This is a genomic window from Syntrophus buswellii (assembly GCF_046097065.1).
In the GTDB taxonomy this organism is placed as follows: domain Bacteria; phylum Desulfobacterota; class Syntrophia; order Syntrophales; family Syntrophaceae; genus Syntrophus; species Syntrophus buswellii.
Genome location: NZ_CP175563.1, coordinates 1 through 115,343, shown reverse-complemented (window position 1 = coordinate 115,343; position 115,343 = coordinate 1). Strand labels below are relative to the sequence as shown.

97 protein-coding genes, 3 tRNA genes, 1 other RNA gene, 3 pseudogenes and 2 riboswitches (1 of these 106 running past the window's edge) are annotated in these 115,343 nt (G+C 56.2%); of the genes and pseudogenes, 48 read left to right on the top strand and 56 right to left on the bottom strand.

What is annotated here, in order from left to right:
- A protein-coding gene (locus ACJ77P_RS00520; protein ID WP_408998702.1) for a DUF2924 domain-containing protein crosses the window boundary here: on the bottom strand, positions 1-488 show its 5' portion. It extends 49 nt beyond the left edge of the window; the window shows 488 of its 537 coding nt (coding positions 1-488); the start codon lies at positions 486-488; the stop codon falls past the left edge of the window.
- Positions 489-554: 66 nt separating this feature from the next.
- Positions 555-776 carry a hypothetical protein gene (locus tag ACJ77P_RS00515; RefSeq protein WP_408998701.1) on the bottom strand — a complete coding sequence of 74 codons (222 nt, stop codon included), beginning with the start codon at positions 774-776 and terminating at the stop codon, positions 555-557.
- 40 nt (positions 777-816) lie between these two features.
- Here ACJ77P_RS00515 and ACJ77P_RS00510 point away from each other — a divergent pair, with 40 nt between their 5' ends.
- Complete coding sequence (locus tag ACJ77P_RS00510; protein ID WP_408998700.1) at positions 817-1,143, top strand: hypothetical protein; 327 nt, start codon at positions 817-819, stop codon at positions 1,141-1,143.
- 142 nt (positions 1,144-1,285) lie between these two features.
- On the opposite strand, the gene ACJ77P_RS00505 is transcribed toward ACJ77P_RS00510, so the two are convergent.
- From ACJ77P_RS00505 to tadA, 17 genes are all read right to left on the bottom strand, one after another.
- Positions 1,286-1,361 (bottom strand) — tRNA-Asn (locus ACJ77P_RS00505).
- Between the two features lie 157 nt (positions 1,362-1,518).
- Complete coding sequence (locus tag ACJ77P_RS00500; RefSeq protein WP_367361423.1) at positions 1,519-2,238, bottom strand: 2Fe-2S iron-sulfur cluster-binding protein; 720 nt, start codon at positions 2,236-2,238, stop codon at positions 1,519-1,521.
- A gap of 11 nt (positions 2,239-2,249) precedes the next feature.
- The gene (locus ACJ77P_RS00495; protein ID WP_367361444.1) at positions 2,250-4,100 is read right to left on the bottom strand and encodes an NADH-ubiquinone oxidoreductase-F iron-sulfur binding region domain-containing protein; all 1,851 of its coding nucleotides are present in this window, start codon (positions 4,098-4,100) and stop codon (positions 2,250-2,252) included.
- 59 nt (positions 4,101-4,159) lie between these two features.
- Positions 4,160-4,642, bottom strand: coding sequence for an NAD(P)H-dependent oxidoreductase subunit E (locus ACJ77P_RS00490; protein WP_408998699.1), 483 nt, complete (start codon positions 4,640-4,642; stop codon positions 4,160-4,162).
- Between the two features lie 42 nt (positions 4,643-4,684).
- Positions 4,685-5,650 (bottom strand): pyruvate synthase subunit PorB, encoded by a 966-nt coding sequence (porB, locus tag ACJ77P_RS00485; protein ID WP_367361421.1) that lies wholly within the window; start codon positions 5,648-5,650, stop codon positions 4,685-4,687.
- Entirely contained in the window at positions 5,650-6,825 is a 1,176-nt protein-coding gene (locus ACJ77P_RS00480) for a transketolase C-terminal domain-containing protein (RefSeq protein WP_367361420.1), read from the bottom strand. Before ACJ77P_RS00480 ends, porB begins: the two co-directional genes overlap by 1 nt.
- A 3-nt stretch (positions 6,826-6,828) precedes the next feature.
- Positions 6,829-7,119: a 4Fe-4S binding protein gene (locus ACJ77P_RS00475; protein WP_367361419.1), complete on the bottom strand. Its 291-nt coding sequence runs from the start codon at positions 7,117-7,119 to the stop codon at positions 6,829-6,831.
- A 29-nt stretch (positions 7,120-7,148) separates the two neighbouring features.
- Entirely contained in the window at positions 7,149-7,694 is a 546-nt protein-coding gene (locus tag ACJ77P_RS00470) for a 2-oxoacid:acceptor oxidoreductase family protein (RefSeq protein WP_367361418.1), read from the bottom strand.
- Positions 7,695-7,938: 244 nt separating this feature from the next.
- Positions 7,939-8,499, bottom strand: a complete 561-nt coding sequence (locus ACJ77P_RS00465; RefSeq protein ID WP_408998698.1) for a Fe-S-containing hydro-lyase — start codon at positions 8,497-8,499, stop codon at positions 7,939-7,941.
- Between the two features lies 1 nt (position 8,500).
- A complete protein-coding gene (locus tag ACJ77P_RS00460; RefSeq protein WP_408999383.1) occupies positions 8,501-9,343 on the bottom strand; it encodes a fumarate hydratase in 843 nt (280 codons plus the stop codon).
- A gap of 40 nt (positions 9,344-9,383) precedes the next feature.
- Positions 9,384-9,995 (bottom strand): recombination mediator RecR, encoded by a 612-nt coding sequence (recR, locus tag ACJ77P_RS00455; RefSeq protein ID WP_367361415.1) that lies wholly within the window; start codon positions 9,993-9,995, stop codon positions 9,384-9,386.
- A 16-nt stretch (positions 9,996-10,011) separates the two neighbouring features.
- On the bottom strand, positions 10,012-10,326 hold the full coding sequence (locus tag ACJ77P_RS00450) for a YbaB/EbfC family nucleoid-associated protein (RefSeq protein WP_367361414.1): 315 nt from the start codon (positions 10,324-10,326) through the stop codon (positions 10,012-10,014).
- Positions 10,327-10,371: 45 nt separating this feature from the next.
- Complete coding sequence (dnaX, locus tag ACJ77P_RS00445; RefSeq protein ID WP_367361413.1) at positions 10,372-12,093, bottom strand: DNA polymerase III subunit gamma/tau; 1,722 nt, start codon at positions 12,091-12,093, stop codon at positions 10,372-10,374.
- Positions 12,094-12,306: 213 nt separating this feature from the next.
- Positions 12,307-12,405, bottom strand: an RNA gene (ffs, locus tag ACJ77P_RS00440) — signal recognition particle sRNA small type.
- 73 nt (positions 12,406-12,478) lie between these two features.
- A tRNA-Ser gene (locus tag ACJ77P_RS00435) sits at positions 12,479-12,572 on the bottom strand.
- Between the two features lie 156 nt (positions 12,573-12,728).
- A tRNA-Ser gene (locus ACJ77P_RS00430) sits at positions 12,729-12,822 on the bottom strand.
- 28 nt (positions 12,823-12,850) lie between these two features.
- Positions 12,851-13,390, bottom strand: a complete 540-nt coding sequence (tadA, locus tag ACJ77P_RS00425) for a tRNA adenosine(34) deaminase TadA (protein WP_367361412.1) — start codon at positions 13,388-13,390, stop codon at positions 12,851-12,853.
- Between the two features lie 73 nt (positions 13,391-13,463).
- On the opposite strand from tadA, the gene ACJ77P_RS00420 reads away from it, so the two are divergent.
- Positions 13,464-14,036 carry an energy transducer TonB gene (locus ACJ77P_RS00420; protein ID WP_408998697.1) on the top strand — a complete coding sequence of 191 codons (573 nt, stop codon included), beginning with the start codon at positions 13,464-13,466 and terminating at the stop codon, positions 14,034-14,036.
- 19 nt (positions 14,037-14,055) lie between these two features.
- On the opposite strand, the gene ACJ77P_RS00415 is transcribed toward ACJ77P_RS00420, so the two are convergent.
- Genes ACJ77P_RS00415 through dapF form a run of 5 tightly spaced genes read right to left on the bottom strand, consistent with a single transcriptional unit; the run spans position 14,056 to position 19,465 of the window.
- Complete coding sequence (locus ACJ77P_RS00415; RefSeq protein WP_367361410.1) at positions 14,056-15,663, bottom strand: MBL fold metallo-hydrolase RNA specificity domain-containing protein; 1,608 nt, start codon at positions 15,661-15,663, stop codon at positions 14,056-14,058.
- Positions 15,664-15,717: 54 nt separating this feature from the next.
- Positions 15,718-16,341, bottom strand: a complete 624-nt coding sequence (locus ACJ77P_RS00410) for a site-2 protease family protein (RefSeq protein WP_408998696.1) — start codon at positions 16,339-16,341, stop codon at positions 15,718-15,720.
- 41 nt (positions 16,342-16,382) lie between these two features.
- Positions 16,383-17,414, bottom strand: a complete 1,032-nt coding sequence (locus ACJ77P_RS00405) for a DUF933 domain-containing protein (protein WP_408998695.1) — start codon at positions 17,412-17,414, stop codon at positions 16,383-16,385.
- A 19-nt stretch (positions 17,415-17,433) separates the two neighbouring features.
- Positions 17,434-18,600, bottom strand: coding sequence for an LL-diaminopimelate aminotransferase (locus ACJ77P_RS00400; protein WP_367361407.1), 1,167 nt, complete (start codon positions 18,598-18,600; stop codon positions 17,434-17,436).
- A 34-nt stretch (positions 18,601-18,634) separates the two neighbouring features.
- Positions 18,635-19,465 carry a diaminopimelate epimerase gene (gene dapF / locus ACJ77P_RS00395; protein WP_367361406.1) on the bottom strand — a complete coding sequence of 277 codons (831 nt, stop codon included), beginning with the start codon at positions 19,463-19,465 and terminating at the stop codon, positions 18,635-18,637.
- Positions 19,466-19,653: 188 nt separating this feature from the next.
- On the opposite strand from dapF, the gene ACJ77P_RS00390 reads away from it, so the two are divergent.
- Together ACJ77P_RS00390 and ACJ77P_RS00385 are read left to right on the top strand one after the other, a co-directional pair.
- The gene (locus ACJ77P_RS00390; RefSeq protein ID WP_367361405.1) at positions 19,654-19,899 is read left to right on the top strand and encodes a hypothetical protein; all 246 of its coding nucleotides are present in this window, start codon (positions 19,654-19,656) and stop codon (positions 19,897-19,899) included.
- A 538-nt stretch (positions 19,900-20,437) separates the two neighbouring features.
- Positions 20,438-22,093, top strand: a complete 1,656-nt coding sequence (locus tag ACJ77P_RS00385; RefSeq protein ID WP_408998694.1) for an IS1634 family transposase — start codon at positions 20,438-20,440, stop codon at positions 22,091-22,093.
- A 146-nt stretch (positions 22,094-22,239) separates the two neighbouring features.
- Here ACJ77P_RS00385 and ACJ77P_RS00380 read toward each other — a convergent pair whose 3' ends face one another.
- From ACJ77P_RS00380 to ACJ77P_RS00370, 3 genes are all read right to left on the bottom strand, one after another.
- Positions 22,240-23,343, bottom strand: coding sequence for a glycerol dehydrogenase (locus tag ACJ77P_RS00380; RefSeq protein WP_408998693.1), 1,104 nt, complete (start codon positions 23,341-23,343; stop codon positions 22,240-22,242).
- A gap of 106 nt (positions 23,344-23,449) precedes the next feature.
- Positions 23,450-24,664: an ISL3 family transposase gene (locus ACJ77P_RS00375; RefSeq protein WP_408998692.1), complete on the bottom strand. Its 1,215-nt coding sequence runs from the start codon at positions 24,662-24,664 to the stop codon at positions 23,450-23,452.
- Between the two features lie 328 nt (positions 24,665-24,992).
- The gene (locus ACJ77P_RS00370) at positions 24,993-25,697 is read right to left on the bottom strand and encodes a hypothetical protein (RefSeq protein ID WP_367361307.1); all 705 of its coding nucleotides are present in this window, start codon (positions 25,695-25,697) and stop codon (positions 24,993-24,995) included.
- 307 nt (positions 25,698-26,004) lie between these two features.
- Here ACJ77P_RS00370 and ACJ77P_RS00365 point away from each other — a divergent pair, with 307 nt between their 5' ends.
- Both ACJ77P_RS00365 and ACJ77P_RS00360 read left to right on the top strand, forming a co-directional pair.
- On the top strand, positions 26,005-26,481 hold the full coding sequence (locus ACJ77P_RS00365) for a hypothetical protein (protein ID WP_367361306.1): 477 nt from the start codon (positions 26,005-26,007) through the stop codon (positions 26,479-26,481).
- Positions 26,478-26,786 carry a hypothetical protein gene (locus ACJ77P_RS00360; RefSeq protein WP_367361305.1) on the top strand — a complete coding sequence of 103 codons (309 nt, stop codon included), beginning with the start codon at positions 26,478-26,480 and terminating at the stop codon, positions 26,784-26,786. Before ACJ77P_RS00365 ends, ACJ77P_RS00360 begins: the two co-directional genes overlap by 4 nt.
- Positions 26,787-27,084: 298 nt before the next feature.
- On the opposite strand, the gene ACJ77P_RS00355 is transcribed toward ACJ77P_RS00360, so the two are convergent.
- Entirely contained in the window at positions 27,085-27,732 is a 648-nt protein-coding gene (locus ACJ77P_RS00355; protein ID WP_408998691.1) for an acetate--CoA ligase family protein, read from the bottom strand.
- A 2-nt stretch (positions 27,733-27,734) separates the two neighbouring features.
- Complete coding sequence (locus ACJ77P_RS00350) at positions 27,735-29,132, bottom strand: acetate--CoA ligase family protein (protein WP_408998690.1); 1,398 nt, start codon at positions 29,130-29,132, stop codon at positions 27,735-27,737.
- A gap of 428 nt (positions 29,133-29,560) precedes the next feature.
- A riboswitch (Fluoride riboswitch) is annotated at positions 29,561-29,629 on the top strand.
- A gap of 91 nt (positions 29,630-29,720) precedes the next feature.
- Between ACJ77P_RS00350 and ACJ77P_RS00345 the strand changes: the two genes are divergently transcribed.
- The 4 genes and pseudogenes from ACJ77P_RS00345 to ACJ77P_RS00330 all read left to right on the top strand — a co-directional run bounded on the left by ACJ77P_RS00345 (position 29,721) and on the right by ACJ77P_RS00330 (position 34,205).
- The gene (locus tag ACJ77P_RS00345; RefSeq protein ID WP_408998689.1) at positions 29,721-31,394 is read left to right on the top strand and encodes a dynamin family protein; all 1,674 of its coding nucleotides are present in this window, start codon (positions 29,721-29,723) and stop codon (positions 31,392-31,394) included.
- Positions 31,395-31,447: 53 nt separating this feature from the next.
- Positions 31,448-32,206, top strand: a pseudogene (locus tag ACJ77P_RS00340) (phosphopyruvate hydratase); the annotation flags it as partial.
- Positions 32,207-32,484: 278 nt separating this feature from the next.
- Positions 32,485-32,793 carry a hypothetical protein gene (locus ACJ77P_RS00335; protein ID WP_408998688.1) on the top strand — a complete coding sequence of 103 codons (309 nt, stop codon included), beginning with the start codon at positions 32,485-32,487 and terminating at the stop codon, positions 32,791-32,793.
- A 127-nt stretch (positions 32,794-32,920) separates the two neighbouring features.
- Positions 32,921-32,983, top strand: a riboswitch (Fluoride riboswitch).
- A gap of 19 nt (positions 32,984-33,002) precedes the next feature.
- The gene (locus tag ACJ77P_RS00330; protein WP_408998687.1) at positions 33,003-34,205 is read left to right on the top strand and encodes a cation:proton antiporter; all 1,203 of its coding nucleotides are present in this window, start codon (positions 33,003-33,005) and stop codon (positions 34,203-34,205) included.
- Positions 34,206-34,560: 355 nt separating this feature from the next.
- On the opposite strand, the gene ACJ77P_RS00325 is transcribed toward ACJ77P_RS00330, so the two are convergent.
- The 8 genes from ACJ77P_RS00325 to ACJ77P_RS00290 all read right to left on the bottom strand — a co-directional run bounded on the left by ACJ77P_RS00325 (position 34,561) and on the right by ACJ77P_RS00290 (position 42,241).
- The gene (locus ACJ77P_RS00325) at positions 34,561-35,538 is read right to left on the bottom strand and encodes a diguanylate cyclase domain-containing protein (RefSeq protein WP_367361300.1); all 978 of its coding nucleotides are present in this window, start codon (positions 35,536-35,538) and stop codon (positions 34,561-34,563) included.
- Complete coding sequence (locus ACJ77P_RS00320; RefSeq protein WP_367361299.1) at positions 35,532-36,359, bottom strand: HDOD domain-containing protein; 828 nt, start codon at positions 36,357-36,359, stop codon at positions 35,532-35,534. Before ACJ77P_RS00320 ends, ACJ77P_RS00325 begins: the two co-directional genes overlap by 7 nt.
- A 37-nt stretch (positions 36,360-36,396) precedes the next feature.
- Positions 36,397-36,696 (bottom strand): hypothetical protein, encoded by a 300-nt coding sequence (locus ACJ77P_RS00315; protein ID WP_367361298.1) that lies wholly within the window; start codon positions 36,694-36,696, stop codon positions 36,397-36,399.
- 63 nt (positions 36,697-36,759) lie between these two features.
- The gene (locus tag ACJ77P_RS00310) at positions 36,760-37,164 is read right to left on the bottom strand and encodes a response regulator (RefSeq protein WP_367361297.1); all 405 of its coding nucleotides are present in this window, start codon (positions 37,162-37,164) and stop codon (positions 36,760-36,762) included.
- 110 nt (positions 37,165-37,274) lie between these two features.
- Positions 37,275-38,114 (bottom strand): MBL fold metallo-hydrolase, encoded by an 840-nt coding sequence (locus ACJ77P_RS00305; protein WP_367361296.1) that lies wholly within the window; start codon positions 38,112-38,114, stop codon positions 37,275-37,277.
- Positions 38,115-38,258: 144 nt separating this feature from the next.
- Entirely contained in the window at positions 38,259-40,106 is a 1,848-nt protein-coding gene (locus ACJ77P_RS00300) for a bifunctional homocysteine S-methyltransferase/methylenetetrahydrofolate reductase (protein WP_408998686.1), read from the bottom strand.
- Complete coding sequence (locus tag ACJ77P_RS00295) at positions 40,103-40,234, bottom strand: hypothetical protein (protein WP_408998685.1); 132 nt, start codon at positions 40,232-40,234, stop codon at positions 40,103-40,105. Before ACJ77P_RS00295 ends, ACJ77P_RS00300 begins: the two co-directional genes overlap by 4 nt.
- Before the next feature lie 426 nt (positions 40,235-40,660).
- Positions 40,661-42,241 carry a DEAD/DEAH box helicase gene (locus ACJ77P_RS00290; RefSeq protein ID WP_408998684.1) on the bottom strand — a complete coding sequence of 527 codons (1,581 nt, stop codon included), beginning with the start codon at positions 42,239-42,241 and terminating at the stop codon, positions 40,661-40,663.
- A 317-nt stretch (positions 42,242-42,558) separates the two neighbouring features.
- Here ACJ77P_RS00290 and ACJ77P_RS00285 point away from each other — a divergent pair, with 317 nt between their 5' ends.
- Positions 42,559-43,815, top strand: coding sequence for a M48 family metallopeptidase (locus ACJ77P_RS00285; protein WP_408998683.1), 1,257 nt, complete (start codon positions 42,559-42,561; stop codon positions 43,813-43,815).
- Positions 43,816-43,975: 160 nt separating this feature from the next.
- Positions 43,976-44,470, top strand: a complete 495-nt coding sequence (locus ACJ77P_RS00280) for a zinc ribbon domain-containing protein (RefSeq protein ID WP_367361291.1) — start codon at positions 43,976-43,978, stop codon at positions 44,468-44,470.
- 221 nt (positions 44,471-44,691) lie between these two features.
- Here the strand turns inward: ACJ77P_RS00280 and ACJ77P_RS00275 are convergent, their stop codons facing one another.
- A complete protein-coding gene (locus ACJ77P_RS00275) occupies positions 44,692-45,567 on the bottom strand; it encodes an EamA family transporter (RefSeq protein ID WP_367361290.1) in 876 nt (291 codons plus the stop codon).
- A 211-nt stretch (positions 45,568-45,778) separates the two neighbouring features.
- On the opposite strand from ACJ77P_RS00275, the gene ACJ77P_RS00270 reads away from it, so the two are divergent.
- The gene (locus tag ACJ77P_RS00270) at positions 45,779-46,141 is read left to right on the top strand and encodes a response regulator (protein WP_367361289.1); all 363 of its coding nucleotides are present in this window, start codon (positions 45,779-45,781) and stop codon (positions 46,139-46,141) included.
- Positions 46,142-46,208: 67 nt separating this feature from the next.
- Here ACJ77P_RS00270 and ACJ77P_RS00265 read toward each other — a convergent pair whose 3' ends face one another.
- A complete protein-coding gene (locus ACJ77P_RS00265) occupies positions 46,209-46,706 on the bottom strand; it encodes a cyclic nucleotide-binding domain-containing protein (protein ID WP_408998682.1) in 498 nt (165 codons plus the stop codon).
- A gap of 522 nt (positions 46,707-47,228) precedes the next feature.
- Here ACJ77P_RS00265 and ACJ77P_RS00260 point away from each other — a divergent pair.
- From ACJ77P_RS00260 to ACJ77P_RS00150, 23 genes and pseudogenes are all read left to right on the top strand, one after another.
- Positions 47,229-47,600 carry a response regulator gene (locus tag ACJ77P_RS00260; protein ID WP_367361287.1) on the top strand — a complete coding sequence of 124 codons (372 nt, stop codon included), beginning with the start codon at positions 47,229-47,231 and terminating at the stop codon, positions 47,598-47,600.
- Between the two features lie 120 nt (positions 47,601-47,720).
- The gene (locus tag ACJ77P_RS00255) at positions 47,721-48,566 is read left to right on the top strand and encodes a chemotaxis protein CheX (protein WP_367361286.1); all 846 of its coding nucleotides are present in this window, start codon (positions 47,721-47,723) and stop codon (positions 48,564-48,566) included.
- A 67-nt stretch (positions 48,567-48,633) separates the two neighbouring features.
- Positions 48,634-50,436 carry a protein kinase domain-containing protein gene (locus tag ACJ77P_RS00250; protein ID WP_367361285.1) on the top strand — a complete coding sequence of 601 codons (1,803 nt, stop codon included), beginning with the start codon at positions 48,634-48,636 and terminating at the stop codon, positions 50,434-50,436.
- A gap of 339 nt (positions 50,437-50,775) precedes the next feature.
- Positions 50,776-53,232: a protein kinase domain-containing protein gene (locus ACJ77P_RS00245; protein ID WP_408998681.1), complete on the top strand. Its 2,457-nt coding sequence runs from the start codon at positions 50,776-50,778 to the stop codon at positions 53,230-53,232.
- Between the two features lie 15 nt (positions 53,233-53,247).
- The gene (locus ACJ77P_RS00240; RefSeq protein WP_367361308.1) at positions 53,248-54,051 is read left to right on the top strand and encodes a Stp1/IreP family PP2C-type Ser/Thr phosphatase; all 804 of its coding nucleotides are present in this window, start codon (positions 53,248-53,250) and stop codon (positions 54,049-54,051) included.
- A 3-nt stretch (positions 54,052-54,054) separates the two neighbouring features.
- Positions 54,055-54,759: an FHA domain-containing protein gene (locus ACJ77P_RS00235; RefSeq protein ID WP_408998680.1), complete on the top strand. Its 705-nt coding sequence runs from the start codon at positions 54,055-54,057 to the stop codon at positions 54,757-54,759.
- A 73-nt stretch (positions 54,760-54,832) separates the two neighbouring features.
- Positions 54,833-56,590: a murein L,D-transpeptidase gene (locus ACJ77P_RS00230; protein ID WP_408998679.1), complete on the top strand. Its 1,758-nt coding sequence runs from the start codon at positions 54,833-54,835 to the stop codon at positions 56,588-56,590.
- Positions 56,591-57,045: 455 nt separating this feature from the next.
- On the top strand, positions 57,046-57,456 hold the full coding sequence (locus ACJ77P_RS00225; RefSeq protein WP_367361281.1) for an Hsp20/alpha crystallin family protein: 411 nt from the start codon (positions 57,046-57,048) through the stop codon (positions 57,454-57,456).
- A gap of 20 nt (positions 57,457-57,476) precedes the next feature.
- The gene (locus tag ACJ77P_RS00220) at positions 57,477-57,881 is read left to right on the top strand and encodes an Hsp20/alpha crystallin family protein (RefSeq protein ID WP_367361280.1); all 405 of its coding nucleotides are present in this window, start codon (positions 57,477-57,479) and stop codon (positions 57,879-57,881) included.
- A gap of 28 nt (positions 57,882-57,909) precedes the next feature.
- Positions 57,910-58,416, top strand: a complete 507-nt coding sequence (locus ACJ77P_RS00215; RefSeq protein ID WP_367361279.1) for an Hsp20/alpha crystallin family protein — start codon at positions 57,910-57,912, stop codon at positions 58,414-58,416.
- A 305-nt stretch (positions 58,417-58,721) separates the two neighbouring features.
- Complete coding sequence (gene groES / locus ACJ77P_RS00210) at positions 58,722-59,009, top strand: co-chaperone GroES (protein ID WP_367361278.1); 288 nt, start codon at positions 58,722-58,724, stop codon at positions 59,007-59,009.
- A gap of 18 nt (positions 59,010-59,027) precedes the next feature.
- Positions 59,028-60,668, top strand: a complete 1,641-nt coding sequence (gene groL / locus ACJ77P_RS00205) for a chaperonin GroEL (RefSeq protein WP_408998678.1) — start codon at positions 59,028-59,030, stop codon at positions 60,666-60,668.
- A gap of 369 nt (positions 60,669-61,037) precedes the next feature.
- Positions 61,038-62,255, top strand: a complete 1,218-nt coding sequence (locus tag ACJ77P_RS00200; RefSeq protein WP_367361276.1) for an efflux RND transporter periplasmic adaptor subunit — start codon at positions 61,038-61,040, stop codon at positions 62,253-62,255.
- A gap of 8 nt (positions 62,256-62,263) precedes the next feature.
- Entirely contained in the window at positions 62,264-62,983 is a 720-nt protein-coding gene (locus tag ACJ77P_RS00195; RefSeq protein ID WP_408998677.1) for an ABC transporter ATP-binding protein, read from the top strand.
- Positions 62,958-64,115, top strand: coding sequence for an ABC transporter permease (locus ACJ77P_RS00190; RefSeq protein WP_408998676.1), 1,158 nt, complete (start codon positions 62,958-62,960; stop codon positions 64,113-64,115). Before ACJ77P_RS00195 ends, ACJ77P_RS00190 begins: the two co-directional genes overlap by 26 nt.
- Positions 64,115-65,281, top strand: coding sequence for an ABC transporter permease (locus tag ACJ77P_RS00185; RefSeq protein WP_367361273.1), 1,167 nt, complete (start codon positions 64,115-64,117; stop codon positions 65,279-65,281). Before ACJ77P_RS00190 ends, ACJ77P_RS00185 begins: the two co-directional genes overlap by 1 nt.
- A 171-nt stretch (positions 65,282-65,452) precedes the next feature.
- Positions 65,453-65,737: a helix-turn-helix domain-containing protein gene (locus ACJ77P_RS00180; RefSeq protein WP_408998675.1), complete on the top strand. Its 285-nt coding sequence runs from the start codon at positions 65,453-65,455 to the stop codon at positions 65,735-65,737.
- Between the two features lie 727 nt (positions 65,738-66,464).
- Positions 66,465-66,989 (top strand): PEP-CTERM sorting domain-containing protein, encoded by a 525-nt coding sequence (locus ACJ77P_RS00175; protein WP_408998674.1) that lies wholly within the window; start codon positions 66,465-66,467, stop codon positions 66,987-66,989.
- Between the two features lie 204 nt (positions 66,990-67,193).
- Positions 67,194-68,261, top strand: a complete 1,068-nt coding sequence (locus ACJ77P_RS00170; protein WP_367361271.1) for an iron-containing alcohol dehydrogenase family protein — start codon at positions 67,194-67,196, stop codon at positions 68,259-68,261.
- Between the two features lie 64 nt (positions 68,262-68,325).
- Positions 68,326-71,241 (top strand): hypothetical protein, encoded by a 2,916-nt coding sequence (locus ACJ77P_RS00165; protein WP_408998673.1) that lies wholly within the window; start codon positions 68,326-68,328, stop codon positions 71,239-71,241.
- Between the two features lie 5 nt (positions 71,242-71,246).
- Positions 71,247-71,813 (top strand): MORN repeat-containing protein, encoded by a 567-nt coding sequence (locus ACJ77P_RS00160; RefSeq protein WP_367361269.1) that lies wholly within the window; start codon positions 71,247-71,249, stop codon positions 71,811-71,813.
- Between the two features lie 140 nt (positions 71,814-71,953).
- Positions 71,954-72,214: pseudogene (locus tag ACJ77P_RS00155) on the top strand (DUF4062 domain-containing protein); the annotation flags it as partial.
- Between the two features lie 306 nt (positions 72,215-72,520).
- A complete protein-coding gene (locus ACJ77P_RS00150) occupies positions 72,521-73,492 on the top strand; it encodes an ATP-binding protein (RefSeq protein ID WP_408999440.1) in 972 nt (323 codons plus the stop codon).
- Between the two features lie 71 nt (positions 73,493-73,563).
- Here the strand turns inward: ACJ77P_RS00150 and ACJ77P_RS00145 are convergent, their stop codons facing one another.
- Positions 73,564-74,013, bottom strand: coding sequence for a CBS domain-containing protein (locus ACJ77P_RS00145; protein ID WP_367361267.1), 450 nt, complete (start codon positions 74,011-74,013; stop codon positions 73,564-73,566).
- Positions 74,014-74,232: 219 nt separating this feature from the next.
- Here ACJ77P_RS00145 and ACJ77P_RS00140 point away from each other — a divergent pair, with 219 nt between their 5' ends.
- From ACJ77P_RS00140 to ACJ77P_RS00085, 12 genes are all read left to right on the top strand, one after another.
- The gene (locus tag ACJ77P_RS00140) at positions 74,233-77,091 is read left to right on the top strand and encodes an SNF2-related protein (RefSeq protein ID WP_408998672.1); all 2,859 of its coding nucleotides are present in this window, start codon (positions 74,233-74,235) and stop codon (positions 77,089-77,091) included.
- 289 nt (positions 77,092-77,380) lie between these two features.
- Entirely contained in the window at positions 77,381-78,649 is a 1,269-nt protein-coding gene (locus ACJ77P_RS00135) for an AAA family ATPase (protein WP_408998671.1), read from the top strand.
- Complete coding sequence (locus ACJ77P_RS00130; RefSeq protein ID WP_408998670.1) at positions 78,642-79,244, top strand: hypothetical protein; 603 nt, start codon at positions 78,642-78,644, stop codon at positions 79,242-79,244. The genes ACJ77P_RS00135 and ACJ77P_RS00130 overlap by 8 nt, the downstream gene beginning before the upstream one ends.
- Before the next feature lie 9 nt (positions 79,245-79,253).
- The gene (locus tag ACJ77P_RS00125; RefSeq protein ID WP_408998669.1) at positions 79,254-80,888 is read left to right on the top strand and encodes a site-specific DNA-methyltransferase; all 1,635 of its coding nucleotides are present in this window, start codon (positions 79,254-79,256) and stop codon (positions 80,886-80,888) included.
- Complete coding sequence (locus ACJ77P_RS00120) at positions 80,885-83,569, top strand: DEAD/DEAH box helicase family protein (protein WP_408998668.1); 2,685 nt, start codon at positions 80,885-80,887, stop codon at positions 83,567-83,569. Before ACJ77P_RS00125 ends, ACJ77P_RS00120 begins: the two co-directional genes overlap by 4 nt.
- 162 nt (positions 83,570-83,731) lie before the next feature.
- On the top strand, positions 83,732-84,529 hold the full coding sequence (pcaD, locus tag ACJ77P_RS00115; protein ID WP_408998667.1) for a 3-oxoadipate enol-lactonase: 798 nt from the start codon (positions 83,732-83,734) through the stop codon (positions 84,527-84,529).
- 31 nt (positions 84,530-84,560) lie between these two features.
- Positions 84,561-85,169, top strand: a complete 609-nt coding sequence (locus ACJ77P_RS00110) for a histidine phosphatase family protein (protein ID WP_408998666.1) — start codon at positions 84,561-84,563, stop codon at positions 85,167-85,169.
- A 162-nt stretch (positions 85,170-85,331) separates the two neighbouring features.
- Positions 85,332-87,599: an ATP-binding protein gene (locus ACJ77P_RS00105; protein ID WP_408998665.1), complete on the top strand. Its 2,268-nt coding sequence runs from the start codon at positions 85,332-85,334 to the stop codon at positions 87,597-87,599.
- 330 nt (positions 87,600-87,929) lie between these two features.
- A complete protein-coding gene (locus tag ACJ77P_RS00100) occupies positions 87,930-90,299 on the top strand; it encodes a VIT domain-containing protein (protein WP_408998664.1) in 2,370 nt (789 codons plus the stop codon).
- A 5-nt stretch (positions 90,300-90,304) separates the two neighbouring features.
- Entirely contained in the window at positions 90,305-90,946 is a 642-nt protein-coding gene (locus ACJ77P_RS00095; RefSeq protein WP_408998663.1) for an RNA polymerase sigma factor, read from the top strand.
- On the top strand, positions 90,943-92,046 hold the full coding sequence (locus tag ACJ77P_RS00090) for a DUF2275 domain-containing protein (RefSeq protein ID WP_408998662.1): 1,104 nt from the start codon (positions 90,943-90,945) through the stop codon (positions 92,044-92,046). The genes ACJ77P_RS00095 and ACJ77P_RS00090 overlap by 4 nt, the downstream gene beginning before the upstream one ends.
- A gap of 147 nt (positions 92,047-92,193) precedes the next feature.
- Positions 92,194-92,706, top strand: a complete 513-nt coding sequence (locus ACJ77P_RS00085) for a peptidylprolyl isomerase (protein WP_367360877.1) — start codon at positions 92,194-92,196, stop codon at positions 92,704-92,706.
- A gap of 132 nt (positions 92,707-92,838) precedes the next feature.
- Here ACJ77P_RS00085 and ACJ77P_RS00080 read toward each other — a convergent pair whose 3' ends face one another.
- The 16 genes and pseudogenes from ACJ77P_RS00080 to dnaA all read right to left on the bottom strand — a co-directional run bounded on the left by ACJ77P_RS00080 (position 92,839) and on the right by dnaA (position 115,325).
- Positions 92,839-95,544, bottom strand: a complete 2,706-nt coding sequence (locus ACJ77P_RS00080) for a GNAT family N-acetyltransferase (protein WP_408998661.1) — start codon at positions 95,542-95,544, stop codon at positions 92,839-92,841.
- A 155-nt stretch (positions 95,545-95,699) separates the two neighbouring features.
- The gene (gene ftsH, locus ACJ77P_RS00075) at positions 95,700-97,736 is read right to left on the bottom strand and encodes an ATP-dependent zinc metalloprotease FtsH (protein ID WP_408998660.1); all 2,037 of its coding nucleotides are present in this window, start codon (positions 97,734-97,736) and stop codon (positions 95,700-95,702) included.
- A 38-nt stretch (positions 97,737-97,774) separates the two neighbouring features.
- Entirely contained in the window at positions 97,775-100,294 is a 2,520-nt protein-coding gene (locus ACJ77P_RS00070; RefSeq protein WP_408998659.1) for a glycogen/starch/alpha-glucan phosphorylase, read from the bottom strand.
- A gap of 44 nt (positions 100,295-100,338) precedes the next feature.
- Complete coding sequence (locus tag ACJ77P_RS00065; protein WP_367360881.1) at positions 100,339-100,617, bottom strand: TIGR04076 family protein; 279 nt, start codon at positions 100,615-100,617, stop codon at positions 100,339-100,341.
- 60 nt (positions 100,618-100,677) lie between these two features.
- Positions 100,678-101,502, bottom strand: coding sequence for an NRDE family protein (locus ACJ77P_RS00060; protein WP_408998658.1), 825 nt, complete (start codon positions 101,500-101,502; stop codon positions 100,678-100,680).
- Positions 101,503-101,542: 40 nt separating this feature from the next.
- The gene (locus ACJ77P_RS00055) at positions 101,543-102,964 is read right to left on the bottom strand and encodes a pyridoxal phosphate-dependent decarboxylase family protein (RefSeq protein ID WP_408998657.1); all 1,422 of its coding nucleotides are present in this window, start codon (positions 102,962-102,964) and stop codon (positions 101,543-101,545) included.
- 64 nt (positions 102,965-103,028) lie between these two features.
- A complete protein-coding gene (locus ACJ77P_RS00050) occupies positions 103,029-103,730 on the bottom strand; it encodes a hypothetical protein (RefSeq protein WP_367360884.1) in 702 nt (233 codons plus the stop codon).
- 278 nt (positions 103,731-104,008) lie between these two features.
- A complete protein-coding gene (locus tag ACJ77P_RS00045; protein WP_408999439.1) occupies positions 104,009-104,329 on the bottom strand; it encodes a hypothetical protein in 321 nt (106 codons plus the stop codon).
- Between the two features lie 63 nt (positions 104,330-104,392).
- Positions 104,393-104,977, bottom strand: a pseudogene (locus ACJ77P_RS00040) (plasmid pRiA4b ORF-3 family protein); the annotation flags it as partial.
- A 272-nt stretch (positions 104,978-105,249) separates the two neighbouring features.
- Positions 105,250-105,735, bottom strand: coding sequence for a hypothetical protein (locus ACJ77P_RS00035; RefSeq protein ID WP_367360887.1), 486 nt, complete (start codon positions 105,733-105,735; stop codon positions 105,250-105,252).
- 87 nt (positions 105,736-105,822) lie between these two features.
- Positions 105,823-107,271: an RtcB family protein gene (locus ACJ77P_RS00030; RefSeq protein WP_408998656.1), complete on the bottom strand. Its 1,449-nt coding sequence runs from the start codon at positions 107,269-107,271 to the stop codon at positions 105,823-105,825.
- The gene (locus tag ACJ77P_RS00025; protein WP_367360889.1) at positions 107,264-107,683 is read right to left on the bottom strand and encodes an archease; all 420 of its coding nucleotides are present in this window, start codon (positions 107,681-107,683) and stop codon (positions 107,264-107,266) included. Before ACJ77P_RS00025 ends, ACJ77P_RS00030 begins: the two co-directional genes overlap by 8 nt.
- A gap of 5 nt (positions 107,684-107,688) precedes the next feature.
- Positions 107,689-110,190 carry a DNA gyrase subunit A gene (gyrA, locus tag ACJ77P_RS00020; RefSeq protein WP_367360890.1) on the bottom strand — a complete coding sequence of 834 codons (2,502 nt, stop codon included), beginning with the start codon at positions 110,188-110,190 and terminating at the stop codon, positions 107,689-107,691.
- Between the two features lie 19 nt (positions 110,191-110,209).
- A complete protein-coding gene (gene gyrB / locus ACJ77P_RS00015) occupies positions 110,210-112,615 on the bottom strand; it encodes a DNA topoisomerase (ATP-hydrolyzing) subunit B (RefSeq protein ID WP_367360891.1) in 2,406 nt (801 codons plus the stop codon).
- Between the two features lie 65 nt (positions 112,616-112,680).
- Entirely contained in the window at positions 112,681-113,799 is a 1,119-nt protein-coding gene (dnaN, locus tag ACJ77P_RS00010; protein WP_367360892.1) for a DNA polymerase III subunit beta, read from the bottom strand.
- Between the two features lie 167 nt (positions 113,800-113,966).
- Complete coding sequence (gene dnaA, locus ACJ77P_RS00005) at positions 113,967-115,325, bottom strand: chromosomal replication initiator protein DnaA (protein ID WP_367360893.1); 1,359 nt, start codon at positions 115,323-115,325, stop codon at positions 113,967-113,969.
- Positions 115,326-115,343: the final 18 nt, after the last annotated feature.

The window sequence follows — 115,343 nt, the reverse complement described above, 5'->3', positions numbered from 1 at the left end:
TCGGCGATGCCGAAGAAGAGGAACCCGTTCCACTTGCTCCCGGTGACCTCCTGCGCGATGGCGGAGAGGGACTTGTACCGTCGGCCGTCGAACTCGAAGCCGTTGTCGAGGACCTTGACCACGATGTCACGGCCTTGGAACTCGCGGGCGAGCAGAGTCCCGGGCAGCGGCAGCCTCGGGTCGTGCGACGGGGATATGCGGCTGGTCGCCGTTCTCGCTTTGACCTCAGCGGAACCCGAGGCGACCGGATCACGCGGAGACCGCGTTCTCAGGTCAGCGTCATTGGCCAGTTCCTCAGCCCTGCGCCGGGCCCGCTCCGAAAGGTCACCCTCCGCCAGGGCCTGGATACGCCAGGCGATTCGCTTGCGAAGAAACTCCTTGTGGTAGGAGCGGGTCTCTTCCTCAAAGACCTCGATGTACTTGTCCCGGAGTTCTCCGACGGTCATCCGGGAGAGCCCCTGGACCTCTTGATACGTTGTTGCTTCCATCCGAAACCTCCTTGGTTCATGGGCTTCGCCCCGCGGGCGGCCCGTCCGCACCGCAATCTCAGGGCGTTAACTCGTGAATGAATGAAGGCTTCGGTGGCCCGGAATATCAAGGCGTTTCTCCGTAAACGCCTCAGATTCTTTAACTTGCGCCACATGCTCTGCACCACTGCCGGAATCTGGGGCGATTCGGCGTCCGTTTCGATGGCGCATGTAACCCCAGGCAAGGATCGTAGCGATCTCCGATGTCACCTCGTCGAGAGAGATTGGGACGTGTTCGTTGGCCGGCATCCGGTCCTCCTCTTGCGGGAGGCCGCGGAAGGGTTCCGTCATGGATGCCGCGGGGCTGGATAGGCCGGTCATCGAGAAGGCCCTTGGAGCCCGTTCGACACCGCCTGAAGGCGATGTCGCCGGCACCCACAACGGTCTCCGATCTCACGGCTGTTTCCGCTGTCTGGTAATCCGCTTGCGCCGGACCCACTGGTCCGGCTTTCGGCAGATACCTACCGGAGGGGAATTCGAAATGTCGAAGCGGGTGTCCGGATGCAGCCGGGCTGTTAAACAAGGCGACTCGAAAAACGGAGAACGGGAGAATTCGGAAGGGACATTTTCGGAGAGCGCGCACAACCCCCAGGGTTGCACCCGGCCCCTGGACTGATGGCTTCGAAACAGAGAATCAGGGTAAATGTGCGGGCGGGGGTAAGTCGGCGTGGACACGCCTGAAACGACGAGACCCCGAGGGGATCACCCCACGGGGTCTTGCGTTAAACAAGAACCGCTGAAGTTCAGCGGATTAAATTTGGCTCCCCAGCGCGGACTCGAACCACGGACCCGATGGTTAACAGCCATCTGCTCTACCGACTGAGCTACTGAGGAGTAGTTTTTTACAATAACGGACTGACATTCCAGGAATCGGGAAGCTGTTCCCGGAGGTCCTGTCTGTCGAATACCAAAGATCGGCCCCCTTCCTCAACCGGAAGGGGAAATTCTCTTATCACAGACAAAACCCATGTGCAAGAGAATTTAAATTTTTTTAACGGCAGCTCATGCAGACCATGAGGTCCTCAAGGGGCACCCCGGTCTTGCTGCTGATGAACTGGAGCTGATCCTCCGGCGCGAAATACCGCCCGCAGACGCTGCAGGCCGCCATTTTGAAGGTGCGTCCCCAGATCGTCCGTTCGCTGCCGCCGTTGCCGGCGGTCATCTCGATGTGGCCTGTCGGGCAGACGTAGGCGCAGGCGCCGCAGCCGATACAGGCCTTGGAATCCTCCACGAAGGGGGGACCGACGATCTTGTCCTTGCCGCGGAAGGAGAATCCGATGGCTGATGCACCCACCACATCCTCGCAGGTCTTGACGCACAGCCGGCACAGGACGCACTTTCCCTTGTCCTTGTCCGGGAGGAAGCGCTTTTCGGGAGCGACCCCCAACTCTTGAGCCATCGTCCGGATCACGTCCGATTTCGGACACCGGGCCATGAGCAGCTCCAGGACGAGCCGGCGCACCCCGAGGACCCGTTCACTCTTCGTATCGACGACGATGCCGTCCTCGACCTGGTAAATGCAGGAGGTCACGATGCGCTTTCTCGACCCCTTGGCGACCTCTACGACGCACAGCCGGCACGCCCCAGATGGTTCAAGCGATTCGTGATGACACAGGGTCGGAATGTAAATCCCGTTTTCGCGGGCAGCGGCAAGAATTGTCGTTCCCGCCTCGGCTTCAATATTCTTTCCATCTATGACTAAGTTCACCATCTTGCCACCCTTTATGCTACGGTTACCGCATCAAATTTGCACGTCTCTCTGCAGACACCGCACTTGATGCATTTCGCCTGGTCGATCACATGAACCTTTTTCCGCTCGCCGCTGATTGCTTCCACGGGGCACTTCTTCGCGCAGGCCCCACAGCCTGTGCATTTCTCCGCATCGATGCCGAACTGGATCAGGGCGCGGCAGACACCGGCCGGGCACTTTTTGTCCTTGATGTGGGCCTCATACTCATCCCGGAAATAGCGAATCGTACTGAGGACGGGATTCGGTGCGCTCCCGCCGAGCGCGCACAGGGATCCGTCCTTGATGGCTTCGGCCATGCGCTCCAGGAGCTCCAGATCCCCCTTCTTGCCCTTCCCCGCACAGATGTCATGAAGGATTTCATTCATCCGGTAGATCCCTTCCCGGCAGGGAACGCACTTCCCGCAGGACTCGGACACGAGGAATTCAATGAAGTAACGGGCGATGTCGACCATGCAGGTGTTCTCGTCCATGACGATCATGCCGCCGGAGCCCATCATGGAGCCGGCTTCCCAGAGGGAGTCAAAATCTACGGGCAGGTCGATCATCGAAGCGGGAATGCAGCCCCCGGAGGGTCCGCCCGTCTGCACGGCCTTGAACTTCCTGCCGCCCGGGATACCCCCGCCGATCTCATCGATGATGTCCTTGAGCGGTATCCCCATGGGCACTTCCACGAGGCCGATGTTGTTGATCTTGCCCACGAGGGAAAAGACCTTCGTTCCCGTGCTGTTCGCTGCGCCGACGCCGGAAAACCACTTGCCGCCCCGGCCGATGATGACGGGGACATTCGCCCAGGTCTCCACGTTGTTCAGATTGGACGGCCGGTCCCAGAGCCCGTGCTCCACGGTGTGAATGTATTTGGCCCGGGGCTCGCCCGCTTTTCCCTCCAGGGAGGCCATGAGGGCCGTTGATTCTCCGCAGACAAAGGCGCCCGCGCCCTTGCCGATCTTGACGTCAAAGGCGAAGCCCGTTCCGAAGATGTTGCCGCCCAGGAACCCGGCTTTCCGGGCCTGTTCGATGGCCCGCTGGAGGTTTGCCACGGCCAGGGGGTATTCGTTGCGGACGTAGATGTAACCTTCATGGGCGCCGACCGCATAGGCCCCGATGATCATCCCTTCCAGGACACTGTGGGGATCTCCCTCCATGACGCTCCGGTCCATGTATGCCCCCGGGTCGCCCTCGTCGCCGTTGCAGATGACGTATTTGATGTCGCCTTCGGCCCGTCGGCAGCTCTCCCATTTCGTCCCCGTCGGAAAACCGCCGCCGCCCCGCCCCCGGAGGCCGGAGATCTTCACTTCGTCAATAACCTCCTCCGGCTTCATGGTCTTCAGAGCCTTATACAGGGCGGAATACCCGCCACGGGCGATATACTCCTCGATGTCTTCGGGATCGATCATTCCGCAGTTTCGCAGGGCGATCTTCAGCTGCTTGCCGTAAAAGGGAAGCTCCGAAATTTTCGGGATCCCGGAATAAGCGGCCGGTACGGCACCCTTGAAATAGGCCTTCTTCTTTCCCTCAATAATGAGCTCCTCTTCATCCATGCGATAGGTCGGAGCCACCGCGCCAAGGGTTCCATCGGCCACTTGATCCAGAAGGGCGGGAACCATCTTCGCCTTCATCCTGCTGAAGGAGAGGCGCGGCTTGCCGGGCACGATCACATCAACGAGGGGTTCGATGCAATCCATCCCCATGCTTCCCGTCTTGCTGAGGATGAAATCCAGACCGCGCTTCGCGATTTCCTTCTCAAGGGCATCGTAGACTTCCTGCGCCCCTGAGGCGATGCCGCTTGTCGCCATACCGACGAGGATCTTGGTCTTTGCCGGCATGAGACGCGTGAGGCCCCGTTTCGCAGCTTTATTCAGAGCATCTCGTGTGTTTATCGTACTCACTTTTTCACCCCTGCCTTGCGATAGTTTTTCAGAATCTTGGGAATCTCATCCTGGGTGAGATAAGGATGGATGTTACCGCCAATCCGTACCACGGGGGCGAGGCTGCAACAACCAAGGCACCGCACCTCTTCGAGGGTGAACACGGCATCCTCCGTCGTCTCCCCACAGGAGATGTTGAGATCCCTCTCCAGCCGGTCCATGAGATTGAATCCCCCCTGGACGTGGCAGGCCGTTCCGGCGCACACCTCGATGAGGTATTTCCCCCGTGGCTTCAGGCTGAAGGCATTGTAAAACGTTGCAATCTCGTAAACCCTGCTCAGGGGAACCTTGAGTTCGTCACTCACGATGGTCAAGGCCTCCTTCGGCAGGTAACGGAATTCCTCCTGGAGATCCTGCAAAACGGCAACGGCCGAACTTTCATCCCCGCCATGCCGGCCGACAATCTCCTTGACTTTCCCCCTGTCTACCTCTGTGTTCATTATCTTCCCCTTGATGTTGTCCAGCTGCTGCTTTTCCCGACCTTAACGGGAGCTCTTCACCTTGGTCATGAGCTTTTTGTATTCGAGTTTCACCCTCTCCTGGAAGTATCCGATTTCATCAGGAGTCAGATGCCGGAACCGGCCCTGGAGCTTGATGTAATCCTCCAGAGGCCTCAGCGTTTCCGGCATATCCGCACTTAATCTGTATTTCCCGTTTTCTACCTCGTAAAGAGGAAATGCGCCGGTTTCAACGGCCAGCCGCCCCATTTTGATGCAGCTTTTCGAATCGCAGCGCCAGCCGGTGGGGCAGACGGAAAGGCAATGGATGTAGGAAGGCCCCTTGATCGACCGGGCCTTTTTCACCTTGTTCATGAAATCGATGGGGTAGCTGTGGCAGGCCGTGGCCACGTAGGGTATGTTGTGGGCGACCATCATCTCGGGCATGTTCTTCTTCCAGGTCCGGTTTCCGCGACTGGCCTTCCCGGGAGGTGCGGTGGTGGTCGAAGCCCCGAAAGGCGTGGCGCCGGATCGCTGGATGCCCGTGTTCATGTAGGCCTCGTTGTCGAAGCAGACATAAAGCATGTCGTGCCCCCGCTCCATGGCGCCGGAAAGGGCCTGAAGGCCGATGTCCACCGTACCGCCGTCGCCGCCGATGCCCACCGTCTTTACATAGCGGTCTTTGATTTTCCCCTTGCGGCGCAGGACCTTCAATCCGGCCTCCACGCCGGAAGCCACGGCTGCGGCATTGGGGAACGCCACATGCATCCAGGGAAGTTTCCATGCCGTGGTGGGGTACATCGTGGAAATGACTTCCATGCAACCCGTGGCGTTTACAATGACCGTGTCTCTGCCCAACGCCTTGCACATCAGGCGAATGGCCAGGGCCTCTCCGCATCCCTGACAGGCGCGATGCCCGGCGGCAAAGTATTCTTCCTTGTCCACCAGCTTCGGCGCATAGAGGTCAAAGTTTTCAACAAGACCGGATCGGTACTGTTTTGCCGTATTCATTATTCTCTCACCCCATAAATTTCGTAGGCTTTCTCTGGTCTCTCCGCATCCGCTTTCGCCGCGGTTCTGATCATCTCCATGAAATGGTCCACCATGACATCCCGTCCGCCAAGACCGATGATGTAATTCAAAATCACGGGCCGCTTCTTTTCCTCGTACAGGGCGGAGCGAACTTCCAGGGCGACGGGGCCGCCTGCCCCGCCATAGGAGAGGCAACGATCCGTAACAACCAGGACCTTTGCTCCCTTGACCGCCTCCTTCAGTTCCTCAAAGGGAAAGGGCCGCCACAGCTTTAATTTGAGAAGGCCTGCTTTCATCCCTTCCTTCCGGAGTTCATCGATGGCCATTTCCGCGGTTTCCCCCATGGAGCCCATGGTCAGCATAAGGACTTCCGCATCCTCCGCCTCGTAGGGTTCGATGGGTTCGTATTTCCTGCCGAACTGCTCCTCCCACTCTTTCCAGACTTCAAGAATGACCTTTTTGGAATTCAGAAGAACTTCCTCGCGGCTCTTGCAGGCTTCCGTGTAGATGTCCGGAAGCCCCAGCGCGCCGAGGGTCACCGGATCGTCGGGGTTCAGTGCGGCGAAGGGTTTGAAGGGAGGCAGAAAACGGTCCACCTCTTCCTGGTCGGGCATGAGCATCGGCTCAACGACATGGGTAAGCTGAAAGCCATCGAGATTGACGTTGGTCGGCAGCATCACGTCCGGATGCTCGGCGATTTTGAAGGCCTGGATCGTCATGTCCACGGTTTCCTGCCCATTGGCGGCAAATAGGGAGATCCAGCCGATATCCCTCTGGCTCATGATGTCGCTGTGGTCGTTCCAGATGCTCAGGGGGCCGGAAAGCGCCCGGTTGCCGATGATCATAACGACGGGCAGCCTCATGGAAGAGATGATCGCCAGAATTTCCGCCATGTAGAGCAACCCCTGGGAGCTCGTTGCCGTAAAGGCGCGCGCCCCGGCTCCGGAAGCCCCCGCACAGGCGCTCATGGCCGAATGTTCCGATTCCACGGTAATGAACTCGGCATCGAGGCGCCCCTCCGCGACGATCTCGGAAAGGTGCTCCGGCACGTGCGTATTCGGGGTGATGGGATAGGCGGCAATAACATCCGGTCGACACAGGGCAGCCGCTTCGGCAGCGGCAAGCGCGATTTCCATACCTATTCGTTTCGACATGGCCTATTCCTCCCCCACCATTTTAATCGCACCAGGCCAGCATTCGTGGGCGCAGATTCCGCAGCCCTTGCAGTAATTCAGATCGGCCGCAAAATATCCTTCCTCATCCTCCGATATGCACCCTTCCGGGCAGAACAGATAGCATATGCCGCATTTGATGCATTTGGAATTGTCCCAGATCGGGCGCTCCGCCCTCCAGGTGCCGGTATGATAATCCCTGGAACTTCCAGGCCGGAAGACGATACATCCCGGATTCACTTCTTGCCAGGTTTCTGGCCATTTTTTCTCCGCCATTATATATACCTCGACCCTTGTCTGCAGATTTATACGAGTTTAACCTCATCAAAGGCTCGCTTCATCGCCGTCAGATTCTTGTTGGCAATCCGGCCGAACCGGTGTTCAATGGGTTCGCTCAGGGATTCCATCTTCACGATATCGGTCATTTTGACTAGAGCGCCCAACATGGTCGTGTTGGTAATGGGAACACCCAGTTCCGCCCAGGCAATGGCCGTTGCATCGACCAGAGCGATCCGGCCATCGAACTGAATATGCGGTTTGACTTCCGTGAAGGGCTTGTGCGTGTTGAGGATCAGAAGCCCCTCCGGCTTCAGTCCTTCCGCGACATTCACGAGGGTGATCAAACCCGGATCAAGAACAACCACGACATCGGGACGATAAATACGCTGCCGCTTCTTGATCCGTTTGTCATCCACCCGGTTGAAAGCCTCTACCGGTGCGCCGCGCCTTTCAGGGCCGAAACTCGGAAATCCCTGGGCGTACTTGCCTTCGCCGATCGCCGCCAAAGCAAGCATTTCAACAGATGTCACCGCACCCTGCCCGCCTCTTCCATGCCATCTCACTTCTATCATTGAATCTTCTCCGGGGTTGTGTTCGCGAACAAAAGGAATTTATTCGTTGTGGAACGTGTTTCAGCGCCCATGCTTATTATAAAAAAACGATTTGTTGTCAATCTTTATTTGCGGAAGTTGACATTGCAACAGTCTGTTATATAGCTGTTTTTTGATCAAGATACAACTATAGTTTGACTATTGATTCTTTTGGTGTGATAATTTTCGAATTATTTTTTCTTTTTTGCACAAGGGAAGACGCGTTTCAAGTCCGGGAGTAGGTTTTCAGGGCTTCGTCATAAAGGTCCCTTCCCTTCGTATCGTTGATCACCACCAGGGGAAGCTCGAAGACAACCAGACGGAAGATCGCCTCGGGACCGAGGTCCTCATAGGCCACTACGGCGGATTCCCGGATGCAGCGGGCCGTCAGCGCCGCAATCCCGCCGATGGCTCCGAAATAGACCGCCTTGTACTGCTTCATCGCGGATACGACTTCCGGCGAACGCCGCCCCTTGCCGATCATCCCCTTCAAACCCAGGGCCATCAGGCGCGGCGCAAACGGATCCATGCGGTAGCTGGTTGTCGGGCCGATGGACCCGGTTACCGCCCCCGGCTTCGCCGGAGCCGGACCCGCATAGAAGATCACGGCGCCCTGGACCGGAAAGGGCAGAGGCTCTCCCCGCACCGCGGCGTCGCACAGGCGGTGGTGGGCCGCATCCCGTCCGGTGTAGACGACCCCGCTGAGCAGGACCCGATCCCCAACGGAGAGGCGTTCACAGAGTTCGTCATTCAAAGGCGTTTCCAGGCGGATCGGCTCGCTCGTCATTTCAGAGCACCGCCTCCCTGTGCCGCGCCACATGGCACTGGATATTGACCGTAACGGGCAGGCTGGCGATGTGGCAGGGCATCATTTCCATGTGAACCGCCAGGGCGGTTACGCGCCCCCCATATCCCTGGGGCCCTATCCCCAATCGATTGACCCCTTCCAGGATTTCCCGCTCCATGGCAGCCAGGCGCTCGTCATGGGCATTGGCCGTCCCGAGAGGCCGAAGGAGGGCTTTTTTAGCCAGGACGCCGGACATCTCCAGGGATCCCCCGATACCCACCCCGACCAACACAGGCGGACAGGGATTGGAGCCGGCTTTGCGGACACAGGCCACCACATGATCGACAATCCCGGCTTTCCCTTCGGCGGGAACCAGCATGGCGCTGCAGCTCATATTCTCGCTGCCGCCGCCTTTCGGCATCGCGATCAGTTTGAGCCGGTCGCCGGGAACCACCTCGGTGAAAATCACCGCCGGGGTGTTGTCCCCCGTGTTCCGCCGCGAGAGGGGATCGCAGAGGGATTTGCGGAGATAGCCCTCCCGGTAGGCCTGACGGACCCCCTCCTGAACGGCTGCCTGAAAGTCGCCCCCCACGATGTGAACCTCCTGGCCCATCTCCGCGAAAACGACAGCCAGCCCCGTGTCCTGGCAGAGCGGCAGGCTTTCCTTCCTGGCGACGTCCATGTTTTCAAGAATCTTCTGCAGAACGTAGCGCCCGAGAGGCGATTCCTCCTCCTCCGCCGCCTTGGCCAGGGCATCCTGCATGTCCCGGCCCATTTCAAGGTTAGCGGCAATAAAGAGGTCCCGCAATGTCTCGGTCACGGTTCCAGCGGAAATCTCTCGCACCCGTCTCATCCTTCCTTCTGATTCTGAATTGGTGGAGCCCTTACGGCTCCTTTTCCATGCCCCTGCGGAATTCCAGGGATTTGGACAGGGTCATCCGATCCAGATAACGGAGATCACCGCCCATCGGCACCCCCTGGGCGATGCGGGTCACCGGGACATCCAGCTTCCCGATCATCCGGGCGATCAGGAGCGCCGTTGATTCGCCGGAGACGTTGGGATTCGTGGCCAGGATGACCTCGCGAACCGAGTGCTCCCGCACCCGGTCGACCAGCTCCCGCAGATGGAGCTGTTCCGGCCCGATGCCGTCCAGGGGCGAAAGGGCTCCGTGGAGGACATGGTACGTCCCGGAATAACTCCCGCTTTCCTCGATCGCCATCAGGGCGTCCGGATCTTCCACGACACAGATCAGGCTGGAATCCCGTGCGGAGTCGCGGCAGATATTGCACAGTTCGGCCTCGGCAAAATTGTAGCAGACGCTGCAGAAGCGGATTGTATTCCGCACATCGGCAATGCTGTCTGCAAGTCCCCGGGCGTCGTCTTCCGGGGCTCTCAGGATATGCATCGCCAGTCGTGTCGCTGTCTTTTCCCCGATCCCCGGAAGTTTCCCCAGCTCCGCAATCAGGCGCTTAATGGGAAGGGCGTAACCTGCCATGCCGGAACCGCCCCTCCTACATCAGCCCGGGAATGCTCATGCCCCCGGTCAGCTTGGCCATTTCCGAGGAGGTCATCTCCTGGGCCTTGCGGACGCCCTCGTTGACAGCGGCCACAATCAGGTCCTGCAGCATCTCCACGTCCTCGGAATTGACCACCTCTTTCTCGATTTTCAAGGAAACGACTTCAAAGCGACCGTTTACCGTAACCGAAACCATCCCTCCGCCCGCCGTGGCCTCCACGGTGCGGGATGCAAGATCTTCCTGGAGACGGGCCATCTTTTCCTGAAGCATCTTGGCCTGTTTCATAATGTTTCCAAAATTTGCCGCCAATGAGTTTTACCTCCTTATCCTCTTTGAATAAAACACTTCTCCTCCTCACCCCTGTTCCGGGGGCTGCTTGGCGGGGGTTCGGACCTTGACCTCCTGAACTTCCGCGCCTTCAAATACGCTCATGACCTTTTGCAGCAGAGGATGATTCAGGGCCTCCCGCCGAATTTCCTCTATGGAGTTTTTGCGGATCATGGCCTCCGATATTTTTTCAGCACCCCGGCTGCCCGGTTCCGGCTCCAGGGACTCGATCTCCACCATCACGCCGGACTGGAAAAAAGAGCCGGCAATCTCGTTCAGACGGTTCTTCTGCGCCGAGTCATTGATGGCCTCGAAAAACATGTGGTTGCGAAATCCGATCCGCAGCTTGCCGTTTTGACAGCCCAGGTATTCGCCCTGCTCAATCTGCGAAGCCAAGGGCACCGAATGCTTTTTCACGTGGTTCTTGAAATTTCCCCAGACGTCCTCCGGTTTCGCCTGCCCCCGGGATGGCTCCTTCAACTCCGGGACCGGCTCCTTAACGGATTCCACCTTCGTCGGGACTGCCGGCAGGTCCAGTGTGCGCTCCCCGGTCACCGGCGGGTCCGCCTGCCCACTCCCCTCAGAGCGCAGCGGCGGTGAAGCTGCCAGGCGGGCTTCCAACTCCTCCATGCGGGCAAGGACTTCCGCCAGGGGAAAAGCGGGCGGCAGGGCGGCCATTCTGCAGACGATCGTCTCGAGGTTCAAGCGGGGGTTGCGGCTCCGGCGGACGTTTTCCTCCTCAGCCAGGAGGATATCCAGAAGCTGCCGCAGGGTCTCCCGGGAAACCTCCGCCGCCTGCGCCTCGAGCCTCTCCAGATCGCTTCCGGAGATGTCCAGAAGCTCCTGTTTCCGCCCGACGATCCGGACCAGGAGAAGATTGCGGAAGTGCCGCAGCAGAAGCTGGTAAAAATAGGTCATGTCCAGGCCTGCGTAATATCCCTCGTCAATGATCTTCAGGCACTGCCCCGCATCGCGGTGCAGGACCGCCTCGGAAAGCTGAAAGAGGAACCGGCGATCGGTCCTGCCGAGCAGGTCCTCGACCGCCTCATCCCCGATCGTCGTCCCGGCATAAGAAATCACCTGGTCGAAGATGCTCTCGGAATCCCTCATGCTGCCGTCTCCCGCTTCGGCAATCCAGGCAAGGGCCGTGTCACTGACTTCGATTTTTTCGGCGTCCGAAATCTTTCTCAATTGCTCCACGATCTGGCGCAGAGCAAGGCGGCGGAATTCGAAGTTCTGGCAGCGGGAAAGAATGGTCGCCGGAACTTTGTGGGTTTCCGTCGTGGCAAACATGAAGACAACGTGTGCCGGGGGCTCCTCCAGGGTCTTCAGGAGGGCGTTGAAGGCCTCCCGGGTGAGCATGTGCACTTCGTCGATAATGTAGACTTTATAGCGGCAGGAGACGGGCAGGAACCGGATCCGTTCGCGGAGTTCGCGAATTTCGTCGATCCCCCGGTTGGAGGCGCCATCGATCTCCCGGACGTCAAGGGAAACGCCTTCCGTGATTTCCCGGCAGTTCGTGCAGGTGTTGCAGGGTATATCCGACGGACCCTGTTCACAGTTGATGGCCTTGGCCAGAATGCGGGCGACGGAGGTCTTTCCCACACCCCGCGGTCCGCTGAAGAGGAAGGCGTGGGCAATGCGGTCCTGGCGGATGGCATTTTTCAGGGTCTGGACCACGTGAGGCTGCCCCACCACGTCCTCGAAGACCTGGGGCCGCCATTTCCGGGCTAAAACGAGGTAATCCATAACGACTCCGAAGGAGAACACTATCCGAAGAATTTGCCGACCCCTCTTCGGAACGGGGGAATTCTCAAGACGGAAGAGCAGGTGTTCCTGCCGGCACTCTCACAATATCACTGGAAGGACAAAGATTATCAGAAAAACTCCGACAAAAGAACCGGGGTGGCACATTCTGGACCTGGGAACTTGCGGGCGGCCGCTTTTAGCTGAAAAAAAAAAGATAGCCAGGCTGATCCGCAGCACACGCTGGACATTGCTACCGCTGCTTCCTTCCGGACCTGACGGGGTTCACACGCCATCGTTGCACGGGGCCCGGCTATCTATATCCCTGAGAATCCCGTCCAGAAACCTTCTTCGCGGCGGGCGGACAACCAATTCCAGAGGAAGAAACTGGCGGAGAGAGGGGGATTCGAACCCCCGGTACATCTTTGTGGACATACACACGATTTCCAGTCGTGCCCCTTCAGCCTCTCGGGCATCTCTCCTCAAAAAACAGCCGCTGAAAAATGACGCAAGCTCCCTAACAGAAAAGCAGAAAAAACACCACCACTTTTTCAGATCACATCGCTTCTTTCGGATCACGGTGTTTACGGCGCCGCTATGGGCTCTCCCGCCGTTCTGAAATCCGGATCGGGAATGATTGGCGGAGAGAGGGGGATTCGAACCCCCGTGAGAGCTTTTGACCCCCAAATCGATTTCGAGTCGATCCCGTTACGACCACTTCGGTATCTCTCCGCAAGATTCGGTCCGCAAGTCCGTATCTTCAGCCATTCGGCGTGCCGGATGTTATCCTCTTTTCCTGGAAAAATCCACTTAAAATTTCCGCGCAGGGCGCCGACAAAACGTTCCCGGTCACTTCAACGGCATGGTTCAGCCGGCTGTCCTGGAGCACCCGGTACACGGAGGACACCGCTCCGCCCTTCGGATCGCCCGCCCCGTAGACAAGCCTTGCCAGGCGAGCCTGCAGGATAGCCCCGGCACACATGATGCAAGGTTCAAGCGTCACATAGAGGGTCATCCCTGTCAGGCGGTAATTTTTCATGATCTCGGAAGCTTCCCGGATTGCCAGAATCTCGGCATGCGCCGTGGGATCATGACGGGCAATCGGCTGGTTGTGACTTCTGGCAATCACCGAGTTTTGCCACAGGAGCACCGCCCCCACCGGCACTTCTCCTTCCGCTGCAGCCAGACGGGCCTCCTCAAGGGCGATTTCCATCCACCGCTCATCCTCTTTTGTTCCGGAATCCGGGCTGCGGGATGGAATCTCACCCCCGCGTTCCGGCTCTGCAACCCCCTTCTTCATGAATCGGAGCCACCTGTTGATTTTATGGAATTCCTATTCTATGTTCACACCATCAAGCAACGATAAGGCGATCATGTCCACAAACAAAATCCTACTCTATTCCGTCGCGATCTCCCTGATCATTCACCTTGGCGCCCTGTCCCTGGTGAGCTTGATGGAGTGGCGGGGGAAAAGACATCCGCAGCAGGTTGTGACCATTGATCTTCGCGAGATGTTCGCGGCCCGAGAGAAAAAAGCCCTCGCCCCGAAGCCGCCGGCCGCCAAACCCCGCCTGAAGGCCGTCCAGGAAGCAAAGCCCCCGGCTTCCTCCCGCAAAAACTTTCGCGAAGCCACGGTAGACTTGAACAGCCGGGAGCAGCGCTATAAGCCCTATCTGAAGGCGGTCAGAGAAAAAATCGAACAGTCCTGGATCTATCCCGAAAAGGCTGAAGCCTTGAGAGAAGAGGGGACCACCGTCATCCGGTTTTCCCTTGCGGCGACAGGGGAGGTGGTGAACGCGGCCGTCATCCGCTCATCGGGATCACCGCTTCTGGATGAGGCCACCCTGCTGGCCGTCCGCACGCCCCGCTTCGCCCCCCTGCCTGCAAATTTTCAGCTTTCCCGGTTGAATATCGTAGCGACCTTCGAATACCGCCTGGCCCCATAAATCCTGCAGGATCGCGCCGTCAGATTTCCGAGATGGTTTCCATGAGATCGCGGTTCAGTTCCAGGATCCGATCCCGCAGTTCGGTCTGCTCCACCCAGGATTTGGCCTCAAGCTGCGGCTTTCTCTGGCGCAGCTGCGCCATCCTCGCTTCCAGATCCCCGATGAGATAGGCCCAGTCGATTTTCGGCGCCGCCTTCTCCGGGAATTCCACCCGCTGAATCTCCTCGCCGATTTTCAACAGGGTTTCTTCCAGATACTCGGGAATGATCACCTTGTACCCGAACCGCTCCCGGATCCGCTCCGCCAGGACCTGCTGGGCTTCATACTCGCCGTGAACCAGGAAGACCTGCAGATTCTTGTTGCGGAAGTTGCTCACCCACTCCAGCAGCTGGCTCTGTCCCGCATGGGCCGAGAAACCGCCGATCGTGAAGATCCTGGCCTTGACGGCGACCTCTTCGTTGAGAACACGCACCCTCTTGGCGCCGTCAATGATCTTGCGGCCCGTGGTTCCCTCGGCCTGAAAGCCCACAAAGACGATGCTGGCCCCTTCCCGCCAGAGATTGTGCCGGAGGTGGTGGCGGATCCGGCCGGCATTGGCCATGCCGCTGGCGGAAATAATGATGGCCGGCCCCTCGGAGGTGTTGATGGCCATGGATTCCGCCGTCGTCGGCGTCATGCGAAGCTGGGGCAGGCGCAGGGGATCCTGCCCGTTTTTGATCAGGTCCTTTGTTTCATCGTCCAGGGAAGCGGCATTGCGGCGGAAGATTTCCGTGGCCTGGATCGCCAGGGGGCTGTCCAGGTAGATGGGCATATCCTTCGGCAGGCGGCCCTCCTGGGAAAGCAGGTTGAGGCAGTACATCATTTCCTGGGTCCTTCCGACGGCGAAGGCCGGAATGACCATTTTCTCGTTATTGTTGTAGCTATAGGCGATGGCTTCGGCCAGTTCATCGAGGCTGGCCTGTTCATTCTTGTGATCCCGGTTTCCATAGGTGGATTCAAGGAAGAGATAATCCGCCTCGGCGGTGACCCCGGGATCTTCCATGAGCAATTGTCGGGGCCTTCCGATATCGCCGGAAAAGACGAATTTTGCAGGCGCTCCGTTTTCCTTCAGCCACAATTCCAGGAAGGAGGAGCCCAGAATGTGACCGGCATCCTTGAAGTTTACCCGCACCCCCGCAAAGGGTTCAAAGGGTTGATCATGGGAGACGGTCTTGAGCAGGGGGAAAACCGCCTGGGCATCCCGCTGGGTGTACAGCGGCCCGACGCGTTTTTCGCCGAAGCGCAGGCGCTTCCTGCTTTTCCACTGCGCCTCCATCTCCTGGATGTAGGCGGAATCCAGGAGAAGAATCCTCAGCAGATCCGCCGTGGGCGGAGTCGTGAAAATCGGCCCCCGGAACCCGTTCTGTACGAGACGGGGCAGCAGGCCGGAGTGATCGATGTGGGCATGGGTGAGCAAAACAAACTCGATCTTCTGCGGCTCATAAAGCTCCGTATCCCAGTTTCTCTTTTCAATCTCCAGATTGCCCTGATGCATGCCGCAGTCAATTGCGAACCGATGCCCCGCCGTTTCCAGGATGAAGCACGATCCCGTGACGGTCCTGGCTGCACCCAAATACTTTATTTTCATGGTCAGTACCTCTTTACTGATGAATTTGAGAAGAAAAAGTCCCCGCTCCTTCGCTCAGGGAAGGAACACGCCGATCACCAACAGAATCATCCACCGGAAAAAGGCAATCACCGGGTTGAGGACCCCAAGGTAAAGCAGACCGATGATGATGAAAAATCCATACGGTTCGAGGCGGGAAAGGGTGTAACGAAATTGTTCGGAGACGAATCCCATGAGGATCTTCGAACCATCCAGGGGTGGAATGGGTATCAGGTTGAAGGCGGCCAGCATGATGTTGATCTGGGCCAGGAAGGAAAGAATCTTGGCGATGTTGCCCATCGGCGGAGGCGCCAGAACCTTCCAGGCCAGCAGGGCAAAAAACGCCACGATCATGTTGGCAATGATCCCCGCGGAAGAAACCAGGATGAAACCCCGGCGCGTGTTGGGAATGTTGGCGAGATTGACCGGAACCGGCTTCGCCCAGCCGAACCCGAAAAGAAAGAGCATGAGTGTGCCCAGCGGATCCAGATGGTTCAGAGGATTGAGTGTGAGCCTGCCCATCCATTTGGCCGTGGGATCCCCCATGCGCCAGGCTACCCAGCCGTGCGCCAGTTCGTGCAGGATCACCGAATACAGAAGAGGGACAGCCAGGAGGGCAAAGGTCACCGGATCGTTTATCAACAGGTTGAGAAGGCCCATCTCTATGTTTCCCTCATCTTGGTTGAGTTCATCCGACGTTATCAGACATTAAAGCGGAAGGTGATGATATCGCCGTCGCGGACGATATATTCCTTGCCTTCGAGGCGGACCTTGCCGGCCGCCTTGGCCTTGGCATGCGAACCGCCGCAGGCCATGAAATCATCATAGGCGACGACTTCCGCCTTGATGAAGCCCCTTTCGAAATCCTTGTGAATCGCCGCCGCAGCCCTGGGGGCCTTCGTCCCCTCCGGAATGACCCAGGCCTTCACCTCGTCTTCGCCCACGGTGAAATAGGAGATCCGCCCCAGCAGAGCAAAGGCGGCCCGGATCACCCGCCCGAAGGCAGGCTCTTCCATGCCCAGGTCCGCCAGGAATTCCTTCTGCTCTTCAGGCGGCAGTCCCGCCATCTCCGCCTCCAGTTCGCAGCAGATCCCCATCAGCGGGTCGGTCAGGCAGGCCTCCTTCTGAAAGGCGTCCACATTGGGAAATCCATCTTCAGCGACATTGAGAACAACCAGTTCCGGCCGGAGCGTCCAGAAGGAAAAGCTCGAAAGGGCGGAGCGCTCCTCCTTTGTCAGCGCCAATTCCCGGAGGGGTTTTCCCGCTTCCAGCTGCTCCTGAAGGCGCGGCATCAGCTCCACGTGGAGGGACTCCGGCGGTTTCAGGGTTTTTTTCGCCACTTTCAGCAGCCGCTCGCGGCGGTTTTCCACCACCACCAGGTCGGAGAGGATCAGTTCATCGGCCAGTTTTCGGTAGCGGTTCAGCATCGCGGAAACCGAGGAATCGGAAAAACCGTCCACGACATGAAGCAGGCCTTCGGCGGCGCTGAGCGTCTGGCGGACCGTTTCCCATGCCTTTTCGCCCGCGGCGTTCACATCCGTGAAAGGCACCCGGGCGGGAACCACCCGGAGGGGCTTGTAGATCTTCACCAATCGGTCAAACCGTTCGTCGGGAACGGAAGCCTGGCCGCGAACGCATGTCTCTCCATGAACATCCCGGCTGCGGACGCCCGTCATGATTTCAAAAAGGGTGCTCTTCCCGCTCTGTGGAAGCCCCAGAATTCCGATTTCCATGATTGATCGTTTCCTTCCTTCAGGCAAACTCCTTCTCGATGCGGGCCATGGCCTCGGCCAGCCGGTTGTCCGGGACCGTCAGGGAGATGCGGATGAAGCCTTCGCCGTACTGGCCGTAGGCCGTTCCGGAAGCCACCACCACCGCCGTCTTCTCGAAAAGGCGGTTCGTGAATTCCAGGGAAGTCATGCCAGCCGGAACGGGAACCCAGAGGTAGAAGGTGCCCCTGGGCGGCTCAAAATCAATGCCGATCTTCTTCAGCGTCTTGAGAACCAGAGTCCGGCGTTCGGCATAGATGGTCCGCATCCTGTCAATGGAGGGCGATTCATGGCGGAGGGCGAACATGCCCGCATACTGGATGGGATTGAAGATTCCCGAATCGGTGTTCTCCTTGACCTTGCTCATGGCGGCCAGAATCTCCGGGTTTCCCGAAGCCATCCCGATCCGCCAGCCGGTCATGTTATAGGGCTTGGAGAGGGAATTGAGCTCCACCCCGACCTCCTTCGCCCCATTGGCCATGAGGAAGCTCAGGCGCTCCTGCCCCTCAAAAACCATCTCTGAGTACGGGTTGTCATAGCAGACGGCAATGCCCGTTTCCCGGGCAAAGGCAACCAGCCGGTCCAGGAAAGGCCGGGTGGCGCAGGCCCCCGTGGGGTTGTTGGGATAGTTGAGGAACATGCCCCGCGCCCGCTTCAGCACGTCGGAGGGAATGTCTTCAAAAACAGGCAGATATCCGTTGGCCGGCAGAATCGGCACATTGTAGGGCTCACCCCCGGCCATGAGGATGCTGGAACGATAGGCCGGATACCCGGGATCGGTCATGAGGACAATGTCCCCGGGATTGATGCAGGCCAGGACAAAATGATGACATCCTTCCTTCGAACCGATGAGCCCCAGGATCTCTTTTTCCGGATCAAGATCGACGCCGTACCTCTCGGCATACCAGCGGGCCACCTCCTGCCGGAAGGCCAGCATCCCCTTTTCCTCATCGGTCGGATAACGGTGGTTTTCGGGATTGTGCGCCTGGCGGCAGAGCTCTTCGATGATGGGTTCCGGGGTGGGCTCCACGGGATCCCCGATGGCGAGGCTGATGACGTCGACGCCATCGGCCTTGGCTTTGTTGATTTTTTTCCGCAATTCCATGAACAGGTAGGGGGGAATCTTACCCAGTCGTTCCGCAATCTGCACCGTTCTGTCTCCTTTATAAGAATGATGAATGTTGTCAATCTCCCTGACCCAGCCAGGCCTCTTCCCAGAGCTGGCCTTCATAAACCACGCGGACCCGACCCTCCAGATAGACGTTCCGGAAGGCGCCGTCGTTCTTTTCAAAATGGATTTTCAGGACCTCACCGCTTCTCACGGTCACCTCCACCGGCGAGGTCACCTCTCCCCGCGCCGCCGCAGCCAGGGCCGAGGCCACCGATCCCGTGCCGCAGGCCAGGGTTTCGTCTTCAACGCCCCGCTCGTAAGTCCGGACGGAAAGGCTTTGAGGGCCGGTCACCGTTACGAAGTTGGCGTTCGTTCCCGCCGGCGCAAACGCCTCGGAAAAGCGGAGCGCCCTGCCATAACGGAAGACGTCAAAGTGATCCAGATCCGCTACAAAAGCCACCACGTGGGGAACGCCCGTGTTGATGCTGTCCACGGTCACCCTTTCATCCTGGAGGGGGACGATCCGGCCGGCCTCCAGCGCCGAGGGTTCGGTGAGCCTCAGTTTCACCACATCACCCCGGACTTCGGCATCGATGATCCCGGCCACGGTTTCAAAGGACATCCTCTCCCCGGCAATTCCCTGTAGGAAGGCGAACCGGGCGACACAGCGGCCTCCATTGCCGCACATCTCCACTTCACTGCCGTCGGCGTTGAAAAAGCGCCAGCGGAAGTCCGCCCGCTCCGAAGGCTCCACAAGAATCACGCCGTCGGCCCCGACGGAAACCTTCCGGCGGCAGATCGCCTGCACGAAAGCCGGCATGTCCTTGACCGCAGCCAACGTCCCTCCCCGGTTATCAAACAGGATGAAGTCATTGCCGCTGCCGCTCATCTTGAAAAAGTCCATTCTCTGCCCGCTCCTGTTCCGCCCGAAAATATTTATTCCTCTGCATAACGCATCCTGCCGCTCACGTCAACGCCGGAACTGAGTCCTTTTTTCACTTGACCTCGATTAACGGGAGCCATCGAATAAGACTTGTAATATCGAAAATAAATGGATAGTTGATATTATCATTTCAAAACGGGGAGGAATGGGTGAGCGAAGAAATTAAAGAAGAGGAAGTGCAAAATATTGAAGGTTCTCAAGAGATAGCATCATTACTTATTGCAATCTTACAACCGGCTATGGCAGGCGGATTACCTGAAGAACGAGCAAAACAAATATTTAATGAGATTTTGGGAAGTATCGACAATCTTGAAGGGGTTGTAGATGGCAAAACAGCCTTTCAGCTGCTGTTGGAAAATATAACAAGAAAATGGTACCCAATGGTAACCGGATAGATTTCAATAATATCTAGACCATTTAATCATGTTTATATCGAGGTCCTTTTCATTTTTCTGCTGCCCACAAAGAATATTTTGAGTGACCCCGAATGATACCTGTCCTTATTCGGTCTCTGAATGTGTTCATCTACCAATGCTTCAAACAGCAAGAAGTGGGATTTATCGATTACGCTTGAAACGAGTGATATTTTAAAAAGACATATCATATGTAGGAAGACGGACTTGAGTTGACAGTTACCCGATATGTCCTGCCTCGAATTGTGCTGTCGGGCATCAGATTCCTTTTGGTAATTGTGCAGCAATCAATGGAATCCAAAATTAATAGCCCCGGCTACAAAGTTTGCAGTGATATTTTTTTAAAATATTGATTTCACATTACCCCGCGTTCGACAGTTATAGGCATATTTTGACCTTTTGAATAGCGTAAGTCATTGAATTTTCACAGTCGGACTCTCAAAAAACTGAAAAACCTGTAGGCATGCGAAATATGTAATTATGCTTGACATCGTTGGTAGTCTGCGTTACATGAGTAGACATGTACGTCAGAACAATCTCCAGAAAAAACAAGAGCGGATCGACCACCACATACGTCCAGTTGGCGCATAATGTTCGGGATGCCAAAACGGGACAATCGAAAGCGGATGTTCTCTACACTTTTGGCCGCGCCGACTCCCTTGATGTCGATGCGATTCGAAGACTCACCAAGAGCCTGTCCCGCTTCCTCACTCCGGAAGAGGCTTTGCGGATTCAAGGGACGATAGAGGGTGAGGCTCCAATCCGATTCCTCAAGAGCGTTCCCATGGGTGGCGCCTATTTGCTCCGTGCTCTGTGGGAACAGTTGGGCATTCCCCAGGCTCTTTCTCAATGCATGAAGGATCGATCGTTTACGTCTCCGGTGGAATGGTCGACTTTTGCCATGGTCGCCAATCGGGCGCTGGCCCCGGATTCCAAAAGAGGCGTCGAGGAGTGGGTAAAAGAAGACGTGGCCCTGGGGAATCCTGAACCGATCGAGCTTCAGCATCTGTACCGGGCCATGGATGTTCTGCTGGAGTATCGGGAAACCATCCACAAGGAAGTCTACTTTGCCGTGGCGGATCTTTTGAACCTGGAGGTGGACCTGATCTTCTTCGATACCACTAGCACCTACTTCGAAATGGATGAAGAAGACGAGGAGGGTCTTCGGAGGTATGGTCATTCCAAGGATCACCGGCCGGATCTCCCTCAGGTGGTGATCGGTCTGGCGGTCACGAAGGAGGGCATCCCGGTAAAGTGCTGGACGATGCCGGGAAACACCTCGGACATGAAGACCGTGGAAAAGGTCAAGAGTGATCTTCTCGGCTGGAAGCTGGGCCGCTGCGTCTGGGTCATGGACCGGGGGATGAGTTCGGAGGAGAATCGTATGATCCTGCAGAAGGCCGGCGGCCATTACATCATCGGCGAGAAGCTCCGGGATAATCAGGAGATCCACCGTGAGGTTCTGGCCAAGCGGGGCAGGTTCACTTCCGTCCGGGAAAACCTGGAGATCAAGGAAGTGACCATTGGCGACGGGGAAAAGCGACGCCGGTTCATCCTGGTTCACAATCCTGAGGAGGCCAAAAAGGATCAGGCCACTCGCGAGAAGACCATCAAAAAGATTGAAGAAGCTCTGAAGTCCATCAAGGATCAGACCGGACACTGTCACACGAAGAACGTCTGCGCCCTTCTGTCCCACCGGACCATGGGCAGATACCTGCGGCAGTTGAAAAACGGGCGGATCAAAATCGACAAAGGGAAGATCAGAGAAGAGGCCCATCTGGACGGGAAATACATCATTTCCACCAGTGACGACACCCTGAGTCCTGAGGATGTGGCACTGGGGTACAAACAACTGATGGAAGTGGAGCGGGCTTTCCGAACCCTGAAAACGACTCTGGATCTGAGACCTGTTTATCACCGGAAGGATGAACGGATCGAAGCCCATGTGTTCCTCTGTTTCCTGGCACTCCTTCTGGTAAGGGTTGCCGAGAGGAAAACGAACATGCCTTGGGACCATATCAAAGCTCAAATGGAGCGCCTTCATCTTGGAGAATTTTTTTCAAAAGAAGGACGGGTATTACAGACCACCGAACCGACACCGGAACAAGTCAACATCCTAAAACTACTAAAGATATCTCCACCGCAACGTATTCGGCATATCCAGGTGACCCCTTAAAAATGTAGGCAAACGCCAAAAATTCGACAACGACTTATAACTATAATTTTACTTAAGAATTTCAATTTTGTTTACCTACCGCTGTCGAAGGTGGGATAAAGAGCGTAAAGTTGGACCTCATCTCCCACCAGAGAAGGCTCTCATAATCAGTGGTTCCTTTCGTGCCCACTTCTTTTTTGACCAAGGGCATCTGCTGCAAGCATTGCATCGAGGACTTTTTTGGGAGTAATCACACCAGCTTCGTGATGAATGGGCTGATCGGGAGTGCAGGCCTTTTCTGCTGCTTCCATCAGCTTATGTCGGTCGGCATTTCCAAGGCCAATGCCTGCAAGTGTGGTTGGCAAGCCGATGTCCTCACAGAAAGAGTAAATGATTTCTGTCTCGTCAGCCGACGTGTCCGCAAGTTGGAGGCCAACTAAAACGCCAAAGGCGACCTTTTCACCGTGGTAGAAAGAATGGGTTTCCGCCAATGCGGTGAGACCATTGTGAATGGAATGGGCCGCCGCCAATCCGGCGCTTTCAAACCCGATTCCGCTCAATAGGATATTCGCCTCAATAATTCGTTCCAGAGCTGGAGTGACAAGATGTCTCTCACTGGCGAGTTTGGCGGCTGCGCCATGTGTCAGCAGTATTTCATAACAGAGTTTGGCGATGCCGAGCCCTGCCGTTGTAGCATAACCACCGCATTCGTTTGCTGACTGGGTGCGGTCACAGGATCTAGCCTCGAACCATGTTGATAGAGCGTCTCCCATCCCAGATACAAGAAACCGTGTCGGTGCCGCCGCGATGATTGCCACATCGACAAGCACAGCCGCAGGGTTTGTCTTTTGATAACATACAGAATCGAAAACCCCGTCCTTCGAGTACAGCACCGCACACCCACTGCATGGAGCATCGGTCGAAGCGATTGAGGGAACAATGATCACCGGTATGCCTGCACGGTCGGCAGCAATTTTCGCCGTGTCAATAGTCTTGCCTCCACCCATACCGACAAGAACATCAGCATGCGTTTGCGCAAGGGTGCCGGAAAGCCGGTTCAGTTCTTCCTCGCAACATTCGCCGCAGAACACCTCGATGGGAATGGCTCGATTGAGCCAGTCGACACCGCTTTCAGGAAGTACCTTGTCCTTCACCGAGGGTGATGCCAGTATCAATCCCTGTTTACCCAGCAAATCGATCAGTACGGGTATTTGACCTATTGCACCAACACCTTGGATGTATTTGCCTGGAAATACTGCTTTCTTGAACACTGAGACCTCCTGTCTTGTTGATCATTCGGACGTTTGAATTCATTGGCGGTCAAAAACACAGCTTTGGACTTGATGCTGATGAACTCATTTATAGCTGAAATCTGGTTCATCCGACTAAAGCATACTTGGCTTCATGAATGGCCATGATTTTAAGTTTGAAGAATTCGATATCCCGGAACCCATAGGCCATCCGTTTCATGGTTTTGATTTTGTTGTTTGTGCCTTCCAATGGAGCCGACGAGATGCGGTAATCATAATAAGAGAGGATACCGGATTGAAATGCAGCAAGTGACTTTGCAAACTTTTTCAACATTTTGATCCCGGAAGTTTCCGCCCTCTTGATCCAATCAACCAATACAAGCCGTGCTTTTTCCTTGGTTGGCTGGAACCAGACCTGTCGGAGATCTTCTTTCAGGTAATAGGCGCATGAAAGGGGCTGGTTTAGCTGAAGGGCATCGTTCAAGCGGGCCCTTTCACCTTTGGATGAAGAAAGATTTTCCGGATTTTTCAGGAGAAGCCAGCGGGTACCCTTCAGGACTTTCTTCTGAAGGAGATCTTTTGCCTCCCGATAAAGGTCTCTTCTTAGCCCGGACAATTTGTCGTTGAAGAGCTTGATGACATGAAAATGGTCGAAAACAATCGTCGCTTTCTGAAGATGAGTCGATACAGCGCTGATATAAGCGGGAGACATATCCATGGCAACGGCTTCAATCTTGGCTTTGGCACGTTTGACCTTTTTCCAGAAAGAGTCAAGCGCATCGGCTCCCTTGCCATCACCGGCATAGACGATCGTCCCTTTGGTCATATCCAAAACAACGGTCAGATACCGATGCCCCTTGCGAATCGAGATCTCATCGATGGCAATTCTCCGAAGATCCTTCAGGCAGGGTCTGGAAAACCTCTTCATCAAATCTCGTTTCTGAATTTCCTTGATCACGTCCCAGGATACCGACAGATGTCCAGCTACATCCCGGATCGTCATGTGTTTCGACAATTCCAAGGCATATCGCTCAAAAGCACGGGTGCAAGAAAACCGGGGATCAGCAAATCCCAGCGACACTTGACGAATAGTACCGCAACGAAGGCACCCTACACGCTGAACATCAAGATCGAAAAACACGTTTTTGAAACCGATAGGAATGCTTCGGAACCGTCTCCGTGTCGTTCCCCGCATGATGACCTTCCTGCTTCTACAGACCGGACAACGAAGTTTGCTCCTTTTGTGGCGTATGGTGAACGTGATACTTCTTCCCTCATATCGCGTCCTGACATAATCGTAGCCGATAAGGCCGAATCCATGGTAAAGAAGACTCGTGGACATGCTTCCCCTCCGTTAATTGGAAATCTTCGAACAATTTCCTCTTGGGGTGTATGTCCATTTTTTTCAATATGAATGTACGCATCGACCGGATGAACCTGAAATCTTTCATATCAAGCAAGGCTGAAGATCTATCGCTTTCAGGAAGAAGTTGATGAATTTAGCCGGAACGTTTTTTTAAAAATGTTTGGCACCGGAAAGTGTGAGATACATCTACAGAGGATGCACTCTGAGCAATTAAAAAAAGCATCTATTACCATTTGAAATATGGACGATAAGGCATGGAAATTTCTGACCCTTCCTTTATGTCAGGCTGAACAGATGTATTCTATCACCGTCTATCTGGAAATGTAATGCGGCCGCCAAAATAGCCAAGTGCGACAACATTCAGGGCCGTAGTTACTACCAGTACATGATAAAGTCCATGAATCGGCCCTGTAGGATATGAGTCAGTAAAAAAGTATTGGTATCCAAATAGACAAAGTACGCCCAGCATGGAAAATGGAAGAAGAATAGATAAGAGAATCTTTGCCTTGAATTCAAATGAATTTTTACGTTGATAATTATAACGCCAGCTGAGATAGCCTGTCAGAATAGTAAAAGGCATTATAATTGTAGCTACAATCAGATTGAAGACACCAGCCAGCTCCGTGATCCGTAAATCAAATAAGATGCTGACGATTGAAAACAGTGCAGCGGTGACAGAAAGTGCAATAGGGAAATGAGAGGATATGGGATGGGGATGTTTGGAAAGCAATAAGGCAACCCATGCGTGGGGAAGTTCAATCGAAGTCAAAGGACTGGCGACTATCTTTCCTAACAACTTAGCTTTGGACAGTGCATCTATACCGTGCGGAGAAATTTCCATGTCTTTTGTGAGATCCGTTCCGGCCATATGTCTGCCCATGTGAAGTCCATTCTTCCATAACTTACTTTCGGGAGATACTTCGTATACATTACCTCTGTAAGCAAAAAGAATAGGCCGTCCGTTTTTTCCATCGCCCAGTTTAAGTTCTTCGGCAGTATACAGTGTCATCAGCCCTTTCCTTTCTGTCGTCAATTGATGGAACCTGACCAAGAACTCACCCTTGCATAAAAAACGGCCTCACTTCCATTCCAGGCTTCTCGTTGCGAAATGGGACCACTTCCTTTGCTTCTCTTAAAGAAAATTTATCATATTACGCCAAATTTCTGCAGCCATTATAGAGGCCAATTCTACCAAATCTATCAAAAGAAAAAAGTTACTTGCTCAGAAAAATTATCAGGACTATTATAAACGTATATTTTTAATCAGTTTCCCAGGCTAATAATAGAGGCAGTCAATTCCGTAAAAGGAGGGCGCTATGTCACTATTTGGAGTGCAGGTTTCTGTCATGGTTCACGTCCTTTTCGGCGTTTTGGGGATTCTCCTGGCGGTGGCCCTTTTTGTCTACGTCCTGAATGCGAGTGAAAAAAATATCCCCACAATTCGAGGGCTAAGCCTCTGTTTGGCTTTGTCCATGGTCGTTTCTTATGTTATCGGAGGATGGTGGTATATTGTTCACTATGCCCATGATAAGGCCATCATCCTTAATGGACCATGGGAATGGGCACATTCATTTTTCATGGAGTGGAAGGAACATTTCTTCTTCTCCCTGCTCGTTCTGAGTATTCTTCTGCCTGTCATTACCTATCGAAACAATCTCTTAATCCCTGAAAACCGGAGACTTACTCTCATTGTCACTTCACTGATCGTTCTCATTGGCCTTGCCATGGAAGGCGCGGGAGCGGTCATCAGCAGAGGGGTTCTTATGGGCTGTATGGGGAAGGTAGGGCCATGAAAAATACATTGGATAAAGCAACTATCGGGTTTGTTCTTTCTGCCGGCTTTGTAAATATTCTCAATGCCTTCCTGGTGATTTTTAAGGAACTGACACCTTCATTAAAGAAAGCCATGGCTGATGCCACTGGCCACCACTGGATAACCCATGGAATGATCATCCTTGGACTTTTTGTCATATTGGGCTTTGTCTTCTCAGGAACAATCAAGCCAGACTATCGGGTTGCTGAGAAGCTATCCCAGATGATTCTCTTGTCTGTCGTCATTGGGGGCGGCCTGATCACTGCGTTTTATCTACTTCATTGAAGGCAGTTCGCCATTAACCTCTGTGTCTATTGTGTATTGAAATCTACTACATAAGCAAGATGCGTCGGCTCAACGCTTGCAGTAAGAACTTGATGAATTTAGCCGGAATGTTTTTTCATAAAATGTTTGGCACCGGAACGTGTGGGATCTACGAGTCAAAGGAATGAAAATAATTGATGTGGATTGGCGTAATGTCCGATATCCATTGGAGCTCTGCTGTAGGGTAGATAATCAAAGAAGTAAAACGGGGATCACCCAAGTAGGCGCCCCCGCATGGTTGAACATTTCCCCACAAATTCTACCCGATTTTGATCCGGGCATCGCAGACTTCGACGCCTTTTGGGGATGCAAATATCGGGTTCAAGTCCATTTCCCGGATTTCCGGATGTTTTTCCACTAGATGGGAAACTTGCAGGATAAAGTTCTCCACCGCCGCAAGGTCGACCTTTTTTCCTCTGGGATTCTTCAAGATTTTATAACCCTGGAGATCTTCCATGATCTCCTTCGCATCCCGTGCCTCAAGAGGAATGAGCCTGAATGAAACATCCTTGAGGGCTTCAACAAAGATTCCACCCAATCCAAACATGATCACCGGGCCGAATTGTTGGTCCGTCATGGTCCCAACGATCAGTTCGAGCCCCTTGCCAAGCTTCTGGACAATAACGCCCTCCAGCCTTTTCCCAGGATGATTGGAGGTAAAAGTATGAACGATGTCCGTAAAGGCTGTCCTCACATCATCCTCATCCTTGAGAAAGACTTTTATTCCTCCGGTTTCCGTCTTGTGCACAATGTCGGGAGAGGAGACCTTGAGGGCGACGGGAAAACCTATTTGGGAAGCTATCATCACGGCCTCATTTTCATCTTTTGCAAGTACGGTTTTCAGTATGGGAATCCCTTCCTTATCAAGAAAGTCGAAAGCTTCAACACCGAGTAATAATCGTTCCATTGTTAGTTCTCCCTTGCTGACAATAGATTGGCTTTCCAAAGATTGCTCATGGCTTTCGCGGCCCGTTCAGGGGTAGGAAGGATAGCGATACCCTTTTTCCTGTCGAGCCCTTTGATCCCTTCGTCCCAAACACCGGGGGGCGATGTAATAACACTGATTACCGGTTTTTTAAACGCATCGATATTCTGAATATGCTCTGCCATCGCAGAGGCCAGGGAAAGATTCGCCGACGCGTACAAGTTGATGAAAATGGCGCCATCGATGCCTTCATCTTCGACCACTGCATTGAGGATATCGAACATGGCTTTCGGATTATACCACACAGGGCCCATGTCAACCGGATTGGTGCGGATGACGATGGGTGGAAGGTACTCATTGATCTTTTCCTTCGTTGCCGAAGAGAACGGCGAGAGACTTAATCCATATGCCTCCAGAGCATCTGCTGCTATGATTCCAGGACCTGCCTGGCCGGAAAGAACCGCAATGTGATTTCCCCTGGCGAGAGCACAGGAATCGAGCACTTTTGCCGTGTCAATCAATTCTTCTGCGGACGTAACCTCCAGAATTCCCGCCTGACGAAAAGCGCCTCTCCAAATTTCGTGATTGCCGGCAAGGGAACCGGTGTGAAATTTACTTGCGCTATCGCTTTTTACGCTTTTCCCCGATTTATAGGCGACGATAGGGTTTTTTCCTCTCAACAATCTGGCCATGTCGAGGAGTTTCCTCGGTTCATCGAGGCCCTCTATGTAAAGGGCAATGACCTTAGTGGCCTCGTCTTCTTCAATAAAAAACTGCACGGCTTCCGGGAAACCCACGTTGAGCCGGTTTCCGAGGCTCATCAATGACGATACTCCCATTCTCTGATGAATGGCCAGGAACCCACACAAGTGGCATAGTCCGCCGCTCTGGCTTATGATGGCTACGCCGCCCTTTTCCAATTGACAGAATTCAGAGGTAAAAGATGCATCAATCCCGAAGGCAATATTGGCAAAACCGGATGTATTGGGGCCAATGACCGGCAGTTCGTATTGATCGCATATTTTGCGAATCTTTTCCTGAAGGACTGCTCCCTGCGAGTCCTCAATTTCCCGGAAACCCGCCGTAATAAGCACCGCCCCTTTGACGCCCTTCTCTCCACACTGATGCAGTGTCTCGGGCACGAGCGCGGCAGGCACCACAATGATCGCAAGGTCGATTTCCCCCGGCACTTCACCTATAGAATGATAGGAATCAAGGTTCCACACTTTTCCACCTTTTGGATTTATGGGGTATATTTTACCCGCATAATGGCCGACAAGGCTCTTCATCACGTGACAACCAAGTTTGTCAAAACTGTTTGATGCCCCTATGACCACAACCGAGTCAGGAGAAAAAAGCTTCATCAGTTTTTTTGTCATCATGTGTTTCATTTCCTCCTTATTGTTGTGTGAAACCTGGGGGAGAAAAATTCCGGCCTAAAAGATGGTGCTGCAAACTCGCCGATAATGATCAGCAGCAATGTAGCATATAACGAAAACATAGAGAATCAATACATTCAGGAGGAAGAACTTGATGAATTTAGCCGGAACGTTTTTTCATAAAAATGTCTGGCAGCGGAAAGTGCGGGATACATCGACGAATCTGAACCGCCCATTGCATCACCAGTTCGACAGTTATTTATTGAGGTTAAGATTTAAGATGGCTGCACATCTGTAGCATATTTCTTTGGGTAAGGACAATGGTAGGCCTCCTTTGAGTAATCTATGTGAGAAGAATAGCTTCGAATTTTCATTCAGAAGTAATGCTTTGGAAAATACCGTCTTGACACGTTCGACGACTCTGGGATACAAAAAATTTTGGTGATGGAGTTCACCTGTAATGAACCGCCCACCCTAGGGCTGATGACTCCTACGTGGATGAAGTGATCCATCCCACGACAGGAGATTTGAACAGGGAACGATCTATTTATCAAGACAACTCCTGTCGTGGAATAACCGCAGGAGTTTTTTATGGATCGGATGCTCGACGAACTTCCCAGACACATTCATTCCGTGGAGCCTGTCCTCCATTATCTCCGGCAGGTCTGCACCCATTTTCAAATCGCCTCACTAAATCGTCCGCTGGAGGCCGCCGAAAGCCTTCTAGTCCAGAACAGGCCCATCGACGTGGCCATCCTCGGTCAGTTCAAGGCAGGAAAAAGTTCCTTTCTCAACAGTATTCTGGGCAAACCAGTCCTTCCCGTGGGCGCCATCCCGGTCACGACGGCAATTACCCGCTTGCAATACGGGGAAAAGGAGCGGGTACAAGTCCGCCATTTCGACGGGTCCGTTACCGAGGTGGCCCTTGCAGATCTTCCCGATTATACATCGGAAGCGAAAAATCCAAACAATCGGCGAAATGTCGAAGTGGTGGACATCGAACTTCCCTCTCTGATGCCGTATGCCGGTCTCCGGCTGGTGGATACCCCGGGTTTGGGAAGTGTTTTCGCCTACCATAAATCGACTTCGGAAAACTGGCTCCCCGAAGTGGGTGCAGCCCTGATGGCCGTCAGTTCCGACCGGCCCCTGTCGGAAAACGACCTGGAGCTGATTCGGGAGCTGACCCAGTACACCCCCAACATCCTGCTGTTGCTGACCAAGACGGACCTGCTCTCGACGGAGCAGCAGGACGAAGTGATCGCCTTTTTCCACCAGACCCTTCAGCGGGAACTAAATCGGGATTTTCCCCTTTACCTCTATTCCACGCAAGTCGATACGGAACATCATAAGCAGCGAATTGAGCGGGAAATACTACAGAGCCTGTCGAGCAACCGGGACAGCGAATTCCAGCGGATCCTCCGGCACAAGACCAAGTCCCTTCTGCGAAGCATCCTGGGCTACCTGGACATCGCCCTGCAGACGGCTCTTCAGGCCGATTCGGATCGGGAGGGACTGCGGGCCCAGATCCTCAATGAACAGGTCAACGAGGAACTCATGCGGGAGGAGCTTGGACTTATCGCCCGTGAAAACGCACTGCAGACCCGCCCCATGCTCAAGGCCTACCTGGACCGGTTTTACGCACCGATTTTAGAGAAGGCCGTGGCCAGACTGGAAAAAGACATCCCCTCCTGGAAGGGGAATCTCTGGCAACTGTCGCGGCACTTTGAAGCGTGGACGTCGGAAGTCATGACGGAAGAAATGTGGAAAATCTCACGATCCGAGTCTCCACATTTTTTTGGAACCCTGAAGAAATCCCACGCGAGTTTTTCCCGTTCCCTGGCCGCTTTCCGGAGGTTCCTTGATGAGAACATCCAGAAGGTGCTGGGCATCCGCCTGGCTGAGGTGGACTGGAGCATCGACGTGGCGGAACCGGAGCATCCCGATATTATCGCCACGAAATCCTTTGACATTCATCTCGATCTGATCTGGTTTCTTATTCCCATGTTTTTATTTCGCAAAGCCTTTGAACGGCACTTTGTCCGGTGCCTTCCGCGGGAGGTGGAGATGAATCTCTCCCGCCTGGCATACCAGTGGGAAAAACGAATCAATGCCGCCATTGATTCCATGAAGGAACAGGCTGTCGGTTACGTGCGGGATGAACTGGCAACCATCGATGCCCTTCTTTCAAAAACAGGAGGCCAGAGCGAGGAAATTCGACGGATCACGGAGGAACTCAAGGAGGCGTCGGAGCGCCTGGAATCTTAGGAGAAAAGGGTGGGACGGCCTTCCATGAAGCCTGCAAGACCCACCAGACACCATTTGCCGAGGCCTTACGGTAAGGCGCCCAGACCTTTCACGCCCTGAAGGACATCCTGGGGAAAAAGGGATATGCCACGAGCGTGGGCGATGAAGGCGGATTTGCCCCAAACCTGAAGAGCAACGAAGAGGCATGCGAGCTGATTCTTCAGGCCATTGAAGCGGCTGGTTTCATGCCTGGTCAGGATGTTGCCATTGCCCTGGATCCTGCCGCCAGTTCTTTTTTCGGGGACGGCGCCTATTGCCTGACAAAATCAAACTAGGGGACAAAAAACAGCGAGGAGATGATTGCGATCTATAAAGACTAGATCAAGAAATATCCCATTGTCTCGATTGAAGACGGCCTTGCCGAGAACGACTGGGAGGGTTTCAGCAGGCAAACGGCGGAACAGGGGGATCAGATTCAGATTGTCGGGGACGATATTTTCGTAACCAACACCCAATACATTGCCCGCGGCATTCAGGAGAAAACAGCCAATGCCGTCCTGATCAAGCTCAACCAGATCGGCACCGTAACGGAAACCATCGAAGCGATCAATCTCTGTCGTAAGGCTGGTTGGGCATATGTCGTTTCCCATCGTTCCGGTGAAACGGAAGACGCCATTATTGCCGATTTCACGGTAGCTATGGGAGGGGCACAGATCAAGACCGGTTCCGCCTGCCGCAGCGAACGCATCGCCAAATATAACCGACTGTTGGAAATTGAAGCCGAGCTGGGCAAAGCGGCTCTCCTTGGAAATCCTTTTCAACGCGGGTTATAAAGGGACCGCTGGTTATGGGATCCACTCATACCGGACGGATCAACAACCTTTTGATTGCCTTGGCAAATCTTCAGCTGAATGCCTAAGAATGGTAATCTATATGCAACAGAAAATATTGGATTACGTGCTGGACCGACGGTGTCACGAGGGGGGGTACTGTTTTTACAAACTGGAGGAACCCAACGGTTCGGACACGTTTTTTGCCTTATCCATCCTGAACGGGCTCGGCGCTCCGCGGGAAGATTCAAAGACGGCGGCGTACCCGCAGAAGATGCAGCATGAAGATGGCTCCTATGACTGGGATAAACGTCGCCGTTGGCGACGTCATCCTGATCGGAGAAGCCCCTGCTGGAAAACAATACCCACGGACACTGCACATCGTTTTTGAGGTTACCGAAATCCACGGTATTCGACGGGTGCAACAGGAAGCCACCTGTTCCCTGGATGTGGCCTGGGTTTCCGTGAAGAAATTACCCGACCTTGCCCTTTATCCCGATGTAGGCAAGCAGCTATATGCCTATTTCACCGCAGAATCACGGCATACCTTGACATTCATCAGTAATTGCATGGCACGGGGTTACTGGTAGCGGATCCTTAACGGCCCTTCCTTACATCTCTTCATAATAGCGAGCGACTCGATTGATGATCATGATATCTACTCTTGACAAAAACACTCGGGTTTGCATAATGGCGCGCGTTGTTTGATTTCACTTCTATTGAACAGGTGATGGGGTTCACCTTATAACCGCTTTTATTGCTGATGACTCCTGCAAAATTCTTAATAAGGAGTCACTGCATGGAAACGATTTATCTCGTCGCGGCATTCTGGTTTTTTGCCGCCGTCTTGTCCACCGTTTTAGCCAACCGCCTGAAAATCTCCATCGCCCTGATGGAAATCATCGTCGGGTCCCTCATCGGTTTCGCGGCTTTTCATCTTGATTGCTTCGACAAACTTGATCTGAATGCAGACTGGATGAAGTTCTGCACGGGAACCGGTGCCATGTTGCTGACATTTCTCGCCGGGGCGGAATTGAATCCTGACGTCATGAAATCCAAGATCAAGGAAGTGTCCATCATCGGATTGATTGGATTCTCCTCCCCCTTCATCGGCTGTTTTCTGATTTCATACTACCTCATGGGGTGGGGGTTAGAAGCGAGTTTGCTGTGCGGCATCGCTTTATCGACGACCTCCATGGCTGTCGTCTACGCCGTTATGCTCGAATACGGATTCAATAAAACCGATTTCGGCAAGGGCATCCTGGGAGCCTGCTTCGTCAATGACCTGGGGACAGTCATCGCCCTGGGGTTGATATTTGCGCCTTTTACCTATAGAACGATCCTATTCATTGCTGTAACGATCCTGTTGATTTTTACCCTACGCCCGATGACGGATTTCATCGTCAAACGATTCGCCTATAAGACTGCCGCCATTCGAGCCAAGTGGGTTTTATTCATCTTGCTGTCCATGGGGGTCCTGGCTTTGTGGTCTGGCAGCGAACCCGTGCTGCCCGCCTATGTCTTTGGGATGATCTTGGCGAAAACCATGGAAGAAGACGGTCATTTTGTCAGGAGACTCAGGACACTGACGATCGGCTTTCTAACCCCTCTCTATTTTCTTAGAGCCGGCGCCCTGGTATCCATACCGGCGTTGATCGCTATGCCCAGTATCTTTCTGGCGCTTTTCGGAAGCAAAGTTGTTACGAAGATATTTGGCCTGTATCCGGCCATCCATCGTTTCCGGGAGGACACCAAGGAAAAATGGTACTACACGTTGTTGATGTCCACCGGGCTGACATTCGGAACCATCTCCGCTCTGTACGGCTTAACTCACGACATCATCACCAAGGAACAATATTCATTTATCGTCGGGGCAGTCATCGCCAGTGCCGTGATTCCCACTTTAATCGCGAACAGATATTTTCTGCCAAGCCATCTGCTGGAAGCACCGATTCTGGATGATCAGGCGCCAGACGAAAAAGATATTACAAACAAACTGTAAATCTCGATATGTATTCCTTGATAAACTTCTGGTTGATAATCACTTAAGGAGTTGCAAATTTCACTGGAATTCAATCATCCGTTTGGAAAAAGCTGACTCCGACTTTGTATTTGAAGTCTTGCATTCAAACAAGAAAGCAAAAGAGAAAAACAAGGAAGGACTACAGCAAGGCGGGTCTCTAGAAAGACCGGCATGCCAATAGTGCCACTTTCAACCGGTATTCCATCAAATGTCCCGAATATCTGCTGAAACGCTTTGATTTTAGAAATCTTCAGGGCCGGCGCACAAGCCAAAGGGAATGGCTTCGGAAGGAAAGCGATTTTTTGAACGTATGCTCATGCCGGATGCACTAATTTCAGGGCAGGGAAATCTTGGAGGACAGGGGACCATGGGAACCTGAAGGGACGGGTGCACGCTGGTCCGAGCGGAAGCAGCTGCCGGACTGTGATTTGGCGTAGCACTTCATCTGGGAGACCGCCTCGGTCAGCTCCCCATAGTGCGACAGCCCATGGGCGCGGCGATGGGTCACCCCTCCGATGGAGACGGTCATCAGGGGAAAATGCCTTATCTGCCCCTGCCGATCCACGGATTCGATATAACCCCGTCCCCGGTCATCGGGATCATAAAAGGTCGGAATAATCTGATCGAAGGCTTCGACAATGGCTTTCGAAACGGCTTCCGCAAGGCCCACATCCATGATAAAAATGAAATCATCGCCTCCGATATGCCCGATATAGCTGCCCCGGGGCTGCCGGCTTTGAACAATGCTCAGGATGAGACGCCCCATGACGCGGAGGACCTCGTCGCCCCGGCTGAAACCGTACTTGTCGTTGAAGGGCTTGAAGTGATCCAGATCGGCATAGGCCAGGTCAAACTCCTCACCCCGGTCCAGGCGCGACTGGATTTCACGGTTGATGGAGATATTTCCCGGCAGCCGGGTGAGAGGATTGATCTCCAGCAGCCGTTCGGATCGCAGGATGCAGAGTTCAACGCGGTTGAGCACCTCCGCTTCGAGATCCTTTCTGCGGAGATAATCCTCAACGGGCAGGATATCCCAATTCAGGACTGAGTTTGGTTCACCCAGAATCGCAAGAAAGGGAAGCTGTCGGAAAAGAGGTTCAGCCTTGAACGTCCGAAGGACATCGGCCGTCGCCTCATCATTCTCCTGCCATTCGATCAACACCAGATCCGGCACGTTTGTGTAAAGAAAATCCAGGGCCTGCTGAATCCCCTTGAAGAAAACAACGGAATAAGAGGCGCACAGTTCGCGCTCCAGAAGGATGAACGTATCCGGATTTCCGCCGATCAATACGATGGTTTTTCTGCTCACCATCCCAGGTCATCCCCCATTCCCTTCATGGAATCAATGGTTCGCAGAACATCCCGGATATCCTCTTCGCTGAGATTGAGCTGCTCGAAGGCAGCGGGGGAAACCGCCGGAACCAGGGCGTCGCCGGCATAACCGAAGCCCATGCCCCGGGTCAGGATGTCCGCCAGATGGACGATGGCGGTCTCCATGGGGGCGTCCTTTGCCAGGCCGGGCTTGTGATGGAAGGCAATGACATCCGTCAGATGCTTCGGAAACTGCCATTTTTCGGCAAGCCACAGACCCACTGTCGCATGCGATTCCGAAAAATGCTCCTGTTCAGCGTCGTAGACCAGCATCCCTTTCCGTTCCGCCGTCTTCAGGACCATCCCGTAATCCTGGGGAAATTGCAGCAGGAGGATCACCTTGCCGAGGTCATGAAGCAATCCGGCCACGGACACATCCTCCGTGTTCTTCAGCCCCTTCCTGGCCGCGATGGTCCGCGCCGCGGCAGCGCAGCCGATGGAATGCTCCCGGAGGCCGATCATGGTCGTTTCCATGAGATCCAGAACCGTGACCCCCATCAGCAGCCCCTTGATCACATTGAAGCCCAGCAGCGTCACCGCGTGCGTGACGGAGGAAATCCTTCCCGGAAACCCGAAAATGGCGGAATTGACCATTTTCAGGATTCTGCTGGTAAGGACCGGGTCACTGGATATAAAGCTGCTGATTTCGCTGAGCGAAATCTTTGGATTCCCGATGATCACGGCCAGGCGTTTGATCACGTCGGGAACGGTGGGCAGCATTTCGATCTTTTCAATCTTCTGGCGCAATATCCTGATATCCATGAAATGGCCTTATCCCCGGGATTCCGTCAGCAGGTCCTCATGATTGGTAATGCTCGGTGATCTGCTCTTCCACCAGCTTCTTCAACAGCTTCATGTAGGGTTGCTGCTCCACGGGACGGAATCTCGCCTCCAGTTCCTCCATCAATTTTTCCCACGGTTCGGTCAAGGGGGCGCTGCCTTCGACCTGGATGGATTCAACGGCCATGTTTCGAATCCGCTCGATATAGCCGTCCGTCAATTCCGTCCCCTCTCCGAACAGGACCATTCCGTTTTTCATCAGGATCGGCCTGGCCAGGATCATCCCCGGCTCCAGCTTTTCCGAAGGCACTCTGCGCATGAAACTTCCCAGCTCCTTTCGCTTTCCCGGCAGGTTGTCCGCAGGTTGCCGCCTGCGGATTCCTCAGGACAAAACGCGGCCTTTCGGACTGTCCCAGGACGTTTCCTCCAGAAGTTCATCAACCGCTTCCAGCATATCCTGGAAAACAAACGGTTTGTGAAGCGTCCGATGCGCACCCAGCGCCTTGGCCAGGTTGAGAAAGGCCCTCGGACCGGCGCGGTGTCCGCCGGACATGGCGATAATTTTTACCCAGGGGAATCCCTTCCGCAGGGCCATGATGGTTTCTATTCCATCCATTTCCGGCATGATCAGGTCCGTAATGACGAGATCGGCCCCTGTCAGGCGCTGCATTTCCATGGCGGCCCTGCCGTCCGACGCTTCACACACCCCATATCCTTCCTGCTCCAGGACCTCTTTCAAAACGGTCCGGAGTTCATCATCATCTTCTACAATCAATATCTGCGGCATTTTCAACCTCCTGTTCTTTCGAACGCTCCGACATATCCCTGCGGCCGCTGCCATTGCGCTTGTGAATAAGCGGCTTGATGATCGACTCCCGGTGCCGCATTCCGTTTATTCTACAGGGAAATCTCCATTTCCTGTTCGAGAGCAAAGCAGTCCAGCCGATGCCCGCCAAGCAGGATGGCCTTGCGGCAGTCTTCCACGATGGAATCCAGCTCCGAATCCGTCCGCTCCTGGTTGTGGTGGAACAATCCCAGTTTCTTCACACCCGCATCCAGAGCCAGGCGCAGAGCGTCCCTATATACGGTGTGGCCCCATGCCTTTTTTTTCAGATAGTCCGCCTCGGTATATTCCGCATCATGGATGAGCAAATCCGCCCCTTCGGCAAACTGGCGATAATCTTCATAAAGAAGCCCGCCGGGATGGCGGTGGGTCAATTCATTGTCTGTCAATAACACGCAACTTTTGCCGGCCTCCTCAAAACGATAGCCGCCGCCGCCGTCGGGGTGGCTCAGGGGAACGGGCGTTATCCGCATGGAACCTATGTCAAAGGGTTCAACGCAGGCCGGCCGGAAAGCCAGATTGGCGCAGACGTCTCCAAGGGTGAGGGGAAAGTTCGGCGGCGCCATGATGCGCGAGATCATCTCCCGGGCGGAAATCTGGACAAAGGGGCAACCGATGAGCGTCATGCGCGTTCCCGGGTGGTAGATCGGCTTGAAGAAGGGAAATCCGATCAGATGATCCCAGTGGGCATGTGTAAAGATCAGGGTGTAGTCGAAGCGGCGCTCTTTGAGCAGGAGGTTCCCAAGCCCCCGGATCCCGGAGCCGGCATCGACGATGATAACCTCTCCCTGCTGCGTCCGAATTTCGATACAGGTTGTATCGCCTCCATACTTCAGATATTCTTTCCCGGAAACGGGAATGGACCCCCTTGCCCCCCAGCATCGAACAATCATTTCGCTTTCACTCTGGTCCTATTCAGTCGTTATACCCCTGGGAACCCTGATCCATTAACTCTTTAATTCGTTTGGATGATTCCCCTTTCTCATATCAGTGTCAAAAAATTATTTCCATACAAAAAAAGTTTTCCCTTCCGCCCCTTAACCTTCGCTTTTCCCCAATACGGCCAGGGCGATTTCGACATTGTTCAGGGGGGCGGACACCTGAAAACCGGCAACCCGGTCATGGATTTCCGCACAGATGGTCCTGGCGATCTCGATTCCCGCGTGCCGGCTTTCATCCCCGGACCCGCATCCGGCCATGCGGCGGAGGATCTCCTGCGGCACCACGACGCCGGGAACTTCATTGTTCATAAATTCCGCATTCCGATAACTCAGGAGCGGCCACACTCCGGCCAGAACGGGTATCCGCTTCGCGTATCGTTCGACACGGTCCAGAAAGCGCAGCAGGGCTTCCGCATCAAAGACGGGCTGGGTGATGGCGAATTCGGCACCGGCCTCGATCTTCTGGAAGTACCGGTCTATTTCCCGCTCCAGATCCACGGCGCAGGGGTTCGCGCCCACGCCGATCAGGATGCCCGTGGGCGGGTCCACGGGGCTGCCCCCGATATCCCATCCGGCATTCAGATTGGAAACCACTTTTGTGAGGCCGATGGCATCCACATCGAAGACGCCCGTCGCCTCCGGGCAATTTCCCAGCTTCGGAGGATCCCCGGTGATGATGAGGTAGTTGGTCAGACCGACGGCGTATCCGCCGAGCAGATCGCTCTGCATGCCGATGAGATTCCGGTCGCGGCAGCAGTAATGAACCACCGGTTCAATTCCCACCTCCTTGAGGATGACCAGGGCCGTAATCATGGGCGATACCCGGGCGCTGGCCCGGGGGCCATCGGGGATATTGATGGCGTCGATGCCGGCTTCATGGCAACGGCGGACCTTGGCAAGCATGTTGCTGAAGTCGCTGGCCCGGGGGGGAAGAATCTCCACGGACGTCACCTTCCGGCCGGAAAACATCTTTGCCGCCAGTCGCGATTTCTCCGCTGTGGGGATGATGTTCTGCTGTGCCGGAGCGGGCCGGCGGGAGACGACTTCAATGTGCTTCCGAACACCGCTGAGACCGCGGACGGCGCGGGCCGCAGTGGCGATATGCTCCGGAGTGGAGCCGCAGCAGCCGCCGATCCCGCGGACGCCCAGTTCGATGAACTTCTTGGCGTATTCGGTAAAATATTCGGGATTGGCCAGATAAAGGGTTCGGCCGCCAACGGTCCTCGGCATTCCGGCATTGGGCATCACAACCACCGGTTTGCTCACCACGGGCAGGATCTTCAGCAGGGCTTCGTACATTCCCGCCGGGCCGGTGCCGCAGTTCAGGCCGATGGCATCCACATGGGGATCGGCTTCAAGAGCGGCGGCCAGCTTTTCCGCCGGCGTTCCGGCAGCCGTTTCGCCTTCTTCGTCGACGGCAAAGGAGGCCAGGACCGGCACCCCCTCCTCCCGGGCAATCCGGGCGGCCAGCTGCAGTTCCTTCAAATCCGAAAAGGTTTCCAGAATCACAAGATCGACGCCTTCCCCGGCCAGGGCTTTCACCTGCTCCCGGAAGGCGGCTTCGACTTCCGCAATCTCGCCCCCGGCGATCACCTGGCCGCCCTGGGTACAAGGCCCGACGGAACCGGCCACATACAAGTCCGGTCCGGCCGCCTGGCGGGCCAGCTTAACGGCCGCCCGATTGATCTCGGCCACCTTTTCGGCCAGCCCGTAGGGACGCAGCTTGATCCGGTTGGCGCCGAAGGAATTGGTTTCCAGCACCTCCGCCCCGGCTTTCGCATACTGTTCATGGATTTCCCGGACCAGTCCGGGGCTCGTCAGGCACAATTCGTCGTAGCAGGTTTGAATGAAAACACCCTTGTCATAAATCATCGTTCCCATCGCCCCATCAAAAATCAGAGGGGTCTCGACCAGCCGGGAAAGAATATTCTGCAGAGCACTCATCGTGTCACCTCGAAAATCGCCAGACTCCCATTCCGCATCCATGCGCCGTACAGGTCAACCGACTTCCTGCCGGACACGGCGGCTAAAGAGCGCAGCCTCCTGCTGCCGCCGGAATTTCCTCTTTTCATAGCGTTTTTTCCCCGGCCTGTAAAATAAAAATCCCGCTTGTTGCCTTCATCGTGAGCCGCAATTCAAAACGAGATTCCTGCAACCTCGCAACGGATCGATGGGTGGTGCCGACAAGAAAGACGGCGCAGAGTGCGCCCTGGTCAGGGGTTGGAAGTACTCGTCCGGAATCCGGTATTTCTCCCTGAACTGCAGCTTCCGTGCCCCTGGCTCCGGGAAGAAGGCGTTTCGGTGAGGATTTTCACATACTACGGCACAGGCCACCCCTCCGCAAAGAGAAACCGGTTGCGGAAGGGCTTGAGGGGAAAGGAGGGAACGCCCCCGCGCGGACGGTCAGGCGCTGCTTCAAACCGTGCCGCAGGAGGCAACCTGCTCGGGGATTTGCCGGTTGCCCGAGATGCTGGTGGAGCCCCGAAGGCCCGTCAGGATCAGCCCTTTTCAGCGGGTTCGGGCGATTCTCCCCCTTCCGGAGGCTTCCGGAAAGAACTTCGGGACGGCTTGCGCCGACGCCGCTTCTTTTGTTCGCCGGAAGTCGGGACGGGCGGCGTGTCGATCTGCTCGGATTCCTCCGCGGCGGTCAGTTCCGGAGGCTGGGGGGGCGGCGTGTTCAGGGTGGCCTGGTAAAAATCGTCCACAAGCATGGCGATCAGGGCCATCTCATCCTCGTTCTGCAGCAGAGTTTTAACCAGGGGAAGAAAGCGCTGCATGTGTTCAACCTGAAGGCAGTCCCGCATTCTCAGCTTGGCCTCCAGCAGGGCGGCCACACGCTGGGAAACGATGCCCTCCACTTCCTCGTCTGCGGGCAGAGTCCTCTGCTGCAGGTTAATGCTGAAGGACTTCGCGATGTCCCGCAACCGGAACTGCTCCATTTCCGCGACAAGAGAAATGGCCGTACCGCTGGCGCCTTTGCGGCCTGTGCGGCCGGCGCGGTGAATGTAGGCTTCGGGATCCTCAGGGGGCTCATACTGAATGACATGGGACAGATCGGGGATATCGATGCCCCGTGCGGCTACATCCGTAGCCACCAGAAACCGGAGAAGCCCGTTTTTAATCCTCGCCATCACTTTTTCGCGGGCTTTCTGGGTCAACTCGGAACTCAGCTCATCGGCATCATAGCCGAACCGCTTCAGTACGACGCTCACAAAATGGACCGTGGACTTGGTGTTGCAGAAGATGATGGCGGAGACGGGATTTTCCGCCTCGATAATCCGCACCAGGGAGCGCTCCTTGCCCATACCGGGAACCACATAGTAAATATGCTCCGTCTCCGTCACATGAACCGAATCCCGGCTTAAGCTCAGCAGCTCCGGCTTCCTCAGGAATTCACCCGCCAGGCGAAGGACGTGCGCGGGAAAGGTGGCCGAAAGCAGGTAACCGTTGATCTTTCGGGGGATGAATTCCTGAATCCGCCTCATGTCCGGGTAGAACCCCATGGAAAGCATGCGGTCCGCCTCATCGAAGACGAGAATCGACAGCCTCTTAAGGGACAACGAGCCCCTCATCAGGTGGTCCAGGATCCTTCCCGGCGTTCCAATAACGAGTTGCGCCCCTCCCCGGAAAGCTTCCAGTTGGAGAGTATACCCCACGCCCCCGTAAGCTACGGCGGTCCGGATTCCCGAATTCCCGCTCAGCAGAAGGGCCTCTTTTGAAACCTGAAGGGCCAGCTCCCGCGTCGGAACGAGGATCAGGGCCTGGCAGAAGGCATCCCGGGGGTTGATACGCTCCAGGATGGGCAGGAGATAGGCGCCCGTTTTGCCGCTGCCTGTTTTGGACTGGATCATGAGATCCCGTCCGGCCAGGATGTAGGGCATCGCCTTTGCCTGGACCTCCATCAGTGAAGTCCAGCCGGCGTTGGCTGCGGCGGCCTGCATGGTCGGAGACAATTCTTCGAGACGGACCTCCGCCAGGGTGTCGGCCGGCTCCAGGACCGGCTCTTCCCGGTCGGGATTCAAGTTACTCTCTTTTGACTCTGTGAATTCGGGTTCAGAATTTTCCAGGTTGGGTTCCATAGGCATCCTTGGCAGCTATCGTTTCACTTTCTTTGAGGTTTATTGGGATATCATTTTTCAACGAGTGATCATGTCACCAAATCCGACAACATTCAATATCTAATTTTGCATCTCCCGCGCGTGAACGATGGGCCGGCTGCAGGGACGGCAGTGGGCTGCTCAATGTTTATTCCAATTCGGATTCAAAGGTGGTATCTAAGGCGCCAGGCTTGAAGAGAACCGGCGCGGGAGCCGATGCGCCGGTCGAGCATGACGAAAACCTGCTGTTGACCGCCACACAGGGCGGAACGAAAAAATAGAGGGGTGTTGGGGGACCGATGGTGCAGTTTAACGCCTTGCTGGCGGCTTTCCTGATCGTGTTTCTTCTCCGTGTTTTGCTGAGAGAGGGATTAACCCTCTTGAATATCCGCCATCTGCAGCGCCATGGACGGCGCGTCCCGGAAATGCTTCACGGCGAAATCGATGAGGGCACCCTTTCCCGGATGACGGATTATACGGTGGAGTCATCCCGATTGGCCACGTTGGAGGAAATCGCCGGCGACCTGTTGACGCTGGCCGTTCTCTTCTGCGGCGTTCTGCCCTGGCTGACCGGCGCCCTTGCCGGCATGCAGCTTCCCTTTGTCCTGTCAGGCCTTGTCTTCTTCAGCACCCTGGCGCTGGCCGGCGGCATGTTCGGCCTCCCCTTCGACCTCTACCGAATCTTCGGGATCGAAAAGCACTACGGATTCACCACCATGACCTTCCGGCTATGGCTGGCAGACCTCCTGAAAAACTTCGCCATTTCCACGATCCTCATGGGCCTGCTGGGGGGAGCCTTCCTGTCGCTGCTCCACTACGCCGAGAAATCCTGGTGGATCTGGTCCTGGCTTGTGTTCGCGTCCTTTCAGCTGCTCATGTTATGGCTTTATCCGGTGGTGATCGCCCCCCTGTTCAACCGCTACGAACCGATCCAGGATACGGATTTGAAAGAGGCCGTGATGGATCTGGCGAATCGGGCCGGGCTCGAGATATCGGGAATTTATCAGGTTGATGAAGGCAAGCGGAGCCGCCACACCAACGCGTATTTCACCGGCCTGGGAAAAACCCGGCGGATCGTCCTGTACGACACCCTTCTCGCTTCTTCCACGCAGCAGGAAATTCTGTCCGTCCTGGCTCATGAAATCGGGCACTGGAAAAAACGGCACATCCTCAAGCAGCTGATCTTCATGGAAGCCGCCTCGCTGGGGATGTTCTACCTGTTCTCCCTCCTGCTGGACTGGCCCCTGCTCTATGCCACCTTCGGCTTTCCGCAGCCCGTGACGTACGCCGGGCTTCTGCTCATCGGAATCCTGACGGGCCCCCTGTTCTTTTTTCTAAGCCCCCTTGCCGCCGCGGTGCTCCGCCGGTTCGAGCGGGAAGCGGACGACTTCAGCCGGGCCATCCTGGGCACATCAGCCCCCATGGTTTCGGCCCTGAAGCGCCTGGCCAGGGACAACCTGTCCAATCTCTTTCCTCATCCCCTGTACGTTGCGTTTCACTATTCCCACCCGCCGCTTCTGGAACGGATCACCCGCCTGATGCCCCGGCAGCCGTGAACCGGAAAACGATCCGCCCATGCCTGGAAAAGGCGGGACCTTCAAGGCTTTCCTGCCGCGGGCGACCGGCTTTTGCGGTCCGACGGTGTTCGATGAACTTGATTTTTCACATCCAAGCACTAAAATATCCCCACACATTTCGATGATGCGAGGAGAAGTCATGCCGATTTACGAATTCTACTGCCCGCAGTGCAACACGGTTTACAATTTTTTTTCTCGAAGGGTCGACACGGAAACGATTCCCAGCTGTCCCACCTGCAAAACGGTTCCCCTGACGCGCCAGATGTCGGTGTTTGCCAGAATAACACGCGGCCGCGAGGAGCCGTCGGAAGACGATATGCCCCCCATCGACGAAAGCCGGATGGAAAAGGCGATGAACATGCTGGCCGGCGAGATGGACGGAATCGATGAGGAGGATCCCCGCCAGGCGGTCCGCCTGATGCGGAAGCTGTCCGACCTGACGGGCCTTCAGCTGGGAGACGGCATGGAAGAAGCCCTGAGCCGGATGGAGCGGGGTGAAGATCCGGAACAGATCGAACAGGAAATGGCTGACCTCCTGGATTCGGAAGATCCGTTCACCCTCGCGCAGAAAACGACCAGGGGAACCAGCCGGCGCGCTCAGCCCAGGGTGGATGAAACGCTCTACGATCTGTGACGGTGAAAGTCTGCATGTTCACGAATATATCCATCCCGCAGATCGGAGGGGTCGCCCGATCCGTTCTGACGCTGGCGGCAGGCCGCCCTTCAAACGGCGCCCGCCTTCTGCAGCCGGCTGTGCGCCTCCAGGATGACGGAGTTCTATGCAACCATCCTGGACGCATATTCATCCGAAACCGGCAATGACGATGCCCTCAGCCCCCGGGACACGCTCCTCGGCTAACCGGTCAGACCGATCAGGAGGGCTCCCGTCACCATGAGCGTGGCTCCCGTCATCCTTTCCCCGATCTTTTCTTCCCGAAACCACCAGGCTCCGTACAGCACGCCGAACAGGAGGCTGGTCCTCTTCAGCGCGATCATGTAAGCCGCCTGGGTCAACGAAATAGCCAGCATGTGGCTGAAGATCGTCACGGCCACCATTCCGCCAAGAACCAGTGCCATTCCAGGATTCCGCGTTCTCAGGATCCTGTCCGGCCTCTTCCCCGTGAAGGCCAGGCCCGCCAACATCAGCGCCGTGAGGATCAGATAATAAACAATGCCGAAGTAGCTCGGGCTTGAGTGCAGAACGGCCAGCTTCCCCAGGGTGGCCGTAAAGGCATAGATGAAGGAAACCAGCAGCATCAGCCGGGAGCCGGGCTCCCGGAAAACGGCGAGCACGGGCTGCAAAGCCCCCAGCTTGAAGGAAGATATGTTGAGGCAGTACGAACCGGCGATGATCATAAGGATTCCGGCCAACCCGCCCATCCGGACGGTTTCCCCGAGAAGAAACCAGCCGGTGACGAGGATGAAGCCGGGCGTAAAGGCCAGGAAAGGCACCGAGAGGGAGAGGGGGGACACTTTCAGGGCCTTCATGTAGCACAGGAAGGCGAGCACCTCCAGGGGCAGGCCCGCCAGGACACAGGCCCAGAAAACGGCATCCGTCCGGGCGGGTGAAATGAAGAACGACGCGCCGATCAGCCAGGGAAGCGTGTAGGCCAGGCGGATCAGCCCCATTTCATAGGCGGGCCGGTCACTGAAAAATCGCTTGGTCAAGGCGTCGGACGTTGCCAGGCTCAGGGCGGCGATTAAGGATAGCAGGAAACTTAAAGCGGACAAGTTCCTCCAATGTCTCTTTTCTCATCCATTCCCTTAGAAAAAAATAAGGACATAAATCCTCTAAAATAAGCTTTTCCTTGATAGGAAATTTTTCAGCATCATTCTAAGAAGTCATCTCAACGGGAGAACGTTGCAGAAGAATCCCATCCTGGACGCAAAGGGTTCCCAAGGCATCAGAGCCGGAACAAATCCACGTAAAAAAGGACGGAACATGAACATACTAATCGTTGACGATGACATGGAAATAGTCGATCTGCTGGAATCCAGCGTCTCCCTCTGGGGCTATTCCGCCGCCAAGGCGAACAACGGCATGCAAGCTCTGAAAATGCTGCAGCAGAGTCCTTACGATGTTGTCATAACTGATGCTCAGATGCCCGGAATGACCGGTTTTGAGTTGTGCAAACAGATTTGTTTCCGATATCCCCACATGTACATTATCGGGATCACCGGCTGCCTGGAGGTGCAAAAGTTCCAGGAAGCCGGTGCAGACATCTATTTCAGAAAACCCTTTCCCCTGGAGAAACTCCAGGCCGCACTGGAACATATTTCGCCTGCGTTTCCCGCCGGGAACTGAACGCTCGAAACGGGGCGGCTAAACATTCCGCCATTCCGGGCCTGTGGAGGAAAAATGCCGCTTCCCGTCACAGGTGGTCCACCAGTTTCCCGCTGGTCATACGCAGCCTCTGGCTCATCAGGCGGCCCAGCTTGTACAGGATTTTTGCCCCGAGGATGGGGGCCTCTTCCATAAGCCGGTGAAGATTCGCCCGGGTCAGGACCAGCACGGTCGTATCTTCGGCAGCCTTCACCGAAGCGGAGCGCGGCTCCCCGTCAAAGAGGGACATTTCGCCGAAGGTCTGACCCCTCGTTATGACAGACAGCAGCTTCTCCCTTCCTTCCACATCCTCCTTGATGATGTGAACCCGCCCCTCCGCCAGGATACACATGAACGCCTCCCGGGAGCCTTCATGAATAATCGTGCCGCCCCTGACCGTTCTGGCTCCCTGGAGATAGCGGGCTAAATTTTCCACCTGCCGCCAGCTCAGTTCCGGCATCCATTGGCTGCGCTCCAGCAGCTCCGCTCTTTCCTCGAGGGACGATACCGCCGGGATCATCCCTTCCGAACGGTTCACGTTCAACACCCGTTAAATCTCCCTTCCCTGCACGGGCGGCCTGCGCTTCAAGCCGATCCGGCCCCCTGACGAGCGCCGCCATCATCTCGGCACAAAACAGACAAGGACATGATTTATTGACGTACAGCGTCATTCTTTCTCTCCCTTCCACCCGGAGAGAGAATGTTCAGTCGTCAAGTCGATGACTTCCGAAGGTGATTTTTATCATACATCCGCCATCTTCTCCTGATCGCATCGGACGGCGGCCCTGCATCCGATCCGCACCCTGTAGGTCATGATCACGGAAAAGATTCGTGACCATGAAGGCAGACAAATATCATACCCGACCCGGCCGGACCGCACAGGCGGAACAGTTATAGCATGAAGGAAAAAGATGCTTTAGCCGGAAAAGCCTTGGGAACATTGTTTGACCTTGACCGTACCGCAATGGACGTCATGCCCAGTTTAGGGTCATCATCCGAAAAGTCAATCCCGATGTGGTGATTGCTCTGAAAAAATAAGGAACACGACTATGCAAAAGGGGGAAGAGGGATGAAAGCGATTGTTGCAGATGATTCACGTTTAATACGCGGCATTATCGAAAAGACCGCCGCATCGATTGGTTTCGAAGCCGTGCAGGCCGGCAACGGCAGGGAGGCGCTGAGCCTTCTGGAAGCAAGCGGCGGCGAGATCAATCTGGTTCTCCTGGACTGGAACATGCCTCTTGTGAGCGGCATCGACGTCATCAGAAAAATGCGCGGCGACGATCGCTTCAAAAAGATTCCCGTCTTGATGATATCGACGGAATCTGAAGAAGACCGGATACAGGAAGCGATCCGCGCCGGCGCCCAGGGTTATCTCACCAAGCCCTTTACCGCGGATCAGCTGACCGATGCCATTCATCAGGTGCTGGAAAAACACTGACTCCCCTGAACACAGAATCTGTTCAGAAGCGCCATGGCATGACGGGCCGGGTCACAGCTCCCGGAAATCCATCAGGCGGTCCGGCTAATTTACCAGAAACAGAAAATGGAGATGGATTCTATGAAGAGAATACTTGGAATTGACTGCAGTCCAAAGGTCGAAAAAGTTGTTTCCGGGCTGTTCGGGGGAAACGACGATGTTCAATATGAACAATTTCATGACGGGATCGCCCTCAACGGCTATCAGATGATCATTCTGGAAATGGGCAGAAACCAGGAACACGTTGTGCAGCAGATCTGCAAGCTTCGGTATGCATGCAATTTTCAGAATATTCCCATCATTCTCATCAACGCGCGGAAAAAAGACATCCCGTCGCAACCCTACATCATCGCCGGAGCAACGGAAGTCCTGTCCCTGTCCGATCCCCTGCCCGCCTGCAGGCACATCATGAACGGATACCTGATCCCCGGCAGGGAGCCCCTCGAAGAGGAATTCGAATACCTGGACCCCTTCATCAAAAATACCTGCCATATCCTGCAGACCATGGCCTCCATCCATGTGGAGTTCAAGAAAGTCTACTTCTCCAATACCATCAGAATCTTCGGTGACGTTTCCGGCATCATGGGGCTTTCCGGCAATGCCGAGGGAACGCTCGTGGTCACGTTCTACTGGGATCTGGCCAAATCGATCGTCGCGAAGATGATGGGAATGGAAGAGGGGGAAATCGATGCGGAATTGATCCATGACGGAGTCAGCGAAATCATAAACATGATCAGCGGCTCCACGAAAAAGGAATTTGTGGGAACACCGTACCATTTCGAAATATCGCTTCCCTCGGTCGTCGTCGGCCCCGGCCACCAGATCGGCTATCTGCAGAACACCTCCGTCGCCGTGCTGATCTTCCAGGTCGGGACACAGTCCTTTGCCCTGCATGTCTGCATCAAACCGAAAACGACCCTGTCCTGAGATCGATCCAAGGCCCATGCACCAGGACCCCTGCACTTCAAAACAGTGACTTCCAATGGATATCTTCATGTCGAGATCTATGGACCTTAGAAGCTACATTCTGTTAGTCAACCGCGACAAGAAATTTCTGAACGTGGTCTGCAAATCTCTCCTCGGGGCCGGATACCCGGTGCTTACCGCCACCGCCATGAGCAGCGCCCTGAATCTGCTCTCCAACAATTCCGTAGCGCTCATCATCTGCGACAGCGAACTGGAGGATTCCAGCGGCTATGAATTCCTGGAGTTTATCAAGCACACTCCCCTCTTGAAGAAAATTCCCTTTGTCTTTTTCGTGCCCGTCCACGATCAAGGGAACGCCGGGAAGGCTTTCGGCATGGGGGCCGCCGATTTCATCGTCTATACGCCGGACAGCGGGGCCCCGAACGTCCTGATGAAACGCATCGCTGAAACACTGCCCGCCAAGACCGGCAGGGCGGGAATATCCGCATTGCCCGGCGAAGGGTTTCACCAATCCATTGCCCCGCCCCCGGAGGCCGCTTCTTCGCCGCCGCCGGCCGAGTGCCGGAAAAGCGAAAGGCTGGTCCCCAAACAGACGGTGAACATCGAACTATCCCGCGATTCCATTCTCTGGCTTCCGGGACGAATAAAAAACATCAGCAGGCAGGGCCTGCTGATAGAAACCTCCCTGCTCGGGCGGCTCGGCATGGCCCTTTACATCCGGTTCTCCCTGCCTTGCGGGACATGCGTCGTCGAGAGCCACATCCGGCACATTTCCATCAACAACCACAAGCTGTCGGCGGAAATAGGGGTGGAAACGGAGCAGTCTATCGACTGGATCGAAACATACGATTACGTCGTCAATCTGAAGGAGGAGGGGAAAAAGTCCGCAGTCAAAAAGCCATCTGCAGAGGTGGACAGGCCCATCCAGAAAAAAATTCACGCCGACATGATCATCCGGATGGCGGACAACAGGAAGGCGCCTGCCGATCCGCTATTGAACCATTCCAGCGAGCCCAGAAGCGAAAAGGCGCTGGAAATCAAGTTTTATCGCAGCCTGGTGGGAAAGAAACTGGGAAACTACAAGGCGGTGTCTTTTATCGGCGCCGGAGGCATGGGGGGTGTTTTTAAGGGATGGGATGTTGTCCTTGAACGGAACGTGGCCCTCAAGGTCATCTCCTACAATCTCTCCTCCATCGCGTCCTACAGAGACATGTTTGTCAAGGAGGCGCGCCTCGTCTCCCGTTTTACCCATCCCAACATTGCACAGATCTACTACATCGACCAGGTCGAGGATGTCCTCTACTTCGCCATGGAGCTGATCAATGGGGGGACCCTGGCAGACATCATCAAGGACCGCAATAATCTCAACACCGCCAAAGGGCTGGAACACTTCATCACCATCTGCCGGACGCTGGATTTCGTCAGCCGGCAGAACATCGTCCACCGGGACATCAAGCCCGCCAACATCATGATTGACGACCAGGGCATCTTGAAGGTCGTGGACTTCGGAGTCGCCATCGTCAATGACGGAACCGGCAGAAAAAAGAAGGCCGAGGGCCTGGTCGGCTCACCCCTTTTCGCCTCTCCGGACTCCATTATGGGCCAGCCGCTGGACTGCCGAAGTGACATCTATTCCCTGGGCGCCACGTTTTACAACGTTTTTGCAGGCGTTCCCCCCTTTGAAGGCGACTACGTCGAAGCGATCCTGTTCAAGCACCTCCATGAGGAGCTGGTTCCCCTGAAGAAGAGAAACCCCATCCTGTCAAGCGATCTATCGGATATCATAGGGAAGATGATGGCCAAGAAGCCGGAGGACCGGTATCAGGACTATCAGTCCATCATCGACGATCTCAATGTCCTGATCCATTGAACAAACTCCGCCCTCTGAATCCCCTGATCGGGGGCCCGCCGAATTGCACGGGCACCCGCTTTCCACCCCTTTTTATGCCTTCTGCCGCAATCCGCATCCCATGGATGGATCATAAAAGAACCAGGATGGATCGGCACAAAAAAATTTATGGGGCCTCTGCTCATATCTGGGGTCACATTTTGCATAGAACAGCACCTGAAGGGAAGAACATCCGCAGGAAAATGCCGAACGCCTCGTCCCTCTCATGAAACATCATATTTTGACGCTTCTGTTGGAATTTCCATCACCGGAGACGCTCCCTTTACTACGAAGCGGGTGGGACAAGAACCAGGAGGAATTATGATCCGGCTTAAAAATTCGATCGCTGCAGATGTGGTCATCGTTGTTTTCCTTGTCATTCTGCTGGCCGGTGCCTGCATCCTGCGTTGGACCCCCACGGAACGACTTGAATACAAGGCCTATGATGCCATTTCCGCCTTGAAGGATAAGACCCCGGCATCCAATGTCGTCATCATCGGGATCGACAACAACAGCATTGCCGCCATCGGCCGCTGGCCCTGGTCCAGGGGACACCTCGCCCAGATGATCAGCACACTGAAAGCTTACGGAACCAGGGTCATCGGGGTTGCCATTCCCCTTTCCGAAAAGGACCAAGGCCAGGGACTTGAGGAGATTCGCAATCTTCTCAACGGGTTGGAATCAAAGGGCGTCCGCAACGGACAGCTTTACACAAGCCTGAAAGAAGCGGAAGAGCGGCTGGATCAAGACACCATACTAGCGGCAGCCATCGCTGAGAGCAACCAGGTCGTTCTCCCCCTGTCCTTTGTCCTGGGGGGCTCCCTCGCGGCGGTGGAGGCCCTGCCCGATTATTTGATGCGGAATTCGGTGAAGCTCAGCACGACGGCCCCGAGCCTGACCGCCAGGGAACTGATTTCGCCCCTTTCTGCCTTCGCGGAACCGGCCCTGGCACTGGGGCACACCAACGTGGAGCCCGACAAGGACGGCGCCGTGCGCAGCGAACCGCTGCTCATCCATTATGAAAATCGCTATTACCCCTCCTTCGCCCTGCAGCTGACCCTGAAGTTCCTCAAATACAACCTGGAGCACATCCGCCTGGAAAACGGGTTGGAAATCGGCAGCGCCCGCATTCCCACCTTTGACAGGCATCAGATGCTGATCCATTACGGCGGGGATGTCCCTGTTTATTCCTTTGTGGATGTCATCAACCACAAAGTCCGGCCCGATGTCTTTAAAAACAGGATTGCGATTCTTGTCCTCAACGCCACCGGCCTGGGATCTTTTCAGGCCACCCCCATCGGGCCCGACACCCCGTCCTGGCTCGGGACCGCCAGCACGGTGAACAACATTCTCTACCAGAAGCACATCACGCGGCCTTCATGGGCCATCTGGCTCGAACTGGGAAGCATGGTCCTGTTCGGATGCCTGGTCATCCTGATCACCTCCAGGATGAACTTCCTGTACAGCGCCGCCGCCATGCTGGCCATGCTGGCCCTCTGGTGCGGGTCGGCCGTTTATCTCCTCGCCGGCCACGGCTGTTGGATAAAACCCGTCCATCCCGCGTTGGTCCTGATTCTCGGATATCTCGTTACGGCCTCCCGGAACTATCTCCTTTCCGAAAGCCCACGGGAGAGCATCGAGGCGGACAGCGTGGAAGCCAGCAAAATGCTCGGGCTTTCCTTTCAGGGCCAGGGAATGCTGGACATGGCCTTTGATACATTCCGGAAGTGCCCTGTTGAGGACAAAGCCACGAAAGAGCTCCTGTACAATCTCGGACTCGACTTCGAACGAAAGCGGCTTTTCTCAAAGGCTTCCGCCGTTTACAACCACATTGCCCAGGCCGGCAGCTTCAAGGACATCAATGACCGGATCCAGAGGATCAAACTGGCGGGCGATACCATCAACCATCAGCCCGCCGGGAGCAGAAAGGATGATACAGTCATTCTGCAGGAAACCGAAATCAAGCCGACGATTGGACGCTACGAGATCAGCCGGGAGCTTGGACGCGGAGCCATGGGGACGGTTTACCTGGGCAAGGATCCGAAGATAAACAGGGAAGTGGCGATCAAGACACTGCGCTATGAAGAGATTGAGGAAGAGAGGCTCCTGGAAACCAAGAAGCGGTTTTTCCTGGAGGCGGAAGCCGCGGGAAAGCTATCCCATCCCAACATTGTGACCATCTATGACGTGGGGGAGGATTCCGATCTCGCCTACATGGCCATGGAGCTGCTGGACGGAACGGACCTTGTCAGATACTGCAGCCGGGAAAGCCTCCTGCCGATCCCGGAAGTCGTCCGGATCGTAGGCCTCGTGGCCGGCGCTTTGGACTATGCCCACCGAAACGGGGTTGTGCACAGGGACATCAAACCTTCGAACATCATGATCCTCAATAATGGCGAGATCCGGGTCGCCGATTTCGGAATCGCCCGCGTCATGAGCTCTTCGAAGACCCAGACGGGCGCCGTCCTTGGGACGCCGAGCTACATGTCGCCGGAACAGATTTCGGGCCAGAAGATCGACGGCCGTTCGGACCTTTTTTCTCTGGGCGTCGTTTTTTATGAAATGCTGACCGGGGAAAAGCCATTCCAGGGAGACAGCATCGGGACCCTCATGTACAAAATCACTTCAACGGCTCCCAAGCCTCTCAGGGAGCGGGCTCCTCACCTGCCGGAGCTCTTTGCGGACATCGTGGACAAAGCCATCGAGAAGGACCTGGAGAAGCGCTACCAGAATGGCGGCGAATTCGTCTCTGACCTCGCCGTTTATGCCAACATTTAGGAGATGATCTTGAAAGTGAATATTGCCGGCCAAACCGATAAAGGGCTCATCCGACCGAACAACGAAGATGACTTTTTTCTGGACCCCAAGCGGGGGATTCTGGCTGTGGCGGATGGCATGGGAGGACACGCATCCGGAGAAGTGGCCAGCAAAATGGCTGTGGACGTTCTGCGGAATTATTTCCAGCAGTCCGGAGAAGGCAAAGCCCCCTTGATTGCCTCCTGTTACAATGAAAACTATTCGGATGAGACCAATCAGCTTTGCTCCGCCATTCAGCTGGCCAACAAGGCCATTCATGAAGCGGCAAAGAGCAATCCTCAGCTGCATGGCATGGGAACAACCCTGGCGGCCATCATGATCCAGGGCAGAAAACTGAGCATCGCCCATGTGGGAGACAGTCGGATTTACCTGGTCAGGGCAGGAGAAATTGAACAGTTGACCGACGATCATACCCTGGTATATGAGCAGGTCAAGCATGACCTGATCTCAAAAGAAGAAGCGGAACAGTCCACGATTCGGCATGTTCTGACAAGGGCGCTGGGAATTGCACCCTTTGTGGATGTCGATCTGGATGAGATGACTCTGGCGGAGGGCGATGTGCTGATTCTCTGCAGCGACGGTTTGTCCGGGATGATTTCCGATCAAGAGATTCTGCTTACGGCGGCATCCCTGGACAACCCTTCTGTAGCGTGCCAGAAGCTGATCACGATGGCCAACGAGAAGGGCGGGAAGGACAATATCACCGTTGTTACGGGTTACCTTGCCAAGAAGCGCCGGTTTGCGTCGGTTCTCAAATTTTTTAGATGGTTCAGGAGGTAAAGAATGGCGGAGGTTTTATTGAAATTCAAAGGAGCCGTTGTCAAGGAAATCCCCCTCGAGCAAGATGTCATAACCATCGGCAGAAAGCCGGACAATGATATTGTGATTGACAACCAGGCTGTCTCCGGGCATCATGCAAAGTTCACGAATGAAGGGGAATCCCTCTTCATTGAGGATACGAACAGCCTCAATGGAACATATGTCAACGGGCAGAAAATTTTCAAAAGCGAAATTTTCAACGGCGACATGGTCCTGGTAGGAATTCACACCCTGGAAGTGATTTCCGACCGAAACAGGGACACGGATCCCCGGAACGCGACCCTGAGGGGAAGATCCATGGATGAAACCATGGTGATCGCACCGCAGGATCAGAAGAATCTTCTGGCCGCCACGGGCAAGAACAAGCCTGACGTCCTGGGGGGCTTCGTGATCGTGAATGGATCCACGGAAAGAAGGGATTATCTCCTGAAGGAGAGGGTGACGACCATCGGAAAGGAAGACGGTGCGGGTATCCATCTCAGGGGCTTTTTCGCCCCCAAAGTGGCCGCGCTGGTCAACCGGAGGAAAGAGGGCTACTTCATCAATCCCTCCGGGGGTAAATCCATGAAAATCAATGGACAGGAAATGAACTCCCGTTATGACCTGAAGGACGGAGATCTTGTGGAAGTGGCAGGTCTGAAGATGCAGTTCTATGTCAAGGAAGAATAGGGGATGGCCGTCCCCGGTTCCGCAGACGGCTGAAGAGCCGCGGCCGTAACGAACGTATGAAGAAGGATTATCCGTGAGGTTTAAAAAAGCCCGTCTTATCCAGCTCCTGATTTTGATCGGGGTCGTCCTGACCTGGTCGATCACCACGGGGATGCAGGACGCCGTCAGTCCGCCTGACGCCGTTTCAGACCGCCTGCTGCAGAGGATCGTAAACGCCAAGGGACGTTCTCTTCTGAATTTTGATTACAACGATGAAGACACCGCCCGGCTCATGAAAATCCTCTATCTGGAGCGGAAGGGCCGGCCGGCCTGGGTCGGGGAAGAGGGATCGGCTGTGCTGGCGGAGAAGCTGCTCCACCTCCTGAAACGCTCCCACCGGGAAGCTCTGTACCCCCAGGATTACGGCATCGAGCGCATCGAATCTCTCATGGAAACGATTTCCCGGGACAAGGAGCAGGATCAGCCCCTGAACCCCGATCTCCTGATCGACCTGGACCTGCTGCTGACGGAAGCCTTCTTTTCCTATGCCGCGCATTACTCCGGCGGCAGGATCAATCATCAAAAGCAGTATCCCGGCTGGGTCTACAAACCGCGGCATACGGACCTCGTCAAAACGCTCAGCAAGGCCCTGGAGAGCGGAGATCTGGAGGGAACCCTCAAGGAACTGGCGCCCCGCTTTCATTATTACCAGAAGCTTCATGATATTCTGAATAATTACATAGATATAGCTGAAAATGGCGGATGGCCGACCATCCCGGCGGGCCGCACCCTGAAAAAAGGAATGCGCGACAAGCGGGTCCCCTTGCTGAAAACCCGGCTGATGGCGGTTTCGGAGAAGCCCGATTCCCTGAAGGAAACGCCCGAGGATCTGTTTGATCGGTCGCTGGAAGCCGCCGTTGCCCAGTTTCAGAAGCAATACGGCCTGAAGCAGGACGGTGCCGTCGGCTCATCCACGCTGCGGGAGCTGAATATCCCCCTGGAAGTCCGCATCTGCCAGGTCGCCGTCAATCTGGACCGGCTGCGCTGGCTGCCTTCGGAGCTGGGAGATCGCCATCTTCTGATCAACATACCGGCCTTCAATCTCGAAGTGGTGGAAAACGGCAGCGTGGTGATGAACATCCGGGCCATCGTCGGCAAGACCGACAAGCGAACCAACCTGTTGAGCAGCCGGGTTACGTCGATCGAACTGAACCCCTACTGGCGGGTCCCCAGGAGCATCGCGGTAGAGGAGTATCTTCCCAAGCTCCAGAAGAATCCGGGATATCTCTCGGGAAAGAACATGAAGGTTTTCGCGGGCGGATATTATCAAAACCGTCCCATTGCCCCGGAATCCGTCAAGTGGTCGAGATACTCCAAGGATCATTTCCCCTACTTCCTGAGGCAGGAACCGGGAGCGGGCAATCCCCTCGGCCGTGTCAAGTTCGTCTTTTCCAATGAAGCGGATATTTACATCCATGACACGTCCACGCGGAGCCTTTTTGCGCGGAACCGGCGCAGCTTCAGCCACGGCTGTATCCGCATCGAAAAGCCCGTGGATCTCGCCTCCTACCTGCTGAAAGATTCGCCCAACAACCCGTGGTCGATGCGGAGCCTCCAGGCCGAGATCCGGAAAGGAAAGAACAAGACCCTGATGCTTCCCAAGGCCGTTCCCGTCCACATCGTTTATAAAACAGTCTGGATCGACCGCGAGGGAAACCTGAATTTCCGCGCGGATCTGTACAACATCGACAACATTCCGGGAAACCTCAAACTGCTCAGGGCTTCACTCGAACGGTTCCAGAATCAGAACCGTCAGCTCCGACCGGGCGCCGAGGCATCGGGCTCCAGTTAGGAATAACGGCTCTCCAACGGCCTTTCGCCTTTCAGGCACCGTGGCCCTCCGGCCAACGGTGCCGCTTTCCTCTTCACTTCCCCTTCATACCCCCCGAGGCGACATTCGCCTTTCTCCACCCGAGGCGGTGCTGCACCAGGAATATGATCCTGGAGGCTTACCCGGGGAAAAGGGAAAATCCCTGTTCCCTCCCTGCCTTGACAACGGAAATTTGGTGACTATATTAGTGTCGGAACGTAAATATCTGAACGATATCAGGACATTGCTGAAAACGAACACTCTGCGTTTCAAAATGCTTTCCCCGGTTTGATGGGACCGGGGAAAGGGAAATTCCACGAATCGGGAAGATGTTGTGCGCATGGTTGTTGAGGATGTCCGAACAGAATAAGATTTTTATAAAATGAAATAAGGAGGAAGGCGAAATGTTTGGACCTGGAATTTGGAGAATGGGACGGATGTTGGACATGTTTCCCGAAATGACGCGCTTTCAAAAGGACATGAACAGATTCTTCTCCGGGTTGACCCAGGAGTACGACCAGCAGCATCCGCCGATCAATGTGTGGATCAGCGAGGACGACGTCCTGGTCAGGGCGGAGCTTCCCGGAATGGATCCCGGTGCGATCGAGATAACCACCAAGGGAGATCTTCTCTATATCAAGGGATCCAGGGAACCGGAGCCCCTGGAGGAAGGCTGCCGTTATCATCGCCAGGAAAGGGGATTTGGCCGTTTCAGCCGAGGACTGCAGCTTCCTTTCAATGTGGATCAGCAAAAGGTTGAAGCAAACTATGAAAAGGGAATCCTGCAGATTCATCTGCCCCGTGCGGAAGAAGACAAACCCCGCAAAATAGCCATCAAATCCGAATAGCCGAGGAGGGACGATATCTCATGGATCAGGAATATAAAAACTACGAAAAGCAGCCGGCAAAAGAGCCCGCTCAATCGGAACGGACACGGAACACGCGGATTTTCGTACCCAAGGTGGACATTTACGAAACTCCGGAAACAATGGTTCTGATTGGAGACGTACCCGGTGTTGATGAAAATTCGGTCGAAGTCATCCTGGACAAGAACGTTCTGAAAATTCATGGAACGGTTGATCCGCAGGAAAGCCAGGGGCGACGCCTCTACTATGCGGAATATGAAGTCGGTGATTATCAGCGGACCTTTACCCTTTCCGAAGACGTGGACAGGGAAAAGATTGAAGCGTCCGTGAAAAATGGCGTGCTGCGAGTCGTCCTGCACAAGGCGGCCCCTGTCGCGGCAAAGAAAATTGCCATCAAGGCAGGATAAAATACTTTCAATAAAGGAGGAACGAACCATGGCAACCAGAAGTCTTTTACCCTCTCTCCGCAGGAAAACGGAGACGCCTGCAAAGCGCGAGGAAGAGCATCCTTTCTACTCGCTGCAGCGGGAAATGAATCAGCTTTTCGATGATTTCTTCCGTGGGTTCGACCTTGAGCCCTTCGGCGCGCTGGAAGATCGCTATGCCGGTTTCACCCCCTCCATCGACGTAAGGGAAAGCGATGAAGAGCTGACCATCACGGCCGAAATCCCCGGCATTGACGAGAAGGATGTGGAGGTCCTGGTTTCCGACGATGCCGTAACGCTCAAAGGCGAGAAGAAGGAGGAACAGGAAGACAAGGGGAAGGACTATTACCGCCTGGAAAGGACATACGGTTCCTTCCACCGGGTGATCCCCCTTCCCAGGGGAATCAATCTCGAAAAGGTGGAGGCCGCCTTCAAAAACGGGGTCCTTACCGTCAAGCTCCCCAAAACGGAGGAGGCCCAGACCAAGGGCAAGAAAATTCCGATCTCCACGGAATAACCGCATCACCAAACGGTGCATGCCTTCGGGATGGCCCCCTGAGCCATCCCGTCCACCCGGCCTGACCGGCCAGTCCGCAGCAGCAGGATTTCCGGTTCTGCCCCCGTTCTGCGCGGGGCAGAACCGGCAGCCCAAAATACCCCCACAAAAAATTCCCCTCATTTTGTTGACAAGAGGCATTCCGTGATTATCTTAATGCCTGCTTACGCCGCATGGAAATTCTGCAGTACTCAGCAAAAACAGGCATGCCGGGCATGCCAATCCGATAGGGAATCATATTCTTGTTTGTTTAAGGAGGAAAGGAAATGAAGATCGTACCATTACATGATCGCGTCCTGGTGCTGCGGACGGAAAACCAGGAAAAGACAGCCGGGGGCATCATCATCCCCGACACGGCAAAGGAAAAACCCCAGGAGGGAAAGGTCATTGCCGCCGGTCCGGGAAGGCGGGACGATGAGGGCAAGCGCATCCCCCTGAACGTGAAGGAAGGGGACCGGATCCTCTTCAGCCGCTATGCCGGCACGGAGGTCAAGATCGACGGCGTCGAACACATGATCATGCGGGAAGACGATATTCTCGGCGTAATCGAATAGGTAAGGGAGGGAAACGAAATGGCTGCAAAAGAAATCAAATACGACACGACTGCCCGTGAAAAGGTCATGAAGGGCGTGGATGCCCTGGCCAATGCCGTCAAGGTCACCCTGGGCCCCCGGGGGCGGAACGTGGTGATCGAAAAATCCTGGGGAGCGCCGACCATCACCAAGGACGGGGTCACGGTCGCCAAGGAAATCGAGCTGGAAGACAAATTTGAAAACATGGGCGCCCAGATGGTCAAGGAAGTGGCATCGAAGACGTCGGACATGGCCGGTGACGGAACCACAACGGCCACGATCCTCGCCCAGGCGATTTACCGTGAAGGCTCCAAGATGGCCGCCGCCGGCATGAATCCCATGTCGCTCAAGCGGGGAATCGACAAGAGCGTGGAGCGTTTGATCGGCGAATTGAAGAAGATCTCCAAGGACATCCGGGATAAAAAGGAGATCACCCAGGTCGGAACGATTTCCGCCAACAGCGACATCACCATCGGCGAAATCATCTCCGAGGCCATGGAAAAGGTCGGCAAGGAAGGGGTCATTACCGTCGAAGAGGCGAAAAGCATGGAAACCTCCCTGGAAACCGTGGAAGGGATGCAGTTCGACCGCGGTTATGTCTCCCCCTATTTCGTCACGGATCCGGAAAAGATGGAAGTCCTCTTCGAGGATCCCTACATCCTGCTCTACGAGAAGAAAATCAGCGTCATGCAGGACCTGGTTCCCATCCTGGAACAGATCGCCCGCTCCGGAAGGCCCCTGCTCATCGTGGCCGAAGACCTGGAAGGAGAAGCCCTGGCGACGCTCGTGGTGAACAAAATCCGGGGAACCCTCAAGTGCGCGGCCGTCAAGGCGCCGGGCTTCGGCGACCGCCGAAAGGCCATGCTGGAGGACATCGCCGTTCTCACCGGCGGGCAGGTTGTCTCCGAAGAAATGGGCATCAAGCTGGAAACCATTACGCTTAACGATCTGGGAACCTGCAAGCGGCTGCACATCGACAAGGACAACACCACCATCGTGGACGGCGCCGGCAGCCACGCCGCCATCGAAGGCCGGGTCAAGCAGATCCGGACCCAGATCGAGGAAACCACCTCCGATTACGACCGGGAAAAGCTCCAGGAGCGCTTGGCCAAGCTCGTGGGCGGCGTCGCCGTGATCAAGGTCGGTGCGGCCACGGAAATCGAAATGAAGGAGAAAAAGGCCCGCGTGGAGGACGCCCTTCATGCCACGAGGGCGGCGGTGGAAGAGGGAATCGTCCCCGGCGGCGGTGTCGCCCTGCTGCGCAGCCTGCCGGCCCTGGAAGGCATCGAGTTTGCCGATGAAGACGAAAGGCACGGCCTGACCATCGTCAAACGGGCCCTTGAGGAGCCGATGCGCCAGATCGCGGCGAATGCCGGCTATGAAGGATCCATCGTCGTGGAGAAGGTCAAGGGCCAGTCCGGCAACTTCGGGTTCAACGCCGATGCCGGCGAATACACGGACATGATGGAAGCGGGGATCATCGATCCCACCAAAGTGGTCCGTTTTGCCCTTCAGAACGCGGCCTCCGTGGCTTCCCTGCTCCTCACGACGGAGGCGATGATTGCGGAAGCCCCGCAGAAAAAGGGCTCCGGGATGCCCGGCGGCATGATGCCCCCCGACATGGGAGACATGGATTACTAACACAGCAGGTTTCTTTACCCCTTTTTACAGAACCTCCCCGCCTCCATGGCGGGGAGGTTTTTTTCTGGGGAGAACCCCGTGAATTTCCATGAAGTCGTTGCGTCTCAAAAAAAAACGCGATATCCTTCAGGTCCATCTGGAGAGAAGGCTTATCAGCAGTCGGGGGGAGTCAGCCCGTGTGTGACGAAAACGAGATTCTTCAGGTCGGCAGGGGCATGCCGATCCTCACCAGCACCGGCCGCGGGGATCTTCTCGTCCGGTTTCGCGTCATCATCCCCCGGAAAAGGTGATCCGCTCCTCCAATCCAGGACCCGATGAACGTAAAAACATCGGCCGCCATCGGGTCGTTACGCTGAGAGAATTTCCCCTATGGCCCAAGAAGACCTCACCCGGCTGAAAATTGACAAGTCCGACCGGGCGGCGCAAAAAAAACGAAGGATCGCTCCCCTGTACTGGGTCGCCGCGGCCCTGCTGCTGACGATCCTTGTCCTGCTCTACGTCACGGGGCGCCTTGTTCCCGCCGTTTCCGTGGATGCCGCCGGCGTTTCCCGGATCTATCCCTCCCAGACCTTTTCCCTTCTGAACGCCAGCGGTTACGTCGTCGCCCAGCGGAAGGCCGCCGTGGCCGCCAAGATTACGGGGCGCCTCGTCGCCCTTTCGGTGGAGGAGGGAAGCCGGGTCCGGGCCGGCGAGATCATCGCCCGGCTGGAGGCTGATGATGCCCGGGCAGCACGCGATCAGGCCGCCGCCAACCTGGGCACCGCCCGCGCCCGGACAGCTTCGAGCCGGGCGGAATTGAACGACGCGACGAAGAATTACCAGAGAAAGACGGAACTTCTGCGGCGGGACGTCATTTCCCGGGCGGAATTCGATTCGGCCGAGGCCCGTTACCTGAGCGCCAGGGCCTCCGTGGCCGCTGCGGAAGCGACGCAGACGGCGGGGGAGGCCGCCCTGAGGGCCGCCTCGGTTTCCCTGGATTACAGCCTCATCCGCGCCCCCTTCGACGCCGTCGTTCTGACGAAAAACGCCGACATCGGCGACATCGTCACGCCCCTGGGCGCGGCGGCCAACGCCAAGGCGGCGGTCGTGACCATCGCGGATCTGAACTCCCTGCAGGTGGAGGCGGATGTCGCCGAATCCAACCTGGAGCTCGTCAAGACCGGCCAACCCTGTGAAATTCAGCTCGATGCCCTGCCCGATTCCCGCTTCCGCGGACAGGTCCACATGATCGTTCCCACCGCCGACCGCACCAAGGCGACCATTCTGGTCAAGGTCCGCTTTCTCGATCCCGATCCCCGGATCCTGCCGGAAATGAGCGCCAAGGTCGCCTTCCTCTCCCGTCCGCCCCGTCCGGACGAAGAGCGCCTGCGCACGGCGGTGAGCGCCTCCGCCCTGGCCAGGCGGAACGGACGTCTCCTGGCCTTCAGAATTGAAGGTGATCGCGTCCGGGAAGTCCCGGTGAAATCGGGCGAATCCTTCGGCGACCTTATCGAGGTCCTTGACGGCCTGAAGCCCGGCGACCGCGTCGTCCTCAACCCCGCAGCCCGCCTGCGGGACGGTTCGCGCATTCAGATCCGGGAGAAGTGAGGCCGGCCATGGGGAACGAAGATCGCCCTTACGCCCCGCCCATGGTTTCCATCCGGGGCGTGAGCAAATCCTACCGGCGGGGAAGCCGCCCCGTCCCCGTGCTGGAGGACATCTCCTTCGACATCGCCGAAGGGGAATTTCTGGCCCTCATGGGCCCCTCGGGCTCGGGGAAGAGCACCCTGCTCAATCTCATCGCCGGCATCGACACCGTGGACAGCGGGACGATCCTCGTGGGCGGCCTGGACATATCGGCCCTGGAGGAGGCGGAGCTGGCCCGCTGGCGGGCCACCCATGTGGGATTCATCTTTCAGTTCTACAACCTGATCCCCGTGCTCACCGCCTATGAGAACATCGAGCTCCCCCTCTACCTGACATCCCTGTCGCGCCAGGAGCGCCAGGAGCACGTGGAAATGGCCCTGCGGGTGGTGAACCTTTCCGACCGCAGCGATCACTACCCCCGCCAGCTTTCGGGAGGGGAGCAGCAGCGGGTCGCCATCGCCCGGGCCGTCATCACCGATCCGGCGGTTCTCGTTGCCGACGAACCCACCGGGGATCTGGACCGCCATTCCGCGGAGGAGATCCTCAACCTCATGGAGCGCCTCAACGAGGAGTCCGGCAAGACCATCATCATGGTGACCCACGACCCCCGGGCGGCGGAAAGGGCCGGAATCATCCGGCATCTGGAGAAGGGGACCCTGACCAATGATGCTCTTCCGTCTCCTCTTTAGAAACGCCTTCCGCAACCGGCTCCGCAGCGGGCTCACCATCCTCGGGGTCGCTCTCGCCATCCTGGCCTTCGGGCTGCTGCGCACCCTCATCGGCGCCTGGTACGCCGGCGTCGAGGCCTCGTCGGCCACCCGGCTCGTGACGCGCAACGCCATCTCCCTCATCTTCCCACTGCCGTTCTCCTACAAGGAAAAAATCCGCCAGGTCAGCGGCGTCCAGACGGTCTCCTGGGGCAACTGGTTCGGCGGGATCTACATCGACGAGAAGAACTTCTTCGCCAATTTTGCCGTCGATCCGGAAACCTATCTGGGCCTTTATCCCGAGTACACCCTCTCCCCGGAAGAAAAAGCCGCCTTTTTCCGGGACCGCAAGGGATTTGTCGCCGGGCGCAAGCTGGCGGAAAAATACCGCTGGCGGCCGGGAGACACGGTGACGCTGAAGGGAACGATTTTTCCGGGGAACTGGGATTTCGTGCTCAGGGGCGTTTATCGGGGATGGGATGAAAGCGTGGACGAGACGCAGTTCATCTTCCAGTGGGACTATCTCAACGAGACCCTGAAAAAAACGGCCCCCGGCCGGGCGGACCAGGTGGGGTTTTACATGGTGGGGGTAAACCGCCCCGAAGTGGCCGGGGAAGTAGCCGCCGCCATCGACCGGATGTTCAGGAACTCCATGGCGGAAACCCTGACGGAGACGGAAAAGGCCTTCCAGCTCGGGTTCATCGCCATGACCGGGGCCATCGTGGTGGCCATCCAGATCGTTTCCTTCGTCGTCATCATCATCATCCTGGCCGTCGTGGCCAACACCATGGCCATGACCACCCGGGAGCGCTTCGGGGAATATGCCGTGCTGAAAACCCTGGGGTTCCGCGCCAGGCACCTTGCCGCCCTCATCCTGGGAGAATCCCTGGTCATCACCCTTTCGGGCTGCGCCCTGGGGATCGCCCTGACCTATCCCGCCGCCGCACTGATCAAGACAAAACTGGGAACCTATTTCCCCATCTTCAACATATCGGCGAATACGCTCTACCTGGACCTGGCCGCCGCCCTCCTGGTGGGCGTCGTGGCCGCCCTGATCCCCCTCCAGCGGGCAATGGGAATCCGCATCGCCGAAGGACTGAGGAGGATCGCCTGATGGCTCTCCCCTTGGGCTACACCCTGCGGAATCTCTGGACAAGGCGGCTGACCACCGCCTTGACGATCTCCGGCATGGCCCTCGTGGTCTTTGTCTTCGCCGCCATTTTGATGCTCGCCGAGGGGCTGCAGACGACGCTGGTGGAAACGGGGGTTTTCGACAATGTCGTGGCCATCCGGAAAGGCTCCGTCTCGGAGGTCCAGAGCGGCGTCCCCCGCGATCAGGCGGCCATTCTCGAAACGGAACGGGAAATCGCCCTAGGTCCCGACGGCCGGCCCCTCTTCGCCAAGGAACTCGTCGTCCTGGTGACGCTGCCCAAACGGGTCAGCGGCGATCCGGGCAACGTCGTTCTCCGGGGCATCGGCCCTTCCTCCCTGCCCCTCCGCCCCCAGGTGAAGCTCATGGCCGGCCGCCTGCCCCGGCCGGGTTCCCTGGAGATGATGGCCGGCTCCGGCATCGCCAAGCGCTTCCAGGGGGGCGGCCTGAACGAAAGCCTGTGCTGCGGCATGCGGAACTGGCGGATCGTGGGGGTCTTCGATGCGGGAAACCGGGGGTACAGCTCGGAAATCTGGGGGGACGCGGACCAGCTCATGGCGGCCTTCCGCCGCCCCGCCTATTCCTCGACCATCTTCCGCCTGCGCAACTCCGGGGCCTTCGAATCCATCAGGGAGCGCCTGGAAGGAGATCCCCGCCTCACCGTCGAGGTCAAGAGAGAAACGAAGTACTATGCTGATCAGTCGGAAATGATGGCCAAGTTCCTGCGGATCGTCGGCCTGACCCTGACGTTGGTCTTTTCCCTGGGAGCCATGATCGGCGCCATGATCACCATGTACGCCGCCGTGGCCAACCGGACCGGCGAGATCGGCACCCTGCGGGCCCTGGGATTTCAGCGGCGCAGCATCCTGCTGGCCTTCCTGCTGGAGTCCCTTCTCCTGGGCCTCCTCGGCGGGGTGGTGGGCCTCTTCCTCGCATCCTTTCTCCAGTTGATCACCGTATCCACGATGAATTTCCAGACCTTCTCCGAACTGGCCTTCAGCTTTTCCCTGACGCCGGGGATCATTGGTTTCTCCATGATTTTTTCCCTGGCCATGGGGTTCGTCGGCGGCGTCCTGCCGGCCCTGCGGGCCGCCCGCATGCAGATCGTGGACGCCCTGCGGACGGGATGAAAGTGGGCTGAAAATGTAAAAAAAGGAAAGATGAAGACAAAGCTAAGTATTTATCACTTCGGAATTGGAAAATAAACTTTGCCGAAAGATAGTGCCAGGCAAGGCGGGTCGCCCCAAAAAGCAGAAAGAAATTTAATACGGGAAGCGGTTCAGACAAATTGGAGGAGCGACATGAATGAGCCAATAACGAATTCATTCGGTAATGTCTTTCTCGACCTAGGATATTCACCTGATGAAGCGGCAATTCTTCAAATGCGTGCCGATCTTATGGCTGATATTCAGAAATTCGTCACAGCAAAAAAGCTTACACAGACCAGAGCTGCCGAGATATTGGGTATAACCCAGCCTAGGGTATCCGACATTACGAGAGGCGAATGGGAGAAATTCAGTCTCGAAATGCTGATTACTCTTGCGACAAAGGCTGGGATGCACGTGACGATCAAAACAGCGGCTTAAAACAGGGCAATAAAGGCAATATAGGGAAACTTCCCGCATTTATATGCGACAACTGCTGGGAATCAATGTAGAAATTCTTCATGCCGAGAATCGCCCGTATCATAGCGCCCCATTATCCACATCATATCACCCAGCGGGGAAATAACCGCGTCGATGTCTTTTTGGATGATGCAGACAAAGCCAAGTACTTATCACTGCTGAAAGCTGCTGCCATGCTGTATTCATCGCAATGCTTCCGGCCAAAGGTCATGGTGTAAATTTATTTTACAATTACTAGAAATTCACAGAAAATTAATACGATATGTCATCGTTATACGGATCAAACTCTCCCGGAACCTCCTCCGCGTATTAAGGTCATCCCGGTACAATACATAAAGAAACACGGCATTTATCTGCACTGTGTTATTCCCTATATCAGGCTCGTTGATACTTCCGGCAAATATGTCGGCATACTTTACAATATTTGGAGCGATATTAATCCTATTTATAATCAAAAGGATATAATTCTAATGAAATTTCCGAGAGAAGGAGACATCGATAATACCTTGTTATAATAAGGTTAATAGTTATCACATGATTTTTGTTTTCCCCAACGGATTGTCGGAATTTTTTACATATTCCATCTTCTCATTAAGACCACAACGGAAATATATACATATAATCAATCGGTTATTTATTTGGCACTGGTATTGCCTATATTCCTGTAACGAAAGAAGGAGGTGATAAAATGAAAAAAATAATGGTTTTGATGGCGTTGGTTTTCATCTTTGCATCAACACCGGTGGGAGCCACTTATGTACCTCAAGGAGAGGTAGATACTGTAATTAATTATGCTCTCCTTGGAAATAGTGGAGAGGCAGAAAATGCATGGCTGGAAGGTTTAGGTTTTGTAGCGGTAGAAGAATACCAGGGAAGTGAGTTAAGTTGGATAAACCTTGAAGGGACAATATGGGCAGCAGAGCTTAAGGATACTCCTACTAATTTTTTTATTAAAATAGGGCTGGGAGGTACGACTATTTTATATGACCATTTCATGTATCAGAATAATTTGGCATTGAATTATGCAGTTATTGACTTAAAAGACTGGTATGTAAATACCGAGATTCCAACGGAATTTCCTAATAATGTTAATGTAGAAAGAGTAAGTCACATTGGGGAAGGTAATATCTCAGTTCCTGAACCCACAGCAATGCTGCTTCTTGGACTCGGTCTGGTTGGTTTGGCAGGAGTTGGAAGAAAGTTTAAGAAATAACGAGACACATAAGTGGTTTATTCCAGAAGGGCAGGGCCAAGTGGCTCTGCCCTTTTTTATTACCTGGATTTATTGGCCGCTGATGCCGATACAAACCTGACGAGATTTCCTGATCAGATCATTTCATTGACATTCCAAACAGTTTTTCCCTATACTCCCGATCAGTAAACTAAGAACACTCCCATCAAAGAAAGGCAATACCCCATGTATAGAAACTTTCGGATTGTCCCCAATATTATTTTCGGACGCGGGTCGTTCAACCAGCTGGACGATGTCCTGAAGGACCGGCGGGTTGGTGCGGATGCTTTTATGGTCTTTGTCGTCGATGACGTCTTTACGGGGAAACCGCTGGAAGGGCGGATTCCGCTGCGAGGGAAGGATCTGCTTCTGCGGGTCAATGTCGATGACGAGCCGAAGACGAAGTATATCGACGAGCTGGTAGCCCGGATCCGGGCCTATTCGCCCGTCACGCCGGCGGGGATTGTCGGGATCGGCGGCGGAAGCGCCATGGACATCGCCAAGGCCGTCTCGCTCATGCTCAACAACCCCGGTTCCTCCGCCGATTACCAGGGCTGGGACCTGATTTCGAACCCCGCCGTCTACCATGCGGCCGTTCCCACCCTCGCCGGAACGGGGGCCGAGATTTCCCGGACAACCATCCTCACGGGACCGGAAAAGAAACTGGGGATCAATTCCGACTACACCCTCTACGATCAGATTCTCCTCGATCCCGAACTGCTGGCAGGGGTGCCAAAAAATCAATGGTTCTACACCGGTATGGACTGCTACATCCATGACGTGGAATCCCTCCACGGGACGTTCATCAACGAGTTCAGCAAGGCCTACGGGGAGAAGTCCCGCGATCTGTGCCGACAGGTCTTCCTCGAGGATTCGCCGGAAAAAGACGACAAATTAATGATGGCTTCGTACTTCGGTGGCATGAGCATTGCGTATTCTCAGGTGGGGGCCTGTCATGCCCTCTCTTACGGACTCTCCTTCGTCCTGGGGATTCATCACGGCGTCGGCTGCTGCATCGCCTTTGACCAACTGGAAGACATCTACCCCGAGGGCGTCCGGGAGTTCCGTCAGATGATGGAGAAGCATGACATCCCGCTTCCCCGCAATGTGACAAAAGATCTCGATTCGGCTTCTCTGGAAAAGATGGTGACGACGGCCCTGGGCCTTGTTCCCCTCTGGGAGAATTGCCTTGGTCCCGACTGGGCGAATCTCATGACCCGGGAAAGGGCTATGGAACTCTACCGCAGGATGTAGGCAGACCCCGGAAAGCAGAGAATCCGAATCCTACTCTCTTATCAGGGATTTGGGGCGATCAATCGTGCTGCAGCATTTAGTTCTTGGATCCTCTGCGGAAAATCCGTACCGCATCGAATGGCGGGATAAGCCGTTCAGCGGGGCGGGCGCTTTCACGTGGCCTGACGGGAGCCGCTATGAAGGGCAATGGCTCGACGGGCTTCCTTCCGGGCGGGGCACGTATGTCTGGTCCGACGGCAGCTCCTACGAGGGGGAATGGCTTCGGGGCCTGCCGGAGGGAGCGGGAGAATATGTTTCTTCCGACGGGACCAGGTACCTCAACGATTGGAAGGAAGGCCGTTCTTCCAGAGTCGAAAAAGCGGGCGAACAGTCGGCAGAACTCAAAATCACCATTGAAAACCAGCACAGAACCATCTCCGAACTTCAAGAGCAGCTCGCCCGTCAAACCCGCTTTGCACAAAAGACGGACACCCTAGCCGCCAAGGAGGCCGAAGCCCGCTTCAAGGCCCTGGAAGCGGAAAAAACTTCCGCAGAAGAAAAGGCCGGAACGCTCGAACGGCAGGCGGAAGCGCTCAAGGCCGAACTGGAGTCCGAGCGCGAAGTGGGCAGAAGAGCCCTTTCCCGGCTTCAGCAGAAGCTCGAAGGGCAAACCGCCGCGGCGCAAAAGGCCGAAAGCGCGGCGGCTGAAGTGGAGGACCGCTGCAGGACCCTCGAAAGCGAAAAAACCGCCGCACAGGAACAGCTCAAAGCACTCGAGGAAAGAGCGGAAGCCCTTTCTTCCGAGCTGAAAACCACCGCCAGAGATCACCACAAAGCCCTCTCGAAGCTTCAGCATCAACTCGATCTGCAGAGCTCCGCTGTCCGGAAGGCCGAAGCGGCTGCTGCGGCGGCGGACGACCGCTGCAAGTCCCTGGAAGCCGGGAAGCTTCAGGCGGAGGAGAAGGTATGCGCCCTGGAGCAGCAGGAAAAAATCAGCGCCGCCCGGATGGAGGCCGCCCATGAGGATCACCGGAAGGCCGTAGCCGAGCTTCAGCAGCGGCTCGCGATCCAGATGGACGCCGCCCGGAAGTCCGAAGCGGAGGCCGCCGAAGCGGCGGAAAACCGCTATAAAGGCCTGGAATCGGAAAAGGTTGCGGCGGAAGAAGAGGTCACCGTCCTGAGACGGCAGGCGGAGATCCTCGCCCTCGAGCTGAATTCCACCATCGAAAACAGCCAGAAGACCATCGCCGAGCTTCAGCAGCAGCTTGCGTCGCAGATCGAAGCGGCGCAAAAGGCGGCCGACCATGCCGCCTCACAGGCCGATTCCCGATGCGCAACCCTCGAAAAGAAAAAAAATGCCGCGGAGGAAGCGGTTCAATGCCTGAAGCGGCAGATGGAAATTCTCGCCGTCGAGCTGGACTCCACCTTGGATAGCAGCAAGAAGACCATCGTAGACCTTCAGCAGCATCTCGCCCTGCAAAACATAGCCGCCAAGAAGGCCGAGGCGGATGCCGCCGCCGCACAGGAGCGATGCAGGGCCCTGGAGTCGGGAAAGCGTTCGGCGGAACAAAAGGTCAACACCCTGGAAGAGCGGTTGAAAGCGCTTGAAGCGGAGCTGGAAAATGCTCTCCAAGAGCATGCCGCGTCCGTTTCAGAGCTTCAGCGGCAGCTTGACGCGCACAGAGCCCTGGCGCAGAAGTCCGAAGAGCCGGCTGAAGCGGATACCGATGACCGGTGCCGGATCCTGGAAGAGGAGAAAACCCTCCTGGAAGGCAACGTCAGAAGCCTTGAACAGCAGATGTTCAGGCAATCGGCCGAGCTGAAGATGTCTCTCGAAGGCCATCAGAAAACCATCGCCCGGCTGGAAAAACAGCTCGCCCTGCAGGCCGGGGCGGCGCAGAAGGCCGAAGCCGCCGCCGTTCAAAACGCCGAAGGCCGAGTCAAGACCCTGGAAGCCGAAAAAATCTCCCTTGAAGAAAAGCTCACCACCCTGGAGGAGAAAAACGAAGCCGGCACGGCCAAGCTGAAGACCACCGTCAAGAACCAGAAAAAGACGATCACCGATCTCAAAAAACAGCTCGTCCTGCAGATGACGGCCACCCGGGAGACATCCGCATCGGCTGCGGATTTCGAAGACCGGTGCAACGCTCTGGAGGCTGAGAAAAACTCCCTTGAAGAACGGCTCGAATCCTCCGAACGGCATGAAAGCGAGGGCGCGGCAGAGCTGAAAACCACCATCGAGAACCAGTCGAAAACCATTACCGAACTGGCGCGGCAATTGGCCGAAGCGGATGCCCGGAACCTTTCCCTGCAGCGGAAGATGGCGTCCACGGGGACCGATTCCGTCCTTTCCCAGGGGCAGTGGTCCCGGGTCTATGAGGATGGCAGAAGTTACCAGGGAGAGATGAAGGAGGATCTGCCCGACGGCCTGGGGGTCATGGCCTATCCGGACGGCGGGCGGTACGTCGGCGAGTGGAGTGCCGGAGAGAGAAACGGCCGGGGGACCCAGACTTCCGCGGACGGCTCCTCCTACGCCGGCCAGTGGGAACGGGATGTCATGTCCGGTGAAGGCATTCTGATCGTCCCGGAGGTGCGGACCTACATGGGGACCTGGAAAAACAACCTGGCCGACGGCAAGGGGATCGAGATCCACCCTGACGGAAAGAGATACGAAGGGGAATTCAAGCGGGGCAAGTACGACGGCCGGGGGACCTTAACCCTGGCCAACGGAACACGGTACACCGGGGAGTTTAAAAACAGCCTGTCAAGTGGGAAGGGCATTCTCAAGTACCCCAACGGCGACCGCTACGAAGGCGAGTTCAGGAACAACCAGTATCACGGCCAGGGAACGCTGACCCTGATCGACGGGAGGAAGTACACGGGCGAACTGGAAAAGGGCCTTCCCCATGGCCAGGGCATCATGATCCTCGCGGATGGAAGAAAATACATCGGCGAGTTTCGAAACGGCCAGTTTGCCGACAAGAAGATTCGAGGGAAATAGAAACGTTGCAAAAGCTCATCAGGTTATTTTCCGGAAACGGCGGCATCGAGTTTCAGTGGGGCGAGGATTCCCACCTGGGGAAGGGCCTCTACGCCCATCCAGATGGGAGCAGCTATGAAGGACATTTTTCGGCGGGGCGCTTTTCAGGGGATGGCTCCTTCAAATGGCCCGACGGCAGCGAATACTCGGGCAGATGGGAGAACGGGCTTCCCTCCGGCCGGGGAATCCTGAACCTTCCCGACGGCGGCCGATATGAAGGGGAATGGAGCGCAGGCGCGATCGAGGGAACGGGGACCCTGATCCTGGCTGATGAAACGAGCTACGAAGGGCAGTGGAAAAACGGCCGAAAAGAAGGACAGGGAGTCATTTCCCTTCCCGACGGGAAAAGGTATGAAGGGCAGTGGAAAAACGACCAGTTCCACGGGCAGGGAATCCTGACCTTTCCCGACGGTTCCCGGTACGAAGGAGAATGGAAGGAAGACCAGTTTTACGGAAAGGGGATCTTGACCTTTCCCGACGGTTCTCAATATAATGGTCAATGGGAGGGCGATAAATTCAAATTTACAGCGTGACCGGTTCTCCCGCCGGTCTTTTCCGATGAATGAACGGCCTGTCCTGAAAGGCCAATCGGATGACCCACGGATTCACAGGGATGCCGACGGACCCGTCCCCGTGACGAAACAGCATAAAGAGCGGGAAAGAACGAATCACGATGACAACGAAGCTCCGCATTTACGTCGGTTCGGTTTCGATGGAACTGGAAGACGAACGCCTGATCCTCCAGAACCTGATGAACACGGACCCCTTTCTTTCCGCTTCCTGCATACCCCTCCTCTCAGATTGCGAGCCGGCCTCTCCGGGCAAAGCCCTGGAGGGATGCCTGCAATGCCTCGATGGCTGCCAGGTTTGCCTGCTTCTCATTGGAGTTGAATCGGCAGCGGCGGCACACGAACTCTCCATCCCCCATGCCGAGTACCGCCGTGCCAGGGAAAGGGGGCTTCCCATCCTCGCATTCATCAAGGGCGACCGCTCTATCCGGAGGGAAGGGGAAACCGCCGGGCTGCTGAAGGAACTCGATGCGGACGGGCTGGAATGCCGAGGTTTCGGCAATATCATCGAACTCCAGAAGGAAGTCCGGGATGCGCTGGTGGCGCTGCTTCGGGATCGGTACGAAATTTCACCGACGAGCGACGAGGATGACATCGCGGAATCGACCATCGAGGCCACCTCGGTTTTCGAATCCCGCCCCCTTGACCGGGTCCGCTGGTGCGATCTCGACATGAACGTCGCCCGCACCCTTCTCGCCTCGGCCCAGAAGTGCAGCCCCGGCGAGCTGTCCGAGGAGGACCTCCTCGCCGGTGCGATCCTGAGAGGGCTGGCCTGGTACGACTCCTCCTCCGGCGAACACTATGCCACCGCCGCCGGAATTGTCCTGCTGGCCAAAGACCCCTCGGCCGTCTTTCCCCAATGCCGCATCCTGGCGGACGCCTACAGGAGCGCGGTGCCCGACGGGGACCCGCGGGACCACGAGGACATCCGGGGTCCCATGCCGGTGGTCATTGAACGGGCGATCGGCTTCATCGACCGCAACACCCGCCACCCGATGCGCGTGGTCGGCCTCAACCGCATCCGCCTTGACGAATATCCCGTCGACGGGCTGCGCGAGGCGCTGGTCAATGCCGTGGCGCATCGGCAGTACGAAGACGCCGGCCGCAAGATCATCCTCGAAGTCTTTCCCGACCGGGTCGTGATTTCCAGCCCCGGCCTCCCGCCGCGGCCGATCACCCTGGCCAGCCTGCGCCGGGGCAGGTACCGGCCCTGTTCGCGCAATCCCGTCCTGGCCCAGTGCCTCTCCTATTTCCACCGCATCGAGGAGCGCGGCAGCGGCTTCCGCCGGATGCGCGACCACATGCTCAACCACGGGCTCGATCTGCCCCTTCTGAGCACGGACATGGGATATTTCCAGGTCACCTTTCCGGGGCCAGGCGAAGACATCGATCTCCTGCGCGTTCCGGACAGGCACGTTCGATTTTCCCCGGCCGCGGAGGCGCAGTTGAATGAACGGCAGCGGAAGATGCTGCAATGGCTGGCCGAAGGGCAGGAGCTGACGAGCCGCCAGTGCGAGGCGGCATTCGGCGTTTCCCGCCCGATCACCGCCGGCGACTTCGGGCTGCTGGTCGATCTGGGCCTGGCGGAAAAGCTGGGAGGAGGCCGCTCCACCCGCTACCGCCTGAAAAGCAGGAATCGTTAAGTAATCGTAAAGCTAAAAAGCGCTAATCGTAAACCTCCAAACTGTAACCCGGACCTGCTGATCGCCTTCTTTCATTCCCTGGTCTCTTTTTCCCGGTCGCGCTCCCTCACGAAAAGCCTTGCCAGGTCGGACAGTTCATCGGCCAGCAATTCGAGGAGATCCTCGATGGAGAGGATCCCCAGCAGGGTTTCCCTCTCATTGACAACGACGACCCGCCGGATCCCTCTTCCCCGCATATACTGGATCGTATCCCAGATGCCCCGGCTCTCCGATACGGAAAACAGCTCGGGACTCATCACATCTTCCACGAAAACGCTGTCCAGCGGCACTTCCTTGGCGATCAGCTCCACGACCAGATCCCGATCGGTGACGATCCCCACGGGCGCCACCTCGCCGTCCCGGTCTTCCACGACGACCAGTCCTCTTACATGATACTGGCGCATGAGTTTTGCCGCGTCCAGAATGCTGTCCTTCCGCCTCACGATGACCACATCGCGGTTGCAAATTTCTCCGATCGGCATCTCGTCACCTCCATAAAAATAGTTAACGCATTAGCATTATACAGGCAAGAGGCGGCCTGCACAACATCAAATCGGGAAACAGGATCACAGGGAAAAAGCAAGACCGCCAGGGACATGGAATCTATTTTGTTGTTATCTTTACATATTTGTGCTATGCGTCCCCTGTGCTGGCAAAACGGGAATGCTTGAATAAGCACCCCACAGGAAAGCAGATCTCTGATGTTCACCGACTATCAGGCAAAATATATCGCTTACGAATTGACCCGCCGATTTCCTCCGGACAGTGCGGAAAAAATGACCGCCACCCTGGTCGATGCCCAGGTTGATCTCAATCCCCATCAGATCGATGCAGCCCTTTTTGCCTTTCAATCGCCTTTTTCCAAGGGCGCTTTACTGGCAGATGAAGTGGGGCTGGGTAAAACCATCGAGGCGGGTCTTGTGCTTTCTCAGAAGTGGGCTGAACATAAGCGTCGCATTCTCGTCATAACTCCATCCAATTTGCGGAAACAGTGGTATCAGGAATTGACGGACAAGTTTTTCCTGCCCTGCCGCCTGCTGGAGTCCAAATCATACAATGATCATTGCAGGCAGGGCCGATTCCGTCCCTTCGAGGCGCCGGAAATTGTTATCTGCTCTTACCACTTTGCCAGAAGCAAGGCGAGCGATGTCCAATCCGTTCCCTGGGATCTGGTGGTCATTGATGAAGCGCATCGCCTGCGCAACGTCTATAAATCCTCCAATGTGATCGCCAGCACATTGAAGACGGCCCTGGCCGGGAAAGACAAGCTGCTTCTCACAGCCACGCCGCTGCAGAATTCCCTGCTGGAGCTCTTTGGTCTGGTCAGCTTCATCGACGAATACACCTTCGGAGACCTGAAAAGTTTCCGGGAACAGTTCACCAAGCTCAATCAAGAGCAAGTCTTCCAAACTCTCAAAACACGGCTGAAACCGGTCTGTCATCGCACGCTGCGGCGGCAGGTTTTGCCCTACATCAAATACACTCAGAGGCTGCCCATCGTTCAGGAATTTACACCGGAAGAAAGTGAGGACAGACTCTACAACCTGGTTTCGGAATATCTGCAAAGGGACAACCTGCAAGCCCTGCCGCCAAGTCAGCGTTCTCTGATGACGCTGGTCCTGCGCAAGCTTCTGGCATCCTCCACCTTCGCCATTGCGGGCGCTTTAGTTTCAATGTCCAGCAGACTTAAAGCCAAGATCCGAAAGGACTCCTTTCCCGAATCGTTCGAAGAAGAACTCGGGCAGGATTATGAAGCATTGGGAGAAACGGCCGATGAATGGAGTGAAGATGAGCCAGCAGAATCCCTCTCCCAGGAAGATCGGAAAATCATTGAACAGGAAATCGCTGATCTCGATGCCTTTGCCCGGCTGGCTACATCGATCGAGCACAATGCCAAGGGAAAGGCTCTGTTAAAAGCACTGGAAATTGCCTTTGCCAAGGCAACCGAAATCGGCGCGGCACAAAAAGCCGTCATTTTCACCGAATCGCGCCGTACCCAGAGTTACCTGTTACGCCTGCTTGCAGACAGCCCCTTTTCAGAAGGAATTGTCCTTTTCAACGGCTCCAATGCCGACGAATCCTCCCGTAAGATTTATCTGGACTGGCTGGAACGTCATCAGGGTACGGATCGGGTCAGCGGGTCGCGCACCGCCGATCTGCGCTCGGCGCTGGTTGATTATTTCCGTGAGCAGGGCCGGATCATGATCGCCACCGAAGCCGGGGCCGAAGGCATCAACCTCCAGTTCAGCTCCCTCGTCGTAAATTACGATCTCCCCTGGAACCCGCAACGGATTGAACAGCGCATCGGACGCTGCCACCGTTACGGCCAGCAGCATGACGTGGTCGTGGTCAACTTCCTCAATCGCAAAAATGCCGCCGATCTGCGGGTTTTTGAGCTTCTTTCCGAAAAGTTCAAGCTCTTCGAAGGAGTTTTCGGCGCAAGTGACGAAGTCCTCGGCGCCATCGAGTCCGGGGTGGATTTCGAAAAGCGCATCGCCGCCATTTATCAACGCTGCCGGAAACCGGAAGAAATTCAGAACGCTTTCGATCAGCTTCAGCTCGAACTCACTATGGAAATCAACGAGGCCATGGCCTACACACGTAAGCAGCTGCTGGAAAACTTTGATGATGAGGTCAGGGAAAAGCTCAGAATCCGTGACGAAGCCTCCAGGGCTTGCCTGAATCATTTCGAACGTCAGCTCATGCAGCTGACCCGCCATGAGCTGAACGGGCATGCCGAGTTCCTGGCCGATGGGGTTTTCCGATTGAACACTCCGCCCTTTCCCGAAAAGGCGGAGCAGATCCCTTTAGGCCTCTATGAATTGCCGCGACGCTCCGGAGAGGCCCATCTCTACCGACGGACCCATCCCCTTGCCGAAGCACTGCTGGAACGGGCCAAAAGCCGGGACCTGAGACCTGCCGAACTTGCCTTCGATTATTCCAGCCATGACGGCAAGGTCTCCGTTTTGGAATCCCTTATGGGCCGGGCCGGCTGGATGACGGCGTCGGTCTTCACGATTGAATCCCTCGATCATGCAGAAGACCACCTTATCGTGACCGCCCTGACCGACCAGGGTCACATGCTGGAAGAAGAAACGGCCGTTCGTCTCCTCAGCATACCGGCTCAGGTGACGGGTTATGTATCCGAACCGCCCCCTATGGCAATTTTAGAGGATGCCGCCCGACAGCGTCAGTCCGTTATTCAGAAAGAGATTTCTGCGCGCAATGCCCGTTTTTTCGAAGCCGAAGCGGAAAAACTCGACGGCTGGGCCGATGATCTGAAAGTGGGATTGGAGCGAGAAATAAAAGAACTGGATCAACAGATCAAAGAGGCGCGCCGCGCCGCCACCGCTGCGTTTACACTGGAGGAAAAGCTTGCCGGGCAGAAGCAGATCAAGGTTCTGGAATCCCAGCGCAACCAGAAGCGCCGGTCGCTATTCGATGCCCAGGATGATGTGGACCGGCAGCGGGAAGCGCTCATCGCACAGATTGAGGGCAAGTTGAGGCAAAGGGAAACCGTCCTACCGCTTTTTTTAATATGTTGGTCATTGAAGTCTTAGAATCAGCACAATATCGCTTGTATTAAAGACCAAGCTAAAGTCTCCCTTCCATAGGATACTGAATCTATAAATCAGCTTGCAAATAAACCGACGCCTCGTCTGGAAATCATTGATGTTAAATATGAAAACAGAAATTCACTTCAATCTGGAGCAGCATATTTAGCTTGACATTAGTTTGACTTTAGATTGTGCAGGGCATAAAAAAGATGATTAGATTTTAAGTCATTCGGATTGAGATTGACAGCAAGTACGGAAAAGCAGAACGGGATAATAAAAAGGGAGATGGAATATGATCAGACGATTCCAGGTGATCAACTACAAATCACTTAAAAACGTAGATGTCGGTCTGCCCAATCTTGTCGTGATTTTCGGACCGAATGCCGCCGGTAAAAGCAATCTCTTCGATGCGCTGAATCTGTTTTCCAAGATGGTCACCAAGAAAAATCTGAAAGAGGCTTTTGCCGAGCATCGCGGCGTTCCCCTGGAAGTTGTTCACTATGCATCCGGAGGAATTTCAGGCCTGAAGGAAAAAGAATATCATGATGTATCCTTCATCGGCGATATTGAAATCAGCGATCCCGTTGTTCGTGACGTTGAGGCGCGCATCCGGGAATTGAGGCGTGGCATCGAGAGCGCCGATTCTGTACCCCAGGGAAAAAGCATCATCACGCACCGTTTTCTCCGTTATGAGATTGACCTTCAAATCTCTTCTCATTCCGGTCAAGTGCGGATCATGAATGAACGCCTGACAGCCCTACGAAGAGACGGCTCTGAGAAAACGCGAACCCCTTTCATTGAAAAAGTAAACGGCAAAATCAGCCTTCGGATGGAAGGACAGGCGCACCCGACATTCCACGATATCGGACTTGACTATGCCATCGCATCGACGTCTCTCTATGCGCCGCATTACCCTCATATCACGGCGCTCCGCGAAGAGCTGTCCCGGTGCCATTTCTATTTTCTGGAACCCCGTGAACTGATGCGCCAGGGCAATGCCGTCGCCAAAGTGACCAATATCGGGCCTCGCGGCGAAGATCTCGCGGCCTTTTATTTTACCCTTCGCGAGATGCACCCTCCACAATTCAAGGCGGTCAAACTTGCCGCCATGCAGCTCCTTCCTCGGCTGAAAGACCTGGAGATCGAACGCACCGACGAGGCGGAATTGTTTCTAAGACTTTGTGAAGACAATGCCTCTTATTCAAATCGTCTGATTTCGGAAGGAACCCTGCGGGTATTGGGTCTGCTGGCCGTCCTGTCTCCGGTGACCGGCTCAACCATGATCGGCTACGAGGAGCCGGAAAACGGCGTTCACCCGAGAAGATTGAAAAATATCGCGGAACTGTTAAAAAATGCCGCCGACAGCAACCGGCAGATTCTCATCAATACCCACTCGCCCATTTTGCCGACCTACTTCAGTGACAAAGACCTGCTGGTATGTCAAAGGACGGAAGCCGGAACGGTCTTTATTCCATTTTCGACACTCGGCCCCCTGTTCCGCTCCGGAAACATTGAGCAATACCTCGAAGAGGAAATCGTGCGGGGGGATTTCGGTGGCTAAATATAAAATCTTTTTCTTTCTTGAAGATACGGCGCAGGAGTCCTTCATACCAGCTATCGTCGAACGCTTGATTCAGGATGAGGGAAAAGATATCAGCGACTACGACCTTCGCGTTCTCAGCGCCCGAGGCGGCGGTTCCATCCGCGCTTACAAGGATTTTCTCAAACAGGCGAAAAAACGAAATTATCTTGATGCCGATGTCCTGATCGTTGGATCGGACGGAAACTGCAATGGCTTTGTAAAAAGGAAGCAGCAGCTTCTCAACGCCTCCAGCGGCATCTTGTATCCGGAGATTATCTCAGCGGTTCCGGATCCTCATATTGAAAGATGGTATCTTCTGGACCGTCAAGCCCTCACCCATACCGCCGATGTGCCCATCCAAGTGGTATCGCCAACGGTTAAATGCGATAAGAATCATTATAAAACGCTCCTGAAAAAGGCTTTTGCCGACCAAGGCGTTATTCCCCTGATGGGCGGAGCCGAGTACGGCTCGCTTGTGGCAAAATCCATGGATCTTTATAATGCCGGTATCGCGGATCATTCGTTTGGTGACTTCATCGACCAGGTCCGATCGTGGCTGAAAAGGCAAAGGTGATGGAAAACAGTGAATCATAAACAGAAACTTGAACTGACCTGGATCGGAAAGGAGAATCGGCCGCGGCTGGAGCCGCGGATTCTGTTGGAAGATCCTGAAAAGTCTTACCATGCGGCGCGCAGGGTGACGGAGAAGGATCTCTTCGACAATAGGCTGATCTTCGGCGACAATCTGCTGGCCTTGAAAGCCTTGGAAGCGGAATATACGGGAAAGGTCAAATGCGTGTTCATCGATCCGCCTTACAACACCGGCAGCGCCTTCACCCATTACGACGACGGATTGGAGCATTCCATCTGGCTGTCCCTCATGCGCGACCGATTGGAGATTCTCCGAAGGCTTTTGTCCGATGATGGGTCACTCTGGATTACCATCGATGACAACGAATGCCATTATTTGAAAGTGCTGTGTGATGAAGTTTTCGGGCGGGGGAATTTCCTGAGTAATTTCATTTGGAAGAAAAGCTATGGTGGTGGCGCTAAATCGAAATGGTTCGTTGGCCTTCACGAACATGTTCTAAGTTATGTCAAGAATATAGAACAATTCCCTGAAATGTTTCTTCCACCTGATCCTGGTGCTTCGAAAAAATACTACAAATATTCGGATGAGAAGTTATCTTCAAGAGGTCCATATCGGCTGCAACCATTGGCAACAACCAGCATGGATGATCGCCCTAACTTACGTTATCCGATACACTTGCCAGGTGGTTCAGATATCTGGCCTGAAAAACAGTGGCAATGGTCGCAGGAACGGGTGCTCAAAGCAATAGCAAGTAATGAAATTGTCTTTACCGAAAAAAAGGGAAAGGTTACCGTTTCCTATAAACAATATTTGCGTGATGAGTCAGGCATGCAGCGCATGCGTAAGCCATACACTATTATTGATGGTCATTATACACAACATGGCACCTATGAAAGTATGGCGTTATTCGGATTAAATGACAAATTTTCGTTTCCGAAGCCTGAAGGGTTGATTCATTATATTCTTGAAGCCGCTACCAACCCCGGCGATCTCGTCCTCGACTCCTTCGCCGGTTCCGGCACCACCGGCTCCGTGGCCCACAAGATGGGACGACGCTGGATCATGGTGGAACTGGGCGAGCACTGCCATACCCACATCATCCCGCGCTTGAAGAAGGTCATCGACGGCGAAGACCCCGGCGGCATTACGAAAAGCGTCAAATGGAAAGGCGGCGGCGGGTTCCGCTACTACCGGCTGGCCCCGTCCCTGCTGGAAAAGGACAAATGGGGAAACTGGGTCATCAACAAAACATACAATTCTCCCATGCTGGCCGAGGCGCTCTGCAAGCTGGAGGGGTTCACCTACGCCCCCAGCGATTCCATCTATTGGCAGCATGGGCACTCTACGGAGCGGGATTTTATCTATGTGACCACGGCCAACCTGAACCACGAGCAACTGCTGCAGCTCTCCGACGAGGTGGGACCGAACCGCTCGCTCCTGGTGCTCTGCACCGCCTTCCGGGGACGGGAGGATTACCCGAGCCTGACGGTCAAGAAGATCCCCCGGCAGGTTCTTTCCCGGTGCGAGTGGGGACATGACGATTACAGCCTGCGGGTGGAGAATCTGCCCAAAGCGCCCTCCCCGCCGGAACAGGGGGATCTTTTCGAGGAGGGAGGCGATTCATGAACCGACAGGTGAACGCCATTTCTGGCCGCTTGAGCCTGCGTCCGCCACAGCGACTTTCCCTGGAAATTCTGGACCGCATCATGGAGATCGCCCCTCCGGGCAAGGAGGCCGTTCTGGGCGCCCAGCTTGCGGCCATCCAGAGCGAGTTTCCCACCGTGGCGGATTTCGAGCGGGACTTTCCCTCGCTGTGCTTTGCCCTCGCGACCGGCGTCGGGAAAACGCGGCTCATGGGGGCCTTCATCAGCTACCTGCACCTGGCCCACGGCATCGACAACTTCTTCGTCCTCGCGCCGAACCTCACCATCTACAACAAGCTCATCGCCGATTTCACGCCCAACACGCCGAAATACGTGTTCAAGGGCATCGCGGAATTTGCCACGGACGCCCCGGCGATCGTCACCGGCGACAATTACGAAGGTACGGCGGTCACGCTCTTCGACGCCTTGCTGCGCTGCAAGATCAACATCTTCAACATCTCCAAGATCAACTCCGAGGTGCGCGGCGGGAAATCGCCCCGCATCAAGCGCCTTTCCGAATATATCGGCCAGAGCTATTTCGATTACCTGGCGGGCCTGCCGGACCTGGTGCTGCTCATGGACGAATCGCACCGTTACCGGGCCAGCGCCGGGGTGCGGGCCATCAATGAGCTGAAACCGATCCTGGGCCTGGAATTGACCGCCACGCCTTTCGTGGAAACGAGCCGCGGGGCGATTCCCTTCAAGAACGTCATTTACGACTATCCCCTGGGCAAGGCGATGTCCGACGGGTTTGTGAAGGAGCCGGCCGTCGTGACCCGTAAGAATTTCAGCCCGGCCGGCATGTCTCCCCAGGAGATCGAACGGCTGAAGCTGGAGGATGGCGTCCGGCTGCATGAAAGCGTGAAAGTGGAACTGGAGACCTATGCGCGGGAAAGCGGAAAATCCATCGTGAAGCCTTTCCTGCTGGTGATTGCCCGAGATACGACCCATGCAGGCCAGTTGATGCAATTGATCCGGTCGGACGCTTTCTTTGAGGGAAGATACCGGGACAAGGTCATTCAGGTGGACTCCAGCCGGACCGGCAGGGAAGAGGAAGAGATGATCGAACGCCTGCTCCAGGTGGAAGCGACGTCGGAACCGACGGAGATCGTCATTCACGTCAACATGCTCAAAGAAGGATGGGACGTAACGAACCTCTATACCATCGTTCCCCTCCGGGCGGCCAATGCCCGCATCCTCATTGAACAGTCCATCGGCCGGGGCCTCCGCCTGCCCTACGGCAAACGGACCGGCGTCATGGCCGTGGACCGTCTGAACATCATCGCCCACGACAAGTTTCAGGAAATCATCGACGAGGCCAACCGCCCCGATTCGGCAATCCGGCTGCAGGGCGTCGTGCTGGACGAGGCGGCGCTGGGGCAGAAGACGGTCACGGTGGTATCGCAGACGAATCTGGCGACGAAACTGGGGGTCAAACCGCAACAGGCGACGGGAAGCACGACGTTGGCAGGTCAGGGGCAGGCTCAGGCTTTTCCGAAACCGGAAGAGCAGCACGTGGCGAAGATCGCCTGGGACGTTATCCGCAAGCTGGAAAATCAGCCGCAGCTCATCCCGGACATTCATTCCTTGAAAAAGCCGGAGATTCAAGCGGCCATTATAAAAACGGTAGAGGAACAGCGTCAGCCCGCGCAGTTGGAACTGGAGGGCATGACGGAAAAACCGGATATCGCAGCCGTCGTGGCCAAAACGGTCGAATTGTTTACCGAACAGACCATCAACATCCCCCGTATCCTCGTGACGCCGAAGGGGGAAGTGAAGTCGGGTTTCAAACCCTTTACGCTGTCCCTGGAGACACTGAAGTATCCGGCCGTTTCCGATGAGCTTTGGATTCAGCATCTCCGCACTCATCAAACGGAAGTGCTGGCATTGAACCGCGGCGGAATTGAAGAAGTACGTCCAGAGGATTACGTGGTGAGCGGCCTGGTCGATTTCGATGACATTTCTTATGACGATCATGCCGATCTTCTCTACAATCTGGCCGCACAGACGGTGCGGCATTTTCAAACCTATCTTTCCAAGGAAGAAACGCGGAAGGTGCTCCGCTGTTACCAGCGGGATATCGCGCGGTTCATCCATGTGCAGATGCAGGACCATTATTGGGAGGATGCGGCCGGTTACGAAGTGATCGTGAGCAAAGGTTACACGGAGCTGAAGGAAAGCGCCTATACCTGTTCCGCAGCGGAGCCGCCTATGGATTACCATGTGTCTCCTGTAGACAAGAGCAACATGGCGAAATATCTCTTCAACGGTTTTACCCGTTGCCTGTATCCGGTACAGAAGTTCGACTCGGAAGCGGAACGTCGGCTGGCCTTGATTCTAGACAGGGATTCCCTCAAGTGGTTCAAACCCGCCAAAGGCCAGTTCCAGCTCTTTTATCGTCATGGCGCCGACCATCTTGAATATCAGCCGGATTTTGTCGCGGAAACGGCGGATACAATTTTTATGCTCGAACCGAAAGCCCGGAATCAGATGGAGGATGAGATTGTGTTGGTAAAAAAGGAGGCGGCTGTTCAGTGGTGCGCCAACGCATCGAACCATGCGTTAAGCAGCGGCGGCAAACCTTGGCGTTATATTCTCATCCCCCATGACGAAATTTCCACGAACATCACCCTGGATGCCTTGGCGAAGCGATTCGGCCTGTGAATTTATATAGGGTGAAATAAGCAGATCGCTCTATAAAGACCCGCATGGCGAGTTTTCGGTCCTTGACCGGCCTTGCCCCGCGGAGAGATGACGAAGCGGCGGGGGGATTGCGTGACAATATATCAATGCATCAGACATGACCGTTAAGATCAGGAGGTTGAAATGCCGCTGGCAAAGGTGAATGGAACGGAGCTTTATTACGCGCTTGAAGGCCCCGAACAGGGGGAGGTCGTGATGTTTTCGAATTCTCTGGCATCAGACCTCAGGATATGGAAATTTCAGGCGCCTGCGTTGGCGGAAGCCGGTTACCGGCTGCTGCGTTATGACAGCCGCGGCCACGGGCAGTCGGCCTCCCCGCCCGGCCCTTACTCCATGGAAATGCTGGCCCTGGACGCCGTGGGACTGCTGGATGCTCTGGGGTTGGAGAAGGTCCATTTCTGCGGACTTTCCCTGGGGGGCATGACCGGCCAGATGATGGGGGCCTTCCATGGGGAGCGCCTGCTCTCCCTGATCCTCTCCGACACGACGTCCTGCACGGCGTCTCCGGAGGTCTGGGACGAGCGCATCCAGATGGTCCGGAAGGATGGAATGGCGGCCGTGGCTGATGCCACGATCGACCGCTGGTTCACCAGGGCGGGCCAGGAGCGCCTGCCGGAAGAGGTGAACGAGATCCGCGGGATGATCCTGAACATGTCCATCGAAGGGTTCTGCGGATGCTGCGAAGCGATCCGCCCCCTGGACCTCCGCCGGGCGATATCCGGCATTTCCGCCCGGACCCTCGTCATCGTCGGGGAGCAGGACGAGGGGACTCCCGTCTCGGAGGCGGTTTATCTGCATGAGCGAATTCTCTTCTCCGAGCTGAACGTCATTCCCGGTGCGGCCCACCTGGTCAATGTGGAACAGGCCGAACGCTTCAACGCCGCCGTCCTTGGATTTCTGAAAACCCTCAAGACGCCCTGATTTCGCGAAAAGGCGCATTCGCGGAGAAAAGATGATCCTGATTCTGGTTCGACATGGCATAACCCCCTGGAACGAGGAAAGAAGAATCCAGGGCTTAACCGATGTAGACCTGAGCGCCGCCGGGCTGGATCAAGTCCGGCGGCTTGCCCTTTCCCTGAAGGATTTCCCGATTGCTTCAATCTATTCGAGCCCCCTGGTCCGCGCCCGGAAAACGGCCGAAATCATCAACGAGTTTCACCAGGCCCCCCTTCACCTGTCATCCGATCTGACGGAAATGAACCATGGCGATTTTGAAGGCCTCACGATCCCGGAGCTGATGGCGCACCACAGGGACTTCCTCAGGAAATGGCTTGCTGATCCGGCTTCGGTAGGCATGCCCCATGGGGAATCTTTTCTGGATGTCCAAACCCGGGTCTGGAAGGTCATCGAGGGCATCCTCGCCAACTCCCGAAACGCGCTGGTCGTTGCCCACAACTTTACCCTGGCGTCCATTCTCTGCAGGATCAAAAACCTTCCCCTCGCCGAATTCCGATCCCTCTGCGTCGATCCCGCTTCCAGAACCGTCATTCGATTCTGCAACGGATCGGCGGACATCGAGTTATTCAACGACCGGCCTTATCTCAACGGCGGGCAGCCCTAGAGCATCTCCTCCAGTAAACCTCCCCGGAAAGGCCGTTCCATGGCCCGGGTATGGAGCAGTTTATGCAAGTCCAAGAGTGTTCCCGCACGAAGGGATCAACGATTTTCAAAATAAGGCGGACAAGGCCCAGTCAGGCTGACTGCCGGGGGCACGAAGCCGCTCATGAATGGAATGGAATCAAAGCATACGCCCACTTCCCGCTCAATACAATTTCACCTTTCGGATGGTGCATTCCGCCTTCTCTTTGCCCTGTCCGTGTTGACGGTGATCATCGTTTCCACGTGTCTGGCCATGCTTCGAGCCGACCGGGAACTCCGCACCGACCTGCTTCCGCAGGTCGCCATGATCGCCACGGCCATCAACCCGCAGCGGATGACTTCGCTGAAAGGAACGGCGGCAGACCTCACCTCACCCGATTATCTGCGGATCAAGGCGCAGCTGGCCAACATCCGCCGCTCCAATCCCAGGTGCCGTTTCCTGTATCTCATAAGCCGCAGGCCGGATGGCTCCATCGTTTTTCATGTGGATTCGGAACCCCATACCTCAAGGGACTGTTCACCGCCTGGACAGGTCTACAGCGAAGCCTCGAAAGAGCTTCACGCCGTTTTCGACACCGGACGGGCCGCCGTCAGAGGCCCCTATGAGGACCGCTGGGGAACCTGGGTAAGTGCATTCGTGCCACAGCCCAAACCGGCAACCGGCGGCGTACAGATGGTCTTCGGCATGGACATTGCCGCCAGCGAATGGATGTGGACCGTGGCCCTGCGGGCGGTTCCCCTGGCAGGCCTTGCCGTGGTCGCCGTCATGCTCACCCTGCTCGCAGCGTCGCTTTACGGAAAGCGCCGCGAGCTTCGCACCCGCCAGGAGGAGCTGCGGCAGGCGGAAGCGGCTCTCCGCGGCATTTTCAACGCCACTCCCATCGGTCTTGCCACGATCAAGGATCATGTCTTTCAGCGGGTCAACAAGGTCTGGTGCGACAGCTTCGGCTATTCCGAAACCGAAATCATCGGAAAAGACGCCCGGATGATGTACCGCGATGAGGCGGAGTATCGGCAGGCGGAGCGGGAGTTGTTTCTTCAGCTCTCATCGCAGGGCGTCGCCTCCATTCAGACCATCAACCGGCGCAAGGACGGCGCTCTGCGCAATGTCATTCTGAGCGCGGCGCTTCTGCCATCTGCCGCGCCTTCCCAGGAAGCGGTGGTAGCTGTCGAGGATATCACGGAGCGCAAGCGACTCGAGGAGCGGCTGAAGCGCGCCGAGAAAATGGAAGCCCTGGGAACGCTGGCCGGGGGTGTCGCCCACGATCTCAACAACGTTCTCGGGGTCATGGTCGGCTATTCGGAACTCCTCCTGGAAATGCTGCCTCCGCAGAGCCTTATGAGCAGATACGCGGATTCCATCATGAAATCCTGCGTTAAGGGCGCGGCCATTATCCAGGATCTTTTGACGCTGGCCAGAAGAGGGGTCACCGTTTCGGAAGTCGTCAATCTGAACACAGTGATTCTGGACTATCTCAAAAGTCCGGAGTTTGAAAAGATGAACTCTTACCATCCTGATGTGAAGATCGCGGCAGACCTTGACGAGAGCCTTTTGAACCTCAGGGGGTCGCCCGTTCACCTGGGGAAAATGGTCATGAACCTGGTCTCCAATGCAACCGAGGCCATCCCGGGGCGGGGAGAGGTCACGATCCGGACGGAGAACCGGCACCTGGACAAGCCCCTGCAGGGATACGAGGAGATGAAGGAGGGGGATTATCTCGTCTTGACGGTTTCCGATACCGGCAACGGGATTTCTACGGAGGACCTGGGCAAGATTTTTGAGCCCTTCTACACCAAGAAAGTGATGGGAAGAAGCGGAACCGGACTGGGATTGTCCGTCGTCTGGGGTACCGTGAAGGACCACCAGGGTCACATCGACGTTCAGAGCGAGGAGGGCAGGGGGAGCAGCTTTGCCCTTTACTTCCCGGTCACCAGGGAAGAGGTCGTCCAGCGGAGGCAGGCGATTTCGCCCGATTCCTACCGAAGCAGGGGAGAATCCATTCTCGTTGTGGATGATGTTCAGGAACAGAGGGAACTGGCGATGAGCATGCTGAGCAAGCTCGGTTATCACGTTGAGGCCGCCGCCAGCGGAGAAGAGGCCGTCGAGCGCATCCACAGGAAAAAAGCCGATCTTGTGGTGCTGGACATGATCATGGATCCGGGAATCGACGGGATGGAGACCTTCCGGAGAATCCGCGAGATCGAGCCCGGGCAGAAGGCCGTAATCGTCAGCGGCTTTTCAGAAACGGAGCGGGTACGTAACGCGCAGAAAATGGGCGCCGGAACGTTCGTCCGGAAACCTTATATCCTGGAAAAAATCGGGGTGGCCGTCCGGCATGAACTGGACCGTGCCCGGCAGGAATCCGCCCTCCCCGAAATCCCTGTATCCTGACGGACCGGCATTCTACCGAAGGCAGGATTTCTTTGGCGCGCCCTCGGGCCGACTCCTGCCGGAACGTTCAACGGCATGTTCAAACATCCCGCACATCGAGGCTGACCGCTCCGGGTTCCTCCGCAATCAGAGCGCTCCCATCGAGCCCCCTGTTATGTTGCCACATCCCCGTCAGTTCCCCGGAAGCGGGCCGTGGCTCAAAGGGTGCCCCGATGAACCCCGCCCCGAGGACGGACGGGCCCGTTTCATTTTTTTGGGAACTTTTCGAGAACCTTCCTTGTCTAAGCTTTCATAAGTCGGAAACACATTTTCGCCTCAGAGGAGATTGCCATGAAAAGATTGAGCAGACTGCTGGCCGTCCTGATCGTGACGGCCGTCATACTTCCCTGGAATGCCGCCCTGTCGCAACCGGACAGATCGGCGGAGGACCGCACCCTGTCCCCCTATTTTCTGGTAAAAAGCGACAGCCCCACCCTGGATCGGCTTCCCTTGAAAGCCACCTCCGCAGCGGTCACTATCTCCGGCGTGATCGCCGATGTAACGGTCACCCAACGCTACCGCAATGAGGGGAAAAAGCCTCTGGAGGCGGTCTATGTCTTTCCCGCCTCCACAAGGGCCGCCGTCTACGGCATGAAAATGACGATCGGCAAGCGGGTCATCGAGGCCAGAATCAAGAAGCGCGATGAGGCGCGCCGGGACTACGAGCAGGCCCGGAACGAGGGGCGGAGCGCCTCTCTCCTGGAGCAGCAGCGGCCCAATGTGTTCCAGATGAATGTGGCCAACATCCTGCCGGGAGACGAGATCGCGGTGGAGTTGAAATACACGGAACTGCTCATGCCGGAAAACCGGGTGTACGAATTCGTTTATCCCACCGTCGTCGGCCCCCGCTATTCCAATACGCAGGCCGATTCGGCGCCGCCTTCAGAATCGTGGAGCGCCAACCCCTATCTTCATTCCGGCGAAGCCCCTCCCTACGATTTTGACATATCGGTCAGCCTGGCAACGGGTCTGCCGGTCCGGGACATCTCCAGCCCCTCCCATTCCGTGAACACAGCGTTTCAAGGACCGGCCCGGGCTCAAGTCCTGCTCGATCCGTCGGAAAAGTCGGGGGGAAACCGCGATTACATCCTCCGCTACCGCCTTGACGGCGACAACGTCCAATCCGGCCTGCTCCTCTACCGGGGCGAACAGGAGAATTTCTTCCTCCTGATGATGCAGCCGCCCAGAAGGATTGCCCCCGAACAGATCCCCGGCCGGGAATACATCTTCATCGTCGATGTTTCGGGATCGATGTACGGCTTTCCCCTGGACATCTCCAAGCAGCTACTAGCCAACCTGATCGGCGGCCTGCGCCCCTCGGACCGGTTCAACGTCCTGCTCTTCTCCGGGGGTTCGTCCCTGATGTCCGAGGAGTCCCTGCCGGCCACGGCGGAAAATGTCCGGCGGGCCATTGCTCTTCTTGAGGGCCAGCGGGGCGGCGGCGGAACGGAAATACTGCCGGCCCTGAAGCGCGCCCTCTCCCTCAAAAAGCGCGAACAGGACTCGCGGACCCTGGTCGTCGTCACCGACGGCTATGTGACCGTTGAGGAAGAGGTCTTCGATCTCATCCGGCACAATCTCGACAACGCCAACCTGTTTGCCTTCGGAATCGGGACGAGCGTCAACCGCCACCTCATCGAAGGGATGGCGCGGACCGGCATGGGCGAGCCTTTCATCATCGACAAGCGGGAAACAGCGCAGTCCAGGGCGGAGCGCTTCCGCGCCATGATTTCTGCGCCGGTACTGACCCAGGTGAAGGTGGATTTTGAAGGCTTTTCCGCTTATGATGTGGAACCGGTTTCCCTGCCCGATGTTCTGGCCGAGCGTCCCGTGATCCTCTTCGGAAAATGGCGTGGGAAACCCGGTGGCCATGTGACGCTGACGGGAATCTCCGGGAAAGGACCCTATTCCGAGTCCCTCGCAGTGGCAGGGGTCACGCCGCTGCCGGAAAATGCGGCCCTTCGTTATCTCTGGGCACGCCACCGCATTGCGCTCCTTTCCGATTACAACCGGCTCCGGGAAAAGCGGGAGCGCAGCGAAGAAGTGACGAACCTGGGACTGACCTACAACCTTTTGACAGCCCATACCTCCTTCGTTGCGGTGGACAGCGAGGTTCGGCAGGGAGGCAAACCCACCACCGTGCAACAGCCGTTGCCCCTGCCCCAGGGTGTTTCAGATTACGCAGTGGGAGGCGCCATGGGAAAGGGCAGGATGTTGTCTTACGCCCCACTGGCCGCCCCGGTCCGCGAACAATCGGCCACCCTGGATAGCGCCATGCCCCCGGACGGGAAGGCGGAGAAGAAAAAGGACGGATCCGGGAAAGCCCGGCCCGGCACCGTTTCTCTATCCGTGAACAGGATCGAAGTGGCGGGAGGCCTCTCGCAGGAGGACGCAGCGGGAATCGTGAAGGGGCAGCTTTCCACCCTGGAGTCCTGCCTGGCGGGAAAGGTGTTTCACGTGAAACAGACCTTTATCCTGGTCCTTTCTCCCGACGGCACGGTTCGTAAGGTCACCGCTTCCCCGGCAGCGCTGAAGGATGCCGCTGTAAATTCCTGCCTCCTGGAGCGGATGAAGAAGTGGCGTTTTCCCGCTGCCGGAAACGGAAAAGAATCCAGGATAACGCTTACACTGGTATTAAGGACAATCCCACAGGTGCGATAGCCTCCATGGAAGCCTCGAATTCTCTGAAAGAGCAACCTCCGATCATCGAGGACGATGACCTCGAAACGGTGCTTCTTTGCCAGAAAGGGGATGTCGAGGCTTTCGGAGTTCTGGTTGACAGGCACCAGAAAAAGATGCTCAACGTTGCCTACCGGATGATCGGAGATTACGAGGAGGCCTGTGATGTCGTCCAGGAGGCCTTCCTCGCCGCCTTCCGGTCCGTTGCGAAGTTCCGGAGGGAGGCGCGTTTTTCCACCTGGCTTTACGGCATCGTGGTCAACTGCGCGAAGAACCGGCTGATCGAGCTGAAGCAGCGAAAGGCCCGGGTGCGTTCCGAAGATTTTTTCCCGGAGGCGTCCTCCGGCAAAGAAGGATACGGATGCGGTTGCCAGGCGGAGCCTCTGCAGGAGGACTCCGTCCAGGAGCGCCTGGAGAAAAAGGAACTGGAAGCCCGGGTGCAGGAATGCATCGGCCTCCTTGATGACGGCTACCGGGAAATTCTTGTCCTGCGAGACATTCAGGGCTTGTCCTACGGCGAGATTGCCGACGTTTTCAAGATCCCCCCGGGTACCGTCCGCTCGCGGCTTTTCCGGGCACGAAATTCCCTGAAAGACCTCATGCGTTCCAGAATTGGAGATTTTTCATGACTTGCCGGGATATCGAAGACAGCCTGCCCGCCTACCTGGAAGGTCTTCTCTCACCCGAGGAGAGCGCGAGGGTGCGCGATCACCTTGCCTCCTGCCCGCAGTGCTGCAAGGCCATCGCGGATCTGGAGCGGATGGGGACGATCCTGTCCGGCCTGGAGGAGGTGACGCCTCCACCCTGGCTGAAGCAGAGAATCATGACCAGGGTGCGGGACGAGGCACAGCCGGAAAAGGGGTTCTTCCGGAGGCTCTTCTCCCCGCTGCACCTGAAGATTCCCCTTTCCACCGCGGCGCTCCTCATTCTTTCAGTCCTCGCTTTCCAGGTCTATCGCACCCAGGAGCCGCAGTTCCACAGGGATGGGGACCTCCACGTCGCCCTGCCCAAGCCGGCGCTGGAGCGCTCCATGGGAGCGCAGGGGCCTTCCCGCAAGGACCATTCCCGGGCGGCCATTCCGCCTGCACCCGCCGGCGGTCCATCCGTCCCGCGGGAAACGACGCCGCCTTCGGCAGCGAAGAGCGCAAAATCCCCTCAGCCCGGCCTTGTACAGCCGACGGATCAATCCGCTCTCCGGCTGGAACAGGCTGCACCGCCGCGCCCGGATGGGGAGGGGATGCGGGACAGCGGGAAGCACCTTTCAGGGGAAGAGGATGCGGCAAAGCCGCGGAAGGGGGCAGTGGCCCTGGCGCCCTTGCCGCTGGAAACCCTTGAAAGCGTCGGCTCCCGGAAGGCTGAAGAGCCCCCCGTCTTCGCCGCCCCCCGACCATCGCTCTCCGGAGCCCTCTCTCCCCCCATGGCTCGGAAAAAATCCGGAGACGGAGAAAACACATCGGATTCCGCTGTTACCGACAGCGGCCTTCGCGGGAAAAGCGCATCGACGGCGGAAATCATAAGCCTTCTGCGGCAGTTTGATGCCTCACGGATCGAGCGCAGGACATCCGGAGGAATGGAGATCCTGACGGCGGAGCTGCCGCCCCGGCAGGTGCAAGCCCTTCTGCAGAGGCTTACAGGGTTGGGTATCACGGGCAGGGCCGTTTCGATCGGTACGGCCGATTCCCGTGCGGGGATGGTGCCCGTCCGGATAGAAGTCCCCGCCAATCGCTGACGGAACGTTCAGCCAGTCCGGCGGTTTTTGTCCGTATCCTTCCTTGACAACCCTGAAGGTTTCCCTCTATACTTCCGCAACATTTCAGAACATCGATCGGCCATTGTCAGACAGCCGACCAAAACCATTCAAGGAGACGAGGCAACCATGCAAGATACAAGTTCCAACCCCACCGTGGTCTTCAAAACCAGCCTGGGAACTTTTGAGGCGGTCCTTTATCAGGACAAGGCCCCCATCACCGTTGAAAATTTTCTGCAGTATGTAAAAGACGGTTTTTTCGACGGAACCATTTTCCACCGGATCATCCCCGGATTCATGGCCCAGGGCGGAGGATTCGACAAGGGCGGTCAGCAGAAACCCACCGGTCCTGCCATCAAGAATGAGGCGGAAAACGGCTTGAAAAACGAGCGGGGCACGCTGGCCATGGCACGGACCATGGTCATTGATTCAGCCACGTCCCAGTTCTTCATCAATTTTGTGGACAATTCCTTCCTGGATTATGCCGGCAAGAACAACTTCGGTTATGCGGTCTTCGGCAAAGTGACGGAGGGGATGGATGTGATCGATTCCATGGCCAAAGTCAAAACCGGCTCCCGGGGTCCTTTCCAGGACTGGCCCCTGGAAGATGTGCTGATTGAATCGGTCACCCGGAAGGCATAATTTTCCCACCGTTTCGGTTTCGGGCCCACAGGCAAGGGGGGCACCAGATGATGCCCCCCTTGCCTGTGCTGGAGATCGGATGAATTCATGCCGTCTTTTCCGGATTGACCGGCATCGCGGCGGATCGACCATTTACTGCAGTTTCAAGCGAATGCTCGACGTTCCATCGGGAAGCCGCTTGATGGAAAATCCATTTTTTCTGCTGAGATTGAGCATTTCCCGGTTATCCGTCAGAACCTCCCCGTAGATCTCAGGCAGCTCCTTTAACCGGGCGATGTTGAGGACCGTCTCCATCAGCTTCTGCCCGATCCCCTTTCGCTGATACCGATCATGGATGAGCACGGCGATTTCCCCGGAGCTGAAATCCGGGTTGATGATCAGTCTTGCGACACCGATGATTTTCTGTTTCCCCTGCTCCGAAATTTCAGCGACGAGGGCAATGTGCCGATCATAGTCAATGTTGCAGAACATGATCAGCCACTCGCGGGTGACGTTCCTAAAAGATGAGAAAAACCTTGTCCGGCGGGACTCTTCGGACAGGGTCTCGAGGAGCTCCCGCTCCAAAGGTTCATCTTCAGGCCGAATCGGCCGAAGGGTCACCTCTGTTCCATCAGGCAATAGAAAGGTCGTGATGAACCTCGTGGGATAAGGGGTAATCACCAGGTGCGGATAAAGGTCCGCCGATTTCCGATAGGCTTTATCGAGGATGATTCTCGCATCCAGGGCGTACAGTTTGCCGTCCGATATGGCGAGCGGGTTGATGTCAATCTCCGCAATTTCGGGAAAACCTGCGACCAGGTAGGAGAAAAGGATCAGCGTCGCCTCAAGCTCTTCGAGATCGGCCGGGGGCTTGCCGCGCCATCCCTGAACGAGCTTGTAGGCTTTCGTTTCCTCCATCAGCATCTTTGCCAGTGTCGTGTTCAGGGGAGGCAGTCCCACCGAGAAGTCCTGGATCAGTTCCGCCGTCACCCCACCCATCCCGAAGAGAATGGCGGCACCAAAATCCTTATCTTTTTTCGAGCCCAGGATCAGCTCGTAATCGATGTTCTCTATCATCTTCTGAACGGTGATTCCTTCGATCACCGCCTCCGGAACCCGTTGTCCGACCTTTGCCAGCATGCCCCCGTAGGCCTGCCTGAGCTGCTCCTCGGAGCGGATTCCGACCTCGACGCCACCGACATCGCTCTTGTGCGATATGTCCGGCGAGGCGATCTTGATGACAACGGGATATCCCAGGCGGTGGGCAACGGCCACCGCCTCCTCTTCGGAAACGGCGAGTGCAGGAACCGTGGTTGGAATGCCATAGGCGGCAAGGAACTCCTTGGACTCGTTCTCGTTGAGAAGGTATCTCTCCTCAGCGACGGCCTTCGAAATAATCTCGTTTAAGGAACCCTTCTCCTCCCGGATTCTCTTGAGGAAAGCCGGCAGGTTTTCCTGGACGACTCTCCGCACCGGCAGCTCGGAAGGGGTTTCATACAAAAGTTCGAGGTTCCTTTCATAGTTGTACAGATTGATATAGGCCTTCACGGCCCCTTCCGGGGTTTCATAATTGGGAATACCCTGCCGGGCGACCATATCCATCGCCTCACGCACCTTTCCCGCCCCCATCCAGGTCGTAATGATCGGCTTGAACGCTTTTTTCGCATTTTCAATGATCACCCGGGCCACTTCAACCGGCGGAGCCGTATCCATGGGAATGCTGATGACCAGGATGCCGTCTACCCCGGGATCGTTCAGACAGACCTGGATCGCCTGGTCAAACCGCCCGGTATCCGCATCCCCCAGCAGGTCCAGGGGATTCCCCTTGCTCCAGAAGGGCGGCAGGAAGGCATTCAACCGTTCGAGGCTCTCGTCGGAAAGCTTTGCAAGCTCTCCTCCGAAATCCATCAGGGCGTCCGTGGCCATGACACCGGGACCACCGGCTGCCGTGACGATGGCCAGCTTCCGGCCGAGGGGAAGCCTCTGGGAAGCGAGAATTTCAGCCGCGTCGAAGAGAGCGGAAATATCCTTTACCCGCACCACCCCCACTCTTTTGAACGCGGCGTCATAGATTGCGTCATCCCCGGCCATGGCGCCTGTGTGGGATCGGGCTGCTTCAGCGCTTTCCGTATATCTTCCCGGCTTGAGGACGATCACGGGCTTTCGCAGGGCAAACGCCCGAGCGGCGCTCATGAACTTTCTGGCATTTCCCACCCCTTCCATGTAAATCAGGATGCTCCGCGTCGCCTCGTCTTCTCCGAGAAAATCGATGAGATCGCCGAAGTCGATGTCGCTCATGGAACCGAGCGACGCGAACATGCTGAACCCGACGCTCTCCGAAGCCGCCCAGTCCAGGATGGCGCTGCCCAGGGCGCCGCTCTGGGATATAAAAGCAATCTTTCCCGGCAGAGGATTGGCCTTCATGAAGGTGGCGTTCAAACCGGCGTTCGGCCGAACAAACCCGAGACAATTCGGCCCGAGGATCCGCATGCCGTACTTTTTCCGGATCTCGTTCAGCTGCTGTTCCAGAGATGCTCCCTTTTCGCCGCTTTCTTTAAAGCCTGCGGAAACAATGACCAGCCCACCGACCCCCGCCCTGCCGCACTCCTCTACCAGATCGAGAACCGTTTCCGCCGGGGTCGCGATCACGGCCAGATCGACAGGCTCGGGAATGCTCGATATATTCTCAAAACATCTTTGGCCCAGCAGCACCTTCTTCTTCGGGTTGACCGGGAAGATCGTTCTATTTTTTGCCAGGAGCAGATTCGAAAGAAGAATTTTTCCAATGGAACCTTCCTGATCACTGGCGCCGATCAATGCCACACGGTCAGGATTGAATACGCTGCTCAGGTTTTTCATTTGTCACCCCCACGTGCTTCGTGATCTTCCGGACCGAGCCGGAGCGGACCCATCCAGGCACGGAAACCCCTGCAATGATCGCCTGCCTGTCAGCAACCGCTGTTCCCCCAGTTGCCCCCATCCTTTCGTGGCCGTCGGTCGCCTGCCGAAGCTCCTCAGGCGGCGCCCGCGGAGCTCTGACTCTCCTCATCGGAAAGCGGCAGCTTGCCCGTCTCCAGGGGCGGTGCTGGAGGCAGGCCTGTTGCAGCCAGGATTTCCTTCTCATCGAGGGTTTCCCGGGCCACAAGGGCCTCGGCGAGGGCGTCGAGCTGACAGCGGTATGCTCTCAGGAGCCGCTTGGCCTCCTCGTGGCTCTCGGCGATGATCCTGCGAACCTCGGCATCGATGGTTTCGGCGGTATCCTCGCTGAATGGCCTGGAGCCACCATATCCGTCCATGCCGCTCAGGTAGGGGTTATCCCGGGGCGCAAGCTGCACCAGCCCGAGGCGTTCGCTCATTCCCCAGCGCGTCACCATCCGGCGGGCCAGCCCGGTCGCCTGCTCGATGTCACTTTCGGCGCCGGTCGTCTTCGTTCCATAGACGATCTCCTCCGCCGCCCGTCCGCCCAGCATTCCAATAATCCGTGCCCGGAGGTAAGCCTCCGGATAATTGTAGCGGTCGCTTTCCGGCCGCTGGTAGGTCACGCCGAGGGCCTGACCCCGCGGTACGATCGTCACCCGGTTCACAGGGTCCGCACCGGGAACCACCAGGCCCAGAATGGCGTGCCCTCCCTCATGGTAGGCGATGCGCTCCTTGTCCGCACGGCTCAGGAGAAGGGGGCGCTCGGGGCCGAGTACGATCTTCTCCAGGGCGTCCATGAAATCCTTGTAATGGACTTCACTCTGGCCGCGCCTCGCCGCCAGCAGCGCGGCCTCGTTGACCAGGTTTTTCAGGTCGGCCCCCGAAAAGCCCGGTGTCGCAGCGGCAAGCTCTACCAGGTCCGCGATTTCGGCGAGAGGGACATTCCGGACGTGAACCTTGAGGATCGCCTCGCGGCCGGTCTTGTCCGGAAGGTTCACCACCACACGCCGGTCAAAGCGACCGGGCCTCAGGAGCGCGCGGTCGAGGACGTCCGGCTGGTTGGTCGCCGCCAGCACGATAATGCCCTGGCGGCTGGAAAAGCCGTCCATCTCGGTCAGGATCTGGTTCAGGGTCTGCTCCTGCTCGCTGGACCCGCCTATGGCCGCCGGCCCACGCGCACGGCCTATGGCATCCAGCTCATCGATGAAGATGATCGACGGCGCCTGGTCGCGGGCCTGCTGAAAGAGGTCCCGCACCCTCGCGGCGCCGACTCCGACGATCATCTCAACAAATTCCGAGGCGCTGATCGAAAAGAAGGGCACTCCGGCCTCCCCGGCAACCGCCTTCGCCAGCAGGGTCTTTCCCGTGCCCGGAGGGCCCACCAGAAGGACGCCTTTCGGAGCGGCTCCGCCAAGGCGGGTATACTTTGACGGGTCCTTGAGGAAATCCACAATCTCGACCAGTTCGTTTTCGGCCTCGTCAATGCCGGCCACGTCATTGAAGGTGATTTTCTGCCCCTCCTCCTGGTCATAGCGGCGCGCCTTGCTTTTGCCGATGCCCATGAGTCCCCCTCCAAGGCCTCCCTGCTGGGCCATACGTCGGAAGATCCAGATATAGAAGGCGATAAAGAGCAGGCCCGGACCGAAGCTGTAAAGAATCGTCGCCAGGGTGCTGCGCTCTTCTCGGAGCGGCTTGGCGCTGATTTCGACCGCATGGTCGATCAGATAGGCTTCCAGACCCTGATCGACAAAGGCGGGCAGGATGGTCTTGAAATGGTCCACCTTCCTGGGCTCTTCCTTCGTCGGCGCCTTGGCTTCGCCTTTTTCCTCCGCGGAATGAATCGTAAGAGGCACTTTGAAACGGCCGGTGATCGTTTCGCCCCGGCTGAAGATCGCCTGAACATTATACTTGCCCACCTGATCCTTGAACAGGGTATAGGGGACGATGGACGGCTGTTCCGGCGCAGGCATCAGCAGCTTGATCAAGAGGAAGTTCGCAATGAGGATGAGGGCGAACCATATCCAGGTGCTGCGCGGCGGCATCTTCGCCCAGCCGGAGCCCTTTTTGGGTTCCGGCTTGTTGTCAACGGGTTTGGAGTTCCTGTCCTGCGATTTTGTTCCGGTCAATTTCATGGCTGCTCCTTGTCATGCGCCGTGCCTTCGTGATGTTATCAAGGCCTGCCGTTCCCCCTGCTTCCTGAAGCCTTCAGGGAGTCGACCTTCCAGATATGATCCAGATATTCCCGAATGGAGCGGTCGGAAGAAAATCCGCCCATCCGGGCTACATTCAGAATGGACATGCGAAGCCACTGTCCCTGCACGAGGTATGCCTTGCCAGCCTTCTCCTGAGCTTCGAGATAGGAGGGATAGTCTGCAAGGAGGCAGTATTCGTCGCGGCTGAGGAGCTCGTTGACAAGAGGCTCGAAGAGATCGCGGTCTCCCCGGGAAAAGAAACCGGAACGGACCAGGTCGATGATTTCCCGGAGCTCCTCATTCTGTTCGTAGCTCTCCCAGGGCCTGTATCCCCGCATTTTCAGGTCTGTAACCTCCCTGGCCGTCAGGCCGAAGACCAGGAAGTTCTCCGGACCGACCGCCTCACGGATCTCCACATTGGCTCCATCGAGCGTGCCGATGGTGAGGGCGCCGTTCAGGGAGAATTTCATATTCCCCGTGCCCGACGCTTCCTTTCCTGCCGTGGAAATCTGTTCCGAAAGGTCCGCCGCAGGGTAGATGAGCTGGCCGTTCTTGACATTGAAGTCGGGAAAGAAGACGACTTTCAGCCGATCAGCGACATCGGGATCGATGTTGACAACATCGGCGATGGAGTTGATGAATTTGATGATCAGCTTGGCCCTGGCGTAGCCGGGAGCGGCCTTCCCGCCGAAGATGACCGTGCGGGGCGGGACATCCAGAGAGGGGGTTCTCTTCAGCCGGATATAGAGCGAAATGATGTGGAGGGCATTGAGGTGCTGCCTCTTGTACTCGTGGATCCTCTTCACCTGGATGTCGAACAGGCTTTCCGGATTCACGACGATTCCGGTGCGCTCCGAAATGTGCCTGGCCAGCTCCATCTTATTGCCCTGCTTCACCTTGCGCCAGGCTTCGCGAAATGCCCCGTCATCGGCGAATGATTCCAGGCCCGCGATGGAATCCTGGGAGTTGCAGACCCAGTTTTCCCCCACCGCATCGGTGATAAGGCCGGACATTCCGGGATTGCACAGAAGCATCCATCTCCGCGGAGAAACGCCGTTCGTCACGTTCAGAAATCTCTCCGGGTAGAGTTCATAAAAATCCCTCATCACGGTTTCCTTCAGCAGATCCGTGTGCAGCGCCGCCACTCCGTTGATGGCATGGCTTCCCACGGCGGCCAGGTTGGCCATGCGGACATAGCGATCATCCGCTTCTTCGATGAGGGAAAGACGCCTCAACCGTTCGCTGTCGCCAGGATAGGTCAGTCGGACATCTTCGAGGAAACGGCGATTGATCTCGAAGATGATCTCCAGATGCCGGGGAAGGACCTTCCGGAACAGCGGCAGGGGCCATTTTTCCAGGGCCTCCGGAAGAAGGGTGTGATTCGTGTAGGAAAAGGTGTTTCTCGTGATCTCCCAGGCCCGCTCCCAGTCGATCCGCTGTTTATCCACCAGGAGGCGCATCAGCTCCGCCACGGCGATCGCAGGGTGCGTATCATTCAACTGCACCGCGTATCTCCGGTCGAAGGTGGCCGGCACACCGCCCCCGAGGCGGTGAACCCGGATCATGTCCTGAAGAGAGCAGGACACAAAAAAGAACTGCTGGGAGAGTCGCAATTCCTTTCCGGGTATCGGTTCATCGTTTGGGTAGAGGACCTTCGAGATCGTCTCGGAGGCCACCTTGTCCTCCACGGCACCGTAATAATCGCCCTCATTGAAGGCCTGAAAATCGAAGGATTCGCAGGCTTCCGATTTCCAGAGCCGCAGAAGGGCGACGTTTTCCACATGGTAACCAGGGATGGGGGTGTCATGGGCGATGCCCTTGACGACCCGCTCCGGCACCCAGCGGACGCGGAAGCGGCCCAGCCGGTCATAATACGTTTCCGTGTAGCCGCCCAGGGGAACGTAATACGCAATTTCGGGGCGGACGATCTCCCAGGGATTGCCGAACGCCAACCACTTGTCGGTCACTTCGCGCTGCCACCCATCGTGGATTTCCTGGTCAAAAATGCCGAATTCATAACGGATTCCGTATCCGATGGTCGGAATTTCCAGGGTCGCGAGGGAGTCGAGAAAGCAGGCGGCCAGTCTGCCGAGTTCGCCGTTTCCCAGTCCCGGCTCCCCTTCATGGGAAATCAGGGCATCCAGATCCAGTCCGAGTCGGGCCGTTGCCTCTTTCGTCTGTTCGTACATGCCGAGGTTCAAAATGGCGTTGCCCAGATGAGGTCCCGGCAGGAACTCGGCGGAAAGGTAGCAGACGGCGCGGCTGCTTTGCTGAAGGGACTCGATGGCCATGCCCCAGCGCTCGAGCAGCCGGTCGCGGACCGTATAGGCCAGGGCCATGTACCAGTCGTTCCGGGTGGCTATTTTGGGGATCCGCGCCTGAACGTAAACCAGATTTTCAAGAATATCGTTTTTTATGGCCTCTGCAGTCAAACCGGTCCGAAGGTCTTCCCTCACTATCGGATTTTCATCGGACTTTGGAGGATGCCGTCCATTCATGTTCTCTCTCCTGTTTCTCCGGCCGCGAACCTGTTCAGGAACGATCAATCCCGGTCAAACCGCTCCAGTTTCAGGGTGACGAGATTATAGCTGTCCGGGCATTGCAGCTCGATCACATCGCCTTCCCACCAGGGAAGGTTTCCGCCGAACTGGAAGGTGGAAAGGCTGGGAAAGATATCATGGAAGAAAAATCCGCATAGCCCGGCTGGATTATGACAACAGATTTCGAAGGTCTCCCCCTTTACATGGCCCGCATTGCAGTCCCCCTTCACGTCCATAACGGTGGCGATCACCTTTTTTCCCATTCCCGGATCTTGTGCCATAATGTTTCTCCTCCTTATTCTGCAAAAATTTCCTGACAAAACATTCCAAACAACTTTTTTTCACGTCACATTCAAAACCGGAGATCGATCCGTCGAGATCCAGGGCCGGGGATCCGATAACCGGTCTTCCCGATTTATCTGAAACTCGGACTGTCCACAGATCCGGCCGTCACAGTCATAGGTGATTTCCAGAAGCCGCACGTGATCCCGCCCCCAGATCATTGCTGTGCTGCAACGGGTTCCGTAACCGTCCATGGCAATGAATTCCGCCGATAGGCTGTGCTCCTCTGCAGGAGAAACGCCGGTGTCCGGAAGCGTATCCGGCGCCGCAAGCACCCTGGAGTCGAGCAGAAGCGCCAGATCTTTCATGGATCCAGGCTGTTCCAGCCAGCGGCACAGCTTCCTCCTGGCGCTTTCGACCTTAGGCCAGCCGGGCGTGTCCAGGCAGGCGTTGCTCAGGCCGTGCAGTCCAGGTTCAACAGGCCGCGGCTGCTTTTCCGAATTCAGATGGTAAAGCTCCTCTCCATCAAACACGAGCAGGTTGAACCCGCTGTAGGATGGCCGCTCCCGGCAGATCTCATCGAGATATCGGCTGGCCGGAAGCGCAGACTGCAGAAATCCGGATACCAGTTGGCCGCGGCTCTTTTCACAGCCCCGGCGATAGGCTGGGGCGCGGATGTTCGTCAAGGCGGCAAAACGGCCGCTGCCGGCATTGACGCCGAGCCACGTCCCCAGGGCTTCAAGATCGCGCCCGGCGACAATCTCGGGCTGATCGAGCCAGCAGGACATCGCGGCGGTTCCGCGATGAAAATATTCGTCCCGGTTGGCAACCAGGATCAACGGCGTCTCCGTTTCCGGCTGCCAGTCGAAGGCAATCAGGCACATGATTGCCCCCCCGATGGGGATATGCGTTTCGAAAAGCGGCTCACACCCTCATCTCCTCTCTTCCAAAACGGACCATCTCCTCGAGAATGCGGTCCACGTCGTCGCGTGTGGTCCGCAGGTTCATGAAGCAGGCCCGCAGACAGAATTTCCCTTTCACTTCCGCCCTGCCGAGGAATGCAACCCCTTCGGACAGCAGGCGGGCCAGGACACGCTCATTCTGGCCGTCGGACAGATTGCGGCAGCGGACGCACACGGCATTCAAGGTGACCGGGGCCAGCAGTTCCAGCTCCGGCTCGGCTTCCGTTCGCGCCTCCATATATTCCGCAAGGTCACAGAGATCGTCGATCGCTTTCGCATAGGCCTTTCGCCCGAAGGCCCGCAACGACCACCAGACCTTCAGCGCCTTGAAGCTCCGCGAGAGTTGGGGGCCATATTCCGCATAGTTCAGAAAGTCGGGATCGGAGAACATGGACAGGTAGGTCGGAACGAAGCTGTAGGTGGTCCGCATGTCCTCGGCGCGCCGAACAAGGACGCAGCCGGCCTCCAGGGATGCGAAGAGAAACTTGTGCGGGTCGAGCGACAGGGAATGGGCACGGCCTGCCGGCTGCAGATGGGGGCGCCTTCTTTCGCTGAGAACCGTCAGGGCGCCGTAGGCCCCGTCAATGTGAAGCCAGAGCCCTTCCTCGTCACAGAAATCCGCCAGCTCGTCAAGGGGGTCAAACGCCCCGGTGGTCACGGTTCCCGCTGAACCGACCACGCAGAAGGGGCTGAACCCATCTCGGCGGTCCTGCATGACGGCCTCTTTGAGAAGATCCATCCGCATGCGGAACTGAGAATCGCAGGGAACATGGCGGACATGATTGAGCCCGATGCCGAGAATAACGGCCGCCTTGTCCACGCAGTTATGCACCTGGTCCGACACGTAGAGCCTCAGCGGCGATACCCTCCACTGCAGCCCGTCCATCCTGGCGGATGTTCCGAGGTACGTGTCCCGGGCAATCGCCAGGGCCGTCAGGTTCGCCATGGACCCGCCGCTCGTAATGATGCCTCCGCTCCCTTCGGGAAAGGAGAACAAGTCCTGAAACCAGGAAATGACCCGCTGTTCGATGGCATTGGCGGCAGGGGACAGCGTCCAGAGGTTGCAGTTCTGATTGAGGGTGCTTGCCAGGGCATCGGCAAAGGCCGAGATCCCGTTGGGAGAGGGAAGCACGTAAGGCAGAAAGCGCCGGTGCGCCACATGCGTCGAATTCGGCATGACAACTTCCCGGAATTCCTGGAACAGCTCCTCAAGGGATCTCCCCTCTTCAGGAAGAGGCTCCGTCATGATCGCCCGCATGGCATCCCGATCAATCTGTCCGAATCCGGGCGGATTCGAGAGATCCCCTTCATAGCCCGCCAGAAGTTCCCCCAGGAGATGGCCTGCCTTTCGGTGTGTATCAGGATCAAACAGAAGCTCATTCATTTCATGGCTCTCCTCAAGAATGTTTCGTGTCGATGCGGTTCACCGTCATGACCGACCGGCTGCATCATCCCGGCGCGCTCCGGCACACGGTCCGGACGGGGCAGGCGCCGCATCCCTTTTTCCGGCAGTGGTTCTTCCCGATGCGCAGGAGGGCGGATTCAAAATCGGGAAAATCCGCTGCCTTTCCACCGCTTTCCTTCCACCGGTTCTGCAGCAGATCGGAGGCCTGCTCCCCATCCCCGATCCCCCGGGGACAGAGACCGAGGTTTCCGGCGGCCAGCACGACCAGATCGGAGGGCAGAGGCCGCGCCTTCGGCCAGATTCCGCGCATCTCGCGCAGAAAGATGTTCACGGTCACACGGCCGATCCCCTTCGCCAACGCCTTGAGTCGCTCCTCCAGATCTCCGGCGTCGGAAGCCTCTCCGTGCAGCCGGTTGAGATCGCCACCATAGCGCTCCCGGAGCGTCCTGGAGAGCTCCAGCAGCTTGGTGGCGGTCTTGAAATCATACCTGGCGTAGCCGCCGCGGTCCAGGATCGACACCAGGCCGTCCCACCCGGTCCTCTCCATCTCCTCCGGCGTCAGGACGCCCGCCGCCTTGAAGGCCTCCATGGTCCGTTTTACGATGGTCTCGGAGATCCGGGCGCCGAACAGGACCGAGGCGAGAAACCACCGGAAGACATGGTCTGACCGGCATTCATCGAGGTCGATACCCATCTCCCGGGAGTACCTGCCGCCCGCCGCCGCGATGATCCGGGTTACGTCCATACCATTACCCGCTTTGAAACTGTCTCATGGCGCCCTGTAACGGATCCCCGGCCACCAGAGGGATTATCAGAGCATTTACGGTCCGGAATGATGATCATTACCTCAAGGACTTGACTATAAGGCAACATGCCCGGGACGGCTCTATTTCCAGCAGATCACTTGTTCTTTGGTGCCGAATTCCCCTAAAAAATAATACCTTATCAAGAGAAATGCAAGTCGGCACTGCAAGACGGTGTCGCCGGATCGGGTATGTCCCGAGGCTCTCACATAAGGGGCTTTTACTTCTTCAGCATCTTGATGATTTGGCCGCGGCTCGGTTCTTGACGCGGTGAGGCTTCAGCCTTGCGGAGATACATCGGGGGGACATTCCATTGGTGACCATCCGATGTGACCACCGTCACCGTTTTCCTGTTGTACTTGGAGATGATACCCGTAATGAGAGGGCGCCCATCGGGTTGAAACGACACCTGTTCTCCGATGCTGAACTCAAGCATCGCTCCGTGCGCCTTCATTTGGTGCAGAAACTTCAGTCTCGCAACCACCCGGTTGTTCAGGTCAATAAGTTCCGCTTCCGTGAGCCCGTCTATGTCAATCTTCATCATTTCTCAGCCCTGATTACAGAAAGATTTTCATTACATGAAAACACCGTTCCAATTGTGGACTTACTCTGAGAAGGCCTTTTCCCATCTTCTCCTTGGATTCGAGAACTTTACCTCTCCAGGATGAAACGTTCCGGGTTCATAGGGACGGCCTTTTTTCGTGTAGCGCGTAAGCCATTTCATGTGATCTTCATATTCCGGATGACCCGGATCAGATATTATTTTGAGCAGTTTATAGTATCCATGCACACCTCCGCAGTCTTCCGGCGGGCACGCCCGCTCACCGGCAATGCAACAGGGATACTTACGGCCGCTTTCTTTAAGCATGATCGCTTCAAGAAGGACATTGTGCGACCAATCGTCGCCGAAGTCGTAGTCGTAGATTGCGGATTTCCCGGGCTCCGTAAAATATTTGGTGATAGGCATCTCCCATCCGGGAAGTACTGCACGGTCAAATTTCTCTTCATCGGGAATGCCGATCTCGACGCTCGTCCTCATGTAATGCATGCGGATGTGGAATGCATGCAGATGGCAGTCAAGCCAGCCCATTGCATCCTGTATGGCAACATGCAAATCCCAGAAGGAGTAACCGGACGGCACTTGGATGACCCGCCAGATCGTTGGTTCTATTTCAAGCAACTCAATCCGGAATTGATATAACGATACCGCTGCGCTTCTTTGGCATTTATGTTCGCTCCCATCACTAAAATAATGAAATCCGTGGCACCAGTTATCATCACTCGGGACTGACCATGGCTCGCATCAGTTTCTTCCTGGATGGCCTGGAGAGCCTATCCGCAGTTCGGCATGGTCTGGAATCGCCACGGTAAGCCTTGAATCAGGAAGCGGCTTCGATCGTGTCTCCCTGGCTGGCACTATCGAGTTCAGGGCAGAACGAAACATAGCTGTTCCCTTTCCGTTCAATGATCACCGTGAGCTTTTTTGCATGGCATCTTCTCCTGCTTTCCGCTGCTCAATTTCTGATACCGTTCCATGATCAGGTAAATGCCCTGGTCGAAGATGCGGATGGTTTGGTTGAGGGTCTCTACGGCCTGGGACTGGTCGACGTTTGCAGCGAAGAGGGTCTGAAGATCCGGAAAGAGCCACATCTGGCGGCGCAGCATGAGAAGGGCCTGGATGGCCTCCTGGAGTGGGATTCCTTCTTGATAGCGGGCCTCTGCATATCGGGTAAAAAATTCTTCGAGGGCCGGATAGGGGCTCTTGTCAAAATAAATCTTGACGAATCTGTGGTAGAAACCCGCGGCGCAGTTGAGGCAGTGGTCCTTGGAAAGTTTTTGAAATGAAGGCGTTTTTGGATTTCTTCTTACCGCTTTTGCCCACTGCTCGGCAATTTCTTCGGCGTGGGATTCAACCATTTGAGCCAGTTCGTTGACAAAGACTCCCATAGTGACCTCCAAATTCGGTAAAAAAGAACGGGAAATTCAGAAAAGCACGGGTTTGGGCGGCCATCTTTTCGATGGCGCCGTTTCCGGCTATCCCTTGATGCAGCACACGGCCCGAAGGCGGGCGACCTTCCGGGAAAGTCCGGCACGATGGACCACATCGATCACATCGTCCAGCTTTTTGTAGGCCTCCGGAATTTCCTCCTTGAGTGTTCCCTTGCCCGAGGCCATGACCAGCACGCCCCGGTCGGCCATTTCCCGGGCGATCTGCCGGCCGGAGCTGGCGCGCGTCGCCTGGGCCCGGCTCATGACCCGGCCGGCACCGTGGCAGGTGCTGCCGAAGGTTTCCTGATAGGCCTTTTCCGTTCCCACCATCACGTAGGAACCCGTGCCCATGTCGCCGGGAATCAGCACGGGTTGGCCGACCTTCCGGTAGCAGACGGGCAGTGCCGGGTGGCCAGGAGGAAAGGACCGGGTGGCGCCCTTCCGGTGGACACAGAGCTCCATCATGTTGCCGTCTACGGGAAAGGTTTCCAGTTTGGCGATATTGTGACAGACGTCATAAAGGAGCTTCATGCCCAGCTCCCGGGGGCTTTTCCGCAGCGTTTTCTCGAAGGTTTCCCGCGTCCAGTGCATCAGCATCTGCCGGTTCGCCCAGGCGTAGTTCGCCGCACAGGCCATGGCGGCCAGGTAATCCCTTCCCGCCTGGGATTCCAGCCAGGAGCAGGCAAGCTGACGGTCCGGAATCGGGACACCCAGTTCACTCATTTTTTTGACCATCCGGGCCAGGTAATCATCGCAGATCTGATAGCCCAGGCCCCGCGATCCGGTGTGGATCAGCACGGCCACCTGGCCAACGGAAAGGCCGAAGACCGCGGCCACTTCCGGATCGAAGATCTCCTCCACGACTTCCACCTCGAGAAAGTGATTGCCCGATCCCAGGGTCCCAAGCTGGTCCCGCCCCCGCTCGATGGCCCTAGGGCTCACCTTGTCCGGATCGGCACCGGCCATGGCCCCGTGGTCTTCCGTCGTCTCGATGTCCTCTTCCGAACCGTAGCCCTGGCTCACCGCCCAGCGGGAGCCCTGGGTCAGAACCTGGCGCTCCTCTTTCGGGGACAGCTTGAGAACCCCCGTTGAACCGACTCCCGAGGGAATATTGTGAAAAAGGGCGACCACGAGATCCTTCAGCCGGTCCCGGATGTCCTCGAAGTTGAGCCTGGAGGTGATCATCCGGCAGCCGCAGTTGATATCGTACCCCACGCCGCCGGGGGATATCACGCCGCTTTTCGCATCGAAGGCCGCCACGCCGCCGATGGGAAAGCCGTACCCCCAGTGCATGTCCGGCATGGCCAGGGAATACTTGACGATTCCCGGAAGGTGGGCCACGTTCATGACCTGCTGCGGGCTTTCGTCATTTCCCATGGCCCGGAGGAGCGTTTCACTGCTGTAGATCAAACCGGGAACCCGCATTCCGCCGGTTCTGGGAATGGACCAGCGGCAGGCATCCAGTTTGTTCAGGGTCACGCTGATCTTAGACATCGAAGATCACCCGTCCTTTCCAGCCTTTCGGGGTGCGGACGACTTCCGCCTGGTGGTAGGTCGCCGCCTTGATCTCCATATTCAGGACATGCCTGCCGGAGTCGTAGGCTTCGCCGGACAGGGTCGCCTCCAAGGCGGTATCGGATATTTGACGAATTTGAACTTCCTTGATGAGCAGGCATCCCCCGCTCCAGAGATAGAGCGCCTCCCGGAGAAAATTGACCCAGAGATCGGCAAGGTCGGTACCTTCAACAACCAGATCACGGCTCACGCGGATCTCCACCGCATCCAGCTCCGCCATCAGTTCAAAAATGGCCCTCCCGGCGCAGGCAAACACCTCCTCCAGCGAGGATCCCTCCACGTCCATGCCGAGATCCGCCGTGTGATCGAGAAGCCGCCAGGACGCGCTCACCGGTCCTAGTCCTCCTCCGGGAAGACAGGATCGGTCGGTTCATTCTCTTCGGAAACATTCTCCTCTTCCTCACGGGTGTCGCGCTCGGCACTGGTCATGCCCACGAGCTGTTCCTCCGCATCGAGTTCGATCAGCTTGACGCCCTGGGTGCTCCGATGAATCAGGGGCACGTCTTCAATCTTCATCCGGATGATCTTGCCGCTGTTGCTCATGAGCAGCAGGTCCTCCTCGCCGGTGACCTGCAGGATGCCCGCCACCAGTCCTCCCTTGCTGGGTATGATGCGCAGATTGATCGTTCCCTTGCCGCCCCGGCTCTGCAGGCGGTACTCCGAAACCGCCGTTCGCTTTCCGTAGCCCTTTTCAGAAACGGTGATGATGGCATTGCCTTCTCGCGGGATATCCATGCCGATGACGACGTCATCTTCATCCATGGAGATTCCCTTCACACCCCGGGCCGTTCTGCCCATGGTGCGGATGTCGTCCTCGTGAAAACGGATGGCCTTGCCCTGCCGGGTGGCCAGAAAGACATCCTGACCGCCTCCCGTGAGCTTCACATCGACCAGCTCATCCCCTTCGTCGATCGTCAGGGCGATGATTCCGCCGGAACGGGGATTGGAATAGGCGGAAAGATCGGTCTTCTTGACGATCCCCGCCCGGGTGGCCATGATGACCGCCTGCCCCTCTTCGAAGGATCGCACGGGAAGAACCGCCGCCACCCGCTCCTCCGGCCCCAGATTGATCAGATTGACGATGGGTTTCCCCTTGGCCATTCTCCCAGCCTGGGGAATCTGGTAGACCTTGAGCCAGTAGAGCCGGCCGGCATTGGTGAAGATCAGGACATAATCGTGTGTGGAAGCGATGAAGAGCTTCTCCACGACATCCTCTTCCTTGGTCATCATCCCGACCTTGCCGCGCCCGCCCCGGCGCTGGGTCCTGTAGAGGCTTGAGGGATTGCGCTTGATGTACCCCCCCTGGGAGTAGGTGACCACCATGTCTTCTTCGGCGATCATATCCTCGATATTGATGTCTTCCGAGCTGGCCACGATCTCCGTCCGACGTTCATCGCCGTACCGTTCGATGATCTCTTCCGTCTCCGAGATGATCACCTCCAGGACCTTCTGGGGATCATCGAGGATTCCCTGCAACCGCTCGATTTCCTTTAAGATGGCATCGAATTCTTCCTTGATCTTGCTCTGCTCCAGTCCCGTGAGACGTTGCAGCCTCATGTCCAGGATCGCCCTGGCCTGAATGTCCGTCAGCGAGAAACGGCTGCACAGGGCGGCTGCCGCCTCCTGGGGACTCTTGGATGCCTTGATGACGGCGACCACTTCATCGATGTTATTGAGGGCGATGATGAGACCTTCCAGGATATGAGCCCGCTCCCGCGCCTTGTTGACTTCAAAGGTCGTACGCCGGACGATGACGATTTTTCGGAATTCGATAAAACTCTTCAGGACTTCAATGAGATTAAACACATAGGGCTGACCGTTTTCGATGGCCAGCATGATGATCCCGAAAGTCGATTCCATCTGGGTGTGCTTGTACAACTGATTGAGGATCACGCTGGAGTTCTCGTCACGCTTCAGATCAATCACAACCCGGATTCCCTCGCGGTCGGATTCGTCACGGAGATCGGAGATTCCGGTAATTCTCTTGTCCTTGACCAGTTCGGAGATCTTTTCGATCATGGCCGCCTTGTTGACCTGATAAGGAATCTCGGTGACCACAATGCTCTCCCGGTCATTGCGTTCATTCTTCTCGATGATCACCTTGGCCCGCATCCGGATGATGCCCCGTCCCGTCCGATAGGCAGAGAGAATTCCTTCCCGCCCGTTAATGAACCCCGCCGTGGGGAAATCCGGTCCCGGAATATAGGTCATGAGCTCTTCCAGGGTCATTTCCGGATTCCGGATGAGGGCGATGGTCCCGGAAAGAACCTCCGTGAGATTGTGCGGCGGGATGTTCGTCGCTAAACCGACCGCAATTCCCGCCGTACCGCTCAGCAGCAGGGTCGGGAGCCGCGAGGGAAGAACGGAAGGTTCCGTCAGGGATTCATCATAGTTCGGGATGAAATCCACCGTGTCTTTTTCCAGATCCGCCAGAATTTCCTCGGTGATCCGGGCCATGCGGACTTCCGTGTAACGCATGGCCGCCGGGGGATCGTCGTCGATGGACCCGAAGTTTCCCTGGCCGTCGATGAGAGGATAGCGCATGGAAAAATCCTGGGCCAGACGGACGATGGTGCCGTAGGCCGCCTGATCGCCATGGGGATGGTATTTACCGATGATATCCCCGACGATGCGAGCCGATTTCTTGTAGGGCCGGTTCCAGCGGTTTCCCATTTCGCTCATGGCAAAAAGGACGCGACGGTGAACCGGTTTGAGGCCATCGCGCACATCGGGAATGGCCCGGCCGATGATGACGCTCATGGCATAGTCCATGTAGGACTTTTTCATCTCATCTTCAATATTTACATTGATATTTCTTTGTACTGCCAATGGATCCATTCTTTTTTATTCCTCTTTCCTAGACATCCAGGTTGGACACATAAAGGGCATTCTTGTAGATGAAGTCGCGACGGGGTTCAACCTGATCCCCCATCAGCGTGGTGAAAATCTCATCGGCCTGCACAGCATCATCCACCCGGACCTGCAGAAGGGTTCTCTTCTCTGGATTCATGGTGGTTTCCCAGAGCTGTTCGGGATTCATTTCTCCCAGACCTTTATAGCGCTGGACAGAAATCCCCTTCTTGCCCACGGAGGTCACGAACTGCACCAGAGCGGACATATCCGGAAGTTCCCGGCGGTCGCTTTCCTCTCCGTCCAGAGCCACTACCGAATAGGGGGGCTTGCCGACTGCGGAAATCTGGGAAAGAAGCGCCTTGATTTCCGAGAACTTCGGCGCTCGATAGATGGATTTTCCAAAGGAAATCCTTGAAGGCTTTCCATTTTTTCCCAGGCGGAAGAACATTTTATATCCGCCGTGCTCCTCATCTGCTTCCACACCCGTTTCCATGATCTCCTCCCCGAGGGAATCCGCGGTCTGGCGGGCCGTTTCCCTCAGGAGCCCTTCATCCTCAAAGTCCTGGATGGACAAAGACGGCCGTTCGGCGAGAGAGAGGATAATCTTTCGATTGCAGTCCTCTTTTTCGAACTTCTCCAGAATGGTCTCAACCCGTAGAATCTTTTTGACCAGGTTGAGCAGGGAATTGCCGGTGACGGCCTCTTCTTTCCCGTTGGAATAAAGTTTTATCCGCTTGACGCCATTCTGGAGGATGAAGTTGTTCATTTCGTCCTCGTTATGAATGTAAAGCTCGTTTTTCTTTTCCGTGATCTTGAAAAGCGGCGGCTGGGCGATATAGAGATATCCCTTTTCCACGAGCTCCCGCATCTGGCGGAAGAAGAAGGTCAACAGGAGGGTGCGGATATGGGAACCGTCCACATCGGCATCGGTCATGATGATGACCTTGTGGTAGCGGATCCGGCTGACGTCGTAATCCTCCTCCCCGATCCCCGTCCCCAGGGCCGTAATCATGGTCTTGATTTCCTCGTTCTGAAGCATCTTGTCGAAGCGGGCCTTCTCCACATTCAGGACTTTTCCCCGCAGGGGCAGGATAGCCTGGTTGCGGCGATCACGCCCCTGCTTGGCGGAACCTCCCGCCGAATCCCCCTCCACGAGATAAATCTCGCTTCGGGCCGGGTCCCGTTCCTGGCAGTCCGCCAGCTTTCCAGGCAGCGCCCCCACCTCCAGGGCGCTCTTCCGGCGTGTCAGCTCGCGGGCCCTCCGGGCCGCTTCCCGAGCCCGCGAGGCATCGAGGCATTTGCTCAGCAGCTGCTTGGCTGTCGTGGGATTTTCCTCCAGGTAGGTGCCGATTTTTTCGTAAACGATGCCTTCCACGAGCCCCCGCACTTCGGAGTTTCCCAGCTTGGTCTTGGTCTGGCCTTCAAACTGGGGATTGGCGACCTTGACGCTGATGACGCAGGAAAGGCCTTCCCTCAGGTCCTCTCCCCGCAGCGATTCCTTCCCTTTCAAGAGATTGTTGTTGACCGCATAGTTGTTGAAGACGCGCGTCAGCGCCGACCGGAATCCGCTCAGGTGCGTTCCCCCCTCCGTCGTGTTGATGCTGTTGGCAAAGGAAAAGATGTTTTCCGTGTAGGTGTCGTTGTACTGCAGCGCCACTTCCACGGTGCAGTCCTCCCGCGCTCCGGTGACAAAAATCGGCTCTTTGTGAAGGACCTTTTTGTTGCGGTTGATGTACTCGACGAAGGAGACGATGCCCCCTTCGTAAAAGAATTCGCTTTTCCGGTCCGTACGGTCATCGATCAAGGTGATGAAGATGCCGGAGTTCAGGAAGGCCAGTTCCCGGAGTCGGTTGGCGAGGATGTCGAAATTGAATTCCAGCTCCTCAAAGATCTCCTCATCGGGCTTGAAATAAACCTTGGTTCCCCGGCCGGAGGTCTGACCGGTCACGGTCAGCGGGTTCTGGGGCACGCCGCGGACATAGGATTGCGTATAAACCTTTCCGTCCCGGCGGACATTGAGTTCCAGGGAGCTGGAAAGGGCGTTGACGACGGAGACGCCGACCCCATGAAGCCCGCCGGAAATCTTGTAGCTGTCGTTGGAGAACTTTCCCCCGGCGTGCAGCTTGGTCAAAACCACCTCAGCGGCTGAAACTCCCGTTTCATGCATATCAACGGGAATTCCCCGTCCGTTGTCCTCCACCATGATGCTGTTGTCCACCCGGATTTTCACGGTAATCCGGTCACAGTATCCGGCCGATGCCTCATCGATGCTGTTATCCACCACTTCATACACCAGGTGGTGCAGACCATCCTTGCCGATGCTGCCGATATACATGGCCGGCCGTTTTCTGACGGCTTCCAGGCCTTCCAGGATTTTAATACTTTCAGCGGAATAATTGTCCGTTGTCATTTTTTCTGATCTCTCTTCCATACTGCTCTGTTGAATCACTTTGTTATTTTTCCGTTCCTACGCCCTCAAAGCTTCAGCGGCATCACGACGCAGAGGAAACGGTCGTTGTGGACAGGAAGAATAAGCGTCGGCTTCATGAAGGCGCCGATACTCATCATCACTTCCTCTTCCCGGATCACCTCGATAGCGTCAATGAGGTAATCCACGTTGTATCCGACCTGGATCTCGTCTCCGGAGTAAGCCACTTCCAGTTCGTCATTGGCCTCTCCCACATCGGGATTGTTCGAGTTCATAACGATTTTGCTGGAGGACACCGTCATCACCACGCCGTTGTACTGCTCCGTCGAGATGACCTTCATGCGCCGGAGGGCGTGCAGAAGCAAATCGCGGTTGAGGATCACCCGGGCTCCCTGCTCGCTGGGGATCACCCGCCGATAGTCAGGATACGTCTCGTCGATCAGGCTCACCTTCAACAGGGTGTTGGCGGTCTTGAGAACAAACATTCCCCGGTCCGAACCGATCCGGATCTCTCCAGGCTCCGAATCGATGAGCTTCCGGATCTCGGCGATTCCCTTTCGGGGGAGAATGATGCCTTCCTCCAGAGAAAAGGTGGGGGTTCCCTCAAGCATGTCGAAGCATTTCGCAAGGCGGTGTCCATCCGTAGCGACCACTCTCAGAACGGTCCCCTGTTCCGTCTGCTCCGTCTCCATCAGGGCGCCGACCAGGTTCTTGCGCGTTTCATCGGTGGAGACGGCAAAGGCCGTCTTGGAAAGCAATTCCTTCAACAGGGCCGCTTGGACGGGATAAAGGGGAACCTCCTCGTCATAGACCACCGTGGGAAATTCCATGGCGGAGACGCCGGGAATCCGGTAGACGGCCTTCTGACTGGTCAGGGTGACCTGATTATGGTCATCGCAGTAGAAGTGGATGCCTTCCTCCTGAGTTTCCCGGATCATTTCGAAGAGTTTCTTCGCGGAGAGAGTGATTTCACCATCCCTGACAACCCGTGCTTCGTAACTGGCCACCAGGCTCAGTTCCCGGTCCGTAGCCACGATCTTTATCTGGCCGTCTTCTGTTTGGATCAACAGGTTCCCAAGAATGGGCATGGTGCTTTTTTTATCAACAATTCCCAGAGTTTTTTGAACACCATCCAAAAAAACCTGTCTCGAAATATCGAATTCCATGACCTTTCCCCATTTCATCCTAATTAGTTTTTTATTTTTCTTTGTTTATTTATTAAAAGATAGTTCTAGTAATAAGTCCTGTGGATTGCAGTCAAGAAACATAAATCCATTTGAATTTCGTTTTGTTATCATAAAAAAGACCTGTTGATAAGTCCCTTGTCGCCCTGTTAGTTCTTTTTAAGAAGCTGATCCTCAATTTCCTGGAGGAGCGCTTTCAACCTGGCGTCCGTCTCGAGCTGTTTGCGGATTTTGTTGTTGGCATAAATGACCGTGGAATGATCCCTGCCCCCGATCTTTTCCCCGATGTCCGGAAATGAGCTTCCCGTCAGCTTCCTGGTCAGATACATCGCCATCTGCCTGGCCATGGCGGTGCTCTTGTTCTTGCTCTGAGATTTTATGTCGGAGATTTTCACGTTGCACTTTGCGGCGACGGACTTGATGATCTCTTCAAAGCTTACCTCGTCAGCCTCCCGCTGCCTGATGATGTCTTTCAGGACTTCCTTGACCAGGTCCAGGTCGATGTTTCTTCCCGTCACCGAGGAATAGGCGGCGATCCGGACGAGAAAGCCTTCCAGTTCGCGAATGTTCGATTCGGCATGGGAAGAGATGTAATAGGCCACGTTGGTCGGGACCAGGATGTTGTTTTCCTGGGCCTTTTTTTCCAGGATGGCGATCTTGGTTTCTATCTCCGGCGGCTGGATGTCGGCAATAAGCCCCCATTCGAAACGGGAACGGAGACGGCCCTCGAGGTTGGGAATGTCCTTGGGGAATTTGTCGCTGGTGACGACGATCTGCTTGCCCGAATCGTGAAGCGTATTGAAGGTATGGAAGAATTCCTCCTGGGTTCTTTCCTTGCCGGCGATGAACTGGATGTCGTCCATGAGCAGGCAGTCGATGTTGCGGAACTTTTCCCGGAACTGCGGCATCTTGTCAAAGCGGATGGAGAGGATCAGCTCGTTCATGAATTCCTCCGCCGAGACGTAGACCACATTCATGTCGGGGTAAATGGACATGCTCAGAAGCCCGATGGCGTTGAGAAGGTGCGTCTTGCCCAGGCCCACCCCCCCATAGATGAACAGGGGGTTGTAATTCTTGGCCGGCTGTTCGGCTACGGCCACGGAGGCGGCATGGGCGAACTGATTGGAGGATCCCACAACAAAGCGTTCAAAACTGTAATTGGGGTTCAAGGTTGGGTGCACCTTCTGCCTTCGCGTTTCCTGGGGTTGAGGTTCGACGGTTTTTTTCCTACGCGCCGGATTGGTCGCGGAACGGGGATGTTTTTCCGATTCCGGAAGAATAATAAAATCGATTAAGTACTCTTTTCCCGCTGAGCTGGAGAGGGCCTGGCAAATCACCTCTCGGTAGTTTTCCGTCAGCCAGTCTTTGAAAAACTTGTTCGGCACCGATAAACTGGCGCGATTGTTCTCGATCGATGCCAGTTTCAGCGGACGAATCCAGGTTTCATAATTCTGCGAACTAATTTTTTCCTTAATGATTTTAATGCTTTCTTCCCAGATATTCTCCACTTTGTAACACCTATCCAC

What these genes read in the sequence shown, in the direction of transcription:
- ACJ77P_RS00515 (WP_408998701.1), bottom strand. Translation starts at nt 776, where the DNA reads ATGCCGGCCAACGAACACGTCCCAATCTCTCTCGACGAGGTGACATCG.
- ACJ77P_RS00510 (WP_408998700.1), top strand. Translation starts at nt 817, where the DNA reads ATGGATGCCGCGGGGCTGGATAGGCCGGTCATCGAGAAGGCCCTTGGA.
- ACJ77P_RS00500 (WP_367361423.1), bottom strand. Translation starts at nt 2,238, where the DNA reads ATGGTGAACTTAGTCATAGATGGAAAGAATATTGAAGCCGAGGCGGGA.
- ACJ77P_RS00495 (WP_367361444.1), bottom strand. Translation starts at nt 4,100, where the DNA reads ATGCCGGCAAAGACCAAGATCCTCGTCGGTATGGCGACAAGCGGCATC.
- ACJ77P_RS00490 (WP_408998699.1), bottom strand. Translation starts at nt 4,642, where the DNA reads ATGAACACAGAGGTAGACAGGGGGAAAGTCAAGGAGATTGTCGGCCGG.
- porB (WP_367361421.1), bottom strand. Translation starts at nt 5,650, where the DNA reads ATGAATACGGCAAAACAGTACCGATCCGGTCTTGTTGAAAACTTTGAC.
- ACJ77P_RS00480 (WP_367361420.1), bottom strand. Translation starts at nt 6,825, where the DNA reads ATGTCGAAACGAATAGGTATGGAAATCGCGCTTGCCGCTGCCGAAGCG.
- ACJ77P_RS00475 (WP_367361419.1), bottom strand. Translation starts at nt 7,119, where the DNA reads ATGGCGGAGAAAAAATGGCCAGAAACCTGGCAAGAAGTGAATCCGGGA.
- ACJ77P_RS00470 (WP_367361418.1), bottom strand. Translation starts at nt 7,694, where the DNA reads ATGATAGAAGTGAGATGGCATGGAAGAGGCGGGCAGGGTGCGGTGACA.
- ACJ77P_RS00465 (WP_408998698.1), bottom strand. Translation starts at nt 8,499, where the DNA reads ATGACGAGCGAGCCGATCCGCCTGGAAACGCCTTTGAATGACGAACTC.
- recR (WP_367361415.1), bottom strand. Translation starts at nt 9,995, where the DNA reads ATGGCAGGTTACGCCCTTCCCATTAAGCGCCTGATTGCGGAGCTGGGG.
- dnaX (WP_367361413.1), bottom strand. Translation starts at nt 12,093, where the DNA reads ATGGATTACCTCGTTTTAGCCCGGAAATGGCGGCCCCAGGTCTTCGAG.
- tadA (WP_367361412.1), bottom strand. Translation starts at nt 13,390, where the DNA reads ATGAAGAAGGGGGTTGCAGAGCCGGAACGCGGGGGTGAGATTCCATCC.
- ACJ77P_RS00420 (WP_408998697.1), top strand. Translation starts at nt 13,464, where the DNA reads ATGTCCACAAACAAAATCCTACTCTATTCCGTCGCGATCTCCCTGATC.
- ACJ77P_RS00415 (WP_367361410.1), bottom strand. Translation starts at nt 15,663, where the DNA reads ATGAAAATAAAGTATTTGGGTGCAGCCAGGACCGTCACGGGATCGTGC.
- ACJ77P_RS00410 (WP_408998696.1), bottom strand. Translation starts at nt 16,341, where the DNA reads ATGGGCCTTCTCAACCTGTTGATAAACGATCCGGTGACCTTTGCCCTC.
- ACJ77P_RS00405 (WP_408998695.1), bottom strand. Translation starts at nt 17,414, where the DNA reads ATGGAAATCGGAATTCTGGGGCTTCCACAGAGCGGGAAGAGCACCCTT.
- dapF (WP_367361406.1), bottom strand. Translation starts at nt 19,465, where the DNA reads ATGGACTTTTTCAAGATGAGCGGCAGCGGCAATGACTTCATCCTGTTT.
- ACJ77P_RS00385 (WP_408998694.1), top strand. Translation starts at nt 20,438, where the DNA reads ATGTACGTCAGAACAATCTCCAGAAAAAACAAGAGCGGATCGACCACC.
- ACJ77P_RS00375 (WP_408998692.1), bottom strand. Translation starts at nt 24,664, where the DNA reads ATGTCCACGAGTCTTCTTTACCATGGATTCGGCCTTATCGGCTACGAT.
- ACJ77P_RS00370 (WP_367361307.1), bottom strand. Translation starts at nt 25,697, where the DNA reads ATGACACTGTATACTGCCGAAGAACTTAAACTGGGCGATGGAAAAAAC.
- ACJ77P_RS00365 (WP_367361306.1), top strand. Translation starts at nt 26,005, where the DNA reads ATGTCACTATTTGGAGTGCAGGTTTCTGTCATGGTTCACGTCCTTTTC.
- ACJ77P_RS00360 (WP_367361305.1), top strand. Translation starts at nt 26,478, where the DNA reads ATGAAAAATACATTGGATAAAGCAACTATCGGGTTTGTTCTTTCTGCC.
- ACJ77P_RS00355 (WP_408998691.1), bottom strand. Translation starts at nt 27,732, where the DNA reads ATGGAACGATTATTACTCGGTGTTGAAGCTTTCGACTTTCTTGATAAG.
- ACJ77P_RS00350 (WP_408998690.1), bottom strand. Translation starts at nt 29,132, where the DNA reads ATGATGACAAAAAAACTGATGAAGCTTTTTTCTCCTGACTCGGTTGTG.
- ACJ77P_RS00345 (WP_408998689.1), top strand. Translation starts at nt 29,721, where the DNA reads ATGGATCGGATGCTCGACGAACTTCCCAGACACATTCATTCCGTGGAG.
- ACJ77P_RS00335 (WP_408998688.1), top strand. Translation starts at nt 32,485, where the DNA reads ATGAAGATGGCTCCTATGACTGGGATAAACGTCGCCGTTGGCGACGTC.
- ACJ77P_RS00330 (WP_408998687.1), top strand. Translation starts at nt 33,003, where the DNA reads ATGGAAACGATTTATCTCGTCGCGGCATTCTGGTTTTTTGCCGCCGTC.
- ACJ77P_RS00325 (WP_367361300.1), bottom strand. Translation starts at nt 35,538, where the DNA reads ATGGTGAGCAGAAAAACCATCGTATTGATCGGCGGAAATCCGGATACG.
- ACJ77P_RS00320 (WP_367361299.1), bottom strand. Translation starts at nt 36,359, where the DNA reads ATGGATATCAGGATATTGCGCCAGAAGATTGAAAAGATCGAAATGCTG.
- ACJ77P_RS00315 (WP_367361298.1), bottom strand. Translation starts at nt 36,696, where the DNA reads ATGCGCAGAGTGCCTTCGGAAAAGCTGGAGCCGGGGATGATCCTGGCC.
- ACJ77P_RS00310 (WP_367361297.1), bottom strand. Translation starts at nt 37,164, where the DNA reads ATGCCGCAGATATTGATTGTAGAAGATGATGATGAACTCCGGACCGTT.
- ACJ77P_RS00305 (WP_367361296.1), bottom strand. Translation starts at nt 38,114, where the DNA reads ATGATTGTTCGATGCTGGGGGGCAAGGGGGTCCATTCCCGTTTCCGGG.
- ACJ77P_RS00300 (WP_408998686.1), bottom strand. Translation starts at nt 40,106, where the DNA reads ATGAGTGCTCTGCAGAATATTCTTTCCCGGCTGGTCGAGACCCCTCTG.
- ACJ77P_RS00295 (WP_408998685.1), bottom strand. Translation starts at nt 40,234, where the DNA reads ATGAAAAGAGGAAATTCCGGCGGCAGCAGGAGGCTGCGCTCTTTAGCC.
- ACJ77P_RS00290 (WP_408998684.1), bottom strand. Translation starts at nt 42,241, where the DNA reads ATGGAACCCAACCTGGAAAATTCTGAACCCGAATTCACAGAGTCAAAA.
- ACJ77P_RS00285 (WP_408998683.1), top strand. Translation starts at nt 42,559, where the DNA reads ATGGTGCAGTTTAACGCCTTGCTGGCGGCTTTCCTGATCGTGTTTCTT.
- ACJ77P_RS00280 (WP_367361291.1), top strand. Translation starts at nt 43,976, where the DNA reads ATGCCGATTTACGAATTCTACTGCCCGCAGTGCAACACGGTTTACAAT.
- ACJ77P_RS00270 (WP_367361289.1), top strand. Translation starts at nt 45,779, where the DNA reads ATGAACATACTAATCGTTGACGATGACATGGAAATAGTCGATCTGCTG.
- ACJ77P_RS00260 (WP_367361287.1), top strand. Translation starts at nt 47,229, where the DNA reads ATGAAAGCGATTGTTGCAGATGATTCACGTTTAATACGCGGCATTATC.
- ACJ77P_RS00255 (WP_367361286.1), top strand. Translation starts at nt 47,721, where the DNA reads ATGAAGAGAATACTTGGAATTGACTGCAGTCCAAAGGTCGAAAAAGTT.
- ACJ77P_RS00250 (WP_367361285.1), top strand. Translation starts at nt 48,634, where the DNA reads ATGTCGAGATCTATGGACCTTAGAAGCTACATTCTGTTAGTCAACCGC.
- ACJ77P_RS00245 (WP_408998681.1), top strand. Translation starts at nt 50,776, where the DNA reads ATGATCCGGCTTAAAAATTCGATCGCTGCAGATGTGGTCATCGTTGTT.
- ACJ77P_RS00235 (WP_408998680.1), top strand. Translation starts at nt 54,055, where the DNA reads ATGGCGGAGGTTTTATTGAAATTCAAAGGAGCCGTTGTCAAGGAAATC.
- ACJ77P_RS00225 (WP_367361281.1), top strand. Translation starts at nt 57,046, where the DNA reads ATGTTGGACATGTTTCCCGAAATGACGCGCTTTCAAAAGGACATGAAC.
- ACJ77P_RS00220 (WP_367361280.1), top strand. Translation starts at nt 57,477, where the DNA reads ATGGATCAGGAATATAAAAACTACGAAAAGCAGCCGGCAAAAGAGCCC.
- ACJ77P_RS00215 (WP_367361279.1), top strand. Translation starts at nt 57,910, where the DNA reads ATGGCAACCAGAAGTCTTTTACCCTCTCTCCGCAGGAAAACGGAGACG.
- groES (WP_367361278.1), top strand. Translation starts at nt 58,722, where the DNA reads ATGAAGATCGTACCATTACATGATCGCGTCCTGGTGCTGCGGACGGAA.
- groL (WP_408998678.1), top strand. Translation starts at nt 59,028, where the DNA reads ATGGCTGCAAAAGAAATCAAATACGACACGACTGCCCGTGAAAAGGTC.
- ACJ77P_RS00200 (WP_367361276.1), top strand. Translation starts at nt 61,038, where the DNA reads ATGGCCCAAGAAGACCTCACCCGGCTGAAAATTGACAAGTCCGACCGG.
- ACJ77P_RS00195 (WP_408998677.1), top strand. Translation starts at nt 62,264, where the DNA reads ATGGGGAACGAAGATCGCCCTTACGCCCCGCCCATGGTTTCCATCCGG.
- ACJ77P_RS00190 (WP_408998676.1), top strand. Translation starts at nt 62,958, where the DNA reads ATGATGCTCTTCCGTCTCCTCTTTAGAAACGCCTTCCGCAACCGGCTC.
- ACJ77P_RS00185 (WP_367361273.1), top strand. Translation starts at nt 64,115, where the DNA reads ATGGCTCTCCCCTTGGGCTACACCCTGCGGAATCTCTGGACAAGGCGG.
- ACJ77P_RS00180 (WP_408998675.1), top strand. Translation starts at nt 65,453, where the DNA reads ATGAATGAGCCAATAACGAATTCATTCGGTAATGTCTTTCTCGACCTA.
- ACJ77P_RS00175 (WP_408998674.1), top strand. Translation starts at nt 66,465, where the DNA reads ATGAAAAAAATAATGGTTTTGATGGCGTTGGTTTTCATCTTTGCATCA.
- ACJ77P_RS00170 (WP_367361271.1), top strand. Translation starts at nt 67,194, where the DNA reads ATGTATAGAAACTTTCGGATTGTCCCCAATATTATTTTCGGACGCGGG.
- ACJ77P_RS00150 (WP_408999440.1), top strand. Translation starts at nt 72,521, where the DNA reads ATGAACGTCGCCCGCACCCTTCTCGCCTCGGCCCAGAAGTGCAGCCCC.
- ACJ77P_RS00145 (WP_367361267.1), bottom strand. Translation starts at nt 74,013, where the DNA reads ATGCCGATCGGAGAAATTTGCAACCGCGATGTGGTCATCGTGAGGCGG.
- ACJ77P_RS00140 (WP_408998672.1), top strand. Translation starts at nt 74,233, where the DNA reads ATGTTCACCGACTATCAGGCAAAATATATCGCTTACGAATTGACCCGC.
- ACJ77P_RS00135 (WP_408998671.1), top strand. Translation starts at nt 77,381, where the DNA reads ATGATCAGACGATTCCAGGTGATCAACTACAAATCACTTAAAAACGTA.
- ACJ77P_RS00120 (WP_408998668.1), top strand. Translation starts at nt 80,885, where the DNA reads ATGAACCGACAGGTGAACGCCATTTCTGGCCGCTTGAGCCTGCGTCCG.
- pcaD (WP_408998667.1), top strand. Translation starts at nt 83,732, where the DNA reads ATGCCGCTGGCAAAGGTGAATGGAACGGAGCTTTATTACGCGCTTGAA.
- ACJ77P_RS00110 (WP_408998666.1), top strand. Translation starts at nt 84,561, where the DNA reads ATGATCCTGATTCTGGTTCGACATGGCATAACCCCCTGGAACGAGGAA.
- ACJ77P_RS00105 (WP_408998665.1), top strand. Translation starts at nt 85,332, where the DNA reads ATGAATGGAATGGAATCAAAGCATACGCCCACTTCCCGCTCAATACAA.
- ACJ77P_RS00100 (WP_408998664.1), top strand. Translation starts at nt 87,930, where the DNA reads ATGAAAAGATTGAGCAGACTGCTGGCCGTCCTGATCGTGACGGCCGTC.
- ACJ77P_RS00095 (WP_408998663.1), top strand. Translation starts at nt 90,305, where the DNA reads ATGGAAGCCTCGAATTCTCTGAAAGAGCAACCTCCGATCATCGAGGAC.
- ACJ77P_RS00090 (WP_408998662.1), top strand. Translation starts at nt 90,943, where the DNA reads ATGACTTGCCGGGATATCGAAGACAGCCTGCCCGCCTACCTGGAAGGT.
- ACJ77P_RS00085 (WP_367360877.1), top strand. Translation starts at nt 92,194, where the DNA reads ATGCAAGATACAAGTTCCAACCCCACCGTGGTCTTCAAAACCAGCCTG.
- ACJ77P_RS00080 (WP_408998661.1), bottom strand. Translation starts at nt 95,544, where the DNA reads ATGAAAAACCTGAGCAGCGTATTCAATCCTGACCGTGTGGCATTGATC.
- ftsH (WP_408998660.1), bottom strand. Translation starts at nt 97,736, where the DNA reads ATGAAATTGACCGGAACAAAATCGCAGGACAGGAACTCCAAACCCGTT.
- ACJ77P_RS00070 (WP_408998659.1), bottom strand. Translation starts at nt 100,294, where the DNA reads ATGAATGGACGGCATCCTCCAAAGTCCGATGAAAATCCGATAGTGAGG.
- ACJ77P_RS00065 (WP_367360881.1), bottom strand. Translation starts at nt 100,617, where the DNA reads ATGGCACAAGATCCGGGAATGGGAAAAAAGGTGATCGCCACCGTTATG.
- ACJ77P_RS00060 (WP_408998658.1), bottom strand. Translation starts at nt 101,502, where the DNA reads ATGTGCCTGATTGCCTTCGACTGGCAGCCGGAAACGGAGACGCCGTTG.
- ACJ77P_RS00055 (WP_408998657.1), bottom strand. Translation starts at nt 102,964, where the DNA reads ATGAATGAGCTTCTGTTTGATCCTGATACACACCGAAAGGCAGGCCAT.
- ACJ77P_RS00050 (WP_367360884.1), bottom strand. Translation starts at nt 103,730, where the DNA reads ATGGACGTAACCCGGATCATCGCGGCGGCGGGCGGCAGGTACTCCCGG.
- ACJ77P_RS00045 (WP_408999439.1), bottom strand. Translation starts at nt 104,329, where the DNA reads ATGAAGATTGACATAGACGGGCTCACGGAAGCGGAACTTATTGACCTG.
- ACJ77P_RS00035 (WP_367360887.1), bottom strand. Translation starts at nt 105,735, where the DNA reads ATGGGAGTCTTTGTCAACGAACTGGCTCAAATGGTTGAATCCCACGCC.
- ACJ77P_RS00030 (WP_408998656.1), bottom strand. Translation starts at nt 107,271, where the DNA reads ATGTCTAAGATCAGCGTGACCCTGAACAAACTGGATGCCTGCCGCTGG.
- gyrA (WP_367360890.1), bottom strand. Translation starts at nt 110,190, where the DNA reads ATGGATCCATTGGCAGTACAAAGAAATATCAATGTAAATATTGAAGAT.
- gyrB (WP_367360891.1), bottom strand. Translation starts at nt 112,615, where the DNA reads ATGACAACGGACAATTATTCCGCTGAAAGTATTAAAATCCTGGAAGGC.
- dnaN (WP_367360892.1), bottom strand. Translation starts at nt 113,799, where the DNA reads ATGGAATTCGATATTTCGAGACAGGTTTTTTTGGATGGTGTTCAAAAA.